General features: G+C 71.0%; 109 protein-coding genes and 7 pseudogenes (2 of these 116 only partly in view). 60 read left to right on the top strand and 56 right to left on the bottom strand.

Features of this window, described 5'->3' with window-relative positions:
- Positions 1-452 carry the 5' end (the start) of a hypothetical protein gene (locus ACFYXA_RS27540; protein ID WP_389037614.1) on the bottom strand. 853 nt of this gene lie to the left of the window's left edge, so 452 of the gene's 1305 nt are visible here — the first part of the coding sequence; its start codon is at positions 450-452; its stop codon lies off the left edge, out of view.
- A gap of 218 nt (positions 453-670) precedes the next feature.
- On the opposite strand from ACFYXA_RS27540, the gene ACFYXA_RS27535 reads away from it, so the two are divergent.
- The 3 genes from ACFYXA_RS27535 (at position 671) to ACFYXA_RS27525 (ending at position 2490) form a co-directional block, all read left to right on the top strand.
- The gene (locus tag ACFYXA_RS27535; RefSeq protein ID WP_352245667.1) at positions 671-991 is read left to right on the top strand and encodes a multidrug efflux SMR transporter; all 321 of its coding nucleotides are present in this window, start codon (positions 671-673) and stop codon (positions 989-991) included.
- Positions 991-1581 (top strand): TetR family transcriptional regulator, encoded by a 591-nt coding sequence (locus tag ACFYXA_RS27530; RefSeq protein ID WP_352245666.1) that lies wholly within the window; start codon positions 991-993, stop codon positions 1579-1581. Before ACFYXA_RS27535 ends, ACFYXA_RS27530 begins: the two co-directional genes overlap by 1 nt.
- 69 nt (positions 1582-1650) lie before the next feature.
- Complete coding sequence (locus ACFYXA_RS27525) at positions 1651-2490, top strand: RCC1 domain-containing protein (protein ID WP_389038275.1); 840 nt, start codon at positions 1651-1653, stop codon at positions 2488-2490.
- Positions 2491-2548: 58 nt separating this feature from the next.
- On the opposite strand, the gene ACFYXA_RS27520 is transcribed toward ACFYXA_RS27525, so the two are convergent.
- Positions 2549-3514, bottom strand: a complete 966-nt coding sequence (locus tag ACFYXA_RS27520) for a hypothetical protein (RefSeq protein WP_389037609.1) — start codon at positions 3512-3514, stop codon at positions 2549-2551.
- A 179-nt stretch (positions 3515-3693) separates the two neighbouring features.
- Positions 3694-5151, bottom strand: a complete 1458-nt coding sequence (locus ACFYXA_RS27515) for an amidase (RefSeq protein ID WP_389037606.1) — start codon at positions 5149-5151, stop codon at positions 3694-3696.
- Positions 5152-5224: 73 nt separating this feature from the next.
- On the opposite strand from ACFYXA_RS27515, the gene ACFYXA_RS27510 reads away from it, so the two are divergent.
- The 3 genes from ACFYXA_RS27510 (at position 5225) to ACFYXA_RS27500 (ending at position 7319) form a co-directional block, all read left to right on the top strand.
- Positions 5225-5875 carry a TetR/AcrR family transcriptional regulator gene (locus ACFYXA_RS27510; RefSeq protein ID WP_389037603.1) on the top strand — a complete coding sequence of 217 codons (651 nt, stop codon included), beginning with the start codon at positions 5225-5227 and terminating at the stop codon, positions 5873-5875.
- Positions 5876-5973: 98 nt separating this feature from the next.
- Positions 5974-6552 (top strand): GNAT family N-acetyltransferase, encoded by a 579-nt coding sequence (locus ACFYXA_RS27505; protein ID WP_389037600.1) that lies wholly within the window; start codon positions 5974-5976, stop codon positions 6550-6552.
- 206 nt (positions 6553-6758) lie between these two features.
- Complete coding sequence (locus tag ACFYXA_RS27500) at positions 6759-7319, top strand: DM13 domain-containing protein (protein ID WP_389037597.1); 561 nt, start codon at positions 6759-6761, stop codon at positions 7317-7319.
- Between the two features lie 19 nt (positions 7320-7338).
- On the opposite strand, the pseudogene ACFYXA_RS27495 reads toward ACFYXA_RS27500, so the two are convergent.
- Positions 7339-8166, bottom strand: a pseudogene (locus tag ACFYXA_RS27495) (PucR family transcriptional regulator); the annotation flags it as partial.
- Here ACFYXA_RS27495 and ACFYXA_RS27490 point away from each other — a divergent pair.
- From ACFYXA_RS27490 to ACFYXA_RS27475, 4 genes and pseudogenes are all read left to right on the top strand, one after another.
- Positions 8163-10136 (top strand): annotated as a pseudogene (locus ACFYXA_RS27490) (FAD-binding and (Fe-S)-binding domain-containing protein); the annotation flags it as partial. The pseudogenes ACFYXA_RS27495 and ACFYXA_RS27490 overlap by 4 nt on opposite strands.
- 1 nt (position 10137) lies before the next feature.
- A pseudogene (locus ACFYXA_RS27485) lies at positions 10138-11052 on the top strand (aldehyde dehydrogenase family protein); the annotation flags it as partial.
- Between the two features lie 162 nt (positions 11053-11214).
- Positions 11215-12549: a serine hydrolase domain-containing protein gene (locus tag ACFYXA_RS27480; RefSeq protein WP_389037594.1), complete on the top strand. Its 1335-nt coding sequence runs from the start codon at positions 11215-11217 to the stop codon at positions 12547-12549.
- Positions 12550-12625: 76 nt separating this feature from the next.
- Positions 12626-13318 carry a carbon-nitrogen hydrolase family protein gene (locus ACFYXA_RS27475; RefSeq protein ID WP_389037592.1) on the top strand — a complete coding sequence of 231 codons (693 nt, stop codon included), beginning with the start codon at positions 12626-12628 and terminating at the stop codon, positions 13316-13318.
- A gap of 267 nt (positions 13319-13585) precedes the next feature.
- On the opposite strand, the gene ACFYXA_RS27470 is transcribed toward ACFYXA_RS27475, so the two are convergent.
- The 4 genes and pseudogenes from ACFYXA_RS27470 to ACFYXA_RS27455 form a co-directional block, all read right to left on the bottom strand.
- Entirely contained in the window at positions 13586-14029 is a 444-nt protein-coding gene (locus ACFYXA_RS27470; RefSeq protein ID WP_389037589.1) for a Fur family transcriptional regulator, read from the bottom strand.
- Complete coding sequence (locus ACFYXA_RS27465) at positions 14026-14580, bottom strand: ATP-binding protein (protein ID WP_389037587.1); 555 nt, start codon at positions 14578-14580, stop codon at positions 14026-14028. The genes ACFYXA_RS27470 and ACFYXA_RS27465 overlap by 4 nt, the downstream gene beginning before the upstream one ends.
- 145 nt (positions 14581-14725) lie before the next feature.
- Positions 14726-17179 carry a SpoIIE family protein phosphatase gene (locus ACFYXA_RS27460; RefSeq protein ID WP_389038272.1) on the bottom strand — a complete coding sequence of 818 codons (2454 nt, stop codon included), beginning with the start codon at positions 17177-17179 and terminating at the stop codon, positions 14726-14728.
- Between the two features lie 161 nt (positions 17180-17340).
- Positions 17341-18147, bottom strand: a pseudogene (locus ACFYXA_RS27455) (FAD-dependent oxidoreductase).
- Positions 18148-18659: 512 nt separating this feature from the next.
- On the opposite strand from ACFYXA_RS27455, the gene ACFYXA_RS27450 reads away from it, so the two are divergent.
- The gene (locus tag ACFYXA_RS27450) at positions 18660-19196 is read left to right on the top strand and encodes a hypothetical protein (protein ID WP_389037584.1); all 537 of its coding nucleotides are present in this window, start codon (positions 18660-18662) and stop codon (positions 19194-19196) included.
- Here ACFYXA_RS27450 and ACFYXA_RS27445 read toward each other — a convergent pair.
- Entirely contained in the window at positions 19172-19759 is a 588-nt protein-coding gene (locus ACFYXA_RS27445) for a GNAT family N-acetyltransferase (RefSeq protein WP_389037581.1), read from the bottom strand. The two genes, ACFYXA_RS27450 and ACFYXA_RS27445, sit on opposite strands and share 25 nt — an antisense overlap.
- A 103-nt stretch (positions 19760-19862) precedes the next feature.
- Positions 19863-22235, bottom strand: coding sequence for a SpoIIE family protein phosphatase (locus tag ACFYXA_RS27440; protein WP_389037578.1), 2373 nt, complete (start codon positions 22233-22235; stop codon positions 19863-19865).
- A 297-nt stretch (positions 22236-22532) separates the two neighbouring features.
- Here ACFYXA_RS27440 and ACFYXA_RS27435 point away from each other — a divergent pair, with 297 nt between their 5' ends.
- Entirely contained in the window at positions 22533-22727 is a 195-nt protein-coding gene (locus tag ACFYXA_RS27435; RefSeq protein ID WP_352245627.1) for an antitoxin, read from the top strand.
- Positions 22728-23128: 401 nt separating this feature from the next.
- Here the strand turns inward: ACFYXA_RS27435 and ACFYXA_RS27430 are convergent.
- The 4 genes and pseudogenes from ACFYXA_RS27430 to ACFYXA_RS27415 all read right to left on the bottom strand — a co-directional run.
- A pseudogene (locus ACFYXA_RS27430) lies at positions 23129-23311 on the bottom strand (hypothetical protein); the annotation flags it as partial.
- A gap of 320 nt (positions 23312-23631) precedes the next feature.
- A complete protein-coding gene (locus ACFYXA_RS27425; RefSeq protein WP_389037574.1) occupies positions 23632-24171 on the bottom strand; it encodes a hypothetical protein in 540 nt (179 codons plus the stop codon).
- Positions 24168-24518, bottom strand: coding sequence for a GrpB family protein (locus ACFYXA_RS27420; RefSeq protein ID WP_389037571.1), 351 nt, complete (start codon positions 24516-24518; stop codon positions 24168-24170). Before ACFYXA_RS27420 ends, ACFYXA_RS27425 begins: the two co-directional genes overlap by 4 nt.
- A gap of 94 nt (positions 24519-24612) precedes the next feature.
- Complete coding sequence (locus tag ACFYXA_RS27415) at positions 24613-26211, bottom strand: helix-turn-helix domain-containing protein (protein ID WP_389037568.1); 1599 nt, start codon at positions 26209-26211, stop codon at positions 24613-24615.
- 236 nt (positions 26212-26447) lie between these two features.
- Between ACFYXA_RS27415 and ACFYXA_RS27410 the strand changes: the two genes are divergently transcribed.
- The 3 genes from ACFYXA_RS27410 to ACFYXA_RS27400 all read left to right on the top strand — a co-directional run bounded on the left by ACFYXA_RS27410 (position 26448) and on the right by ACFYXA_RS27400 (position 28225).
- Positions 26448-26678, top strand: coding sequence for a hypothetical protein (locus ACFYXA_RS27410; protein ID WP_352245624.1), 231 nt, complete (start codon positions 26448-26450; stop codon positions 26676-26678).
- A 471-nt stretch (positions 26679-27149) separates the two neighbouring features.
- The gene (gene mscL, locus ACFYXA_RS27405) at positions 27150-27593 is read left to right on the top strand and encodes a large conductance mechanosensitive channel protein MscL (protein WP_352245623.1); all 444 of its coding nucleotides are present in this window, start codon (positions 27150-27152) and stop codon (positions 27591-27593) included.
- A 41-nt stretch (positions 27594-27634) separates the two neighbouring features.
- Positions 27635-28225 (top strand): SMI1/KNR4 family protein, encoded by a 591-nt coding sequence (locus ACFYXA_RS27400; protein ID WP_389037563.1) that lies wholly within the window; start codon positions 27635-27637, stop codon positions 28223-28225.
- Positions 28226-28319: 94 nt separating this feature from the next.
- Here ACFYXA_RS27400 and ACFYXA_RS27395 read toward each other — a convergent pair whose 3' ends face one another.
- The 5 genes from ACFYXA_RS27395 to ACFYXA_RS27375 form a co-directional block, all read right to left on the bottom strand.
- Positions 28320-28529, bottom strand: a complete 210-nt coding sequence (locus ACFYXA_RS27395) for a hypothetical protein (protein WP_389037560.1) — start codon at positions 28527-28529, stop codon at positions 28320-28322.
- The gene (locus ACFYXA_RS27390; RefSeq protein WP_389037557.1) at positions 28526-29188 is read right to left on the bottom strand and encodes a hypothetical protein; all 663 of its coding nucleotides are present in this window, start codon (positions 29186-29188) and stop codon (positions 28526-28528) included. Before ACFYXA_RS27390 ends, ACFYXA_RS27395 begins: the two co-directional genes overlap by 4 nt.
- A 403-nt stretch (positions 29189-29591) precedes the next feature.
- Positions 29592-29822, bottom strand: coding sequence for a tautomerase family protein (locus ACFYXA_RS27385; protein WP_389037554.1), 231 nt, complete (start codon positions 29820-29822; stop codon positions 29592-29594).
- Between the two features lie 29 nt (positions 29823-29851).
- The gene (locus ACFYXA_RS27380; protein ID WP_389037551.1) at positions 29852-30631 is read right to left on the bottom strand and encodes an SDR family NAD(P)-dependent oxidoreductase; all 780 of its coding nucleotides are present in this window, start codon (positions 30629-30631) and stop codon (positions 29852-29854) included.
- A 41-nt stretch (positions 30632-30672) separates the two neighbouring features.
- Positions 30673-31455, bottom strand: a complete 783-nt coding sequence (locus ACFYXA_RS27375; RefSeq protein WP_389037548.1) for an SDR family oxidoreductase — start codon at positions 31453-31455, stop codon at positions 30673-30675.
- A gap of 157 nt (positions 31456-31612) precedes the next feature.
- On the opposite strand from ACFYXA_RS27375, the gene ACFYXA_RS27370 reads away from it, so the two are divergent.
- Both ACFYXA_RS27370 and ACFYXA_RS27365 read left to right on the top strand, forming a co-directional pair.
- Complete coding sequence (locus ACFYXA_RS27370) at positions 31613-32518, top strand: helix-turn-helix domain-containing protein (RefSeq protein WP_389037545.1); 906 nt, start codon at positions 31613-31615, stop codon at positions 32516-32518.
- 374 nt (positions 32519-32892) lie between these two features.
- The gene (locus tag ACFYXA_RS27365) at positions 32893-33183 is read left to right on the top strand and encodes an SCO0607 family lipoprotein (protein ID WP_352245615.1); all 291 of its coding nucleotides are present in this window, start codon (positions 32893-32895) and stop codon (positions 33181-33183) included.
- Positions 33184-33543: 360 nt separating this feature from the next.
- Here the strand turns inward: ACFYXA_RS27365 and ACFYXA_RS27360 are convergent, their stop codons facing one another.
- Positions 33544-34431, bottom strand: a complete 888-nt coding sequence (locus ACFYXA_RS27360; RefSeq protein WP_389037542.1) for a neutral zinc metallopeptidase — start codon at positions 34429-34431, stop codon at positions 33544-33546.
- Between the two features lie 835 nt (positions 34432-35266).
- Between ACFYXA_RS27360 and ACFYXA_RS27355 the strand changes: the two genes are divergently transcribed.
- Positions 35267-36571, top strand: a complete 1305-nt coding sequence (locus ACFYXA_RS27355) for a DUF4241 domain-containing protein (protein ID WP_389037539.1) — start codon at positions 35267-35269, stop codon at positions 36569-36571.
- Between the two features lie 228 nt (positions 36572-36799).
- On the opposite strand, the gene ACFYXA_RS27350 is transcribed toward ACFYXA_RS27355, so the two are convergent.
- On the bottom strand, positions 36800-37687 hold the full coding sequence (locus tag ACFYXA_RS27350) for a hypothetical protein (RefSeq protein WP_389037536.1): 888 nt from the start codon (positions 37685-37687) through the stop codon (positions 36800-36802).
- Between the two features lie 295 nt (positions 37688-37982).
- Complete coding sequence (locus ACFYXA_RS27345; RefSeq protein ID WP_352245611.1) at positions 37983-39293, bottom strand: GAF domain-containing SpoIIE family protein phosphatase; 1311 nt, start codon at positions 39291-39293, stop codon at positions 37983-37985.
- 768 nt (positions 39294-40061) lie between these two features.
- On the opposite strand from ACFYXA_RS27345, the gene ACFYXA_RS27340 reads away from it, so the two are divergent.
- From ACFYXA_RS27340 to ACFYXA_RS27325, 4 genes are all read left to right on the top strand, one after another.
- A complete protein-coding gene (locus ACFYXA_RS27340) occupies positions 40062-41084 on the top strand; it encodes an alcohol dehydrogenase (protein WP_389037532.1) in 1023 nt (340 codons plus the stop codon).
- A gap of 305 nt (positions 41085-41389) precedes the next feature.
- Positions 41390-41899 carry a hypothetical protein gene (locus ACFYXA_RS27335; protein ID WP_352245609.1) on the top strand — a complete coding sequence of 170 codons (510 nt, stop codon included), beginning with the start codon at positions 41390-41392 and terminating at the stop codon, positions 41897-41899.
- A 247-nt stretch (positions 41900-42146) separates the two neighbouring features.
- A complete protein-coding gene (locus ACFYXA_RS27330) occupies positions 42147-42764 on the top strand; it encodes a VOC family protein (RefSeq protein WP_389037528.1) in 618 nt (205 codons plus the stop codon).
- A gap of 237 nt (positions 42765-43001) precedes the next feature.
- A complete protein-coding gene (locus ACFYXA_RS27325) occupies positions 43002-43610 on the top strand; it encodes a DJ-1/PfpI family protein (RefSeq protein ID WP_389037524.1) in 609 nt (202 codons plus the stop codon).
- Positions 43611-43754: 144 nt separating this feature from the next.
- Here the strand turns inward: ACFYXA_RS27325 and ACFYXA_RS27320 are convergent, their stop codons facing one another.
- Positions 43755-44798, bottom strand: a complete 1044-nt coding sequence (locus tag ACFYXA_RS27320) for a GlxA family transcriptional regulator (RefSeq protein ID WP_389037521.1) — start codon at positions 44796-44798, stop codon at positions 43755-43757.
- Between the two features lie 135 nt (positions 44799-44933).
- Between ACFYXA_RS27320 and ACFYXA_RS27315 the strand changes: the two genes are divergently transcribed.
- The 3 genes from ACFYXA_RS27315 to ACFYXA_RS27305 all read left to right on the top strand — a co-directional run bounded on the left by ACFYXA_RS27315 (position 44934) and on the right by ACFYXA_RS27305 (position 47782).
- The gene (locus ACFYXA_RS27315; RefSeq protein ID WP_389037518.1) at positions 44934-45860 is read left to right on the top strand and encodes an NADP-dependent oxidoreductase; all 927 of its coding nucleotides are present in this window, start codon (positions 44934-44936) and stop codon (positions 45858-45860) included.
- Between the two features lie 726 nt (positions 45861-46586).
- Positions 46587-46988 (top strand): hypothetical protein, encoded by a 402-nt coding sequence (locus tag ACFYXA_RS27310; protein ID WP_389037515.1) that lies wholly within the window; start codon positions 46587-46589, stop codon positions 46986-46988.
- Positions 46989-47182: 194 nt separating this feature from the next.
- Complete coding sequence (locus tag ACFYXA_RS27305) at positions 47183-47782, top strand: GPP34 family phosphoprotein (protein ID WP_389037512.1); 600 nt, start codon at positions 47183-47185, stop codon at positions 47780-47782.
- Positions 47783-47933: 151 nt separating this feature from the next.
- On the opposite strand, the pseudogene ACFYXA_RS27300 reads toward ACFYXA_RS27305, so the two are convergent.
- The 4 genes and pseudogenes from ACFYXA_RS27300 to ACFYXA_RS27285 all read right to left on the bottom strand — a co-directional run.
- Positions 47934-48227, bottom strand: a pseudogene (locus tag ACFYXA_RS27300) (IS5/IS1182 family transposase); the annotation flags it as partial.
- A gap of 515 nt (positions 48228-48742) precedes the next feature.
- Complete coding sequence (locus ACFYXA_RS27295) at positions 48743-49348, bottom strand: lytic polysaccharide monooxygenase (protein ID WP_389038267.1); 606 nt, start codon at positions 49346-49348, stop codon at positions 48743-48745.
- A gap of 349 nt (positions 49349-49697) precedes the next feature.
- The gene (locus ACFYXA_RS27290) at positions 49698-51752 is read right to left on the bottom strand and encodes an RICIN domain-containing protein (RefSeq protein ID WP_389037509.1); all 2055 of its coding nucleotides are present in this window, start codon (positions 51750-51752) and stop codon (positions 49698-49700) included.
- A 624-nt stretch (positions 51753-52376) separates the two neighbouring features.
- The gene (locus ACFYXA_RS27285; RefSeq protein WP_389037506.1) at positions 52377-53483 is read right to left on the bottom strand and encodes a lectin; all 1107 of its coding nucleotides are present in this window, start codon (positions 53481-53483) and stop codon (positions 52377-52379) included.
- A 109-nt stretch (positions 53484-53592) separates the two neighbouring features.
- On the opposite strand from ACFYXA_RS27285, the gene ACFYXA_RS27280 reads away from it, so the two are divergent.
- Positions 53593-54060 carry an acyl-CoA dehydrogenase family protein gene (locus ACFYXA_RS27280; RefSeq protein WP_389037503.1) on the top strand — a complete coding sequence of 156 codons (468 nt, stop codon included), beginning with the start codon at positions 53593-53595 and terminating at the stop codon, positions 54058-54060.
- Positions 53976-54751: pseudogene (locus ACFYXA_RS27275) on the top strand (acyl-CoA dehydrogenase family protein). The gene ACFYXA_RS27280 and the pseudogene ACFYXA_RS27275 overlap by 85 nt, the downstream one beginning before the upstream one ends.
- On the opposite strand, the gene ACFYXA_RS27270 reads toward ACFYXA_RS27275, so the two are convergent.
- Positions 54708-55238, bottom strand: coding sequence for a winged helix-turn-helix transcriptional regulator (locus ACFYXA_RS27270; RefSeq protein ID WP_389037500.1), 531 nt, complete (start codon positions 55236-55238; stop codon positions 54708-54710). The pseudogene ACFYXA_RS27275 and the gene ACFYXA_RS27270 overlap by 44 nt on opposite strands.
- A 118-nt stretch (positions 55239-55356) precedes the next feature.
- Here ACFYXA_RS27270 and ACFYXA_RS27265 point away from each other — a divergent pair, with 118 nt between their 5' ends.
- Together ACFYXA_RS27265 and ACFYXA_RS27260 are read left to right on the top strand one after the other, a co-directional pair.
- Positions 55357-55869, top strand: a complete 513-nt coding sequence (locus tag ACFYXA_RS27265; protein ID WP_389037497.1) for an SRPBCC family protein — start codon at positions 55357-55359, stop codon at positions 55867-55869.
- The gene (locus ACFYXA_RS27260; protein ID WP_389037494.1) at positions 55869-56915 is read left to right on the top strand and encodes an LLM class flavin-dependent oxidoreductase; all 1047 of its coding nucleotides are present in this window, start codon (positions 55869-55871) and stop codon (positions 56913-56915) included. Before ACFYXA_RS27265 ends, ACFYXA_RS27260 begins: the two co-directional genes overlap by 1 nt.
- A 522-nt stretch (positions 56916-57437) precedes the next feature.
- Here the strand turns inward: ACFYXA_RS27260 and ACFYXA_RS27255 are convergent.
- Positions 57438-58118: an NAD(P)H oxidoreductase gene (locus tag ACFYXA_RS27255; RefSeq protein ID WP_389037491.1), complete on the bottom strand. Its 681-nt coding sequence runs from the start codon at positions 58116-58118 to the stop codon at positions 57438-57440.
- A 104-nt stretch (positions 58119-58222) separates the two neighbouring features.
- On the opposite strand from ACFYXA_RS27255, the gene ACFYXA_RS27250 reads away from it, so the two are divergent.
- The gene (locus ACFYXA_RS27250) at positions 58223-59164 is read left to right on the top strand and encodes an AraC family transcriptional regulator (protein WP_389037488.1); all 942 of its coding nucleotides are present in this window, start codon (positions 58223-58225) and stop codon (positions 59162-59164) included.
- 382 nt (positions 59165-59546) lie between these two features.
- On the opposite strand, the gene ACFYXA_RS27245 is transcribed toward ACFYXA_RS27250, so the two are convergent.
- Together ACFYXA_RS27245 and ACFYXA_RS27240 are read right to left on the bottom strand one after the other, a co-directional pair.
- On the bottom strand, positions 59547-60320 hold the full coding sequence (locus ACFYXA_RS27245) for a DUF4397 domain-containing protein (protein WP_389037485.1): 774 nt from the start codon (positions 60318-60320) through the stop codon (positions 59547-59549).
- A 374-nt stretch (positions 60321-60694) separates the two neighbouring features.
- A complete protein-coding gene (locus tag ACFYXA_RS27240) occupies positions 60695-60907 on the bottom strand; it encodes a hypothetical protein (protein WP_389037482.1) in 213 nt (70 codons plus the stop codon).
- Between the two features lie 79 nt (positions 60908-60986).
- On the opposite strand from ACFYXA_RS27240, the gene ACFYXA_RS27235 reads away from it, so the two are divergent.
- The 3 genes from ACFYXA_RS27235 to ACFYXA_RS27225 all read left to right on the top strand — a co-directional run bounded on the left by ACFYXA_RS27235 (position 60987) and on the right by ACFYXA_RS27225 (position 63315).
- Positions 60987-61187 carry a hypothetical protein gene (locus ACFYXA_RS27235; protein ID WP_352245594.1) on the top strand — a complete coding sequence of 67 codons (201 nt, stop codon included), beginning with the start codon at positions 60987-60989 and terminating at the stop codon, positions 61185-61187.
- Between the two features lie 113 nt (positions 61188-61300).
- A complete protein-coding gene (locus ACFYXA_RS27230) occupies positions 61301-61990 on the top strand; it encodes a response regulator transcription factor (protein ID WP_389037479.1) in 690 nt (229 codons plus the stop codon).
- Entirely contained in the window at positions 61987-63315 is a 1329-nt protein-coding gene (locus ACFYXA_RS27225) for a sensor histidine kinase (protein WP_389037475.1), read from the top strand. The genes ACFYXA_RS27230 and ACFYXA_RS27225 overlap by 4 nt, the downstream gene beginning before the upstream one ends.
- 5 nt (positions 63316-63320) lie before the next feature.
- Here ACFYXA_RS27225 and ACFYXA_RS27220 read toward each other — a convergent pair whose 3' ends face one another.
- On the bottom strand, positions 63321-63686 hold the full coding sequence (locus ACFYXA_RS27220) for a CAP domain-containing protein (protein ID WP_389037471.1): 366 nt from the start codon (positions 63684-63686) through the stop codon (positions 63321-63323).
- A 52-nt stretch (positions 63687-63738) separates the two neighbouring features.
- On the opposite strand from ACFYXA_RS27220, the gene ACFYXA_RS27215 reads away from it, so the two are divergent.
- A complete protein-coding gene (locus tag ACFYXA_RS27215) occupies positions 63739-63990 on the top strand; it encodes a hypothetical protein (protein ID WP_389037468.1) in 252 nt (83 codons plus the stop codon).
- Between the two features lie 458 nt (positions 63991-64448).
- Here the strand turns inward: ACFYXA_RS27215 and ACFYXA_RS27210 are convergent, their stop codons facing one another.
- A complete protein-coding gene (locus tag ACFYXA_RS27210; protein ID WP_389038264.1) occupies positions 64449-64865 on the bottom strand; it encodes an AAA family ATPase in 417 nt (138 codons plus the stop codon).
- A 137-nt stretch (positions 64866-65002) separates the two neighbouring features.
- Between ACFYXA_RS27210 and ACFYXA_RS27205 the strand changes: the two genes are divergently transcribed.
- Positions 65003-65554, top strand: a complete 552-nt coding sequence (locus tag ACFYXA_RS27205) for a hypothetical protein (protein WP_389037465.1) — start codon at positions 65003-65005, stop codon at positions 65552-65554.
- Between the two features lie 222 nt (positions 65555-65776).
- On the opposite strand, the gene ACFYXA_RS27200 is transcribed toward ACFYXA_RS27205, so the two are convergent.
- Positions 65777-66361: an Imm21 family immunity protein gene (locus tag ACFYXA_RS27200; protein ID WP_389037462.1), complete on the bottom strand. Its 585-nt coding sequence runs from the start codon at positions 66359-66361 to the stop codon at positions 65777-65779.
- 622 nt (positions 66362-66983) lie between these two features.
- Between ACFYXA_RS27200 and ACFYXA_RS27195 the strand changes: the two genes are divergently transcribed.
- Positions 66984-67130: an MbtH family NRPS accessory protein gene (locus ACFYXA_RS27195; protein WP_389037459.1), complete on the top strand. Its 147-nt coding sequence runs from the start codon at positions 66984-66986 to the stop codon at positions 67128-67130.
- A 219-nt stretch (positions 67131-67349) separates the two neighbouring features.
- Positions 67350-67925: a hypothetical protein gene (locus ACFYXA_RS27190; RefSeq protein ID WP_389037456.1), complete on the top strand. Its 576-nt coding sequence runs from the start codon at positions 67350-67352 to the stop codon at positions 67923-67925.
- 349 nt (positions 67926-68274) lie between these two features.
- On the opposite strand, the gene ACFYXA_RS27185 is transcribed toward ACFYXA_RS27190, so the two are convergent.
- Positions 68275-68673, bottom strand: coding sequence for a hypothetical protein (locus tag ACFYXA_RS27185; protein ID WP_389037453.1), 399 nt, complete (start codon positions 68671-68673; stop codon positions 68275-68277).
- Positions 68674-68777: 104 nt separating this feature from the next.
- Between ACFYXA_RS27185 and ACFYXA_RS27180 the strand changes: the two genes are divergently transcribed.
- The 3 genes from ACFYXA_RS27180 to ACFYXA_RS27170 are packed head-to-tail and all read left to right on the top strand — an operon-like array spanning position 68778 to position 70174.
- Positions 68778-68897 carry a hypothetical protein gene (locus ACFYXA_RS27180; protein WP_352245587.1) on the top strand — a complete coding sequence of 40 codons (120 nt, stop codon included), beginning with the start codon at positions 68778-68780 and terminating at the stop codon, positions 68895-68897.
- Between the two features lie 54 nt (positions 68898-68951).
- The gene (locus tag ACFYXA_RS27175) at positions 68952-69710 is read left to right on the top strand and encodes an IclR family transcriptional regulator (RefSeq protein ID WP_389037450.1); all 759 of its coding nucleotides are present in this window, start codon (positions 68952-68954) and stop codon (positions 69708-69710) included.
- A gap of 11 nt (positions 69711-69721) precedes the next feature.
- Positions 69722-70174 carry a nucleoside-diphosphate kinase gene (locus ACFYXA_RS27170; protein WP_389037447.1) on the top strand — a complete coding sequence of 151 codons (453 nt, stop codon included), beginning with the start codon at positions 69722-69724 and terminating at the stop codon, positions 70172-70174.
- Between the two features lie 57 nt (positions 70175-70231).
- Here the strand turns inward: ACFYXA_RS27170 and ACFYXA_RS27165 are convergent, their stop codons facing one another.
- From ACFYXA_RS27165 to ACFYXA_RS27145, 5 genes are read right to left on the bottom strand one after another with little or no spacing between them, the layout of a single operon-like run.
- Positions 70232-70858, bottom strand: coding sequence for a 2OG-Fe(II) oxygenase (locus ACFYXA_RS27165; RefSeq protein ID WP_352245584.1), 627 nt, complete (start codon positions 70856-70858; stop codon positions 70232-70234).
- Entirely contained in the window at positions 70855-71346 is a 492-nt protein-coding gene (locus ACFYXA_RS27160; protein ID WP_352245583.1) for a hypothetical protein, read from the bottom strand. The genes ACFYXA_RS27165 and ACFYXA_RS27160 overlap by 4 nt, the downstream gene beginning before the upstream one ends.
- Positions 71343-72395 carry a GNAT family N-acetyltransferase gene (locus ACFYXA_RS27155; protein WP_389037442.1) on the bottom strand — a complete coding sequence of 351 codons (1053 nt, stop codon included), beginning with the start codon at positions 72393-72395 and terminating at the stop codon, positions 71343-71345. Before ACFYXA_RS27155 ends, ACFYXA_RS27160 begins: the two co-directional genes overlap by 4 nt.
- The gene (locus ACFYXA_RS27150) at positions 72392-73168 is read right to left on the bottom strand and encodes a tyrosine-protein phosphatase (protein WP_389037439.1); all 777 of its coding nucleotides are present in this window, start codon (positions 73166-73168) and stop codon (positions 72392-72394) included. Before ACFYXA_RS27150 ends, ACFYXA_RS27155 begins: the two co-directional genes overlap by 4 nt.
- An 8-nt stretch (positions 73169-73176) precedes the next feature.
- Positions 73177-74367: a hypothetical protein gene (locus tag ACFYXA_RS27145; protein WP_389037436.1), complete on the bottom strand. Its 1191-nt coding sequence runs from the start codon at positions 74365-74367 to the stop codon at positions 73177-73179.
- Between the two features lie 196 nt (positions 74368-74563).
- Here ACFYXA_RS27145 and ACFYXA_RS27140 point away from each other — a divergent pair, with 196 nt between their 5' ends.
- Entirely contained in the window at positions 74564-75094 is a 531-nt protein-coding gene (locus ACFYXA_RS27140; protein ID WP_389037433.1) for a GrpB family protein, read from the top strand.
- Between the two features lie 10 nt (positions 75095-75104).
- Here the strand turns inward: ACFYXA_RS27140 and ACFYXA_RS27135 are convergent, their stop codons facing one another.
- Genes ACFYXA_RS27135 through truD form a run of 9 tightly spaced genes read right to left on the bottom strand, consistent with a single transcriptional unit; the run spans position 75105 to position 84536 of the window.
- On the bottom strand, positions 75105-75818 hold the full coding sequence (locus ACFYXA_RS27135) for a hypothetical protein (RefSeq protein ID WP_389037429.1): 714 nt from the start codon (positions 75816-75818) through the stop codon (positions 75105-75107).
- Entirely contained in the window at positions 75815-77095 is a 1281-nt protein-coding gene (locus ACFYXA_RS27130; protein ID WP_389037426.1) for a hypothetical protein, read from the bottom strand. Before ACFYXA_RS27130 ends, ACFYXA_RS27135 begins: the two co-directional genes overlap by 4 nt.
- Positions 77092-78225: a hypothetical protein gene (locus tag ACFYXA_RS27125; protein ID WP_389037423.1), complete on the bottom strand. Its 1134-nt coding sequence runs from the start codon at positions 78223-78225 to the stop codon at positions 77092-77094. Before ACFYXA_RS27125 ends, ACFYXA_RS27130 begins: the two co-directional genes overlap by 4 nt.
- Position 78226: 1 nt before the next feature.
- Positions 78227-79132, bottom strand: coding sequence for a class I SAM-dependent methyltransferase (locus ACFYXA_RS27120; protein ID WP_389037420.1), 906 nt, complete (start codon positions 79130-79132; stop codon positions 78227-78229).
- Positions 79126-79791, bottom strand: coding sequence for a 2OG-Fe(II) oxygenase (locus ACFYXA_RS27115; RefSeq protein ID WP_352248833.1), 666 nt, complete (start codon positions 79789-79791; stop codon positions 79126-79128). The genes ACFYXA_RS27120 and ACFYXA_RS27115 overlap by 7 nt, the downstream gene beginning before the upstream one ends.
- On the bottom strand, positions 79788-81206 hold the full coding sequence (locus ACFYXA_RS27110) for a hypothetical protein (protein ID WP_389037415.1): 1419 nt from the start codon (positions 81204-81206) through the stop codon (positions 79788-79790). Before ACFYXA_RS27110 ends, ACFYXA_RS27115 begins: the two co-directional genes overlap by 4 nt.
- A 36-nt stretch (positions 81207-81242) precedes the next feature.
- Positions 81243-81989 (bottom strand): class I SAM-dependent methyltransferase, encoded by a 747-nt coding sequence (locus tag ACFYXA_RS27105; protein WP_389037412.1) that lies wholly within the window; start codon positions 81987-81989, stop codon positions 81243-81245.
- A gap of 13 nt (positions 81990-82002) precedes the next feature.
- The gene (locus tag ACFYXA_RS27100) at positions 82003-83433 is read right to left on the bottom strand and encodes an aspartate aminotransferase family protein (protein WP_352248839.1); all 1431 of its coding nucleotides are present in this window, start codon (positions 83431-83433) and stop codon (positions 82003-82005) included.
- The gene (gene truD, locus ACFYXA_RS27095) at positions 83430-84536 is read right to left on the bottom strand and encodes a tRNA pseudouridine(13) synthase TruD (protein ID WP_389037408.1); all 1107 of its coding nucleotides are present in this window, start codon (positions 84534-84536) and stop codon (positions 83430-83432) included. Before truD ends, ACFYXA_RS27100 begins: the two co-directional genes overlap by 4 nt.
- Before the next feature lie 619 nt (positions 84537-85155).
- Here truD and ACFYXA_RS27090 point away from each other — a divergent pair.
- The 11 genes from ACFYXA_RS27090 (at position 85156) to ACFYXA_RS27040 (ending at position 95058) form a co-directional block, all read left to right on the top strand.
- Positions 85156-86157, top strand: a complete 1002-nt coding sequence (locus tag ACFYXA_RS27090) for a hypothetical protein (protein ID WP_389037405.1) — start codon at positions 85156-85158, stop codon at positions 86155-86157.
- Positions 86154-86693 (top strand): hypothetical protein, encoded by a 540-nt coding sequence (locus ACFYXA_RS27085; RefSeq protein WP_352248845.1) that lies wholly within the window; start codon positions 86154-86156, stop codon positions 86691-86693. Before ACFYXA_RS27090 ends, ACFYXA_RS27085 begins: the two co-directional genes overlap by 4 nt.
- Positions 86683-87669: an ATP-binding cassette domain-containing protein gene (locus ACFYXA_RS27080; RefSeq protein ID WP_389037401.1), complete on the top strand. Its 987-nt coding sequence runs from the start codon at positions 86683-86685 to the stop codon at positions 87667-87669. Before ACFYXA_RS27085 ends, ACFYXA_RS27080 begins: the two co-directional genes overlap by 11 nt.
- Positions 87659-88444 (top strand): ABC transporter permease, encoded by a 786-nt coding sequence (locus tag ACFYXA_RS27075; protein WP_389037398.1) that lies wholly within the window; start codon positions 87659-87661, stop codon positions 88442-88444. Before ACFYXA_RS27080 ends, ACFYXA_RS27075 begins: the two co-directional genes overlap by 11 nt.
- Positions 88441-89139, top strand: coding sequence for an HAD family hydrolase (locus ACFYXA_RS27070; protein ID WP_389037395.1), 699 nt, complete (start codon positions 88441-88443; stop codon positions 89137-89139). The genes ACFYXA_RS27075 and ACFYXA_RS27070 overlap by 4 nt, the downstream gene beginning before the upstream one ends.
- Before the next feature lie 136 nt (positions 89140-89275).
- A complete protein-coding gene (locus tag ACFYXA_RS27065) occupies positions 89276-90601 on the top strand; it encodes a B12-binding domain-containing radical SAM protein (protein ID WP_389037392.1) in 1326 nt (441 codons plus the stop codon).
- Positions 90598-91716 (top strand): aminotransferase class I/II-fold pyridoxal phosphate-dependent enzyme, encoded by a 1119-nt coding sequence (locus ACFYXA_RS27060; RefSeq protein ID WP_389037390.1) that lies wholly within the window; start codon positions 90598-90600, stop codon positions 91714-91716. The genes ACFYXA_RS27065 and ACFYXA_RS27060 overlap by 4 nt, the downstream gene beginning before the upstream one ends.
- Positions 91713-92402, top strand: a complete 690-nt coding sequence (locus ACFYXA_RS27055) for a hypothetical protein (protein WP_389037387.1) — start codon at positions 91713-91715, stop codon at positions 92400-92402. Before ACFYXA_RS27060 ends, ACFYXA_RS27055 begins: the two co-directional genes overlap by 4 nt.
- Before the next feature lie 4 nt (positions 92403-92406).
- On the top strand, positions 92407-93555 hold the full coding sequence (locus ACFYXA_RS27050) for an acyl-CoA dehydrogenase family protein (RefSeq protein ID WP_389037384.1): 1149 nt from the start codon (positions 92407-92409) through the stop codon (positions 93553-93555).
- Positions 93556-93604: 49 nt separating this feature from the next.
- Positions 93605-94045 carry a type II toxin-antitoxin system RatA family toxin gene (locus ACFYXA_RS27045; protein WP_389037382.1) on the top strand — a complete coding sequence of 147 codons (441 nt, stop codon included), beginning with the start codon at positions 93605-93607 and terminating at the stop codon, positions 94043-94045.
- Entirely contained in the window at positions 94042-95058 is a 1017-nt protein-coding gene (locus tag ACFYXA_RS27040; RefSeq protein WP_389037379.1) for an NAD-dependent epimerase/dehydratase family protein, read from the top strand. The genes ACFYXA_RS27045 and ACFYXA_RS27040 overlap by 4 nt, the downstream gene beginning before the upstream one ends.
- Before the next feature lie 114 nt (positions 95059-95172).
- On the opposite strand, the gene ACFYXA_RS27035 is transcribed toward ACFYXA_RS27040, so the two are convergent.
- Positions 95173-95646 (bottom strand): cupin domain-containing protein, encoded by a 474-nt coding sequence (locus tag ACFYXA_RS27035; protein ID WP_389037376.1) that lies wholly within the window; start codon positions 95644-95646, stop codon positions 95173-95175.
- Positions 95647-96305: 659 nt separating this feature from the next.
- On the opposite strand from ACFYXA_RS27035, the gene ACFYXA_RS27030 reads away from it, so the two are divergent.
- Both ACFYXA_RS27030 and ACFYXA_RS27025 read left to right on the top strand, forming a co-directional pair.
- The gene (locus ACFYXA_RS27030; protein WP_389037373.1) at positions 96306-96830 is read left to right on the top strand and encodes a hypothetical protein; all 525 of its coding nucleotides are present in this window, start codon (positions 96306-96308) and stop codon (positions 96828-96830) included.
- Between the two features lie 624 nt (positions 96831-97454).
- On the top strand, positions 97455-97769 hold the full coding sequence (locus tag ACFYXA_RS27025; RefSeq protein ID WP_389037371.1) for a hypothetical protein: 315 nt from the start codon (positions 97455-97457) through the stop codon (positions 97767-97769).
- A 207-nt stretch (positions 97770-97976) separates the two neighbouring features.
- Here the strand turns inward: ACFYXA_RS27025 and ACFYXA_RS27020 are convergent, their stop codons facing one another.
- The 3 genes from ACFYXA_RS27020 to ACFYXA_RS27010 form a co-directional block, all read right to left on the bottom strand.
- Positions 97977-98852, bottom strand: a complete 876-nt coding sequence (locus ACFYXA_RS27020) for a geranyl diphosphate 2-C-methyltransferase (protein ID WP_389037368.1) — start codon at positions 98850-98852, stop codon at positions 97977-97979.
- 15 nt (positions 98853-98867) lie between these two features.
- Positions 98868-100256: a family 2 encapsulin nanocompartment cargo protein terpene cyclase gene (locus tag ACFYXA_RS27015; protein ID WP_389037365.1), complete on the bottom strand. Its 1389-nt coding sequence runs from the start codon at positions 100254-100256 to the stop codon at positions 98868-98870.
- A gap of 80 nt (positions 100257-100336) precedes the next feature.
- Entirely contained in the window at positions 100337-101752 is a 1416-nt protein-coding gene (locus tag ACFYXA_RS27010; RefSeq protein WP_389037362.1) for a family 2B encapsulin nanocompartment shell protein, read from the bottom strand.
- 424 nt (positions 101753-102176) lie between these two features.
- Between ACFYXA_RS27010 and ACFYXA_RS27005 the strand changes: the two genes are divergently transcribed.
- Positions 102177-102317 carry a hypothetical protein gene (locus ACFYXA_RS27005; protein ID WP_389037360.1) on the top strand — a complete coding sequence of 47 codons (141 nt, stop codon included), beginning with the start codon at positions 102177-102179 and terminating at the stop codon, positions 102315-102317.
- Between the two features lie 54 nt (positions 102318-102371).
- Here ACFYXA_RS27005 and ACFYXA_RS27000 read toward each other — a convergent pair whose 3' ends face one another.
- The gene (locus ACFYXA_RS27000) at positions 102372-102692 is read right to left on the bottom strand and encodes a hypothetical protein (protein WP_389037357.1); all 321 of its coding nucleotides are present in this window, start codon (positions 102690-102692) and stop codon (positions 102372-102374) included.
- A 390-nt stretch (positions 102693-103082) separates the two neighbouring features.
- Between ACFYXA_RS27000 and ACFYXA_RS26995 the strand changes: the two genes are divergently transcribed.
- On the top strand, positions 103083-103664 hold the full coding sequence (locus tag ACFYXA_RS26995; RefSeq protein ID WP_389037354.1) for a DUF6000 family protein: 582 nt from the start codon (positions 103083-103085) through the stop codon (positions 103662-103664).
- Between the two features lie 62 nt (positions 103665-103726).
- Here the strand turns inward: ACFYXA_RS26995 and ACFYXA_RS26990 are convergent, their stop codons facing one another.
- Positions 103727-104131, bottom strand: coding sequence for a transposase (locus tag ACFYXA_RS26990; RefSeq protein WP_389037351.1), 405 nt, complete (start codon positions 104129-104131; stop codon positions 103727-103729).
- A gap of 294 nt (positions 104132-104425) precedes the next feature.
- Between ACFYXA_RS26990 and ACFYXA_RS26985 the strand changes: the two genes are divergently transcribed.
- On the top strand, positions 104426-104710 hold the full coding sequence (locus tag ACFYXA_RS26985; RefSeq protein ID WP_389037348.1) for a hypothetical protein: 285 nt from the start codon (positions 104426-104428) through the stop codon (positions 104708-104710).
- Here ACFYXA_RS26985 and ACFYXA_RS26980 read toward each other — a convergent pair.
- Positions 104692-105225, bottom strand: coding sequence for a hypothetical protein (locus ACFYXA_RS26980; protein WP_389037345.1), 534 nt, complete (start codon positions 105223-105225; stop codon positions 104692-104694). The two genes, ACFYXA_RS26985 and ACFYXA_RS26980, sit on opposite strands and share 19 nt — an antisense overlap.
- Positions 105226-105734: 509 nt before the next feature.
- Between ACFYXA_RS26980 and ACFYXA_RS26975 the strand changes: the two genes are divergently transcribed.
- From ACFYXA_RS26975 to ACFYXA_RS26965, 3 genes are all read left to right on the top strand, one after another.
- On the top strand, positions 105735-106244 hold the full coding sequence (locus ACFYXA_RS26975) for a hypothetical protein (protein WP_389037342.1): 510 nt from the start codon (positions 105735-105737) through the stop codon (positions 106242-106244).
- A 189-nt stretch (positions 106245-106433) separates the two neighbouring features.
- Positions 106434-108017 (top strand): FMN-binding glutamate synthase family protein, encoded by a 1584-nt coding sequence (locus tag ACFYXA_RS26970; protein WP_389037339.1) that lies wholly within the window; start codon positions 106434-106436, stop codon positions 108015-108017.
- Positions 108018-108031: 14 nt separating this feature from the next.
- Positions 108032-109773, top strand: partial view of a thiamine pyrophosphate-dependent enzyme gene (locus ACFYXA_RS26965; protein WP_389037336.1) — the 5' portion only. 22 nt of this gene lie beyond the right edge of the window; 1742 of the gene's 1764 nt are visible here — the first part of the coding sequence; it begins with the start codon at positions 108032-108034; its stop codon lies beyond the right edge, outside the window.

Genomic DNA, 109773 nt, shown 5'->3' with positions numbered 1-109773 from the left:
TCGGCGACCTGCTCGGCCGCGATGGCCTTCGCCAGCTCGCCTTCCGCCGCCTCGAGGGCCTTCTGCGCCTCGGCCTTCTCGGTGTCGCTCTGTGCCGCTTCGAGCTTGGCCTCGGCGTCCGTCACGGCCTTCTCGGCCGCGTCCTTCGCGGCCGCCGCTTCCTTGGCCGTCTTGGTCGCTGCGATGACGGCCGCCTTGAGCGGGTGCGCGTCGGAGTCCAGGGCCTTGAGGGTGGCGTCGAGCTCCTTGCGCCCTTCCGTCGCCGCCGTGACGGCCGCGTCGTAGGCCTTCTGGGCGTCGGTGGCCGCCTGCGTCAACTCCGCGTACGTCGGCTGGTTCTGCGTCGGCCCCGCGGGCGTCCCGGCGGCGAAGGCAGGAGCGGCGGTGATCAGCGCGACGGGGGTGGCCACCGTGACGGTGGCGGCCACGGCAAGGCGACGGCAGAACTTCACTTGGGTCCTTTCACGACCGGGGCGGCAGTCACCGGACGACACACGGGAGCCGAGAACCCGTCGATCTTATAGTCCCGGCGCAGAAATGATGATCTGTTTTTCGGACGCTGCCGCCTTAACCCGCCCTCCTCAGCGGCAAGTTGCGGCGCGGGTGTGATCCCGGACCGTCGTGGCAAGGCTGTGTACGCCCGTACACAACGATATGTACACTCGTACACATGGGATACGGACTGCTGGCCGCGGCCATCGCGGCGGAGGTGGCCGGGACGACGGCCATGAAGTTCAGCGAGGGGTTCAGCAAGCTGTGGCCGTCGCTCGGCACGGTGGTCGGATATCTGATCGCCTTCGCACTGCTCGCGCAGACCTTGAAGGTGATGCAGGTCGGCACCGCGTACGCGATCTGGGCCGGGGCGGGCACCGCGGCGGTCGCCGCGATCGGGATCCTCTTCCTCGGCGAGACGGCAGGACCCGCGAAGCTCGCCGGGATCCTCTTCGTGATCCTCGGCGTCGTGCTGCTCAATCTCGGAGGAGCCCACTGATGGCCGCGCCACGACGGTACGACCCCGAGCGGCGCCGGCGCATCGTCGACGCCGCGATCCGGGTGGTGGGGCGCTCCGGCATCTCCGGCCTCAGCCATCGCACCGCCGCGGCCGAGGCCGACGTGCCGCTCGGCTCCACCACGTACCACTTCAAGAGCCTGGACGACCTGCTCGTGGCCGCCCTCCGCCAGGCCGGCGAGGGCTTCGCGAAGGTCGTGCGCGAACACGGCGGGGCCCTCGCCGACCCCGACAGCGACCTCGCCGCCGAGCTGGCCCGGCTGACCGGCCAGTGGCTGGGCGGCGACCGCGCCGGCGTGGAGCTGGAGTACGAGCTCTATCTCGCCGCGCTGCGCCGCCCCGCGTTGCGCGCCGTCGCCGCCGAATGGTGCGAGGAGGTCGCCGAGTTGCTCTCCCGGCGCACCGACCCACGCACCGGGCGTGCCCTGGTCGCTCTGCTCGACGGCATCTGTCTGCAAGTGCTGCTGACCGGTGGGGAGTACGACGAGGAGTACGCGAGGGATGCGCTCGCGCGGGTCATCGGGGGGAGCGGCCGGGCACAGCGCCCCTTGTCGGCCGGGACCCCGCGCTGATGCCGGACCGACTTAGGGTGGGATCTCGCGAGATCGCGCCGACGCCGTGGAGTGGGATTGTTCGCTGACATGTCGGTGCTGGCTGCCGGGAGACGTCATTCGGTCGGACGGCGGTTCGATGGAACGGTCCTCGCCGTGGGCCACTCCGCTGCCGGTGAATGCCGCGTCGAGCGGTGGGAGGACGTCGTCGCGGTGGCAGCCGGCAACGTCCACACCGCAGCGAACACAGGCAGGTCTCATACGGTAGGGCTCCGGTCGGACGGCACGGTGCTGGCGACGGGGTGGAACAGCGACGGGCAGTGCGATGTCGCCGCATGGCACGGTGTGACGGCCGTGGCCGCAGGCTGGCGGCGCACGCTCGGGCTCCTCGCCGACGGCCGCGTGCTGGCCGTCGGCCGGAGCGCGGAAGGCCAGTGCGACGTGCGGTCCTGGCGCGAGACGGTCGCGCTGTGCTGTGGTGACTGGCACTCGGTCGGTGTCCAGTCGGACGGTCGTGCACTGGCCGTGGGGAACGACCGGCGAGGGCAGTGTGCCGTCGACGGGTGGCGTGACCTGGTGGCCGTGTCAGCCGGGGCTGTGCATACCGTCGGCCTCAGAGCCGACGGGCGGGCGGTTGCAGCCGGGGACCGGGCGAGCGGGGCGTGCGCGGTCGAGGACTGGGAGGATGTGGTGGCGCTCGACGCGGGCAGCTACCACACCGTCGGAGTCACAGCGTCCGGGCGCGTCCTGGCAGCGGGAGACAACAGCTACGGACAATGCGAGGTCGGCCGCTGGCGCGGCGTCGTCGCCGTGGCGGCCGGTTCGACGCACACGCTCGGCCTGCGTGCCGACGGCACGGTCGTGACCGCGGGGAACAATGCCGACGGACAGTGCGATGTCGGTGCGTGGTCGGGAGTCCGTCTGCGGTGAGCCCGAGCGGAGCCGGCTCATCTCGCCCCCGGCTGCGAACGTACTCGCCCGGACCTCCCTAGACCCGGCCCCCGGCCGGCTCCGGCCTCTGGGCGGGGATGTCGGTCGAGGCCGGGCCGTCCTCCCCGGTCTTCCCGGCCCTCCCGGTGTCCTCCGCTGCGCCGAACCAGGCCACCGCGACCGCGCCCGAGACCGCCAGGACGAAGCCGGTCACCGCCAGCCAGGCGAAACCGGGGCGGGAGGCGTCCCCCAGCCACCAGACGCCGATCATGCCGGGCAGCACGGTCTCACCGACCACCAGCGCCGCCGTGGCTCCGTTCACCGAGCCGATCTGCAGCGCGACGGTGTGCAGGTACATGCCGCCGACTCCGGCGACGAGGACGGCGTACAGGGCCGGGTCGGCGAGGAGCGCGCCCAGGTCGAACGGATCGATCCCGTTCAGCACCCGCACGCCCACGCCGAGCGCGCCGAAGCCGAGTCCCGAGAGCAGACCGGCCACGATCGCGGCCCGGGCGCCGAGCAGCCGGACCAGAGCCGTGCCGCCCGCCATCAGCAGGACGGAGACCGCGAGGAGCCACCAGTGGGTGGTGATCGGCGTGTGCCCGCTGCCCTCAGGACCCGCCGCGCTCGCGAGCAGCACCAGCGCCGAGCAGACGACTGCGATCGACGTCCATTCCGCCCGGGTCAGCCGGATGCCCAGCAGCTTGACGCTCAGGACGGCCGTGATGATGAGGTTGGCGCTGATGACCGTCTGGGAGAGGAACAGCGGCAGCAGACGGGCGGCGAGCGCGCCGAGCCCGAAGCCGACGAAGTCCAGGACCGTGCCGACGACGAACTCCCAGGTCATCGCGGCCTGGGCGGTGGAGGAGAGACTGGGGCCGCCATGCGCGGTGACCTGTCCGCTGGTGTGCCCGGTGGCGGCCGCCGCGCGACGGGCCGACTTGCGGGAGCCGACGGCTTGGAGGACGGAGCCCGAGCCGTAACAAATCGAGGCCGCGACGGCGGTCAGCAGTCCTATGAGCACCGAGCACTCCGTTCAGGGGGTGGTTCCTGGCTGTTCTCCCTGCCAGACGCGGGATCGGCCGCCCTCGTTGCACGGACCGGGCCTTCGTCGAGATGGACGTGAAGAAGGCTGCCCGGAGTGCCGCAGTAGTTGTGGCTCCGCGCTGTCGATCACGTTCGCGTCGCTCGGCGCCGCGCCGCCTACCGTCCGGCCGCTGGGACGTCCGGGCGAGGATCGATCGGTGTGAGCACTCCGAGGCGGTCCTCGACCTCCTGGGCGGCGTCCAGGCACAGGTCCTCCCGGAACGCGCGCCCGACGATCTGCACGCCGGACGGCAGGCCGTCGGCCACTCCGGTCGGCACGGCGACCCCGGGCACGCCCGCGAAGCTGGTCACCGTGCACAGGCGCATGCCGGAGCCGACGCGTTCCCGTCCTGCCCGGTCGCGTGACTCCAGCCCCGGCTCGACGGCGGGCTCTGTGAACACCGGCCCGAGCAGCAGCGGGTACTCGTCGAGGAACTCCGCCCAGGAGCGGCGGATGCCCAGCCAGACGCCCATCAGCTGCATGAACTCCGCCGCGGTGGCGGGCGGCGTCCTTTCCATCGTCATCCCGATGTAGCGATCTCCGCCCTCGCCGAGCAGTGTCCGCACCGCCGGCCAGGTCGGGGCGAACTCGGTCACGACGATCCGGTGGTACGCCTCCAGCGCCTCGTCCAACCGCGGAACGTCCTCGATCTCCCGGACGTCGTACCCGGCGTCCCCCAGTGCGTCGGCAGCGGCCGCGACAGCACCGCGGACCGTCGGATGGACGCCGTGGCCGCCGGGATCGGTGACGACCGCGACCTTCACCGGTCCCGGCAGCGGCTCACCGCGCACGGGCACCGGTACGGCCCGCGGGTCCCGCGGGTCGGCCCCGGCCAGCGCCTCGTATGCCAGCCGCAGGTCGGCGATCCTGCGGGCCAGGGGCCCGTCGGTGACCAGCATCTGTGAGGCCGGCCCCGGGTCGTCCGAGCCGAGAACGCGGTGGTCCGCGGGGAACCGCCCGGCGGTGGGCTTCAGTCCCGCCACGCCGCAGAACGAGGCCGGGATCCGTACCGATCCACCGGAGTCGTTGCCGAGCCCGAGCGTGGCCATGCCGGTGGCGACGGCCACTGCGTCGCCGCCGCTGGAGCCTCCGGGGGTCCGGCTCCGGTCCCACGGGTTGGCGGTGTCGCCGAACAGTTCGCTCCTGGTGTGCATACCCGCCAGGACCAGGGTGGGTATGTTGCTGTGCCCGATCGGTACGGCTCCGGCGGCACGCAGCCGGGCCACCGGGGGCGCGTCGGCCGCCGCCACCAGATCGCGGAAGCGCGCTGCTCCCATCGTGGTCGGCACACCTTCCACGGCGGTGGTCTCCTTCACCGTGAACGGAACCCCCGCCAGAGGTCCCAGCTCTTCGCCTGCGGCCCGGCGTGCGTCCGTCTGCGCCGCTGCTTCCCGGGCTTGCTCAGCCATCAGCTGAGTGACCGCGTTGACTCGCGGGTTGACGTCGGCGATGCGGTCCAGGTGGCTGTCGACCAGTTCGACGGCCGATACGTCTCCGTTCCGGACCGCTTCTGCCTGGGCTGCGGCAGACATCTTCCATAGGGCGTCCCGCACGATTCTCGTCTCCCCGTCCATGTGTCGAAGTGGTGGCGTCGGAACCCTAGCCCAGAAACGATACGATCGTATCGGAAAGAGGAGGCGCCCGATCATGCCCAAGCAGGTGGACTACGAGAGCCGACGCCGACGGATCGCCGAGGCCGTCTGCCTCCTCGTCGACGAACACGGCCCGGAGGGGGTGACCATGCGCGACGTCGCCGCCCGTGCGGAGGTCTCGCTCGGTGCCGTTCAGCGTTGCTTCCGCAGCAAGGAGGAGATGCTCCTGTTCGCCGTCGACCACGTCGGCGAGCGCATCACCGAACGCGTACGGGCCCGCCTGTCCAGCAGCCCGGCCCAGTCAGCCGCTTCCGCCCTGGGTCACGCGGTCACCGAGATCGCCCTGCTCCGCAGAGAACACCGTGCCGAGGCGCGGGTGTGGCTCGCGTTCGTCGCCCAGGCTGCCGTCAGCGAGCCGCTCGCCGCCAAACTCAGAACCAGTTACGAGGCCCTCCACGACCTCCTCTGCCGCCTCGTCACGGATGCCCTCAGCGCGGAGGCCGGCGAGAGGGGCTCGGCCGGCGACGACGCTTCCCCACTCGATCCCCAGCGCGAGGCGAGGGCCCTGCTCGCCCTCGCGGATGGCCTGACCAGCCACGTGCTCATAGGGCACCTGACCCCCGAGGAGGCCGAGGACGCCCTGCACGTGCACTTGGTCCGCCTCTGGGAAGGCCTCGAGACCAGCGGTCCCGGAAAGACCGACTGAACGTTGCTCTGTCAAAGGGTGACGAGGGTCGACCAGTTATGCCGTCACGCGAACGGAGACAGGTCGAATGTGACCATCATGAGTCTTAGCGTCGTGCCGTGACCACTGATGAGACCGTTTACCGGTACCGCACGGCCGCTCCCGAAGACGCCGAGGCGATCGAGGCCCTGGACGGCTCCTTCACCACCGACACCGTCTTCCGGGTGACCGTCACCGACGACGGGTTCGCCCTGTCGGAGACCGTCGTGGAACCGCCCCTGACGAAGGTGTTCCCTGCAGACGAGGACGAGGACGAGGACGAGGACGAGGGCGGGCACGCAGACGAGGACGACGGCGATCGCCGCACCTTCGTCGCCCTCGGGGCCGCCGGAGAGCTGGCCGGATATGCCGCCGCTTCCTACTCGGGCTGGAACCGTCGGCTGACCATCGAGGACATCGAGGTCGCCCCGGAGCACCGGGGCCTGGGCGTCGGCCGCGCGCTGATGGACCTCGCGGTGGAGTTCGCCCGCGAGCGGGGCGCAGGGCACCTCTGGCTGGAGGTCACCTCCGTCAACGCGCCGGCGATCCGGGCGTACAAGCGCATGGGCTTCGCCTTCTGCGGGCTGGACACCACGCTCTACGACGGCACCCCCTCCGAGGGGGAGCAGGCCCTCTACATGAGCATGCCCTGCCCCTGAGCCGAGCGTTCACCTGCCTCCTGCGACGGCGAAACGCCACCACCAGATGCCGGCCCCCGCCGGCCGACGAGAACCGGGGCACCGGAATGTGCCTTACCGATCGGGGTGCGGACGTAAGACTTCCGTCATCCGTTGCCCGGTGACACGCCGCCCGCCAGGCCCGTTGAATGCAAGTGGCAGGAACCATGAAGGAATCGAGGGCGGGCATGGGGCGCGGACGGAAGACGCTGCGGAGGCCGTGGGCCATGGGGGCGCTGGTGGCGTTGGCCGCCGGTGTGGGCTTGGGGTTGTACTGGTTCCAGCCGTGGAAGCTGTGGCAGGACAGAACCGTGCAGGAGGCCTTGCCCGGCGCTGCGGCCACCGCGGCGCCTCCGGCCGGAGCGCCCTCCGCGTCGCCCTCCCCGGCTCCTCGGCCCCGGACGGTGGCGGCCGGCGCGTTGATCAGCCACGAGCACGACACCTCCGGCAGCGTCAAACTCGTACGGCTCCCCGACGGTTCCCATGTCGTACGGCTGGAGGACCTCGACACCAGCAACGGCCCGGACTTGCGCGTGTGGCTCACCGACGCGCCGGTGAAGGAGGGACGGGCCGGCTGGCGCGTCTTCGACGACGGCGCGTATGTCAGCCTCGGCAAGCTCAAGGGCAACAAGGGGAGCCAGAACTACGCCGTCCCCGCTGACGTCGACCTGTCCCGGTACACCAGCGTGAGCATCTGGTGCGACCGCTTCGACGTGTCCTTCGGCGCAGCCCCACTCACGCGCTCCTGACTCCCGCCGGGGCGCGAGCTCAGCGGGCGCGCAGCACATCGAGGGCGGTGAGAGCCACGTGCAGTTCGGTGCGCTGCTCGCCGGACTCGAGGTCGCGATCGAGGAGGCGCTCGATGGCGCGCAGACGCTGGTACGTGGTCTCGCGGGAGAGGGAGCCCCGGCGCGCGGCGACGGTCTTGTTGCCGGCCGCGTCGAGGTAGTGGCGCAGGGTCGTCAGCAGGTCGGTGCCGTGCTGGGCGTCGTGGTCGATGAGCCGCCCCAACTGCTGCTCGGCGTATTCCTGGACCCGGGTGTCCTCACGGAGGGCGTACAGGAGGCGGCGGAGGCCGATGTCGGACAGCTCGTGGAAGGAGCGGCCGGGGGGAAGGGGCTGGCCGGGCGGGGTGGCCTCGGCGACGCGGGCCGCCTCACGGAAGGAGCGGGCGGCGTCGGACAGGTCCGTGAACTCGGAGCCGACGCTCACCACCGCGTACGAGGTCAGGCCCAGCGCGGTGCTTGACAGGCGTTCGACGGCGGGGCGCCAGGGCTGGGAGACCCGCAGGGCCAGCAGCGCGCCGAGGCGGCCGGGAGCCAGTTCGCCGACGAGGGCCGGGATACCGGCCGTTCTCAGGTCCTCGACCAGCCGCCTCTCCGGTTCGGTCCCCTCCTTCCCCTCACGGAAGTCCACGAGGGCGGCGACGAAGCGGCTCCGCTCGGTCGGCAGGCCCAGCGCGGCGCAGCGGGCACGGGCGTCCGCGGCGGAGCGGTGACGCTGACCGGCCAGGTCGCGCAGGGCGTTGCGGTGTGCTGTGCGGTCCCACGGGGTGGGGTGGATGAGGCGGGCCACGGTCAGGGCCATCGCCGTCCGCGACGGTCCGCCTGGTGGCGACCGCACAGGCTTCCACCTTGCTGACGCTCGGCTACGACGACGTGGTCGACGCCGCCGAGGACGTCCCCGAGATCCTGCGCTGGAACCCCACCGCCGTGGAGGGCATGGACGAGGCGATCGTCGCCACCATGCGCACCCGGCGCGGCCCGGACTCCGTCACCGGACTGCCCGAGGGGCGGGCCTGGCTCTACGTCGAACTCGACGGCGACGACCAGGCGGACGTCGACGCCCGTGCCGCCGACCTCCTGGCCGTGCTCGGGGCACAGGGGCGGATGACCGGCGGACGGCTCGTGCAGAACCCGGCAGAACGGCGCTCGCTGTGGCGTGTGCGCGAGGACGGGGCGGGGCTCGCCGCGCGCCTGGTGGACGGCGGCGAGTCATGGCCGGGTTGGGAGGACGCGGCGGTCGCACCCGAGAACCTGGCCGGATACCTGCGCGACTTCCGCAAACTGCTGGCGGAGCACGGGCTGACCGGAGTGCTGTACGGGCATTTCGGCGCCGGCTGCGTCCATGTGCGCATCGACTTCGACCTCGCCACCGGCCCCGGCCGGGCCGCCATGCGCCGCTTCCTCACCGAGGGCGCCGCCCTGGTCGGCCGGCACGGCGGAAGCCTGTCGGGCGAGCACGGCGACGGGCGGGCCCGCGGCGAGCTGCTGGAGGTCATGTACAGCCACCGCATGATCCGGACGTTCGCCGCCTTCAAGGGGATCTTCGACCCCGAGGGGCTGCTCAACCCGGGCGTCATCGTGGCCCCGGCCCCGCTCGACGACGACCTCGCGCTGCACACGCCCTCCGGGGTGTTGCCCGCCGAGACCCTCTTCTCCTTCCCGCACGACGAGGACGGCTTCGCGGGCGCCGTGCTCCGCTGTGTCGGCGTGGGCCGCTGCCGCGGCGACTCCGGCGGCGTGATGTGCCCGAGCTACCGGGCCACGGGCGAGGAGAGCGCCTCCACCCGGGGGCGGGCCCGCCTGCTCCAGGAGATGGTGCGGGGCGACCTGGTCCCGGACGGCTGGCGCTCGGCGGAGGTGCGCGACGCCCTCGACCTGTGCCTGTCCTGCAAGGCGTGCTCCAGCGACTGTCCGGTCGGCGTCGACATGGCCACCTACAAGGCGGAGTTCCTGCACCACCACTACAAGGGCAGAGTCAGACCCCGCTCCCACTACTCCCTGGGCTGGCTGCCCCTGACGTCCAGGCTGGTCGCACACGTGGCCCGCCCCGTGAACGCGCTGCTGCGCGGACCTCTCGGGAAGCTGCTCGCGCGCCTCGGCGGCGTGACCACGAAACGCCGTGTCCCGGCCTTCGCCTCCCGGCGGACGCTGCGCAGGGCCCTGCGCGCGACGACGACCGGTGAACCGGCGAAGACGCTCCTGTTCGTCGACAGCTTCACCCGCGCCTTCCGTCCCCAGGTCGCCGCAGCGGCGAGCCGGGTGCTCGCCGACGCCGGCATCCCCTGCACGACGGAGGACGACCTGTGCTGTGGTCTGACATGGGTGAGCACCGGCCAGCTGTCCGTCGCACGCCGCGTCATGGCCCGGACGGTCGCCCGACTGGACGACGGCGACGACCGGCCCGTCGTCGTGGCCGAACCGAGCTGCGCCGCAGCCCTCAAGCGTGACGTGCCCGAACTCCTCGGCACCGACGCCGCCCGCCGCGTCGCGGCCCGGATCCACACGTTCACCGGCGCCCTGACCGACCTCGCAGCACCGGGTTGGGAGCCCCGGGAGCTGCCGGACGAGGTCGTCCTCCAGACCCACTGCCACGAGTACGCCACCTTCCAGGGCCACCGCCCCCGCGACCTGCTCGGCCGCCTCGGGGTGCGGAAGGTCGACGAGGCCGAGGGCTGCTGCGGCCTCGCCGGAAACTTCGGCTTCGAAGCACAGCACTACGACACCTCGATGGCCGTCGCCGACCTCGCCCTGAAGCCGCGCCTCGACGACGTCGACCCGCGGGCAGGCCCCGCAGACCCCGCTGTCCAGTCTGGCCCTCGCCGCGATCCTGAAGGAGGCCGGGCTGCCCGACGGCGTGCTGAACGTCGTCACGACCTCCCGCGCGGGGGAGGTGTGCGAACCGCTCCTGCGCGGCGGGGGGATCCGCAAGCTGTCCTTCACCGGCTCCACCGCCGTCGGCCGGCTGCTGCTGGCCCAGAGCGCGGACGCTGTCGTACGGACCTCGATGGAGCTGGGCGGCAACGCGCCGTTCGTCGTCTTCGAGGACGCCGACCTCGACAAGGCGGTGGACGGCGCGATGGTCGCCAAGATGCGCAACATGGGTGAGGCCTGCACCGCCGCCAACCGCTTCTTCGTGCACAGCTCCTTGGCCGCGGAGTTCGGGCGCCGGCTGGCCGAGCGGATGGGTGCGCTGGTCGTCGGCCCCGGCACCCGGGACGGCGTCGACGTGGGACCGCTGATCGACAGGACCGGACGGGCCAAGGTCGCGGAACTCGTGGCCGACGCGGTGGAGCGCGGTGCCCGGGTGCTCGTCGGCGGCCGTACGCCCGAAGGCCCCGGCTGCTTCTACCCGCCGACCGTGCTCACGGATGTGTCCCCCGCGAGCCGTCTGATGGGCACGGAGATCTTCGGCCCCGTCGCCGCGATCCTCACCTTCGAGGAGGAGGACGAGGTGATCCGCCGGGCCAACGACACCCCTTGGGGCCTGGTCGGTTACGTCTTCACCGAGGGCCTCGACCGTGCCCTGCGGGTGAGCGAGCGGCTGGAGGTGGGCATGGTGGGGCTGAACACGGGGCTCGTGTCCAACCCGGCCGCACCCTTCGGCGGCGTCAAGCAGTCGGGGCTGGGCCGCGAGGGCGGCCGGGTCGGGATCGACGAGTTCCTGGAGTACCAGTACCTCGCGGTGCCGGCGAACTGACGGATCACGGCCACCACCGAGATCACCGGGGAGGTCCGCCGGAACCTGACAAATGTCATCTCTTCATGTGACCAAGTTCCTTCTGCAGGTGGACGGTTGGCGGATGTGGCGCGCCGAGGATGGAGACGTCCGTCATGCCCACCTGATGAAACGGGAACGCCGATGCTCGACGCCCACCCCAGCTCCTCCACCGACCGCCGGAGAGTGCGCCTGGCCGCCGTGGCCTCGGCGGTCCTGCTGTCGCTCGCAGTCGGTGCGCTTCCGGCCAGGGCCGCCGCTGCGCCGTCGGCCTCCGTCTCCACCAGCGCATCCGCCGCCTCCATCACGTCCGACCTCGACCGGAAGGCGTTGCGCGCCTCGCTCGAGGCGTTACACCAGGCGGGGATGTACGGGGCCTTCTCGTCGGTGAGGGACGGGTCCGAGCGGTGGCGGGGGGCGGCAGGCGTCGCCGATATCGACACCGGACGGCCGATGCGCCCCGACTACGAGCACCGGATCGGCAGCATCACCAAGACCTTCACCTCGGTGGCCGTCCTCCAGCAGGTGGCCGCGGGCCGGATCGACCTGGACGCCCCGATCGGCGACTACCTCCCGGAGCTCGTGCCGGGCGAGCGCGGCCGGAACGTGACGGTACGCATGCTGCTCAACCACACGAGCGGCATCGGCGACTACATACTGCCCGTCTTCCCCAAGCTGATCGAGGACCCGGGACAGGCCTTGGACGAAGGCAGGTTCCGCAAGCTGGCTCCCGAGGAACTGGTCCGCCTCGGCCTGGCGGCCGCGCCGCCGGCGGCACGCGGCACGCACTCCTACTCGAACACCAACTACATCATCGCCGGGCTGCTGTTGAAGAAGGTCACGGGCCAGGACCCGGAGTCGTACATCACCCGGAACGTCATCCGTAAAGCCGGACTGCGGCACACGTACTTCCCACGGTCCCCCTACATCTCGGGGCCTCACGCCAAGATGTACGAGTCGTTCTACGGCGCCATCGAACCGGCGCGTGACTACAGCGTCTACGACATGTCCTGGGCCGGTACAGCCGGTGCGATGGTCTCCACGACGAACGACCTCAACGACTTCTACCGCCGGCTCCTGAGCGGGAAGCTGCTCGGTGAGGCGGAGCTGCGGGAGATGAAGACGACGGTTCCCGCGTACGAGCCGGAGGAGGGACAGGAGGTGATGATGCGGTACGGCCTCGGTCTGTACACCCTCAAGATGCCCAGCGGCGGCTGGTACTGGGGCCATGACGGCGGTGTGTTCGGAGCGGGGACCTGGGCGATGTCCACGGAGGACGGACGCCGGCAGGTCGCGATCGGCTACAACCTGATGAAGTACCAGCGGTTCGGTGACGACGGGCAACCGCTGCCGGACCCGATCAGCGACGCGCTGTTCCGCTACATGGACGGAGCACTGAGCGGCGCCCCGGCCCGGCGGGCCCTTGGCGCGACGCCGGTACCCCAGCGCCTGCTCGCCATGGAACAGCCGCGCAGGTAGGGCGCGACACCGACCGGTGAACGCGGGGCCGCTCGCTCCCTGGGACGATGGGGGGATTCGACGAGGGGAGCTCGGGGTGGGACAGCCGTTGGCCATCGCGGTGGCGCAGCCGAGGTGCACAGGTCACGACGTCACGGCCAACGCGATGGCCCATGCGGAGGCCGTTCGGGCGGCGGACGCGCGAGTGGTCGTCTTCCCCGAGATGTCGCTGACGGGGTACGAACTGGACGCGGCGCTGATCTCCACGGGCGACGAGAGGCTGGCTCCGATCGTCGCCGCGTGCGCCGAGACCGGGACGCTCGCGCTGGTCGGCGCGCCCGTGGCCGGCCCGCACATCGGCATCCTGGCCGTGGACGGGGGCGGCGCCCGCGTGGCGTACGGGAAGGTCCACCTGCACGGCAGCGAGGCCGTCCGCTTCGTGCCCGGGGAACCCGTGATGATCGAAGTGGACGGGTGGCGTTTGGGGCTGGCCGTCTGCCGCGACACGGGCGTGTCCGAGCATGCCGCGAGGACCGCTGCGCTCGGCATCGACGGGTATGTGGCCGGGGTCGTCCACGCCGACCATGAGGCCGAGGTCCACGGCGAGCGCGCCCGCCGGGTCGCAGCGGACCACGGGGTGTGGGTCGCCACGGCGGCCTTCGCGGGTCCGGCCGGTGGCGGCTTCGACCGCACGTCCGGCCGCTCGGGCATCTGGTCCGCCGACGGACAAGTGCTCGCGGGCGCGGGGGCGGCCCCCGATGAGATCGCGCGAGCGGTGTTCACCAAGTGACTTCTTGACCACCCCCGCCCTGGTGCCTTCGGCCTGCTGAGGTCGGCGAGAGCAGCGGGCGGTGCCAAGCAGAACGTGCCGGCCACCCCCCCCGGATCACGACCGTCCCCGGATTCTGGGACTCTCGGTCGCACGCGGCGCGGTGCACGCGTGCCTGGCCATGACCCACCGCCGACTACGGGACACGCTGCTCAAGGCACGCAGCAAGGGGCCGCAGCAGGAGCAAGCGCCGGCGTTCTGATCCGGACCGTGTACCCGAACGGTCCCTCACGTGAGCCGGCAGTCGGGACACACGCCCCAGAACGTCACCGCGGCTTCCTGGACGGCGTACTCCTTCGGCAACCGGGGCTCCATGCAGGGAGCCGCGCCCACCGCGCACTCCACGTCACGGATGGCACCGCAGTTACGGCACACGAAGTGGTGGTGATTGTCGTGGTTCTCGGCCTCGTACCGGGCCGGGTGTCCGGCGATCTGAGTGCACCGGATCAGGCCGGCGTCCGTGAGCGCACGCAACACGTTGTAGGTGGCCTGCAGGGACAGGCTGCCGGTGACCCGCTGGGCGCGCTCACGCAGGGCGTCGGCATCGAGATGGCTCGCCGAATCCGAGACGGCCGTCAGGACGGCCATGCGCGGAGCGGTCACCCGCATGCCCGCCTCGCGCAGCCGAGCCGCGGCCAGCTCCATGGGTTCGTCCGCGGTGGTCGTCGTCATTCTGTCCCGTACTCCCTGTCGGCCTCGCTGGCCGACTCGTGAGCCTCCGGGGCGCTGTCCGTGGGGAGTTCGCACCACACGGTCTTGCCGACGGGACCGTACTCGAAGCCCCACCGTGCTGCGAGGGCGTCCACCAGGGCGAGTCCGCGGCCGTGCTCGTCCTCGCAGCCGGCGTCGGTCCGGCGTGGAGGCTCGCAGGAGCCGTCGCTGACCAGACAGCGCACGGAGGACACCCTCTCCAGGGTCAGCCGCAGCGGACCTGAAGCATGCCGCAGCGCGTTGCTCACGAGTTCGCTGACCAGCAGCTCGGCGGTGGGGACGAGGTCGGACAGGTGCCACTGGGGCAGCACCTCGCGCACGGCGGCCCTCGCCGTCGCGCACGCGGTCGGTGACCAGGGCAATGCCCACGGGCCGCCCGCGAACGACTCCACCCGGTTCGTGGCCGGCGGCGCGGCCGGCGCAAGGGGCGGCGAGAAGTGCTGAGGGGCAGGGACAGTCGCGCCGGCAACCGCTACTCCCGGGAGGGTGTCTCGAGGAACTGCGCCGTCCATGGCTCCCCCTTCGGGGCGATACCGAAATGTCCCCTATGAAGCTACGCCTTTTCTGGAGTCGGTCAAGTGTGTGGACAGCGTCATTTTTCATGACCCGCCCAAGTTCCTTGAACGAACGGCCGCTGTGCGGCCCGCCGGGCGTTGATCAGTGCGGCGCAGGGTGGGGGAGGGGCTGGGCGCACCAGATCGTCTTGCCGATGGCGCTGTGCCGGGTGCCCCACCCTTGGGTGAGCTGGGCGACGAGCAGCAGGCCCCGGCCGCCCTCGTCGAAGGCGCGTGCCCGGCGCAGGTGCGGAGCGGTGTTGCTGGCGTCGGAGACCTCGCAGATCAGGGAGGTGTCGCGGATCAGCCGCAGCCTGATCGGCGGTTCGCCGTATCTGATGGCGTTGGTGACCAGCTCGCTGACGACCAGTTCGGTGACGAAGGCCGCCTCCTCCAGGCCCCAGGCGTCCACCTGGTCGACGGCGAACTTCCTGGCGCGCGGCACCTGCGCGTGGTCGGGCTCGACGTCCCAGTCGGCGACGTGGTGGCGAGCCATTGCGTGCGTGCGGGCGAGCAGCAGGGCGGCGTCGTCGGTGCGGCGATCGGGGAGCATGGCGCCCATCACCGTGTCGCACAGAGCCTCCAGCGAGGTGGCCGAGTGTGTGAGGACCTGCCGCAGTTCGGCGATCCCCGTATCGACGTCGCGCTCGCGGCTTTGCACCAGCCCGTCGGTGTGGAGGGCGAGCAGGGTGCCCTCGGGCAGCTCGAGCTCGGTGGCCTCGAACGGCAGCCCGCCTATACCGAGCGGCGGCCCCGGTTGTGCGTGTACCGGGGCGCTGGTGCCGTCCGGGGAGATGATCAGTGGCAAGGGGTGCCCGGCGCTCGCGAGCGTGAAGCGCCGGGAGACAGGATCGTAGACGGTGTACAGGCAGGTCGCCCCTGACTCGCCGGACGGCTGGAAGTGGCCGGCGGGCTGGAGGTCGCCGGACAGGTGGAGGACGAGGTCGTCCAGGTGGGTCAGCAGCTCGTCCGGTGGCAGGTCGACGTCGGCGAGGGTGCGGACCGCCGTACGCAGCCGGCCCATGCTGGCCGAGGCGTGCAGACCGTGACCGACGACATCGCCGACGACCAGGGCGACCCGGGCGCCGGAGAGCGGGATGACGTCGAACCAGTCACCGCCCACTTCGGCGCCGGTCCCGCCGGGCAGGTAGCGGGATGCCACCTCGACCGCCTCGTGATGCGGCAACCCCTGCGGCAGCAGGCTGCGTTGCAGGGTCAGCGCGGTCGTGCGCTCGCGCGAGTACCGGCGGGCGTTGTCGATGGCGACGGCTGCCTTGGCGGACAGCTCCTCGGCGAGGATCAGGTCGTCGGCGGTGAAGGCCTCGGGCCGGTCGAGGCGGGAGAAGGCGACGACGCCGAGCCGCGCCCCGCGGGCCCGCAGGGGCACCGTGATCCGGCCGGTCAGCCCGTGCGCGGCAAGGGATTCGTCGATCAACGGGTTGCCCGGCGGCCAGTGGGCCGGGTCGGCGGCAAGCCCGGGCCCGAAGGCCCATTCGCCGCCTTGGCCGGGCGCGGCGGCGAGCTCGACCGTGGACGCCCCGGTGGTGATGCAGCGGGCGGTGACGGAACCGGGGGCGTGGCTGACCGGCGTCGTGCGTCCGGGGCTCTGGTCGGTGTCCTTCTTCGCGCTGTGCTCGGCGGCACGGCTGAGTGTGATCCTCTCGCCGGGGGTGAACGCAGGCGCGGGGGGCGGTTCCTCTCCGCGCAGCACCTCGTCGAAGAGATCCACGGTGACGAGGTCGGCGAATGCCGGCACCGGGGTGCCGGCCAGTTCCTGGGCGGTGCCGACCACGTCGAGCGTCCGGCCGATGCCGCCGCTGGCCTCGGTGAGGATCAGCAGGCGCTGCCGGGCCCAGTACTCGGCGCTCATGTCGAAGCCCCAGTTGGCGACCGCGCGGACCCTGCCCTCGGCGTCCCGTACGGGCCATATGCTGGTCGCCCAGGCGTTGGCGTAGTTGCTGCCGAGCGGACGGAAGACGGTCATGAGACGCGTGGCCTCACCGGTCCGCGCCACTTCCGCCAGCGCGTCGGTGTAGGGCTTGTCGTCCCTTTCGGGAAACAGCTCACGGTCGAACTCGGGGAACAGATCGCGGTACTTCTTGCCGAGCACCTGCTCCTCGGAGTGGGCTATCACCCGGCCCGAAGACGCGTTGATCCACAGGAACCGCAGCTCAGGGTCGTAGACGCCCAGAGCGAAGGGGGACTGCTCGAAGGCCCGGTCGGCGATCACCGGCCGGCGTGCCCAACGCTGGATGGTCACCACATGACCGAGCGCCCGCCCCTCGGGGCCGAACAGCAGATGAGCCGCGAGCACGCACTCCACCGTGGAACCGTCCCGGTGGCGCAGGGGGACGCACCCCGTGGGGTCGGGGCCGGTGCCGTAGCCCTCGGGAAAGCCGGGTGGTGCGGGGGCGGCCAGCAGGTCGGTCACCGGCCGGCCGACGGCGTCCTCCGCCGTCCAGCCGAGCAGCAGCCGACCCCCCTCGCTCCAGCCACTCACCGTGCCGTCGGGGTCCACCACGACAGCGGCAGTGGGTGCGTCCTGCTTGCCGGCCATCTCCACGAGCCACGCCTCCGTCCGGACGGCCGTGCCCCGCGGGGCCAGGTTTCCAGCGGCTGCTCCCAGCGTAGATCGGTCCCCGCTCCGCGGCGCTCCGGCCGGTGTCCTTTGCGGTCATGGGCGCGGAGCGACCGGGGGCCGCGTCGTCGAGCAACCGTTCACCGGCACGGTGATCCGGGCCACCTGATCCTGAACCGGCCCGGACGCACGAAGTCCAGGCCGTCGACGGTCTGTTCGCCGAGTGCCTCGTGCGCGGCGATGTGGCCGTAGCCGGTGGCCATCTTGAAGCCCTTTCCGGAGAATCCGGTGGCGCAGTAGACCCTGCTGTTCTCGTCCAGCCAGCCGAGGAGGGGATGCCGGTCCACGGTGAATAGGTCGGGGAAGGCGTCGGAGCGCACGATGGTGGGGGGGAGGCCGGGGAAGAACTCGGTGACGGTCTCGGTGACCTTGTCGGTCTCTTCCCGGGTGAGCTCTCTGGGCACGAAGCCGGGGTCGGGGGTTGCTCTTGCGCGCCCGGCCGGCGGTCCGTCCACCGAGGCCTTGACCGTCACGCCGTCGACGGCGGGTGCGCCGTACAGGGAGCGGTCGTCGTACAGCCGGCTGAAGACGGGGAAGTTCTCCGGTGAGAACTGTGTGCCGTCCTAGGCGACGAACCAGGTCAGGACGATCCGATGGGTTTCCGTGACGGCCTTGAGGTGGTCGGGCATGAGCCTTCGGGACCAGCCGCCCGAGGCGACGATGACCTTCTCGAACGTCCAGGTTCTGTCGCCCGAAGTGACGACCACGCCGTTCTCGGATTCGGTGACGCTGTCGACGGGTGTGTTCTGAAGGACCGTGGCGCCGTTGGCCCGGGCCGCCGCGACGGCGGCGGTGACGGCCCGGTCGGTGCGCAGAACACCGGCGCGGGGGTCGTAGACGGCGCAGTCGCCGGGGCGGAGATTGTGCTGAGGGTAGCGTTCCGCCAACTGCTGCCGTTCGCCGTCCCGATGGACAGACCCCCGGTAGGTATGAGGACTTCCTGCCCGGTTTCCGCTTCGAGCTCGGCCCACAGGCTGCGGGAGCGTTCGATGACGGGGTAGTAGTCGGGCTTCCCGAGGTAGACCATGCGGAACAGCCGGGTGTCCCCGCCCACGGCACTGCGGCCGTGGGCCGGGGTGGCGGCCTCGAAGCGGTCTCCTTCTCGAAGGCGAGCTCCACGAGAGTCCTGCCGCCGACATAGGCCGACGTGACACCGTGTCCCGCGTATCCGGAGGACGATCCGATCCCCGATGCCGGGTCCCAGTGCACGCCGCCGTTCCAGTCACGTGTGACACCCAGGACTCCCGACCAGGCGTGTTCCACCTCGAAGGGGATGCCCGGGAAGACACTTCACTTTCCTCGCAGCGCAGCAGCTCGACCGCAGGCTTCCCGACGGAACCACCCCGCGCGAGCGCTACCTCGACCCCGACCGCCCTTTGGACGCCCCCGCCTTCCTGCAGTGCAGCTTCGGCGTCAACGTGCCGTGGTCACCGCCGACCACCTGCTCGTCGTGAGCCGACGAGCCGACAACGTGCGCTCCGGGGCAGGTCTTTGGGGCTCCTCGGTGAACGAGGGGCTCTCCCGCCACATCGACTCGGCCGGCCGCACCACGCCCGACCTGTACGACGTCGCGCGGCGCGGCATGCGCGAGGAACTCTCCCTCGAGCCGCACGAGTACACGCTCACGATGCTCGCCTTCGTCCTCGACGTCGAACGGCGGCAGTGGAGCACCCACTTCACCGCACACCTCACCGAACTGACCGGCGACGCCCTGCAGTCCCGCATCTCACGAGGTGTAGCCGATCGGTGGGAGCACCAGAGCATCGAATACGTCCCGTTCCGTCCGGCGGACGTGGTTCGCCACCTCCTGCGCCCGGACCGCATCCGTCGCTGGGCCCCGGTCACCCCGGCCCTGTTCGACCTGGCCCTGGTGCACACCCACGGCCGCAGCGCGGTGGAACGTGCCGAGGTTCAGGCCGTCCGTCGCCTGCGCTGAGGTCCGTCTTCCAGCACCATCGGAGGGTGGGTCGGGGCATGCTGCTCCGACGACAACTCGAACACCCGGACCCGGCGACCGCCGGTGGGATGGACGGTCTCACGGACCGCACGCATCCCCAGCTTGGTCATGATCCGTTCGGAGGCGTCGTTGCCCACCTGAGCGATGCTGACGATCCGCCGCAGTCCTCGCTCTTCGAACCCGAACCGTACGGCGGCCGCAGCCGCCTCGGTGGCAAGGCCCTGCCCCCAGTGGGAACGTCCCAGCCGCCAGCCGACCTCGACGGCCGGCAGTACCTCCGGCAGGAAGCCGGGCACCGAAAGGCCGGTGAAACCGGCCAGCTCGCCAGTGGACCGGATCTCCACGGCGAAAAGGCCGAATCCCCGTGACTCCCATTCGCTCTCCCATGCCTGGATCCCGCTGCGAGTCTGCTGTTCGTCACGGACGCTGCCGTCACGGATCCACCGCATGACCTCGGGGTCGGCATTGATGGCAGCCATGGGCGCAACGTCTTCCTCGCGCCAGCGGCGCAGCACCAAACGGGGAGTCTCAAGCGTGACCATCCGATCACCCTAGTGTCTGGGCCGGGCAGCCGAATCGTCGCTCGACCTGATTGATCCAGAGGAGCCGGCCGGCGTGAAGTGGGGCTCCCCGGTGCGCGGCGCGTCAGGAGACGGCCAGTTCGGCCCAGATGGTCTTCCCGGAGGCGGTGTACCGCGTGCCCCAGCGCTGGGACACCTGGGCGACGAGGAACAGACCGCGGCCCCCCTCGTCGTCCCGGCGCGCTCGACGCAGGTGGGGCGCCGTGTGCGCCCTGTCGGAGACCTCGCACAGCAGGCAACGATCCCGGATCAACCGCAGCGTCACGGGGCCGGTGGCGTATCGCAGGCCGTTGGTGACCAGCTCACTCACCACGAGGGCGGCGGTGAAGGACAGCTCGGACAGGTCCCAGTCCGCCAGCTGCCGCTCGGTGTGCGCGCGGGCCTCAGCCACCATCGCCGGATCGGGCGGTAGCTCCAGATCCGCCACATGGTCGGCGTCCAGACACCGGGTGCGGACCAGCAGCAGCGTGGCATCGTCCGCCTGAGGGCCGGGCGTCAGGGTCGACAGGGCCCGGTCGCACAGCTCCTCCACCGGGCAACGCTGCCAGGTCAGCACCTGGGCGAGGCGGTCGATCCCGCTGTCGATGTCGGTGCGCCGGTCCTCCACGAGACCGTCGGTGAAGAACGCCGCCACGCTGCCGCTGGACAGGTTCAGCTCGACGTTCTCGTAGGGCAGGCCGGACAGCCCCAGGGGCGGCCCCGGCGGCAGCGCGGACCAGGCCACCGATCCGCTCGCGTCCGCCACGATCGGCGGGGGGTGGCCCGCGCTCGCCCAGACGCACCGGCCGCCGACCGGGTCGTAGATCGCGTAGAGGCAGGTCACCCCGAGCCCCTCGTCGCTCAGCCCGTCGTCCTCGGAGGATCCCGAGTCCTGTGCGACCAGGTCGTCGAGCCGGGTGAGCAGCTCGGCCGGATCGAGGTCCAGCAGGGCCAGAGTCCGCACGGTGGCGCGAAGTCGGCCCATGGTCGCGGCAGCGTGCACGCCGTGGCCCACCACGTCGCCGACGGTCAGGCCCACTCTCGCACCGGACAGCGGGATCACGTCGAACCAGTCGCCGCCCACGCCCACGCGACTGTCGGCGGGCAGGTACCGGTAGGCCACGTCGACCCCGCTCAGCTCGGGAAGGCGCTGCGGCAGCAGACTCCGCTGCAACACCAGAGCCGCCTCGTGCTGGCTGGTGTAACGACGGGCGTTGTCGATGCCGACGGCGGCCCGCTCGGCCAGTTCCACGGCGAGCGTCTGCTCCTCGGCTCCGAAAGGGTCGGGATTGCTGCTGCGCCGGAAGGTGGCGAGGCCCAGGACGGCGTCGCGGGTGAGCAGCGGCACGAAGAGACAGGAATGCCAACCGGCCTTTCCCGCCTCGACCGGCGACTCGGGCGGGGAGGCGTCGACGACGGGGCGGCTGGTGCTCAGGCTCGTGGCCTGCGGCGACGACGGCGGGTAGGAGACGGGAGTGGTCCCGAACTCCTCCGGGGTCCGGCCGTGCAACCGCAGCAGACTGTGCCCCGGCGCCGAGCCCGTCGGCGGCTGCCGCCCCTCGATGACCGCCGGCGGCAGATCCACCAGCACCTCGTCCGCCAACTGCGGCACCGCCACGTCGGCGAGCTCCGCGGCCGTACGACGCACGTCCAGCGAGGCTCCGATGCGCTTGCCCGCCCGCACCAGCAGCGACAGCCGCTCCTGGGCGCGGTAGCGGTCGGTGATGTCCAGGGACTCCTCGAACAGACCCAGCGGGTCTCCCCGGGCGTCCAGCAGCCGGTGGTAGGAGCAGGACCAGACATGCTCGCGTACCGGATCGACGGGAGCCCGCCCGCGATAGTGCAGGCCGAGGATCGGTTCCCCCGTCGACAGCACGTGCTCCATCACCTGCTCTTCGTCCGGAGGATGGTGACGGGAGACGAACTCACCCTCGGGAAACAGGTCCGCGGCCGGTCGCCCCACGTAGTGGCCGACCCCTGCCAGCTCCATATCGGTCGACACGTTGCCCCAGACCACGCGCAGGTCCGTGCCGAAGATGGTCAGACCGACGGGAGACTCGGTCGCCAGTCCCTGGAGCATCGCCAGTTGCGCCTCCCAGGCACGCTGCGCCTCCAGGTCGGCCGCGACCACGACGGTGGCGGCCTCGCCGTGGTGCGCGAGCGGGCTGACCGTCACGGCCGCACGCACGGTACGCCCGTCGCGGCGGCAGAGGTCCAGGACCGCGCTACGGGGTTTGTGAGCCTTGCAGAGACCGGACAGCCGCTGCTCCGGGTGCGCCGCCAGCAACCTGGCGGCCGGCTGCCCCAGCACGTCCTCCGGGGCATGCCCGAGAAGGCGCTGGGCCGAGGCGCCCCACCCACGAACACGGCCTTCCTCGTCCAGGACAGCGGCAGCGGCCTTGGAGAGGTCCAGGGGACTGTGGAAGTCGACGTCGGCCCCCTTCGGAAAACGATCCATGACCACCGCTTCCCTTCGTCCCCCCTCAGCATCCCGTGCCCCACGCCCGACGACAACCGCACCCGGGCCGGGCACTCGCTCGGCCGGAGACAGCGAGCGGCGGGCATGAACGGGTGTACATCAGCGGGCATAGTGCTACGGAGAGGGTGATGAGGCTCGGCCGGCGGAGTTGTCGGCGAACGGGCCCGCGGCGCCGAGTCGCAGAGTTCGAACTGTGTCGGCTCCTGGGTGTGATGGACGGAGTCTGGAGGGTACCTGCGGCTGAGTACAACGCACGCGCGATCGTGGGAGGTACCCATGGGCAAGCTGGGAGATATGGCGAACAAGGCCAAGGAGATGGCGAAGGGCCATCCGGACCAAGCCGACAAGGGTGTCGCGGGCGCCGAGCGGCTGATCGACGAGAAGACCGGTGACAAGTACGACGCCCAGACCGACAAGGGCGCCGACGCCGTGCGCCGTACCTACGGAAGCACCGGTACGACAGAACGCTGACCCTCGCAGCCAGCCCCCGGCCCCTCGGCGCGACCCGCCGGGGGGCCGGTGTGTCGCAGCCGGGCTCACGCCGCATGCCCACACGCAAGCTGCGCCGGCCAGACCGACTCGCGCATGCCGGGCGCGTCGCCGGCCGGCGGGCGGGTCTCACCCGCTGAGGTCGAAGACGCCCCACGCGGCGAACGGCTCGGCCTGGACGTAGATCCTGCTTCCTCGGCTGAGACCCGCCGGCGGCGGAGGGCAGGGCCGTCGGGGAGGGTGAGCAGGCCGACGTCGATTCCGCTGCTCGCCGTAGCCGCCGTAGAAGGCGATCCGCTCGCCGCAAGGCTGGCGGCGCTGGCTCCGGCGCGTAGATCAGTGGAGAGCAGGGCCACGCCCGAGAGGGAGGCGGGTGAACGTGCTCACGATTTCTCGGCGGTTGGTCGGGTAAAACGGCTGCCCGGTTCTCCCCGGAGCCGGCCGCCCGGAAGTCTGCGGCCGTAGGCCAGCAGCAGGAGGTCCTGAGCGGCTCCGAAGACGGGCGAGCCGGAGCCGTACGACCAGTCGAGGTCCTCGGCGCAGAGCAGCACTCCACCGAGGTCGGCGTCGATCCCAAGCCCCACGACTCCTAGACCGCATGCGGTACTTCTGCGCAGCATCATGCGCGTCGGATACGCCCTGACCGTCGGCGTCGAACAGCTCCTGTCCGCAGCGCGAGGCCACAGGCTTACGCGCCGACGCCTTGCGTGCCGAGGCCGGCTTACTGGACTGCGGTTCGTCAACTCGTCGCGCTCACTGCATCCGGTCGAGAAGCGCATCGCGATCGTCTGAGGCAACTGCTTCCCGCGCCTGACGACGAAGCGGTGCGAGCGGGTCGGCCTTGGGCTGTCGAGGCCCAGTTCACTGCCCTGGACCTTGCCTGACGCTACGAACGGTCGACTGGGTCGAGGGCGTGTTCCTTGAGGAAAACGCCCGCATGGGCTGCGGCTTCTTCCGCGGTCGCGTAGCGCGTCCCATCGGTGACCGCGGCGGATGCCCCGTCAGCGCCCACGCCTGTCCAACTCCAGTCACCGGAAGGCGCCTGCACCAGTTCGGCAGTCCCCCCGAAGATCGCGAGCGTGCTCCTGCCCGCTGCCGCGGGCGCTGAGCGGCTGAGGGCGTCGGGCCATTTCTTACGGGCACCCTGCCGGGTGATGCCCCAGGCAGCCCCCATCTGCTCGTAACTGGCGCCGTAGGAACCGGCGGTCGCTGCCGCTTGCGCGGTCAACCGCCTGACCTCGGCATCCATCACCTTCCAAGCGGCCAGGACGGACAGTGCCACTTCGACGGGCTCCGCATCCCACATACGGTCCGCGGGCAGCCCGGACTGTCGGGAGCGAATCGCCGAGGCCAGCGGATTCAAGGCGTCGTACAGCGCCTTGTCGAGTTCTACCTGCTCTTCCGGGGTGATCTCAGAGACGGTCATGCGACAACTATAGTTTCCAAACCCTCAGCTGGAAACCAAAGTTTCCAGATCGTCTCCCCGTCGGCAGTGCAGGGTGCTTGTTCCGCCAGGTGGTGCCGCCCCCGCCCGCTGGTCCGTTCGGGATTGTCCGCCCGGTACGCGAGGCCCATATCTGTCAGCGGACCCAGGAACGCGTCCGTCGCCTCCAGCCAAGCCACTGAGATCTGGACGTCGATCACCGGCTTGGCCGCCAGTCCAGGCACCGAGGTCGACCCGATGTGGTCGATACGAACCGCATCACCAAGGGCTGCACGCAGGCCCACGCCCCACCAGGCGAACATGGCTGGCCAAGCGGGGTCGTAAGGCATGATCTCCAAGACAGAGGCCAGGCCGAGCTCCCGGTGTGGATGCTTGAACAGGTGAGGCCTCCGGGTCTGGTTCGACAACGCACGCGATGCGACGTCAAACCGACGGGATCGGCCACAGCCGTACCGTCCTGTCCGTTCCCGTCGTGCTGAGCAAGCCTCCGTTCGGTGCGAAGCTCACACCGGTGACCGGCCCGTGATGGCCGGTGAGCGGCTCGCCCAGCGGCCGGCCGGCCACCAGCGACCAGCACCGCACGGTCGCGTCGTCACCGGCGCTCGCCACCAGTTGCCCGTCCGGTGAGAAAGCCACGCATCCGACGGGCCCGGTGTGACCGGTCAGCGGCCGCCCGGTCGGGGAGGCGGCCACCGGATCCCAGAGCCGTACGGTCCCGTCCGCACCGCCGCTCGCCAGGCGGCGCCCGTCCGGCGAGAACGCGATCGCGCGCACGGGGCCCTCGTGGCCGCTGAGCGGCCCGGCGGCCGGCGTCCCCACGGCCAAGTCCCATAACTTGATGGTCCCGTCGACACCCGCGGTAGCCAGGAGCCCTCCAGCGGGCGAGAACGCGAGCGCGTTGACCCCGTAAGCGTGGCCGCCGAAGCCCTCGTACAACCGATAGCCGCTGAACCGGCCCACCCGCGTGCCCGGCGGCGCGGGCCTGCCGCTCTCGTCCCGGAGAAAGCGCACACGCCGGCTCGGGGACCCGGGAGTGGTCCCGTCGCGGTCCGGCTTCCACAACTCGACCGCTCTGCCTCCGAGGCCCGCGATGGCCAGCAACCCGTCGCCGTGCGGCGCGAAGGCCACCGCACGCACATCGGTGATCCCGGATTCGAGACGTTCCGGGTCGGCGGACCTGCCTGTGGCGGGCTTCCAGAGCCAGACGCTTCCGTCCTGACAGGCCGTGGCCAGGAGACGGCGGCCGGCATGGAAGTCCAACGCCAGGACCTGTCGGTCGTGGTGAAGGGTACGCACCGGCGACCGGCTCGCCGCCGGCTCCCAGAACCGCAGGGTGCCCTCCGAGCCCACGCTCGCGATCAGGGCTCCGTCGGGCGACAGAGCGATCTCGTCCACCTTCCCGGTGCGGTCGCCGAGGACCAGGCCGGTGAGGGGCCAGCGGTCCGACGGCTGCTGCGGAGGCATGAGAGCCAGTGCCGGTCCGTCCTGCAACCGCGCGACTTCCTCGAGGACTTGTCCCAGGAACTTCCGGCGTTCGCCTTCCACCCGCGCCTGTTCGGCGAGATGCTCGCTCCGACGGAGGAGCTCCTGCCGCTCCTGTTCCATGTGCGTCAGGTTGTCGGTGAGTTCGGCGATCCGTCCGGTGAGCGCATGCCGGTCGGTGTCGTGGGCTTTCAGCTGCTCGTCCAGGCGCTGCCGCGTCTCGTCGTGCGCGGCTCCGAGCTCCTCCTCCATGCGGAAGACCTGATACTCGGCCGGTGCTTTGAGACGGACGGACTCGAAGTACAACCGCCGCGTCTCCGCCCGGACGGCCTCGGCCACAGGGCGGCCCGTCCGGTCTTCCATCGCGGCGAAGAGCTTGTCCAGGAAGTACGCCTTCGGCTGCCGTTCGCCGGAGAGAAAGCGCGAGATGGTCCCTCTGCTGTAGCCGACTGCTTCCGCGAACGCCCGCAGGGAGGACCAACCGCTCTCCTCGTACAGCTCCCGCAGACGCAGGACGAAGGCCAGAACCGGTTCGCTCACATCTTCTTTGACCGGTCCCAGTTCCGGTCGCCTGCCCCCACCACCGCTCATGGCTCCTCCGGATGCGGATGCGGATGCGGATGCGTTGCGCAAGAGGCAATGATCGCACCGGAGATGACTTCTGGTGGTGCCACTTCCGGCAAGGGGAGCGGGTGTTTGACGCTCAGGGCGTCGACTTCCGTCCGGAGCGGCCGGCCCTGGCCTCCGCAGGCGTTGCTGAGAGGACCTCCCTTCCCATGCACACTCTCCTCACCACCATGGCCGCCCTGTTCAAGGGGCGGCAACGGCCACTCGTGATCGCTCTGTGTCTGCTGCCTCTGCTGGTGGTGACGGCGTGCTGCGTCCCCGCGCTTCTCGTGCTGCCGTTCTGGCCCGCCGGTCACACCAGGGCCACCGCCTTGCTCCGGCATCTGCGGGAATGGTCCCTGGCTCTGCACGGGACCGACGGTCCTGCGCCCGGTCGGTGACGCGCCGGACCGGTGCTCCGCCGACCGCCGGCAGCGAAAGTCCGGCCCCGCCGTGCTGGCCACGCCCCCGGCCCTCGGCTCCCCCCCGCCCCCGGCCCCCGGCCCCCGCCCCCGGCCTCAGGCCCCGACGCGACGTCCCGGCTGGCTCGACCGGCAGAGGTGCACGGGGTCCGCCAGGAACTCCGCCGCGCGCCCGAGTACGACTTCGACGGCCGCACCTCCATCGCGGTCGGAGGCGCGGATGAACGCCGCCACGTAGCCGGACGCCGCCCAGATCTCCAGCGCCAGGCCACCATGCCTGTTTCTAGGTGCAGCTCAAGCTGAGCGACCAGTTGGGATGGCGAGCTCCGCGCCGCGCGCGGCGGAGTCGGCATGGGTGACGGGTGGCAGGGCATCCGAGGCGAAGGAAAGTGGGCTGACCGCGTTTTCGGTGCCGCCCGTCGACGTCAAGAGCCTCTTAGGGGTGAGAAGGTGAAGGGCTTCCGCAGCTTCATCCTGCGCGGCAACGTGGTCGACCTGGCCGTCGGCATCGTCATCGGGGCAGCGTTCACCGCAGTGGTGAACGGCTTCGTCCGCGCCTTCCTGACACCGATCGTCGGGCTGGCCACCGGCGCCACCGGCGACATGAGCCGCAAGACCTTCACCCTGGGCGCAACCGAGTTCCCCTACGGTGCCTTCATCAACGCGGCGATCAGTTTCGTACTCCTCGCCAGCGCCCTGTACTTCCTGGTCGTGCTCCCGATCAACAAGCTCCACGAACGCCTCGCCCCGCACCACGACGTCCAGGCCCCCAAACGGGACTGCCCCGAATGCCTCAGCCCCGTACCCGCCCAGGCCCGACGCTGCGCCTCCTGCACCGTCCCCCTGCCCGCCGTACCCGCTCAGGCCGGTGAGACAACCCAGCGCGCCGGGTGACCCCGACCTGCCTGGGCCGGCCTGGGTGTTTCGGGTCTTGCATGATGACCGGCATGAACACGGAAACATGCGACCCGGCCGAGTTGGCCGTCCTCCGCGAGATCTTCGCGTCCCGTCCCGAGGCGGCGCCGCCGGCCGGTTGGGAGGCGGTGCGGTCCTTCGAGGCGGAGCACGGCGTCGTGCTCCCGGAGCCGTACCGCACGTTCGTGGCGGAGATCTGCGACGGGCTGCGCGCCGGACCGCCCTATTACGGTCTGCTGCCCCTCGCGCAGACACCCTCGGACTGGGGTTCGGATCGCCCCGAGCGCCTGCTTGCCGAGCCGTTTCCGCTCACGGTGGCATGGCTGTGGGAGGAGGAGGGCGACGAGGAGGCACTGTCGGAGCAGGAGTTCGAAGCCCGTACGGACGCCGTGTTCGATCACGGCTCACTGCTGCTGGGCACCGACGGCTGCGGCATGTATTGGCACTTGATCGTCACCGGTTCGCAGCGCGGTCATGTCTGGCAGATCGCCGGCGAGGGCGCGATGCCCTTCGGTTCCCAGTCGCCCGACGCCCTGATGCCCGGCATTCCTGGCTTCACTGGCTGGGGGACTCACTGGGCCCAGGGCCGCTCGTGGTTCGCGGACGCCTAGGGAGGCGATCCAACGCCGGTCGGCTGAGCGAGGCCGCTGCTTCCTGACCGGGGGAGCGGGAAGCAGCGGCCTGTGAGGGGCGACGCCGGGTGAGTCAGCCCAGCTGCTTCGTGGTTGCGAAGCCGCTGGCGCGTAGTGTCGTGGCCTTGCCGATGGTTGTGGCACCGCCGTAGTTGAGCGGGACCATCGCCTTCCGGGCGAGGCCCCATGCGTGCAGCTGGTCGTCGCCGGATTCGGCGGCGGCCCTGGCTGCGGTGGAGAACCAGGCGCGGGATTCCCGGCGGCCGCCAGGGCCGCCGGTCACCAGTCCTTCTCGGCGGTGGTCTTCGCCGGGCCCAGGACCTTCACGTGACCGTGATCGCCGTAGAGGGAACGCCGCCAGCGCGCGAAGACCTCGGCGGTGCGGTCCGCCTGCTTCTGTTCTCCCACTCCGTAGTCGACGCGGACCACGGCCACGCTACGGGCGCTGCCCGCGGGCACGCGGACGTGCACGCTCGTCACGTGGGCGGCGACGGCGGCGTCCGCCTTCGCGGCGCCCGACGTGAGGTACGCGCGGAACTCGCGCAGCATCGGGTACCAGCGGTGGGGACCGCTCGTCGGCACCCCTCCGCCGTCGTCCGTGGTGTCGCCCTCGGGAGGATCGTCGGCATCCCGATCGGTGGTGGTGTCGGGATAGGTGCCCTGATCGTCGCTGGTGGTGTCGGGGAGGGCGCCCTGGTCGTCGCTGGTGGTGTCGGGGAGGGTCCCTTGGTCGTCGCTGGTGGTGTCGGGTAGTTCTTCCTGACCGTCGTCGCTCGTCTCGTCCGCCGCGGACGCTCCCGATCCCCCCGTGGTCGCCGCGGCTCCCGAGCCGGCCGTGGCCGCCGTGTGCGTCCCCGGGCGTTCCGTCCCGCAGGCTGTCAGCGGCAGACAGCAGCAGGCGAGCAGCGCCGCCGCGGGCGCGTACCGAGTCATGATCGTCATGTGACGTCCCCCTTTCAGCCTGTCAGAGAGGTACGCGCGCCCCCGGGTTCCTTCGGTCTGTCAGGCGGGCAGCCGCCGTCCAGGACGCCCGCGCGGCGAAAGGGCCATGACTGCCGGGGAGAGCGGCGGCGGTCACTCGTTCTCCGGCATGGTCGTGTACGCCTCGTGGCGCACGTCGGCGTCGGTGTGGCCGCGCAGCAGACGCAGCAGCGCACGCCACTGATCGGGCCAGCCGAGCGCGGGCCCGCCACCACGCGGTCACTGCGGCGCCGCCGGTGCTGTCGGCCCCGACCGAAAGCAGACACTTGTTCAAGTCACGCGGCACAGCCGAGGGCCGCCGGGTGCGATCGGCGGCGGCCCTCGGTTTCACGGTGCTCTCCTGGCCGAATGACGGCCAGTTCGGTCAGGCGTCGCCGGTGCCTGTCGGTGTCGCCTCACCGAGCATGGCGAGGGTCAGCACGTTGCCGGAGATGCCCCAGCCGCCGTCGGCGACCTCCTCGACCAGAATCATGGTGTTGTCACGGGCGCGCTCGCCGTAGATCTCGACGTACAGCTCCGTGGTGCGGGTGACGATCTCCTCCTTCTGCTCCGGGGTGAGGGTCTTCTCGGGGACCTTGAAGTTCGCGAAAGGCATGGCTGGTTGTTCCTTCTCTCAGTGGGGCGTCACAGGGAGCTGCCTGCGGTGAGCAGGCTGTCCAGTCCGATGCGGCGGAAGAAGTCGACGCGGACGCGGTCGGCGACCGCGGAGACGACTTCGCTGCCGTCTCTGCTGGGGTCTATGTGGGTACGCAGCGGTCGAGTGCCATGCGCCATCGCGGCCAAGCGCACGACGGCTTCGAAGTGGCTGGTGCCGGTGGTGAACGCACCGGGCACCACGATCGCGGTGTCGATGCCGAACGGGAGCACCTCGGCGGCGTAACTGACGGCCAGGGCGTCCATCGCGGCTTTGGCGGCGAAGTACGGGGCCAGGAACGGCGGGCAGCCGCCGCGGGTGCTGGAGCTGCCGATCCACACCAGCAGCCCCGAGCCCTGCTCACGCAACTTCGGCAGGGCGGCGCGGTTGACGCGCTGAGTACCCAGGACGTTCACGTCGTACAGCTCCGCGAACTGCTCGGCGGTGAACGCCTCGGCGGCACCCAGGACCATGTGCCCGGCATTGTGCACGACGACGTCCAGCCGGCCGCGCTCGGCGAGGATCCGGTCGACTGCGGCGTCGGCGGAGTCCTGGCAGGTGACGTCCAGCTCGACGGCGTGCACGTCGACCCGGCGATCGGTGCAGTAGCGCGTCAGGTCGGCCACCGCGGTCGCGTTGCGGGTCGCGGTCTGGCGGATGCCCGCGTACACGGTGTGACCGGCGAGGGCCAGAGCACGCACGGACAGCGCCCCGATGCCGCTGGAGGCCCCGGTGACCAGGATGACCTTTCCGGCGTCGTCGTTCCTCATGACAGGGTCCTTCGTTGATCCATGGGGTGGTCGCGGGCGGCTCAGATGATTCCGCCGTTGGCGCGGACGACCTGTCCGTTGATCCAGTGGCCGGCCGGGGAGGCCAGGAACGCGACGACCTCGGCGATGTCGGCCGGGGTACCGAGGCGCTCCAGTGGGGGCTGGGCGGCCAGGCGGGCGATGGTCTCCTCGTCCTTGCCGTCCAGGAACAGGTCGGTGGCCGTGGGGCCGGGCGCGACGGCATTGGCGGTGACGTCCCGGCCCCGCAGCTCCCGGGCCAGGATCAGCGTCAGCGCCTCGACCGCGCCCTTGCTGGCGGAGTACGCGCCATAGCCCGGGAAGGCCAGCCCCACCACGGACGTGGAGAACGTCACGACCGCACCGCCGGGGCGCACCCGACGGGCGGCCTGCTGGACGACGACGAACGTGCCGCGGATGTTGGTGCGGTGCAGGTCGTCCAGGACGGCCAGGTCCAGCTCGGCGATCGGCGCCATGTGCGCCCGCCCGGCCGCGTGGACGACGACGTCGACACCGCCGAACTCTGCTTCGGCCGCGTCGAACAGGGCCGCGACGGCGTGTTCGTCGGCGACGTCGGCGCGCACCGCGATCGCCCGGACGCCGCCGTCGGCGGCCTCCTTCACGGCTGCTTCGGCCTCGTCCTGGTTGCCGGCATAGCCGACCACGACGGCGTACCCGTCGGCGGCCAGCCGGCCGACGGTCTGGCGGCCGATGCCACGCGAGCCGCCGGTGACGATCGCGACCCGGGGTGAGAGGGATGGCCGGGGCGGCGTAGCTCTCCCGTCGAGGGAAGCGGGGACAGTCATTACTGACTCCTGTGATGGATGAGATCGGGCCGCGGTCTCGCCGTCGCCCTGCTGCGTCCTCAACGATCGGCCGGTCCCTCACCCCTAGCCAGGGCTGCGTCCACCCAGGGGATGCCACCCCCTGGCTACGGCCTGGCGCGCGAGCGACCATGAAGGGGTGAACCTTCCAGAACTCGGCGCCTTCCTCAGGACCCGCCGCGACCGCATCCGCCCCGCCGAGGTCGGCCTCCCTCAAGGCCCGCGCCGACGCGTCCCCGGGCTGCGTCGCGAGGAAGTCGCCCAGCTGGCAGGGCTGTCAGCCGACTACTACACCGAGTTGGAACGCGGCAGCGCAAAGAACGGCGTGCAGCCCTCGGCCCAGACCCTGGCCGCCCTCGCCCGGGCCCTGCGCCTGAACGTCGACGAGCGCGACCACCTGTTCCACCTGGCCGAACGGCCGGTCCCGCCGTCAGCCACCGGATCGTCGGCACATGTGCAGCCCGCGCCTCTCGGACTGTTGGACCGGCTGTCCAATACACCCGCGCGCGTTATCACCGACCTGCACGAAACCGTGGTGGAAAACGACCTGGCTCGGAACCTGCTCGGCAAGTCCCCGGCACACCGCGGCCCGGCGGCGAGTTTCGTGTACCGCTGGTTCACCGACCCGCAGGCGCGCGAGAGGTACCCGTCCGAGGACCACCCGCACCACTCCCGGGTGTTCGTGGCCGACCTCCAGGCGGCAGTTGCCCGGCGCGGCCGGGACGCGGAGGTCACGAAGATGATCGCCGTGCTACGCCGCCGCAGCCAGGAGTTCGCAGCCCTCTGGGACACCCACGACGTCGCGGTGCGCCGCATGGACCACAAGAAGATCGTCCACCCCACACTCGGCGTCATCGAACTCGACTGCTACAACCTGCTCAGCGAGGACGGACGCCAACGTCTGCTGTGGTTCACCGCGCCGCCCGGAAGCCTTGGAGCCGAGCAGCTGGAACTGCTGTCTGTCGTAGGGACCCAGGACCTGAGTGTCACCGGGGGCACGGCACCGGAGGGGTTGTCCGCGGCGGAATCCGGATCGCACCGCTGACCCGCGCCGCAGAGGGAGGGCTGCCCTCCCGGCAAGCCGGCCGGGGCACGGCAGTGCGGGCGTTTCCCAGGTGGTCGCTGGGACGGTTCGAGAACCTCCCCGCCCGCTGCCGACCTCTACGACACCTTGTGGTCGTTACTGGCCCGGCAGAGCGGGGCTTGGCGTGGCAGGCAGCGACTGGCGCTCGGCACCCGGTACTCGTGAACTACCTGCGGGCCAGGGCATGTTGAGCATCCGCACGGGCGCGGGTGAGTACGCGTACTCAGGGCACGGCAGCTGTCCGGCGGCGAGAGTGGTGGCACACCGAACGACTGGAGAAAGTCATGAACACGTCCCGCAGAACGGGCCTCACCACCGGCGTCCGCCCTGGAAGTATGCGCCTTGCGGCCGCCGCTTTCGCGAGCGTGGCCGCGGTTGTGGCACTCACCGGTTGCTCCGGCTGGGAGTATCGGGAAGACGTGTGCGCGAGTGGCGAGTACCCCGTCCTGTCCGTGGGCGGAACCGGCAGTGCTTGCGTCCCGGACGGGAAAGAACCTCCGGCGGGATTCGCGCGATATCCGCAGGGCAAGGTGCCGCAGGAGGTGGGCGACGAGTGGGACACGTACTGGGACACCCACACCCTGGACGAGGACGGCAACGTCATCGACGTCCCGGCGGGGGGCTGACCCGGACGCTCGCATCCGGCGGGCATCCCACTACACGGCGCCGCAGGGCCCGCAGCCCGAGACGCTCCGACCTGCTGGATCTTGGTCAAGGAGCTGGCTGAGGTTAAGGCCGATCGGGACGAACTCACAGTCGCCGAGCGGGTCCTCGAGCAGGTGAGCGACCAGCTCGCCGCCCAGCGCGCGCCGGCCGCCCCGGCGCCCGGGCAATCTGGCAGGCCATCCGGCCGGGCATGGCCCGCCAGATCTGCGAGATGCTGGGAGTCGGCGCCACTGTGCGGGCCAAGCTGAAACCGCTGCGCGCCGACCCGGACCGGCGCCGCCGGCGCTACCCGGGGCCGATCGGACGCTGACCAGGCGTGGTCAGCTGAACGTGTTGCAGCTGGCGACGCGGCCGGAGCGGTAGCCGGTGGAGAACCATTGCTGGCGCTGGCTCGCGGAGCCGTGGGTCCAGGTGTCGGGTGTGACCTTGCCCTGGTAGCGCTGCTGGATACGGTCGTCTCCGACGGCGGCGGCCGCGTCCAGCCCGCGGTTGATGTCGTCCTCCGTCAACTCGGTGATCAGTGGCCTACCGCTCTTGGGGTCGGGGGTGGTGGTGGCGTGGTGGGCCCACACTCCGGCGTAGCAGTCCGCCTGCAACTCGAGTTTCACCGAGCCGCTGTTCTGGCCCTCTCCGCTGCCGCGGGAGATCGTTCCGCTGAGGTCCTGGAAGTGGTGGCCGTATTCGTGCGCGATGACGTAGGCCTCGGCGAACGGGCCGCCCTTGGCGCCGAACTTGCTGCTCAGGTCGTTGAAGAAGTCGAGGTCGAGATAGACCTTGTCGTCGGCTGAGCAGTAGAAGGGGCCGACGTCGGAAGTCGCGCTCCCGCAGCCGGTGTTCACACTGCCGGTGAACAGGTACGTGGGGGCCTGCTGGTAGGGCTCGCCGGCGGCTGTCTCCGTCTGCTTCCAGAATGCCTGCACGCTGTCGACCACGGCGACGATCCGGCACTCCTCCTTGCGGTTGGCGTCGGCCCCGGTCCGGCAGTCCGCCGCGAGGTCCGCGGCGGCCGTGCCGGACGAGGACGTGTCGCTCCCGCCCGAGCCGAACATGCCGGGGTCGACACCCAAGAGCACGGACGCGACCAGCACCACGAGCCCGACCAGTCCTCCGCCGATGGTCTTCCCGCCGCCCGGGATCCCGCCCAGCGCCCCTCCCCGCCCGTCCGTGACCTCGGACGTGTCCAGAGCAGCATCGTCGTCGAATTGCATACGTTGACCCTCCCTCGAGCAGCGCGCCGAGCCGCCCCGCGTCGTCCCGCTCGCCTACCCCGTATGAGGACATCCCCATCCCGTCTTCTTCCTGCTCCGCCTCTTGGAGGAGCCGGCGGGCGACGCAGCTCTGCGGGTGAACGGAGACCGCCGTGCGCGGTAACGGCCCCTCCATGCCGTCGACCGAGCAGCGGGCCCCGCCTGTCGCCGGTGCCGGGACCGTGCCCGCGAGGTCCGGGCGACGGACGGCCGCCGCAGGTCGATCGGGACGATCGCGTACTCGTCGAAGAGCCGTTCAAGGGCTTCATGACCGTGCTTCCCCTGTCCCGCCCCCGACCCCGAATACGACGCCGACATCCGTCGGCACGCCCGAACCGTGCTCGAGGCCGCCGTATCCCTCCCCGCGGCCGAACCGCCCGGCCGAGACGGAGCGGCTGCGCCTGGCGCTGATCGACGCCGGCGAGATCCAGGCCGCCCGCACCTGACGGCCCCGGACCACGACCCGGCCCTCCGTCGAGACGACGGCGAACGCCTCAGCCGCCCGGCGCTCCCGGTTTGCTGTGGTCAGGAAGTGCGGGCGGGCCGGAGCAAGTCACGACGGTGGCGTGGGGACTGGGGCGCCTGGCAGCGCCGGGAGCGGCCCGGGCCGCTCCTGGTGGCTCAACGGATCACGCCGGCAAGCCACTCGTCGAGCGGGCCCTGGACCGGATCACCGGCACGACCGTCTCGGCGCCGGAGCCGGCCTGACGCCCGCACAGTAGGGCCGTTGTCACAGGCAGCGGTTACCTTGCAGCTCAGCACAGAACCACGGCAGGTTGCAGGAAGAGGAGCGGCAATGGTCGTCGAAGTGGGGTACGCGCAGGCGTGGGACCTGGAGGCGTGTGCGCCCTGGCGGCCGATGTCCGCCGAGGAGGCCCGGGAGCGGGATGCCGCCGGGCTTCCGTACGTGGTGGTGTACCGGGAGTCGGGTCGGAAGGCCCCGCTGGAAGTCCGGCTGGTGTCCTGGCGGGACCACTACGTCGGGCTGTGGGTCTACGACGCCCAAGGTCGCCGCACCTACGATCTGGACATGCGGCTGCTGGACGACCCGTCGCGGCTGCTGCGCCGATACTCCGTCGGCTGGTACTACACAGGTCCGGAGATGGCGGAGTTCGACAAGGCGTGCCCACGCGTCACCGTGGACCTCTTCCCGGACGGGAGGGGCCGACGGACGGAGGAGCGGCAGGGGCAGCGCGGAGGCTCCTACGCCACCTCGCCCAGGCTCCGGGACGACGAGCGCTGGATGGACCGCCCCGCCTTCGGGGAGTGGCCGCTGCTCTCGGCCCAGGTACACGGGCTCACTGAGCCGCCGGCCTTCGAGACGGCCGAGGTGGCGGAGGCAGCCGAGCCAGGTGACGGAGAGGCCCCCGCCACCTGCTGGCGCCCGCCGCGTCTCGCGCAGCCCGGGCCGATCAACGAGTTGTTCCGGCCCGGGGTGCGCGTGACCGACGGGTACCACCCCGAGATGACCGTCGTCGAGCCGCGCCGGGTCGGCACCCTGCACGTACCCAGCGGGCTGCTGGCCGTCTCCGGCCCGGACATCGACCGCGGCGACGGGCCGCGCATCACGGTCCCTGTCCCGCCCGGGGAGTACGTACTCGACGAGGCGCGGGTCCGCTTCAGCTACCACTCCGAGTGGCGGGACGCCGAGGTCACGACCACGGAACCCACGGCCGTCCGCCTGCTCGTCAGCGAGACCCCCGCAGCGACCTGGGAGATGGCCCTCGGTCCGGACGACGATCCCCGGCTGTTCATCGAGCAGCAGATAGCCGGCTTCGACACCGACGGTGCCACCGGCTGCTTCGCCGACGCCGGGTCCTGGGAGCCGCTCATCGCGCTCTTCGAGCGGGGGCTGATCCGGGGGGAGTCGGACCTGGACGGGTACGAGGACATCGACGACGGTTCCATGTTCATGCAGCGCACCCGGGACGAGGCCTCCGGCGGCGAGCTCGTGTCCTTCGCGACGACCGGGGACGGCACCTACCCGGTGTGGGTCGGCCGTTCCGAGGCGGGTGAGGTAATCGGCGTCGTGGTGCTGGTGGAGGGGATGCCCGAGCTGCTCCCGGAGCGGGACGGAACCACCACCGGTGCGGCTGTGTAGGCAGGGTCCTGTCTGCGGGCGCAGTCGCCGGCCTGGTTGCAGCTGGTGACGATCTCGGCATCACGGTTCACAACGCGCGGGGCCTGGAGTCCCGGGGCACATGCACCCATCAGGTCACCGGCGGGTGGCTCCCGAACTCGTGCCACGTTCTTCGTCCGTGCCGATGGGCCGAGGGGGTGCCGCGGGTGTGCGGACCCGGCGTCGAGAATTCCGGGCCTCGCCCTTCTCTCAGGTGCTCTCTTCGCTGAGGCGGTCGACTGCCCACGGCATGAGATCCTTGGCCAGCGCAAGGCTGAACGGCCGCACCAGGGAACGGAGTTCGGCGCAGGCGGCAGGACCGATCGTGAGGTAGGGGAGGGCGGCCAGCCTGTCGGTGGTGTGCTCGATCTCCGCCCTGCGCCGCATACCGTCCTCGGTCAAGGCCAGGTGGGGGCCGTCGTCGAGCCATCCGCGCTCACGCAGGTCCCGCACCGCCTGTTCCCACTGCTCCGGCGTCCATGCCCGCGAGTCGCGCAGCACCCTTGCGTCGACGTCGCCTGCGGCGGCGTGCGTGACGAGAGCCTCGAGCCCACTCAGTCCGGCAGTCAGCAGTGCCGCCACATGACCGTCGCCACGGAACTCCCGCAGCAGAGTCTGCGCGTGCCAGAGCACGAGGTGGGGTGCGCTCGGCCACGGCAGTGCGGCGTGCGCGGCGAAGAGGGGGCGGCCTTGTGGATGACGCATGGTCACTTCAGCCGCGTTACGGGCCAATTCCGCCGCGCGGGCCATGGCCGGTGAGAGGACGTCCGTGCCGAGGACGCGGCGGAGCGTGGTGTCGATCCCGGTGAGCCGGGCGGCTGCGAACCGCTGCGGCGTGGCGGCTTCCCACGCCGCGGGTATGGCTCGGCGTACCAGTTGGGGATCGAAGTTGTAGAACGTTGCGATGACCAGATCCGCAGGAGCGGCGCCGAGCGCGGCGGAGCGGGACGCGAAGTACCCCGTCCTGGCGTCCACGCCCAACTCGGCATACTGGCCTGCGGCTTCGGGCGAGAAGTAGACAGCCCCGTGGTAAGGCTCGAGAGTTCTCCAGGTCTGGCGTGTGAAAGCCAGGCTGTCGCGGTCCGTGTTCTGCGTCATGAGGGACTCTCTGTCCTGTGGCGGATGAAACGTTGCGGTTCATCGAGCACACGAGGGTACGTGGGAAACACTCAGTCGTACCATCTGGTCGGTATGCTATCGGAGGGCGACTCCGTCGACTACTGCCCTGCAACCCGCTCTCTCCCGACCAAGGTGTGCATGCGTCCGCGGTGCGTGTGAGGCCCATTTCGGGCCGCTGAGGCAGTTCCCCGGTTCAACAGCCCTGGTGCGATGAGCCGTTGGGGTACTCGCGCAGCTCATCACAGTCATGGGCTTCGGCACCTGCCTGTCGGGGTCAGGTGAGGCGCTGAGGTTTGGTGGGGGTTCTTGTGACGAGGAGTGCGATGTCGTCGGCGTGGTCGGTGGCCATGCCTGCGAGGAGTTCGTCGCAGAAGGTGTCGAGATCTTCGCGGGCTAGGGCGGCGGCGTGTTGTCGTAGGCGGGTCATGCCGTGGGTGAGGTCTTCGCCACGGCGTTCGATGAGGCCGTCCGTGTACATGAGCAGGGTGGAACGGGCGGGCAGCGTTTCGGTGGCGTGGTGGCGCGGGAGGCTGGGGTCGACCCCGAGCAGGAGACCGCGGCCGCCGTGGAGGTAGTGGGTGTCGCCTTCGTGGGTGACCAGCAGGGGCGGTGGGTGGCCGGCGCTGGAGTAGGTGAGCGTCCAGCCTCCGTCGTCGTCCTGGTCCAGGAGGCCGTACAGGCATGTGGCTGTGGCCTGCGGATAGAGGATGCCGTGTGCCAGGTCGAGGCGGCGCAGGATGTGACCGGGGGGTTCTTGGCGGTCGCAGCCGATGCCGCGCAGCATGTTGCGCAGCTGGCTCATGGTGATGGCGGCGCGTAGGTCGTGGCCGGTGACATCGCCCATGATCATGGTGGTGCTTCCGTTGGGCAGGGGAAAGCTGTCGTACCAGTCGCCGCCGACCTCGGCGGTGGCGGCGGCCGGTGCGTAGCGGGCGGCCATCTGCAATGGGCCGGTTTTGGGAAGGGTGGGCAGAAGGGAGCGCTGGAGGCGTTCGGCGATGTGCTGGGTCTCGCGGTGCAGCCGGGCGTTGTCCACACCCAGAGCAATGCGGTGGGTCAGATCCTCCACCATGGCGAGGTCGTCGTCTGTGAGGGGGGCGCGGTCGGCGGAGCGGGCGATGGTCAAGGCCCCGAGGACTTGCCGGCGGGCGCGTACGGGGGCGACCACAGCGGTGTGGGTGCCGAGCTGGTCGAACAGCTCGAGCTGGCGGGCGTGCAGCGGGTCGGCGGCCTTGTCGGGGCCGGGGATGTCGCTTGGGGTCAGCAGCAGGGGTCCGGCACCGATGAGTGCGCGTGAGAGCGGCCCGACGGGATCTTCCGGGATGTCGGGCAGCAGCCCTGTCAGGCCGCCGACCGGCAGTACGTCGGGATTGCGGTGCACGACGCTGACCCTGCGGGGTCGGCCCTCGTCATCGAGTAGGTCGACCGCGCACCAGTCGGCCAGCTGTGGCACCAGGATCCGGCACACCCGTTGCACCGCGGCATGGGAATCGAGCGTGCTGGTCATGGCCGTGGTGGTCTCCGCCAAAAGGGTCAACCGGTCCAGCGCCCGCTGGACCACCTGGTCCACCTCGAAATCGTCCATACCCCCTCCTTCCCGCCAAGCCCACGAACGAGCCCGCCCAGCCCACGAACGAGCACCGGATAGGGCACGCCTGCCCCTCAAAGCGCCTAACAGCTCACACGCGGAACCGTTCCCCACTCCGAGGCAGAAGAATTCCAGCGTGGCCAGTTCACGTGGCCAGTTCAGTCGGTGGCCCGGGGCAGACGGCTGCTGGGGGTGTGGTCCGGGATCCGCAGTAGGGGAGGAGCGGACCTGCCGAGTGCAGCAATGCTTCGGCGCACAGCCGCTCGTGTCGTCTGCTTTGTCCGGCACGATACGACGGTCAGTCTCCTCAGCAGGAGACCAGGGACACCGGGCACGCCATTCCTTCCCTCATGCGGGGCACAGCCCGCGGCCGGCACTCAGCGCTCGGCACGTGTTCCCGTCCCCTCGTCGATCATGCCGTGCTGTCGTCGGGTGGGGCAGGCGCGGGGCGAGGATGGCTTCGTTTGGCGATGCGGGCGATACGGCGATGCGGACGTCGGTGAGCGTCATGGTGCGGTCGGCGGTGCGCGCGTGCCGCTCCGGGACCCCCGCGCACGCTGGAGAGCTGGGCGAGCCATGTGGTCCAGGCGCTCGCAAGTTTCGACGCCCTTGGGTGGGAAGCCTGCGACGCGTTCGGCCAGGCGTTCGACGAAGCCGGCCAGTTCGTACGAATGCTCACCTGCAGTGGTCCAGCGTGCATGACGGGCTCAGGGCTGGTCTGCTGGACGTAGGGGTGTCATACACGCCTACCACGGAGAGATCCAGATGAGTGCCCAACGAGTGGCGCAGGCCGCAGCGGCCGGCGGTCCCTTGGAGATCGTCGAGCGTGAGGTCCCGCAGCCCGGCCCCGGACACGTGAGGATCGCTGTGGAGGCGTGCGGTATCTGCCACAGCGACGCCGCATTCGTGAATGCCCTCCTGCCTGGCGTCCGGTTCCCCCTGGTCCCCGGGCACGAGATTGCCGGGCGTATTGAAGAAGTCGGCGAGGGAACACACAGCGGCTGGCGGGTGGGCGACCGTGTGGCGGTGGGCTGGTTCGGCGGCAGCTGCCGGCATTGCACACCGTGCAGACAAGGCGACTTCATTGTGTGCGAGAACCTGAAAGTACCCGGATGGGCATACGACGGGGGGTTCGCCGACGCGATGATCGCACCGGCCGACGCCCTGGCGCGGATCCCCGACGCCCTGGCGGCGACCGACGCGGCGCCCCTGGCCTGTGCTGGGGTGACCGTGTACAACGGACTGCGCCGCAGCTCCGCACGGCCTGGCGATCTGGTCGCCGTACTCGGCATCGGCGGTCTTGGCCACCTGGGAACGAAGTATGCGGCCGCGATGGGGTTCGAGACCGTCGCCATCGCCCGCGGGCCGGACAAGGCCGACTTCGCCAAGCAGCTCGGCGCCCACCATTTCGTCGACAGCACGGCGGACACCACGGTCGCGGACGCGCTGCAGTCACTCGGCGGCGCGAGAGTAGTTCTAGCCACTGCAGCCAACTCCTCGGCTATCACGGCGACTGTGGAAGGGCTCCGCCCCCGCGGCGAGCTCGTCGTCATCGGTGCCGACGCCGAGCCCCTGGGAATCGGCCCGAACCAGCTCATACTGAGCGGCAAAGTCATCCGCGGCCACCCGTCCGGCACTGCCCAGGACGTAGAGGACACCATGGCGTTCAGCGCCCTGCACGGGATCCGCCCGATGACCGAGACCATGCCGCTGGACCAAGCGGATGAGGCGTACAAGAGAATGCTGTCCGGCGCCGCCCGCTTCCGGATGGTGCTCACCACCGGCTGAAGCCGCGAGCGGCGAGGTAGACCACCAGCAATCGGCAGACCCGCTCAGGGGGCCGCGGTGGGTGTGCGGTTTCGGTAGAGGGGCAACCCGCTGCCGTGAGGGCTGCCGCAGTAGCGCTCAGCACACCCGCGGCAGGGTCTTCGCCCCCTGCGCTCGCGGACGTTCGCCGGCCGCCGGATACTCGATGCGGGCCGCATCCCCCCGCGCCGCGGCCCTGGTGCGGAAGGGCTTCATCCCTTCGCCCTGACCGATATGGAGATTGCGTCATGCGCTCCCGAAGGAACCCGCTGACTCCACTCGAGGCGATGACGGCCGGCCTGCTGGCCGGGGTAGTGGGAACGGTGTGTCTGGATGCCGTCCACTACCTGAAGTACCGTCGCGCAGGCGGAACGGACAGCCCGCTCGCCTGGGAATTCGCGCCGGTCGAAGGCTGGGAGAAGGCCCCCGATCCGGGGCAGGTGGCGAAGCGGGTGATCGAGGGTTTCACCCAGCGCCGGCTTCCTGACGGTTCCGCCTGGCTCACGAGCACCATCGCTCACTGGGCCTATGGTTCTGCGGCGGGTGCCGCCTATGGCATCGTGGCCGGATCACTGCCCAGACCCTCCCCTGTCCTTGGCGTGCCATTCGGTGCCGCAGTGTTCGCCGGTGACTACGTCACCTTGCCGATCGCAGGGCTCTACAAGCCGATCTGGCAGTACGACACAAAGGTTCTGGCCCTGGATTTCGGCGCACACATCGCCTACGGCACCGGCACCGCAATCACCTTCTGGCTCCTCACCCGACTCGGCCCCGGCACGGTCAGGCAGAGCCTGTAAGCCGCCCGCCAGCCACGGCCATGCCCGCCACGGACCCACGATCACGTCTGGTGGCGCTGAGACAGGCGTCAAAGGCTGGATGGCCGAGCGCGTGGCACAAATCGTCGCCCCTCTGTCCCGGCCGCCACCCTACTCCGACGCCGACCCTGCCTGGTCCTTGCCGCCGCCCGGACCCCCGGCGTCGCGCGCGTCCGGCCGCAACAGTCTGTCGTCGCGGCATCTTGCACGAACCCAGGAGGTATCAGCCATGGACATGAAACTTGAAGTTGTGGTCGTGCCGGTATCCGACGTCGACCGGGCCAAGAGCTTCTACACGGGATTGGGCTGGAGACTGGACGCGGACGTCGCCCCGGACGAGACCTTCCGGGTAGTACAGGTGACGCCGCCGGGCTCGCCGGCATCGGTCATCTTCGGCACCTCCGTCACGTCCCAGACGCCGGGCTCGGCTCAGGGCCTGCACCTGATCGTGGACGACATCGATGCTGCCCACCATGAGCTGAAGCGGCTCGGCGCCGCGCCGAGCGCCGTATTCCACGACGCCGGCGGCGTCTTCCACCACGCCGGGACGGAGGCCCGAGTGCCAGGGCCGGATCCACAGCGCACGAGCTACAGCTCGTTCCTGTCCTTCAGCGACCCGGACGGCAATGGATGGCTCCTGCAGGAGGTCACCACCCGGCTCCCGGGACGCCTCGACCCCGCGAACACGACGTATGCCTCCGCGGAGGACCTCGCGAGCGCGCTGCGCCGTGCCGCGGCCGCGCACGGGGAGCACGAGACACGCATCGGTGCGCCGGACGAGAACTGGCCGGACTGGTACGCCCAGTACATGGTGCGTGAGCAGACAGGGACCGGACTGCCGTCCTGAGCAACGACGGCCGAGTCGCCCAGCGCAGCGGCTCCCCGAGGCCCCCCGGCCCGGGGTGGTCCGGCTGAATGCATGCATGCATGCGATCGGTCCGGTACTCACCTGCACCGGGAACTGATTCGGGTAGGCGCTCGAGCGATGGTCGACAGGCCACCGGCAGCAGATTGGCCCTCGTCCGGTACGGGTGGCCGGGGGGAGACTGCAGAGGGCGCGGGTGCCGTACGTGAGGGAGTTGCGATGCAGGTAGCGGTGGTCACGTTCGACGGGTTCAACGAACTCGACAGCTTCATTGCTTCTGCGCTGATCAACCGGTGTCGCGGGGCCGGCTTGGAGGCTTTCATCACTACGCCGACGCCGGTGGTCACGTCGATGAACGGTGTCGAGGTGACAGGGCAGCGCCCGATGGGGTTCGTCGCCGAGGCCGACGTCGTCCTGATCGGCAGTGGCGTGAAGGCGCGAGAAGTGGTCGCCGACGACCAGCTGATCTCCGAGCTGCAGCTCGATCCTTCGCGCCAGCTCATCGGTGCTCAGTGCTCCGGCGCGCTGGTGCTCGCCCGCCTGGGGCTGCTGGACGGCATGTCGGCTTGCACGGACATGAAGACCCGGCCGTTCGTCGAAGCTCGCGGCATCCCTGTGCTCGACGAGCCGTTCCACGCCAAGGGGAACATCGCTACGGCCGGCGGTTGCCTGGCGTCCCAGTACCTTGCCACTTGGGTGATCACTCGCGTGCTCGGGGAGGGCGCTGCGCGCAACGTCCTCGACTACGTGTCCCCGGTCGGCGAGAACCAGGAGACGATCGAGCGCGCCCTGCGCGCTGTCCACTCCGCCGAGGGCGCCCTCGCCTGACGCCCACGCGATCGCGCATGGCGGTCGCGGGGGCGCCACCGGGGCTGCGATTGGCTGAATCGGCTTGAAGCGCGCACCGGCAGCGGATGATCAGGCGGATCCCGGCCGGCCCTCGGAGCGGGTATGTGCGGCGCTGATGTGTCCTCAGACGCCCGCTTCCGCCAGGTCGTCGGTATGGAAGGTGCGGCGGTAGGAGGCGGGTGAGACACCGAAGGCGGTGCGCATGTGGGCGCGCAGGGAGTTGGCGGAGCCGAAGCCACAGCGGTGGGCGACCAGGTCGATGGACAGGTCGGTGGTCTCCAGCAACTGCTTGGCCAGTTCCAGGCGTTGCGCGGTGAGCCACTGCACGGGGGTCATGCCGACCTCGTCGCGGAAGCGGCGGGTGAAGGAGCGCAGGCTCATCCGGGCGTGTTCGGCCAGGCGGTTCAGGGAGAGGGGTTCGCCGAGGTGCTCCAGGGCCCAGGCGCGGGTGGCGGTGGTGGTGGCGACGGTGGGTTCGGGCACCGGGCGGTCGATGTACTGGGCCTGGCCGCCGTCCCGCCAGGGCGGGACGACGCACATGCGGGCGGCGCGGTTGGCGGCGGCGGCGCCGTGGTCGCGGCGGATCATGTGCAGGCACAGGTCGACGCCGGCGGCGACGCCCGCGGAGGTCAGGACGTCGCCGTCGTCGACGAAGAGGACCTCCTCGTCGACCTTGACGCGGGGGTAGGCGCGGCGGAACTCGGGGGCGAGGTTCCAGTGGGTGGTGGCGGGCCGGCCGTCGAGGAGGCCCGCGGCGGCCAGGACGTAGGAGCCGGTGCAGATGGACACCAGGCGGGTGCCGGGCCGGATGCCGGCGATGGCCGCGGTGACCTCGGGCGGCAGCGGGCCGCCGCGGCCCAGCTCTGGCATGGCGTGCGTGGGCGGGACGATCACGGTGTCCGCGGCGGCCAGGGCCTCGGGGCCGGCCGCGGGCTGCACGGTGAACCCGGCATCGCTGAGGACCGGGGCGCCGTCGGCGGTGCAGACGGTGACCTCGTACAGCGGGCGTGAGCCGGCGTCCAGGACGCTGCCGAAGACGCGGGAGGGGATGCCGAGTTCGAAGGGCGGGACGCCGGGCAGGGCGAGGACGGCGATGCGGTGCCGCCCGGCCGCGTCGGTGCTCGGGTCGGGGCGGGGGTCGGTGCACGGCCACTGCATCTCGCTCATGGCCAGATCCTGTCACATAGTGGCCGGACGGCCAACGCCATGGTGGGGGCGGGTACCGGATCGTGGACTGCGTCGCACCGGGACAGGCCCGGGGCGGCCGGCATCCGATCGAGACGAAAGAGTGAGGCGGACAGCATGCGTGCGGTGGTCGTGGAGCAGTGGGGCGGACCGGAGGTGCTCGTGGAGCGTGAGGTCGCCCGGCCCGAGCCGGGACTGAACGAGGTTTTGGTGCGGGTCCACGCGGCCGGTGTGAACCCGGTGGACTTCAAGACCCGGGCCAGCGGGGCCCTGATCGAGTGGGGCGAGGTCCCGGCGGTCGGCTGGGACGTCTCCGGCACCGTGGAGGCCGTCGGACCGGGCGTGGCGATGTTCCGCCCCGGGGACGAGGTGTACGGCATGCCGCTGTTCCCGCGGCAGGCCGGCGCCTACGCCGAGTACGTCGTCGCCCCGGCCCGCCACCTCGCGCCCAAGCCGGCGAACCTCACCCATGTGCAGGCGGCGGCGCTGCCGCTGGCTGCGCTGACCGCGTGGCAGGCCCTGGTGGACACCGCCGGGCTGCGCGCCGGTGAGCGGGTGCTGGTGCACGCGGCGGCCGGCGGGGTCGGCCACCTGGCCGTGCAGATCGCCAAGGCCCGCGGCGTGTACGTCATCGGCACGGCCAGCGCCGGCAAGCACGACCTGCTGCGGCAGCTGGGAGCGGACGAGGTGATCGACTACCGCACGGTCCGCTTCGAGGACGCCGTCGGGGACGTGGACGTGGTGCTGGACGGGCTCGGCGGCCAGAACGCCGAGCGGTCCCTGACGGTGCTGCGCCCGGGCGGCCGGCTGATCACCCTGCCCGGCCCCGACGATGTCCCCGCCGACGTCCCCGGCCACGTGCGGGCGGTGTGGATGCTGGTAGAGCCCGACCACCTGGGTTTGCGCGAGATCGCCGCCCTGGCCGAGCGGGGCGCGCTCACGCCCGTGGTCGAGACCGTCGTCCCGCTGGCTGAGGCCGCGAAGGCGCACGAGATCGGCGAGCAGGGCCGCACCACCGGGAAGATCGTCCTGAGCGTCGCCTGACGCCGGCCGCCCCGTCTGGGTCGGCTGCGGGCAGGTGGAGCGGGACTGGAGCCCCGGGACCGACCGGTCCCGGGGCTCCGGGTGCGGCAGAGCGGGACGTGACGGACCTGCGGGCACGGCCGGACAGGACGGAACTGCGGCTCGGGGCTTCGGAGGGGGGCGGGGCTGCGGCTCGCGGGTGCTTCGGTGACGGCCGGGGCGGCGGCTCGCACGGGGGCGGAGGCAGGGCTGCGGCTCGCGCCGGAGGGGTGCGCCTTCGGTGGTGGCCGGGGCCTGCTGCTGCCGGCGGGTGCTCGCGGCCGGTATGTGGCACCGGGTTGTCAGGACCTCTTTTTTAGAGGTTCTATGTGAAGGCGAGTCGCCGCTGCGGTGGGCGAGGTGTCCGCAGCAGTGCGGCTCATCTTCGATCGACGAAGAGTCGACGGGGCCGAAGTCGGGTACCGGGCTCCGTGGCCAGTCGCGGTGATCAGCCTGCCTGCGGCGATGCAAACCTTGCTCACGCCGCGAGGCCCACTCCGGTCACGGACGCGAGCACACAAGTGCGTACCGGGAACCTGCTGGTGCACTGTGCTGGGCAGGGGTGCATTCTGGAAGTCGGCAGTTCTGGTCATTGCGTACCGGCGACGGCGATGCGAGCCAGGCACACGAGAGATGAACGCCGAAGGCGCCGGCAGGCGATGGCCATCTCGATCCAGGGAGCAGATCATGCCATCCCTACACTTCCACGTGAACTCCTCGATGAGCCCGGACGAGGTGATGGGCGTGCTGACGAACTTCAGCCCATCCCGTGTCGAGGAGTGGCCGACCATCGATGCTGAGCACTTCCAGGTTCATGAGCGGGGTGACACCTGGGCGGAGGTGACCGAGGGGAACAACAAGTCGTGGGAGCGTGCGCGCTACGAATGGGACCCCTCAGCGAACAGGGTCACCGTCACGACTCGTGACTCGGTGCCTTTCGGCTCGGGGGGCTGGCGGTTCCAGATGACTCCCACGGACAACGGCACCCGCGTCGACGTCAGACTCGAAAGGCACCCCACCTCGTTCAAGTCAAAGGTGATGTCCTCGATCATTCCCTTCGCCGGGCCAGTGTTCCGCAAGTCCTTCCGGGAACCTCTGCACACCACGTAGTCGCGCCACTCCTGCACAGGGTTGCGTCGGCACTGCCCAGCATGCGGTTGACCAGCTCGGCACTGTGAGGGGCACGCACCACGGCAGCTGAGGGTGACCCGCCGAAACGGACTCCATCGGGGACAAGCTGGGTGATATAGCACTTCATTGTGCCGAGCGTCGGCACTTGTCGATGTCTCCGAGGGGAGCCGTTCATGACCACGGCGAAAGACCTGTTCCTCCTCGCCATAGACCGGAATCAACCCGTGGGTCAGGGTGACCTGTCCCTCACGCTCGCGGGAGCCGAGCTGATCGATCTCATCCATGCGGATGCGGTCGCTGTGGACGGCGACCGCATCGTGCCAGGTGGGCCGTCGGCGCTTGATGATCGGTTCATGCGCGAGGCTGCGGCAGGGCTCACCGGCCAGGCGCCCTACGAACGGATCGAGGACTGGTTGTGGCGCCGGGGCAGGGACCTCTCGGCCGCGTACCAGGCCGCCCTGGAGGAGAGCGGTGAGCTGACGCCGCAGAGAGGCCGCCGGTTGTCCTTCCTCTCGGAAAGCCTGAAAACGGTGGATACGCCCGCACGCCGCCATGCAGCCGACCGCTGGAGAGAGAGGGAACCTGTCCTGACCGCCCTCGCCGCGATCGTGGGCATTGACGACGAACGATCCGACGATGAGGCCGGCCTCGATGACGAGGCGGTGACGAGTGTGCTGGCCACCGTCCACGACGCGGTGATGGAACTGGAGGCCGTACGTCAGAGGCGGACCATTGAGAACGCCGCCTTCGCCAACATCTGGCGCGGGCCATGAGCCGAGCCTGCCGTAAGGAGCGTGTCCGACGGCGAGCGATCGCATGGCGCCGAGCGTGGCCATGCGTGCCCTTTGACTTGTTGGCGTGGCCCCGCGAGGAGGCGTGGCGGAAGGCTCGGGCAGTGGTATGCGTTCGGCACCATCCCGCACACGTGACGTCGTTGCGGTTGCCGCCGGTCAGCGACACCGCGAGAGGGATGCCCTGGCCGTCGGTGAGGATGCGGTGCTCGCTGCCCGGTCGTGCGCGGTCGACCGGGCTGGGTCCGCTTTTGGGCCCCTGCGTGCGGCCCTGACGGTGGAGGAGTCGATCAGGGCCCGGGACCAGTCCAGCTGCTTCTTCGACCGCAGCTTGTTCAGCAGCACCTGGGAGCCGCTCCCGGACACCGGCCTCGTTCCAGGCCGCCAGGCGGCGCCAGCACGTCATGCCCGACCCGAAGCCGAGCTTCTGGGCAGTGGATGCGGCACTTCAAGCGGCGGAATGTTCCCGCCACCGGGCCACCACCGCCCGCGCCAGAGCGAACACCCGCTCTGGCTCCGCAGCCCGCCGCGCCACCGAGGGCCACCGCCGCTGCGCCTCCACCACCTTCGGCAAGCCATTGCAGATCCAGGTCCAGGTGCTCCAGCGGCTGGTCGGCGTCTGCGTCCAGCACCCAGCGCCCGTGCCGGACACACACTCGCTGCCACCGGGGCGCGTAGCGCACCACCCGCACGTGCGTGTCCCCGTACAGACGCCGGGCCGCGCACAGACGGCAGCCGAACGCCACCGGCCCGGCGTCCGCACCGCCGATCCGCCACGCCGCCGCCGGCACTTGGTCCTCCGCGTCGGGCAGCTTGGCATCCTCCCAGGAAGCCCCGTCGGGGCAGGGCGGCCAAATGGGCCCCTGCCCCGACGGGGCTCGGTCGGCCGGGCGGAACTAATCGGCCCCCGGCAGGCCGGTGCCGTGTGCGGTGCTTTGCGGCTCAGCCGAAATTCACGTCGCTGCACCACATGTAGGCCTGGTCAAGGTGCGAGGCCTGCCAGATCACGAACAGGATGTGGTGTCCGGTGTAGCCGGAGGTCTGGACGGGGAACGTGATGTTCTGTGCCGGGGCGAAGCGGCCGGTCTGCGTTATGAAGTCGAGGTTGCTCCAGCCCAGGGTCTGGGTCTTGGGGTTGAAGCCCTGCTTGCTCACGTAGACCTTGAAGTAGTCGGCACCGTGGGACGCCTGGTCGTACAGGTGGACCGAGAAGTTGCTGCCGATGGTGGTGGTCTTCCACGGTCCGGGCTTGTCCAGGCTGGCGTTCCTCGAGAGGTTGTTGCTGCACAGTGTCCCGTCGGGGGTCCGTGCCTGGAACTGGCCTCCCAGGCCGTCGCGGAGCGCGCTCATCCAGTTCCACATGGTGTCGGCGTTGGCCTGGAAGGCCTGCCAACACATGGGGTCTTGGGTCTGCATGGCCGGGTTCGTGTGGTTGTTGCCCCACGTCTTCCAGCACTGGTACGCGCGGGTGGCGGGGCTGACGACGGTGCCGTGAGCCTGGGCGGGGGTCGACCAGGCGAGGGCGCCGACGGTCACGGCGAACAGCATGACGAGCGCCTGGAGAGGCCGGCGGAGGAACGCCCGCGAACGTCCGGTCAACGGACTCGTGTTGCGCATGTGGGGGGACTCCTTCCAGTTGCAAGGCTGTTATGGGAGCGCTCCCAAAGGTAGGTATTCTGAGTGAGATGTCAATGAAGCAGACGGAGTTGATCACAAGGGTGGGATGCGGGAGCCGGCCACACACGCCCTCAAGCAGTCGAGTGCGCCGGCCACATTCTGGTCTGCGCTGGGTCTGATGGAGTCGCCGTACGGGCAACGGTCGACCGTGGGAGGGCCCGACGGCCGGCGGGAGGCCGTCACCCCGGCGGCCGGGTGGGCTGCCGGGGTGGGGTGTGGCTCACGGGTAGCTGGTCAGGTTCGCCACGTTGGTCGTGGAGTTCGACGGGCCGCCCGTGTTGTTGATGACGTGGCTGATGGTGCCGGTGCCGCCGAGCGAGACCGTGACCATGCCGGTGAAACGGACCCCGGCGTTGTTCGGTGCCTCGATGGCGTGTGCGGCCGTCACGCTCGGGTTGACGTTGAAGTAGCAGTAGCTGCCGAGGCCGTAGGCCTGGTGGCCGGTGACCGAGTCGGCGACCTTGTAGGCCGCGTAGCCCTGCGTGGAGCCGTTCATCCATGCCGCCTGGTTGGGCGGGTCGTAGGGCATCTCGTTCTGGTAGAAGTACGTGCGACCGCCGTTGCCGTTCCAGACGGTCTGGTACTTCTGGAAGTGCTCGACGAACAGGCCGTACATCGTCACATTGTCGCCGTTGACGATCAGGCCGGTGTCGGAGCTGTTGCTGGTCCAGCCGACCCCGCTGCCGTGGTCGGCGCGCCAGATCCACATGTGGTCGCCGATGACGTTGTCGCTGTTGACGACCAGACCGGTGGTGGCCTTGCCGACGCCCGCGCCGCCGACGCGGACGTACACGTCGTGCAGGGAGGTCGGGTCGGCCGAGTGGGAGGCGGAGGAGCCGTTCGGACCGACCTCCAGCAGACTCGGGGAGTTGGTCGTCCCCGCGTCGAAGAGCAGGCCGGCGATCTTCACGCCGTCGACGTCGGCCACCTTCATGGCGGTGATGCCGTTGTCCGGGACGAAGGTGGCCAGGCCCAGGCCGAGGACCACCGTGTCGGGACGGGTCACGTTCAGCGTCTGGTTCAGGTGGTAGACGCCGGGGGTGACGAGGAGGTTCTTGCCCGCGGCCAGGGCGGCGTTGATCTGCGCGGCGGTCGCGCCCGCTTTCACGATGTAGAACGTGTCCAGGGACAGGGAGGTTCCCGGCGGCGTGCCGTTCGCCCAGCTGGTGGCCGTGGAGTTGGTGCGCACCGACGGCACGAACACCTGGTAGGCGCCGTTGCCGTCCACGTACAGGAACGGCTTCTCCCGCGTGACCGGGCTCTGGGCCACCGTCGTGTACGGCGGCCTCGGGAAGGTGGTGGACGGCACGCCCTGGCTGCCGACGAAGACCATGTTCCAGTTGGATCCGGTCCAGCTGCCGAGCTGGGAGTTGCGGGTCAGCCACTGCTGCTGGCTGCCCGAGTCGACCTGGCCGTCGACCTTGCTGTCGGCGAGGTAGCCGCCGCTGGACCAGCCGCCGTCGTCCAAGGCGAGGTTGCCGCGCAGATGCATCCGCCGGTATGACGCGGCCTGCGAGACAGCCCAGCGGTCCGCGCCGCCCGTCGGGTTGACGGACAGGTTCTCGGCGCCGCGCCAGAAGTTCTGGGTGGCGTTGCCCTGGAACCAGTCGGCCTCGGCGTGCACCGCCCCGTTGACGGTCACGGCGTCGGGCGACAGGCCGAGCCCCAGCACCTGCGTGTAGAAGCCGACGTTGACGTCCGCGCTGTAGGCCCCGGGCTTGAACAGCACGGCATGGCGCTGCGAGCCGAACTGGTTGGTCTCCTGCTGCCGGAAGATCGAATTCAGCTTGCCCTGGATCGCCGAGGACGACATCGACGGGTCGAAGACGACGACGTTCGGGCCGAGGTCGGGATCGCCCGACGACGGGGCCACCGGGACGACCTGGAAGCGCTGGGCCGCGCTGCCGTTGCAGGTGTACTGCTGCAGCTGCACGCTGTCCGCGGTCGACGCGGCGGGCACGTCAAGGCACTTGCCGCTGTTGCGGTTGACGAAGTGGTAAGCGCCGCCGCCGTCGTCGACGGGCAGCCACTGCTGGTTGGCGCCGCCGCCGTATGCCCACAGGTGGACGGGTGCGCTGTCAGCCGTGGAGAAGTCAGCCACGTCGACGACCTGACTCACGTCGTTGCGGCTGTTGATACGGACGTAACCGTCGCTCGTGGCGGTGAAGCTCCACTGCTGGGCGGTGGTGTCGTTGCAGCCGTACTGCTGGACGACGGTGCCGTTGGCGGTGTCGGCCGCCTTGGCGTCCAGGCATCTGCCGCTCGCGGCGCTCATGACGGTGGCCCAGACGCTGGGCAGGGCTGCCGCTGCCCGCGCGGACGCGGCGGCGGGTGAGGCGGCATGCGAGGGAACGGCCGTCAGGCACGACGCCCCGGCCGCGGTGACCAGGGCAACCGCGGCGAGTCTGCGGCGGCCGGGCGGGGCTGTGGCGGCACGCGAAGAAGAAGACAGGGGTCTCACAGTGGCGCGCGCAGGAGTGGAGGCAGGAAAAAGTCTGGCCATGTGCAGGCGGCCTTTCGCATGGGGGGTGACAGCAACGAATGCCCAACACCGCCGACGACACGGGAAGTTGAGCAGATTCGTAAGGCTTCGATCAAGGCGTGAAGCTAAAGGTTCGGACCATTGCCGTCAAGAGGTGAAGCGTCGACCGTCGTGAAATCGCCCATCCGCAGGAGAAGTCGAATGAGGAAGCGACTGCAGGACGGCGGCATCGGCTCGGGCCGGGAGCGTCAGCACGATGGCCAACGCGGTGAGGGCGGCGGCCGGGGTGGACCGGCGCAGGCGCCGCGGACGCCTTCCGGCAGGCGCCGTGACGCTGGGACTTCTTGTCCGGGACGGGGGCTGCGCACGTCAACTCCTTGTGCGTGAGCGCAGGAGAAAGGATCTGTAGGGGTGTGCTCAGCAGTACAGGTTGTTGCCCGGGGGGACACCGAGGATCTGCGTGAACTTCTGGTAGGCGTTGACGCGGCTCTGCACCTGGGCGGGGTTGCGGCCGTCGCATTCGAGGGAGCCGTTGATGCTGCGGATGGTCTGGCCGAATCCGGCGCCGTTCACCATGGCGTTGTGGCCGGTCATGGAGCCGGGGCCGGACTGGGTGTTCCAGTACCACAGGCCGGTCTTCCAGGCGACGGAGGCGTTGTTCTCCACCTGCCAGGGGTTGCCCAGCAGGTCGATGCCGAGCGCGTCGCCCGCGGCCTTGTAGTTGAAGTTCCAGCTGAGCTGGATCGGACCGCGCCCGTAGTACGCCGCCTGGCCGGCCGGGCAGCCGTACCACTGGCTCCAGTCACAGTAGTGCGGGTAGTTGGCGGTGTTCTGCTCGACCACGTGCACCAGCCCGCCGGTCTCGTGGCTGACGTTGGCGAGGAACGCCGCGGCCTCCTGCTTCTTCACCGTGTCGCTGCCGGTGGTGGCGAAGCCGGGGTACGCGCCGAGGGCGGCGGTGAGTCCGCTGTAGGTGTAGAACGGGCTCCGGCTCGGGAACATCTGGTTGAACTGCGCCTCGCTCACCACGAATCCGGACGAGGTTCCGTCGCCACCGCTCGCGGGTGCGGTCCACTTCTGGTTGGCGCCGCCGCCGCAGCTCCAGATCTGTGTCCGGGTGCCGTTGGCGGAGTTGTTGTCGGTGACGTCCAGGCACTTGTCCGCCTGCGGGTTGACGATGTCGCGGGCGGCGGTGACGGTCCACTTCTGGTTCGGGCCGCCGGTACAGGTCCACAGCTGTCCCTTGGCGCCGTCGGCGGTCGAATTGCCCGCCACGTCCAGGCACTTGCCGAGGGCGCGGACGGTGCCGTCGCTGCCGACGGTCCACTGCTGGGCGTTCGTGCCGTTGCAGTCGTAGAGCTGGACGGGTGTGCCGTCGGCGGAGTCGGCGCCGGCGACGTCGAGGCACTTTCCGGCCAGGCCGGTGATGGCGCCGGTGGCGGCCTCGGCCGGGGAGGCGGTGAGCAGGCACGCGGAGAGGCCCAGCACAGCTGTGAAGACGGCTGCGGAGAGGGGTCTGGCCATGAAGGGGGTGGCCTTTCACATGGGGGGTGGCACCCGGCGCGTTCACCTCATGAGCGGTGAGTGCGTCGGACGGTGCATGGCTGACCCGTGAACCTAAAGGTATGGACCAATGGCGTCAAGGGGTGAAGTAAGAGCCGAGGCAAGGGAATTGGGGTTTCCGTCGCGGGGAGGGGCGGGAAACGGGGCCCGACTGGCCAGCGCCGCGGCGCGCCTTCCCGCCCGCATTCGGTACGAGGCCGGGCCGGGCCGGGGCCTGTGGCGGGAGCTGGCCGGTCTCGGCCCGCTGGGCATGACGATCCCCGAGCGGCTGGGCGGGACGGGGTTCGGTCTGCTGGAGGCCGCGCTCGTCACCGAGCAGGCCGGGGCCACGCTGCCGCCCGTGCCCTACCTTCCGGCCGCCGTCGCGGCCGCAGTGTGGGCCGAGGTGAACGGCGGCGAGGGGAGCGGTCCCGGCGCCGACGTCCTGAGGGGATCACCGACGGCTCACTGCTGGTGGTGCCGGCCTGGGAGACCTTCCCCCGCACGCTCGTCGACCGGCACCGGACCGACGCGCTGCGCCTGGAGAACGGCCAGGTGAGCGGTGCGCTGACGGCCGTACCGTACGGCCGGGACGCCGACGTGCTCCTCGCCGTCGCGGGCGGGTCACCGGTGACGCTACGGCTGAACGGGCCCGGCGTTCGGCGGGCGGCGCGTGCCGGACTGGACGTCGTCGAGCAGGTCGCCGCGATCGAGCTGAGCGCCGTCGACGCGCAGGTGCTGGGGCCGGGGGAGTTCGACGACCGGACCCTCGCGGCGGTCCGGACGCTGTTCGCGGCCGAACTGGTGGGCCTGGCACAGGAATCGGTGGACGCGGCGGTCACCTACGCCAAGGAGCGGCACCAGTTCGGGCGTCCGATCGGCTCGTTCAGGCCGTCAAGCACACCCTGGCCGACCGGCACGCCCAGACCGACGCCGCGCGGCTGCCGGCGCACTGGGCGGTGACAACCGGCGATCCCGACGCCGCGCGCCTCGCCGTGCAGGCGGCGGGAGACGCCGCCGACGCGGCGAGCGCCGACAACCTGCGGACGCACGGCGGTATGGGCTTCACCTGGGAGGCGAGCGCGCATGTCCTGCTCAAGCGGGCACGGACCAGGCGCGCGCTGCTCGGCAGCCCCGCCCGGCAGTTGGACGCCATCGCCGGCCGGCTCCTGGACGACCGCGCCCCGCCTGTCGGCCGGGTCGGGGTCAGTCCGCTGCCGAGGTCGGCTGCTCCGGCTCGTCCAGCTTGAACCGTCGCCGGATGTCCGGACGCCCGAGCAGCTTGGGCGGGTAGCCGGGGCCGGGGCGCGGGGTGACGTCCTCCCAGGCCAGCGGCTCCTTGCAGTGCGAGCAGACCACCTCGCCGTGGGCGTCGTGGCCGCAGGTCTCGTGGCGGGTGACCACCGGTGGGCCGGCCTCGTCCGCCAGCCACCGGTCGCCCCAGCTCGTCATGGCGACGATGACGCCGTAGAAGTCGCGGCCGGACTCGGTCAGCAGGTACTCGTGGCGGACGGGCTGCGTCTCGTAGACGCGCTTCTCGAGCAGGCCCGCCTCCACCAGCCTGCGCAGCCGTTCGGACAGCGTGTTGCGGGCGATCCCCAGCTCCTGCTGGAACTCGTCGAACCGGCGGATCCCGTAGAACGCCTCCCGCAGCACCAGGGGGGTCCACCGGTCGCCGAGCAGATCCATGGTCTGGGCCACCGAGCAGGGCCAGTTCGCGAACGACGTACGCCTCATGCACCGATGATACGAGTCTTTCAACGAAACTCAGCAGACAGCTGAGTCGTTCGCCTCTTGCGCGAGTGAGTCTTAATGCGCAACCATGCAGGTCATCGAGGGGAAGGAGTCCGGTGCCATGGAATGGACGGGACAGGTCTACGCGGACACCCCGACGGTGTCCGCCAGCGCCTACATCGACGCGCCGCCCGAGCGGTTGTGGAGGTACGTGAGCGACATCCACCTGATGCCCGAGCTCAGCGCCGAGCTCCAGCACGTCGAATGGCTCGACGGCGCGACCGGTCCCTGCGCGGGCCACCGGTTCCGCGGGCGCAGCGCTCACCACGCCCTGGGCAACTGGGAGACGGTCAGCACCATCGTCGACTGCGAGGAGCCGCGCCGGTTCGGGTGGGCGGTGGGCGACCCCGCCCACCCGATGAGCATCTGGCGGTTCACGCTGCACCCGCAGGACACCGGCACGCTGCTGGAGCAGTGGGCCCAGCTCGGACCGGCCCGGTCCGGGCTGAGCGTCGCGATCGAGGCCATGCCCGACAAGGAGCAGAAGATCGTGTTCGTCCGGCTGCGCGAGTTCGAGGCCGGCATCAAGTCCAACCTCGCCACCCTCAAAGACCTCGCCGAACGGGAGAAGTGATGCGCACCGCGACCACCATCGAAGGCTCCGGCGGAAACTGGCGCGAGACCGCCGAGTTCGTCCTGGAGGCCGAGAAGCTCGGCCTGGACATCTGCTGGGTGGCCGAAGCTTGGGGGAGCGATGCCCCCTCGCCGCTGGGCTATCTGGCGGCCCGTACCGAGACGCTCCTGCTCGGCTCCGGGGTCATCCAACTCGGCACCCGCTCCCCGGTCACCATCGCGCAGACCGCGATGACCCTCGCGCACCTGACCGACGGCCGGTTCCGCCTCGGCCTCGGCGCCTCCGGGCCGCAGGTCATCGAAGGCCTGCACGGCATCCCGTTCGCGCGCCCGCTGACCCGGATGCGGGAGACCGTCGAGATCATCCGCGCCGCCTTCACCGGCGAGAAGATCGCCTTCCAGGGCCGCCAGTACACCATCCCCCTCCCCGACGGCGAGGGCCGCCCGATGCGGCTCAGCCTGGAGCCGGTGCAGGTGCCGATCTACCTGGCCGCACTGTCGCCCAAGATGCTCGAACTCACCGGCGAGATCGCCGACGGCTGGCTGGGCACCAGCTTCGTCCCCGAAGGCGCCGACGCCTACTTCACCCACATCGACACCGGGCTGGCCCGAAACGGCCGTACCCGGACCGACCTCGACATCTGCCAGGGCGCCGAGATCAACATCGTCCCCGACGAGGGCCTGCTGGCCGGCGTCGTCGGCAGCCGCAAGAAGGAACTGGCGTTCTCGCTGGGCGGGATGGGCTCCGGCTCGACCAACTTCTACAACGACGCCTACAGCCGCCAGGGCTGGGCCGACGTCGCCGCCCAGGTCCGTGAACGCTGGCAGGCCGGGGACCGCGACGGCGCCACCGGCCTCATCACCGACGAGATGGTCCTGGCCACCACTCTGATCGGGACCGAGGAGATGGTCCGCGCCCGGCTCGAGGACTGGCGCACCGCGGGAGTGGACACCGTCCGCCTCTACCCGGCGGGCGACACCCTCGCCGCGCGTCTGGACAACCTCGGTCACGGCATCGACCTCATCCGCGCCCTCGACCCCCGGTAGGGGCTCGGTTCCCGGCCGTGGATCGGAGCCGGATCAGGCCCCGCCGGCTTGGCGCCCGCGGCCTCGACGGCACGACGCCCGGCGGCTTGCCGGCTCAACCGCCCCTCGGCCCCGTTCGGCCGCCCTCCGTCTCCCGCGCAGGCCAGGCAGTCCCTGCGAGGGCAGGCAACCGCTGCGTCCGCCCGCGCCTTGCCCGGCCGTACCCGCCCGCCGTGTCCACCGCTGTCCGGGCGGTGGCCGGATCCGAGCCTGAACACGGCTCCGGCCGCCGCCGCCATCGACCGCGCGACACGTCGGGCAGCTGACGCTTGCAGAGGGGCTTGTTGGTGTACGGGGTGGTGGCTGGCCTGGTGTGTCGCCCGCGAAGGGCTGAAGCCCAAGGTCGAGGGTCACCAAGCGCGACACGACCCCGATCGTGCCGGTACGCAGAGCCCCAGCACCTGCACGCGGACAAGGCCTGCGACCGTGTTGATCACCGGAACCTGCACAGCACCCTGGCAGCGCGGGAGCGGTGTCGGCCCCTCAGGCCGCCGCCTGCTCCGCTGCGAGAAACCCTTCCACGGCCTTCTGCGCACGGCGGTCGAACTCGGCATACTGCGCCTCGCGTTCGGCTCCCGCAACCGCCTCACCGACCAGCAGATTGCCCTCGGCATCGATGCGCTGCGGGCGCTCCTCCGCGTCGGGGAGAAGGGCGACGGACGAGTAGGAGAATCCGCAGTAATACGCGATGCCCTCGCTCAAGTTGGTCTCCAACAGGGCCTGCATTCCCTCTGTGACGGGGTCATCGGAGGTGGCGCCGGCCAGGCCCAGCCACAGCATGCGCTTGCCCGCCAAGCGGGGCTTGCTGCGGCCGTAGGCGAATCCGTAGTTCCACACGCGATCGATCCAGCCCTTGAGGAGGGCAGGTACGTTCTGCCAGTAAACGGGGAACACGGCGACGACGACATCGGCGTGAAGAACGCGCTGCATATGGGCCTGGACTTCGTCCGAGTACGGCTTCTCCCGGTTGCCCCAGTCCGGCTGGTCCGCCACGTTCATCCGCGGGTCGAACCCTTCGGCGTGCAAGTCGAGCAGGTCGACGCGATAGCCGGCGGTCTCGAGCCGCGCGGTGGTACGGCGCGCGGTGTGCGCGGTGAGGGAATCGGCGCGGTGGTGTGCGACGACCACAAGGGCGGTCCCCGCTGAGTCGTTGCGGTGCGACACGGCTTCTCCTGGCTGGTCTCGGTCAGTTCGGCCGGTCCAGTACACCCGTGATCCATTAGACGATCCATAGAGGAAAAGCTCCGGCGCATAGGAGTTCGTCTACGATGGCCTCCGTGGATCCTTTGAGTGCGCTGCTCAGCGGCATCCGGGCCGAGGGCTCGACCGTCACCCACGCCGTGCTGGAAGCCCCTTGGAGCATCCGCTTCGTCGACGACGCCCCGCTCACGATGGTCAGCGTGCTGCGGGGCGGTGGCATCCTGCTGATGCCCGACGGCGCCGAACACGCGGTCGGTGTCGGCGACACGGCCATCGTGCGCGGTCCCGACACGTTTCACCTCATGGACCAGCCTTCCACTCTGGACCGCCCACACATCGAGTACGAGATCGCGTGCTTCGCCGCGGATGCCGAATGCACTGCCCAAGACCTCGGCGGCATCCGCTGGGGCAACGAACCGGACGGAGCAACCGCACTGATCGTGGGCGCATACCGCGCCTCGGGTCATCGCCATGAACGACTGCTCCGCGCGTTGCCACCCGTACTCGTGATCAACGAGGACACGGAGGTCTGCGCCTGGCTGGAGACGGCCGCCGCCGATGCCGCCGTGCGCGCGGCCGGCTCCCAGGCCCTGATGGACCGACTGCTGGACTGGGCACTGGTGTGCACTCTGCGTACCTGGTTCGATCGGGCGGGCTCGGAAGCCCCCGACTGGTATCGCGGCCTGGCCGACGCGATCCTCGCTCCTGCTCTCGAAGCCTTCCACGCCCGGCCCTCCAGGAGATGGACGGTAGAGGCACTCGCCACCGAATCCGGTGTCTCCCGAGCCCTGTTCGCCAAACGCTTCACCAAGGTGATGGGGCGCTCGCCACTGACCTACCTCACCGAATGCCGTATGGCCGAGGCTGAGGCACTCCTGTCCGAGACCGACTCCTCCATGGCTCAGATCGCCAAGTCTGTCGGCTACGCCGACGCCTTCGGGTTCAGCGCCGCCTTCAAACGCCATCGAGGCGTGAGCCCCAGCGCATTCCGCGCCCGTAACACCCTCTGAAGGGGGCGGTACCAGCCGGCCGTGGCCGGGTCGTCGGGAACGGTCATTTCGCCCCGCTTCGTCACGCCCACCGGGGTGACGCGCGCGTCGAGGTCCACGTCGTCCACCAGGATCTGTAGGGGTGGGCCATGCTGCGGCGCGGCGGGTGGCGGCGGCTTCGACAGTGCTTCCGCGGGCCGTTGCGGTGCGGCGGCCGTGGAGGCGGGACGGTCCGACGGGGTTGCCCCGAAGTCCCGTGGGAGCGGGGGCTGTTCCGGCGGCGGGCCCGTGCGTGAGACCGATGGCGACTGCCATGCGCGGCAGCCGCCACGATCGGGCCTGGGCGCCGACGCCTGCCGTCACCCCCGCCGGCCGGCGAAGTGGCGGGCCGTCAGGACGACCGTCACCGTGACCACCCCGGCCGCGCCGGCCACATGCCGGAGGGGTTCGGGGTGACCGCAGCGCCGATGCCACCCGCGTTGACGCCCCGGGGGGCCGATGCCATGCCGCTGAACGACTGGGTCGCCAGGGCCAGGTTCTTGTCGCCGGCGCTGCCCCACGCGTAGACGACGTTGCTGGTGCCCTCCTTCAGGGGCAGGTCGACGGGGCCGATGGCCACGGTGTCCGTCCCGGCGAGCACCACCTCGGCGTCGACTGTGCCCGCATCGACCTCGGCGGTGTCCTGCTTCGGGTTCGTCAGGTCGGTGAAGACGGGTCGACCGCCGGCCCGGACGTCCACTGCGGGAGCAGCCGCAACATGGCGGACCGTCAGACGCGCCTTGCCGACGTCGACATTGGAGACGTCGTTGGTGAAGGCCGTCAACTGGGGCTTGCCGTCGGCGGAGAGGTGCGCGGCGACCGTGGCGTTCCCGCCCTCGGGCACCTCGACCTTCTCCTCCAGGGCCGGAGTCCCCTCCGGCCCCTTGCCCGCTTCGAAGATCTTGATGTCGTAGGTTCCGGCGTCGAGGGACTGCGGGTTCGTCACGGTGCCGGGCTTGAAGTCGCTGAGCAGCTCGTCGCCGTTGGCGTACACGTCCACGGTCAGTCCGGGGATGCCGTGGAAGACGGACACCATGGCCTTGTCCTGCTGGTCGGCCAGGGCCGGGGCGGCCGAGCCGAGGGCCAGGGCGCAGGCGGCGGCGGAGGCTGCGAGGGCGACGGGGAATCGGGAGTTCATGGGGATCATCCCTTCGAAAGGAGCCTCCGTACGGTGCGGGGTCTCGACCCTTTTTCGCGGGTGGCGGCCCCTTTGGATGCGCAGCCGGGCGTGCTCGTGTGAGTGGGTCACGCGCTCGGGCCGGGGCCTCGGACGGCTCCCGTCCGCCTCGGGTGAGGCCCCGGCAGCGGGCGCAGTGGGCCGGGCCCCTGACCGTTCCCGTCATCCGCCCCCCCCCGACACCCTGCTGAGCTCACCGACACATCCCCGCGCAGCCTGCTGCACTGGTTGAACTGGCGTGGACACCACCAAGCCACAGACCCGCGCAGCCGCTACCAGCGACGACTCGCTGCCCCCGCAACCGGGTAGATCACGAAGTCGGGGTACTGGGGGCGTCACCACGACACCTCGCGGACCTCGGCCCGGCTCTGCGGCTGGACCGTGGCGGTGATCTCCGACCGGTGGCGGCTCGCCGAGAACGTCACCGTGAGCGACTGCGCCTCTGTCCGGCTCGTAGTCACCGTGAATCCCCGGTTCGGCACCGCCGAGATCAGGCACACCGCGTCGTCGCCGAACCGCACGGTCGCCTTGCCGCCCTGGGACGGCACCGTATAGACGCCGGCACCACCTTCCTGGCACCCCGAGCCGTCCCCGCCGGTCGGCGCTCCCCGGGGACTGGTGCGCGCGGTGGGCGTCGGCGGTGGCGTCGGGCTGGGATCGGTCACCGGCTCGCTGCTCCGGGGCGGCGGGCTGGGCCTGCGGCTGCTCGCCGACGGACTCGGGGAGGGTTTCGCGGTGGTGGGGCTGGGCCGCGGGGGCTTGAGGGGCTCACTCGGCGCGGACTGCGCGACCGGCGCGGTCGGCCGGGTCGACCCCACCACGAAGTGAATCGTGAGGATGACAGCGGTCACACTGGCTGCCGTGCAGGCCAGCCATATGATCAGGTAGCGCAGGAGGCGGGACACGACACCATACTGACGGACCGGCTAACGTGCCTGCTCATGGCCTCCGTACTTGTCGTCGAGGACGACCCCGTCATCCGGGCCGCGCTGATCGAAGTCCTGACCGGGCACGGCTACGCGGTCAGGACCACCCACCAGGGTTTCGAGGCACTGCGCGAGATCACCCAGAGCCCGCCGGACATCGTGGTGCTCGACCTGGGGCTGCCCGATCTCGACGGCCTCGACGTGCTGCGCATGATCCGGGGCATTTCCCGCCTGCCGGTCCTGGTCGCCACCGCCCGTGACGACGAGAGCGAGATCATCCGGCTGCTCAACGCGGGGGCCGACGACTACCTGGTCAAGCCGTTCTCCGGCGGCCAGCTCGCCGCCCGGCTCGCCGCCGTGCTGCGCCGGTCCGTGCCGGCCGACGTACAGGCTGCCCGGCGGCCCGTCCTGCGGGTGGCGGACCTGCGCATCGACCCGACCGCGCGCACCGCGCACCTGGACGGCCGGGAACTGCCCCTGACCCGCCGCGAGTTCGATCTGCTCGCCTACCTCGCCGACCACGCCGACCAGGTCGTCACTCGGCAGCGCATACTCGCAGAGGTGTGGCAGCAGCCGTACCTCGAGGACCAGACGGTCGACGTCCACCTCTCCGCGCTCCGCCGTAAAATGGGAGAGAAGCCCCGAAATCCCCGTTACTTGCGCACGGTTCGCGGCCTGGGCATCAAGTTGGTCAGCTCGCCATGAGACGTGCCCTCGCCGGAATCGCCCTGGCCGTCACCTCGATGGTGGCCCTGTCCTTCCTCATCCCCCTCGCCCTCCTCGTGCGCGAACAGGTACGGGACCGGGCCACCACGGCCGCCGAGCAGCGGGCGTCCGCCCTGTCTCCGGTGCTCGCCCTCACCACCCGGCGCGCCGACGTGCAGCAGGCCGTCGCCGAACTCGGCTCCTCCGACCAGCTCGTTGTACGTCTGCCCGACGGCGACTTCGTCGGCGCCCCGCACGCGCCCCGGGCCGCACTCGACCGAGCCGTGCGCGGGCGCGAGACGCTGGCCGTGGACACCGCCGGCGGCTGGGTCTACCTCCAGCCCGTCGTCCTGCAGGGCGACCGGGTCGCGGTCGTGGAAGCCTTCGTGCCCGTCGCAGACCTCACCCGGGGCGTGGTCGCTTCCTGGGGTGTCATGGCGCTGCTCGCGCTGGGTCTGGTCGGCGGTTCGGTACTCGTCGCCGACCGGCTCGGCGCCCGCGTCGTCCGCTCGTCGCGCAGCCTCAAACGCGCCTCACTGGCTCTCGGCTCCGGCGATCTGGACGTGCGGGTCGAACCCGACGGCCCGCCCGAACTGCAGGAAGCCGGTGCGGCGTTCAACACCATGGCCGACCGCGTCCTCGACCTGCTCGCCGTGGAACGCGAGCTGGTCGCCGACCTCTCGCACCGGCTGCGCACCCCGTTGACCGCTCTCTACCTGGAGGCCGACCGGATGGGGTCGACGCCCAGCGCCCGACGGGTCTCGGAGGCGGCCGGCCAGCTGGAGAGCGAACTGGACTCGATCATCGCCGCGGCACGTACACCGCTGGCGTCGGCGCAGTCGGCCCGTGCGGCGGCTGGCGCGGCGAAGGCGTGCGACGTCGCCGAGGTGGTCGCCATGCGCCTGGACTTCTGGTCGGTCCTCGCTACCCAGCAAGGACGACCCTACGAGCGCTCCCTCACGCCGCGATCGGTGCCCGTGGCCTTCCCCGAGGACGACCTCGCGGCCGTCGTCGACGCCCTGGTCGGCAATGTCTTCCGGCACACCCCGGAGGGCACCGCCTTCGCCGTGCGCGTGGAGCGGGCGGATCGGCACGTGTTCCTCACGGTCGACGACGCGGGACCGGGCGTGGCGGACCCCGACGCAGCGCTCACGCGGGGTGTGAGCGTCGGAGGTTCGACGGGTCTGGGCCTGGACATCGTGGCCCGGGCGTCCCGCGCGGCGGACGGCGAACTGACGATAACGCGGGCGCCCTTGGGCGGCGCCCGGGTGCGGGTGTCGTTCGTGCTGGCCGACGCGGGCGGGACCGGCGGCGGGATACGGTGATCGGGTCAGCGACGAGCGCCGAAGTCCTGCGTCCACCAGGGGCCGCCGTCGCCGAAGTGGACGCCCACGCCCAGCTCCTTGAAGGAGCAGTTCAGTATGTTCGCGCGGTGCCCGGGGCTGTCCATCCAGGACTTCATCACCGAGGCGGCGTCCGCCTGGCCCCGGGCTATGTTCTCGCCCAGGGTCGACCACTGGTACCCCGCGGCCTCGACCCGGCTCGTCATCGTCGAACCGTCGGGGCCGGTGTGGGACATCACGCCGCTGCTCGCCATGACGTCGCTGTAGTCGTCGGCGGCCTGGGTGAGCCGGTCGTTCGCCGTGACCGGTGAGCAGCCTGCCGAGGCCCGCTCCTTGTTGACCAGCGCGAGCACCTGGGCCTCGGGCCCGCCACCGGACTCCGCACCCGACCGGGAGTCCGGTCCGGTGCTGCGCGGCCGTGTGCCGCCGGAACCGCTCGCCGACCCGCCGCCAGCACTTTTCGCCGTCGTCCCCGCAGGTGCCTTCGACACGGGGACGGTCGTCTTCCGTGCGGGGGTGGTCGGGCTCGCCGATTGCTTCCGCTTCTCCTTCGGCTTCGCGCTCGGCGAGCTGCTCGCCGTGGTGCTCGGGCTCGCCGAAGCAGAGGTGAGCGGCGCCGCACTGTCGGCGGCGACCCCGGCGCCCGGCGTCCTGTGAGTGCTGTTCGCAACCACCCGGTCCGAGGCGTGGCCGTCCTCGCCGCTGACGACGGCCACGGTGATCCCGACGCCCGCGATCGCAGCGACGGCTCCCACGGCCAGCGCGGGACCGCGCGTTTTCGGCCCACTGCGGGGGCGGGCGGGGAAGCGGGACGAGCGAGCGGCTCGGCGGGAACCCATGCAGGACACCTCGGTCTGTCGGTCGGCTGATGCGGCCCCGTATCCGGTGGTCGCGATCGCGACCACCGGATCTGTGGGGGGTGTTCGAGAGCCTAGGACCCGGCCAGGGCGGAGACTTCCATTCGAAGGTCATCTTCAAGAAGCCTTAAGAGAGCCGTGAAAGTCCGCTGAGGAGCTGAACTTCCGGCCCGTCTCCCTCGGAGCCGTCCCCGACCGGTGGGAGGCGGCGGCCACCCGGCTGTTCGCCACCTGGCGGCCACCGCCCCCGGCGCCGGGTCAGAACGAGTCGCGCTCGATGATCTCCTCGTCCCCGTCTGAGGGGGCTCGAACCCGGCGTGGAAGTCGTCCAGCGCCTCCAGGGGAGAGGATCAGCGCGTCCTTGCGCTCGTTGCGCTCCGCCAGACGCCGCAGCAGCTCCGCGCGGTCGACGGGGAAGTACGGCAGGCGGGCGTACCGCCCGCTTCGATGACCAGCTACCTTCCACTCCTCGCGGTCCGAGCCCATCCACAGCCCGTGATCCAGCACCACATCCCGTCCGGCCGCGACCAGAGCGACCAACTCCTCGCGAACCTCGGCCACCACCGGCGCCTCCAGCGCGAAGTAGGCCCGCTCCGGGTAGTCGACGCCGTAGCGGCCGTGCCGGTCGTGAACCCGTTCATCCACCGACAGCCGCACCGCCCCGGACGGCTGCAGCCGCCGCGCGTACGTGGTCTTGCCCGACCCGGTCAGTCCGACCAGGGGACGCCGGGGATGGCAGTGTCCTGGGCCTCGAAGCTCTGCTGACGAGCCTGCGGGCCGGGCCGGAGCCCGATGGTCGGCACATCGCGCTCGTGGGCCACTTCAGTGTGGGGCTCTGCGTCGTCAACGCCCTGTCCAGCCGGCTGACGGCCGAGGTGCGGTGCGGGGGAGTCCGCCGCGTTCAGGAGCACGCCCGTGGCGTCGCTCTCGCCCCGCCCGCCGCCGTGGGCCCTGCACGCACAAGCGGGACGACCGTCGCCTTCTGGCCGGACGCCGAGATCTTCGAGACGACGCGGTGCTCGTTCGCCGTGCTGGCGGAGCGCTTCCGGCAAATTGCCTTCCTCAACCTGGGCTTGGAGATCTCGCTGACCGACGAACGTCGAGCGGCGGGCACGATGGAGGTCGCCCTCATGTGGGGCGGCTCGCGTGAGGAGCGGTTGCGCAGCTTCGCCAACAGCCGGCTCACCCGTGAGGGCGGCACGCACGTGGACGGCTTTCACGACGGGGTGGCGGCCGCGGTCACCGCCTGGGCACGCGGGCGGGGCCTGCTGACAGCACAGGACGCCGGCCCCGGCGCCGACCGGATCGGCGAGGGCCTCACTGCGGTCGTGTCAGTGAAACTGGACCCGCCTCGACCGCACTGAGGGGCCGGAGCACGCCCTGTACGTCGCGGTGGAGAAGGGCACCTTGCGCCAGCAGCTGACCGGATGGCTCGCCGACGCGGGTATCCCGGTTCTCGCGGTCCGCGGCTTCGGCTCGCAGTCGTACGCCGGTGGCGTCCACGACCGGGTCACCGCCGATCCGCGCGACGGGGTTCTTCTGGTGGTCGTTCTCCCCGGCGCTTCGACGTGTCGTAGGACGCTGCGTCATTCGATCGGCAGGAGCTGGACCAGGCCGACCCAGTTTCCCTCGTCCGCCTTGGTGTGGGTGGCTCGAACCCTCCAGCGGCCGGCGGACAGTGGGACCGGTGCCTGGGCGGGCATCCCGCCGCCGGGGTACTCGATGCCCAGTGCGGGACCTGCTTCAGCGGAGTCCATGAGCACGGCCGGACCATCCGACACCCATGTGCCGCACCCCTCCCACTCGGTGGCCGGGTCTGCGAGGACAGCCTCTGCTGCGGCCTTCAGCCCGGCCTCGGAGTCGGCGGCAAGCCACCGCAGGAAGGCGCGACGCCCGGGCAGGTAGCAGCTGGTGGCCAGCTCGTCCGCCAGCACCAGTGCCTGCGCACCGTTCTCGCCGACGGTGATCACACCGGCCAGATCGTCCACCGCACAGGCTCGGTCGTAGTCGTCTGGAGCGGTGGCGTCTCCCGCCATGACCCCGCTCTCCGTGCATCCGCGCCATGAAGCCAGAGCGGAGACGGGGATGGCGATCAAAGGCCCGCCCATCGACTCCACCCAGACAGGCGAGGTGTGGGACGCGTCGGCTGCGGTGGACGAAGAGGCGCTCATGCCGTCAGTGTGCCCTCACCCACTGACAACGCCCGCGCCGCTCAATGGCGCCCAGCACAGGGAACAGCCCGGCACCTGCCGCAATCTGCGGTTACGGGACAGCCTTTAAACCTTGACGTGCGTTCTGGTGTCGCACCCGCCGTATGCAGTGACACTTTCATCGGCTGAGCGCGCAGAGTCGGCACGAGATGCTCTGCCGAGCGCTGGAGCTGTGCGCGATACCCCCCCGTGACCCCGTTCACCGCCACTCTTATGTAAACGAACTGAAAGATGGTTTCGAAAGTAGCAGCACTCTCTCCGCGGTCACGGGTGAAAGTCTTGAGCCAGCCATATGTTACGCGCCGGTACGGCATCGGGTGATCCACTCTGCGGTGTTCGACGGCCTCGCTGAAGGTGGCTGAAGTGGACATATGGCTCGGAGTGTGATCACGATGAGTATGGAAGCGGGGTGACGGAACGTGGCTGGAAATTCGACCGTGGACACAACGAGTTGCTACCTGATAGGAATCAAACACGGCACGAAGATTCCGTGTATTTCTCGCGCTGATGCCGGTCACAGACCCGGTGACCTTCGAGGCGGAATGCCAGCATCCAGGCCCAGCTGCATGACGGGGGATCAGAAGTGAGCGAACCTTTCCAGTTCGATAGCGTCCAATATCTGGACGTAGTCAACAACGAGAGGCAGTACCCTCTGTGGCCGGTATTCGCAGATGCGCCGGCGGGCTGCAACGTCGTTTTTCGGTCCTTCGGATCGGCAGAGCTGTCTTGACCACATCACCGCCACCTGGACCGACGTGAGGCCGGCGAGTCTGGTGTCAGCCATGGACGGGCCCGACGCCTGACAGTGGCCGCCGCGTAACGGGAACAACGGGGGATTCAGTTGAGTCAGGACGCAGAACATGCAGTACCCGCGCGTCCGCCGGGGGGCGGGCGGCGGGGCACGGGGTCGCCTCCGGGGCATCACGGCGAACTGCAGGGTGTCTTCACCATGTCCGGCGGCAGGCTCTGCCGATGGCTGGCCACGCTCCCGTACCGGCTGTTCACCTCGGAGGCGACAGTCGAACTAGACGAGCGCGCGGCCGATCTGACGGTCACCCCGGAGTGGAAGACCAAGGAGCATCGCGCTGCGCTGCTGACCGCCTCCGACCTGGGGATTCCTCCGCTCCGAGGGGTACTCCCCGTGGAGAGCAACATCGAGGTGAGCCTCGGCTTCGGGTCCTCGGCCAGCGCTGTCGCGGCGTCCGTCCGGGCCGTGCTCTACGCCTTCGGCGGGGAACGTGACCACGCGAGGGTGGCCCGGCCGGCGGTTCAGGCCAAGTCCGCGGCAATCCCCTCATGTTCGACGAGATGGTGCTCTTCGTTCCATCGAGAGGGCCGGCTCATCGAGTCCTTGCGTGCCGCGCTTCGACGACCTCGTGGGCGTGGCCCAAGGCGCGGGCACCGCCGGACCGCAGATCGCGCACAGCGGCAGTATCGGAGCTTTCCTCTTCGACCCTGCCGCTCCGGACCACGCACAAGCCGTCGCCCGTGCCGAGAGGGAGCTGAGCGCGAGCCGCATCGATGACTGCCGGCATTGCGCGGCATAAGCGGAATCGGTTCGCCCGCTCATCGGCAGGACCGACTGACGGAGAGCTCGCTCTCATCCCGCGCCGACCGGCGCGTCCCCACCGTCTTGGAGCAACTCCTTGGTCGAGCGTGATTCAGCCATGCCCGGAATATTACTGATCGGCCCCTTGCCCACTGCTTTCCGGCTCGAGGAGTCGGTCAGGGTCAAGTGGGCAACGGCGCCGAACGGAACCGGAATGTGGGCTGTGAGCGACTACCGGCCCGGACGCGAAGTGCTTGCCGACCCGAGGTTCAGCAGCACGGAGTCGGTGCGCCCCGGTGTGCCCCGACTCAGTATCACCGGCCTTTCACCCGGATCCATCACCAGCCTCGACGGCCGAGAACACTCCCGCACGCGCAGATACGCCACGGTCACCTTTACCGAACGCCGTCTGCTGGGACTCCAGCCGCTCATGGAGAAAACGACGGCCGAATGCCTGGAAAGGCTCTCGGAACAGGGATCGCCGGTCGACGGCGCGGAGAAGATGACCGACGGCGAAGGAGGCGGCGGTCGTCGTCGCGGCCGAGCGTATGGAGCTCCACCCCGTGGTGTGGGGAAGCGACGGCGACCGGGCCGGCCTCGTCACCATTCCCGACCGGCACAACAGCGTCACCATGCAGGGGCAGGCCGTCCACCGCTCGATGACGATCAGCTTGCCGCCCGTCACGCCGGCGTCTCGCCGGACCTGAAGGGCTTCGTCACCCACCAGGCGAACCCGCGCATGATCGAGCACCTCGCCGCCGCCCTCGTGGCCCCGGCGCGGCCGTCGCCCGGGACATCGCCGAGCGCGGCGACACCTCCGCCACCTCCGTGCCCCTGGCGCTTTCCCGGCTCATCGGCACCGGCCGGAACCGGACCGGGGGCCCGGTTCCGCTGCTGGGCTTCGCCGCCGGCCTCGGCCACGCCGCTCAGGTCGTCAAAAGCCGCTGACCGAAGACGCAACCATCCCGCCGTCACCCTCTCATCGACCAGGAGGACACTCACTTGACCGGACAGACACGCGCCGCGCGGTCCATGCTCTCGCGGGGGCTCGCCATCCTGAACTGTTTCCGTCCCGGGGAGTCGGAGCTGGCCCTGTCCGAACTCGCGCGCCGTGCCGACCTGCCCAAGCCGACCGCCCACCGCCTGATCGCCGAACTCGTCGACGCGGGCATGCTGGAACGCGGGGACAGGGGCCTGCGCCTCGGGCTCAGTCTGTTCACGCTGGGCACGCGCGTGCCCCGTCAGCGCATGCTGAGCGAACTGGCGCATCCGCACCTGAAGAGGATGCACGACCGCACCCGGCAGAGCGTGTTCCTGTTCATCCCGAACGGCCTCGACCCGGTCTTAGCGGACGGGGTGCGCGGCGGCCGGGGGGCCGACGCAGCCGCCGGCTCCCCGGCGGAGAGCGAGGCGGCGGCGTGCGCGGCGGCGAAGGTCCTGCGAGTCCACCACCCCCGGCTCGCGCCCGCCGGGACGGGCCCAGCCGAGCGGCGCGGACCTCGCCGAGCCGCTCGCGAACCGTCACCCGAAGAACTGGCCAGGGTTGCGGAGCAGGGCTTCGCGATCGGCCAGTGCGGACCGGAGGCCGGGGCGATCGCCGTGCCTGTGCTGGACGCCTCGGGTGCCCTGATCGCCGTGCTCGCCACCGCGGGGGTGCCCGAGCGGACGCACCCGGTCCGCACGGCCGCGCACCTGCGGGCCGCCGGGGCGGGGCTCTCACGGGCCGTGCACAGCGCCTCCGGTCTGGTTCCCGTGCCGTGAGGAGCCGGTCCGTGCAGCGCTTCCTCGCGTCCGTCATCGGGCACCGGACGAACCGCGGGCGGCCGGCACCCTGCGACGTCGCCCGGGACACCCATGTGCTGGTCAAGCCGGACGGTGTCGGCCGCGGCCTGGCCCCGGAGGTGGTCCGGGCGCTGCGGCAAGCGGGACTGACCGTCGAACCCGTCGGCCACCTCCGGCTGACCCCGGCTCAGGCGACGCGCTGGTACCCGGAGAAGCTGAACGAGCCGGACGGCCCGCTCACGCTCGCCTACCTCTGCGAGGGGCCCATGCTGCTGCTGGCCGTCGTGGGGGACGACGCGCTGCGCCGAACTCGCCGCGTGAAGCAGGACATACGCCGCCGGTTCGGCACAGACGACCGGCGCAATGTCGCCCATTGTCCGGAGACACGCGGCGAACGGAACCACGAACGGTCTGTGTTCGGTCCTCTCGTACGGCCCTGCTGACAGCGTGGGGCGGCCCTCCCGGCCGCCCCACCCGCAGGCCCGCAGCGGGCCCGGCCTTCACGCACGGTGGAAGATCACCTGAGCGGACAGCCGTTCGGGACCGTCCGTCCCGCCACTCACCCGCTCCACGGCGTGCCAACTGTTGTCTCCCCGTACGAGGAGGACACCGGTGTTGGCCACCGGAGTGACCCGCCGGACCACATCGTCACCGGACGAGGAACCCAGCAGCAGCAGATCACCGCCCCGGCCCGCGGGCCACGCATGGTTGAAGTACAGGACGTGCGTGACCAGTTTCTCCGGCTTGTCGACATGTGGGTCCAGCCAGCAACTCGCCCCGTAGCGCCAGACGTTCACCTCGACGGGGGCGTCTTCGACCGGCAGGTCCGTCAGTTCGGCGACGGCCGCCCGGTAGTCCGGCCCCGTGACCTCTGCGACGAAGCGCCGCCAAGGCTCGGCGAGTTCGACGAGGTCCGCCTCCTCGTCGCCCACGGAATGCAACGGGCGGTGGTACATCGCGTACGACTTGTCCATGCCAGTGCGCGCGACCATCCGGAACCCGTCCCGGGGAAACGTCTCCCGCAGCGCCTCCGCGTCGGCGGGAGCGAAGGTGTCCCGGACGTGGTACCAGCGGAACGGGGCGTCCTCGGCCGTCGTGCGGCCGAAGGAGACAAGGGGTGTGCTCAACTGACCTCCCCGGCACGAAGCGACTCGTGGGCACGCGGCCCCAGCTCCTTCTCGACGTCGAAGAGGAAGCTCTGGAGATCGGGCGACCCCACGGCGTAACCGCAGTACTCACGCCGGATCCTCTCAAGGGCGGTCTGTGCCGTCGCCCCGCCCAGGACCATGTCCAGGCAGGACAGCACAGTGCCCGTGCGTCCGTGTCCGCCGAAGCAGGCCACCTCCACCGTGGCTCCTCCCTCCAACGCGACGGCGGCCTCCTTGATCCGCCTCACCAGCAGCGATCTCTCCACCGGCGCCTCCAGCGTGGGCCAGTACACGAAGTACGGAGTACGGGCGTCCGTCTCGCCGCGCCAGCGCTCGTCGAGATAGAGGCCGATGTCGGCCGGCTGGGCGGACGGCGCGTGCCGGCGGCGTTCCTCACTGTCCAGCGAGGTACCCCACACCTCGTACGCGCCGACGCGGTAACGGGTCCTCCAGTGACGGTCCTTCATGAGCTCCTCATGCCTTCTCTCTCGTGCTGTACCGGCGCTCGTCCGACGGTGGCAGCCCCGGGTATCCAGTAGCCGGCCGTGTGGTACTCGTCCGGGCCGAAGGCCGTCTTGAAACGGGTGACCGACGTGCCGGGGTACGTGTCACCCATGTGGAGCGCCCGGGCACTCTGTGCGCAGGCGTCCTCGATGACCAGGTGCAGCAGGTACGGCGCGGCGTAGGTGGGCGCCGCCCGTGCCTTGTCCATGGCCCCTTGCCAGTAGACGACGTACGGTCCCTGGTGGAGCGCCACCACCGCCGCAGCCGCCCGGCCGTCGTGACGGGCCAGCCAAACGCGGCAGTTCTCGCCCAAGTGGGCGGCGACGGCGGCGAACTTCGTCGTCGGGTTCTTCGCCCGCACCCGCCGGCGCACTTCTCCCGCCGGCTCGTCCGACTGGCGGTCCCACCGGTCGAGCGACAGCTCGAAGAGCCGGTCGAACTCAGGGAGGAGCCGGCCCGTGCCGTCGTGTTCGACCGTCAGGCCCGCCCGCTCGGCCCGCCGCACGGCAGAGCGCAGCTTGCCCTTGAAGCGGTGCCGCCACACGTGGTCGAAGCCGCCCTCCAGGTCGAGGATCTGCGTCATCCGCGGATTGCGGCGGGTGCCCGGCGGAACGAGCGCGTCCCACATCGCCGTCGACGCCGGATGCGGACGCAGGTAGACCCGCTCCGCGGGCAGGGCCGCCAGGTCGCGCAGCACGGCCCGTGCACGGTCGGGAGTGACCGCGTCGTGAGCCCCGAGCACCCCGCCCACGCCCCACCCCACCGGCCACGACGCGTACTCCGCACGGGCCCCGGCGGTCGACCGCACCAGAGGCACCAGCAATCTGGTGCCGTCGGGCCAGGTGTAGAGGCGCGTCGCGTCCCGCCAGCCGTGCGCGCATACGGCCGCCCGCCATCCCGGCGTCTGGCTCGGCAGCACGTCATGGTCGGACTCGGCGAGCATCTCGTGCCACAGCTCGTCCGGCACCGGCGTCCGCACCCGGACGCCGTCCCCCGGTGCGTACACGCTCATCGAAGGCCCTCCGGTACGTCTCCCGCGCCGGCCGGTTGCCCGGGACACACGGCCGCGGGCGCCTGAGCGGCCAGCAGCCGGCGCACCCGCGACACGTCGTCCGCAGCCACGCCCAGCTCCTCCATCGCTCCCTCGACGCCCCCGTGACGAGCGGTCACCTCCGCCAGCCAGCGCTCCATCGTCACCGGCGAGGTGTGCAGCCGGGAGAGGTAGTCCTCGCGGGTGTGGCCGCGCCGCAGCCACTTGTCCCGGAAGCGGTCGGCCTTGGCGATCAGGTCGGCCATGCCGGCGGCGTAGTCCGCGGCGATCTCGTGCGGGGGCGCGCCGACCAGCGCCAGCAGGGTGGCCACCACCACACCGGTGCGGTCCTTGCCGAAGTGGCAGCTCAGCAGGAACGGGCGGTCCGCCGCCCCGGCGAGCGTCCGGAACAGGCGCGGCCAACTGCCGGGCTCCGCTTCGGTCAGGATGCCGTGCAGATAACGCGTGCGGTCGGCCACGCCGGGCCGCCGCGCGGCGATGGTGTCACGCGGGTACCCGGTGAGCGGTGCGCGCAGCCAGCGCACGCCGTGGGCGAGCAGCCCGCTCGGCGGTCCGTAACGTTCCACCTCGGCGTCCGAGCGCAGGTCCAGTACTGAGCCCAGGCCGTGCCGTGCCACGAGGACGCCGGCCTCCTCCGCCGTGATCGCCGTCAGGTCACCGGACCGGTGCAGAATGCCCTGCCGCAGACCGGACGCCCGCGGCATGCGGTAGTTGACACCCGGTGCAGAGGACACGGCGCCGCTCACAGGGCCCGACCCGGCAGGGCGAGCGCGGCGGTGACCTCGTCCCAGAACCGGGGGAAGTCGGCGTTGACGTCCGGACCGTAGCGGACCGTCACGCAGGGCAGGCCACCGAGGGCCGCGAGGACGTCCGCGCGGACGACCGGCTCGGGGCGCGGACGGGGCAGCAGGCCGAGGTAATCGGTGAAGTGCCGCAGGTCCGGCCCCGACAGCAGGGCGCCGTCCAGCATCTCGCGCCGGTCGGTGACGGGTTCGACGGCCCAGCCCTTGCGGTCCCGCTCAGCCCGCGGCAGCACGACACCCGCCGGGCGGGTGCCCGTGGCCACGCCGGCCCCGGTCAGCGCCGTGAACTCGTCGAGATCCGTGAAGAGCCGCTTCCGGCCGTCGGGGGCGGTGCTCCACTCGGCGTCGGCAGGCACCCGTGGCGTGCCGGAACCGTGGCGGCGCAGCGACGCGCGCTCGAAGGCGCCTCGGGCGGGATGACCGGCGAGCAGGGCCGTGGCGATGCCTACGCGTTTGGGCCAGCCGCGCAGCACCGGCGGGGAGCCGGCGCGCGGCGCCCAGGCGACGAGGGTGTCGTCGGACACGAAGTCAGCGCCGCACAGCGTGACGGCGAGGAAGGCCAGCGACGACTTGCCGCGGTGCCTGGGCCCCAGCATCATCACCGAGGAGCCGTCGACGGCCACGGCCGATCCGTGCAGGAACACCGCCCCACGACCGGTGAGTTGGGTGCCGATAAGAGTGCCGAGCAAGCGGACGACGGCCCGTACGGAGGCGGGCCCGGCATCGGGCGCCTCGGCCGCCACCTCTGCCGCGCCGGGCGTGGCGGTGACGACGAGCGGCGCACTGTCGGCCTCGCCGTCGCGCAGGAGCACGATCCGGTCGGCGGTGCGCTCCAGGATGACGAAGCGGGGCCCATCAGGGTGCACCAACAGCTGTGGGGCGGTGCCCCTCTCCGGTGGGCCGGGCGGGGTGCCCTCCCGGGTCCGGGCCGTGACGGTCAGGCGGGGCGCGGCCGGCGACACGGTGTCGCTCACCTCGAACAGGGGGTGCACCAGCGAGCTGATCGCCGCCCGGAGTCCGGGCAGCGTACTGTGCACGGTCACTTCGGCCGGTGGAAGAGCAAGCCGGAACGTCTCGACGGCGGCCGGATGCGGGCGTGGGCCGGTCTCGGGTGATACGGCGACGGCCATGGGCCTCCTTCGTCGGGGGGCGTGGTGCACGGAGGCTCCGCGGGTCCTGACGGTGTGATGGTGTCCGACCGCAGGGAGCCGGAGAAGGCGGTGTTCCCTCACGTGGAACAGGGATCCGCGCGATCCGCCGTTTCGTTCCGCCTCACGGAACGGCGGGGCGGGTGAAGCGTCCGGCGGCACGGATAGGGTGCGGTGCGTGATCGAGATCGTGGAGTACCGCGACGCCTGGCCGACTCTCTTCGCGGAGCTGGGCTTCCGCTTGCGTGCCGCCCTCGGGGACGTCGCGCTGCGCATCGACCACATCGGCTCCACCGCGGTGCCGGGTCTGAGGGCGAAGCCCGTGATCGACGTGCAGGTCTCCGTCGAGGCGTTCGAACCCGCTGCCTTCCGCGGGCCGCTGGAGGCGCTGGGCTTCGAGTTCCGCGCGGCCGACCCCGACCTGACCAAGCGGTACTTCCGCGAGACGTCCGGCCCCCGCACCCATGTGCACGTCCGGCGGGCGGGCAGCTTCGCGGAGCAGTTCTGCCTGCTGCTGCGCGACTACCTCCGGGACCGCCCCGCGGAAGCGGAGTGGTACGGAGAGCGGAAATCCCTGCTGGCGGAGCGGTACGGCACGGACCGGCGTGCCTACACCGCGGAGAAGTCCGCGGTGGTGTGGGAGCTGATGCGCCGGGCCGACGGGTGGGCGCAGGCACGCGGATGGCAGCCCGGTCCGAGTGACGCCTGACGGGGCGCCGTCAGCCGCCCGGACGTCCGCTCTCGTCCTCACTGCTCAGCGGCGTCGTGATCACCGTGACGAACACGGTGAGCGCCGTGACGGCTTCACCGGGGCCGGCCTGCACAGGACCGGCCAGGGTGAGCACCGTGGCCGAGAGCACGAGGGCGTACAGCACGGGCAGGCGGGCGCGCACGCCGTCGGCGGCGGCGCGGCGCGAGGCCCGGGCCGTGGCCGTCGCCACGCGGGCGGAGAACTCCGCGTGGCGCCGCAGCAGCAGCGGGACGAGCACAGCCCCGGACGGGCCGGCCCAGGCGTCCTCCGTCGCGGTGCGGACGACGCGGCGCACCGCGCGGGCCGCGTCGGCGTCCGGCCCGCTCAGCGCCGGCGCCGCAGGGGCCGGCACTGAGTGACACAGCGGCAGCAGGGCCAGCGGCAGAGCCGGGTGCACCACGAAGGCCACCCCCAACCGTACGGCCCGGTCCACCACATGACGGACCGACGGCGTTCGGCGCCCGAGGACGCGCCCCGGCGCCCGGACGGCGGTGGCGCGGACGCCCGGCCGGCGGCCCGCGGCGCGGGCGCAGCAGAATGCGACGGCGAGCACGCACAGCGGCGGCCCCAGGGCGCCACCGGAGCCCGCCGCGTGGGCCACCAGGCCCGCGGCGGCGCCCAGCAGGGCCGCCGCCGCGCCCAGCAGCCCGGCGACCACCGTCGTCAGCCACGTGCCCTTCACGATGCGACCTCGTCGGGTACGGCCCTGTTCGGGGTGGCCCCGTCGGGTACGGCCCTGTCCGGGGTGGCCCCGCCGGGTACGGATTCCTCGGGCGCGGCCAGGTCCGGCGCGGCCCTGCGGGGCGTGGCCGACGACCGCACCCGCCTATCCGTGCGGGAACTCCAGTCGGCCAGCACCGCGGCCAGGAGGGGGTCGGGCTCCCCGGGCAGCAGCACCTCCGTCGCACCCAGCTCCAGCAGGGCGCTCACCCGGGCGGCCATGATCCGCCGCCACGCCTCCTCTTCCAGGTCGACACCCTTCGAGAACTCGCCGGACAGCACGGTGTGCCATCCGTGCGGCAGGGAGCGCGCGAGTTCCTCGAGGTGGCACAGCCGTACGGTGCGGGGAAGCCTTTCCGGCAAGGAGTCGTCCGGGCCCAGGGCGCCCAGGTGCACGTTCTCGGCGAGGTCGGCGAAGCCCAGGCGACTGGGCCGCACCGGGACCACGACGACCCCGGCCGGCGTGGCCGGCTGCTCTTCGCCGCCCGGTACCGCTGCCCGTTCGGCTTCCCGCAGATGACGCCACGTCACCCGCCGGTGCCGCACGGCGGTCATGTCCACCGTCGCGAGGCCGTACACGAAGCGGGCGAGGAGGACCGCGGCCGGCACCAGGCCCGCTGCCGCGTCCGGCCGGCGCACGGCCCCGAACACCGGAACGAGCGCGGCACAGCCGGCCAGCACACCGGCGAGCACGGCGACGGCCCGCGCCTCGCGGCGGCGGGCGGTCCAGCCGGCTCGTCCGGACCCCCGCGCGCGCAGCCTCCGGGGCCGCACCACCAGGCCGAGCGCGAGAGCGGCGCACAGGCCCGGACCGGCCGCCAGGGCGGGGTCGACGACGGCGATGGCAGCGCACACTCCCGCGAGCGTCAGCAGCGAGCCGGTCAGCTCCGCGAGGACGGCGACGGCCGCACCCGGTTTCGGCTCCCAGCGGATCGCGACGCCCGCCGCTGCGTACAAGTGGTCCCGCACCGGCAGGGGGTCCCGGCGGCCGGCGTCCGCGCTGAGCCGCTGCACGGCGCGCAGCAGCCGGTTGCGGGCGGCCCGGTCCAGGGCGCGGGCGGTAGGGGCCAGCGCGGCGGTGCCCAGGGCGGTCCCGGCCCGGTACAGCAGCCAGCAGCCGGTCAGCCACCAGAGCACGGCACCCGGCGGGTGCGCGAGCAGCAGGACGCCCGTCGCGCATGCCGCGCCCCGCAGGACGGCGGCGCCGGCCACCGCCGGCGCCCCCCACGCGCCCGTCACGGCGCGGTGATTCGGCGGGCGGACGGTGCGGCCCCGGGCGCGTCCGCCAGGACGTGGCTCAGGGCGTCCTCGGCCCGGTGGCGGACAGGATCCCATTCCAGTCCCCACCCGGCCACCCCCTCGGCCGGGCCCGGGAGGTCTCCGGCCCCGGCGGGACGGCCGGGGCACGGTCGGGCCAGACAGCCGGCGTCGGAGGGCAGCAGGTGCGCCCAGGCGGCCGCAGCCGTCACCTCGGGGGTGAGCCCACGCGCTACAGGCGCGTCGCCCCCGGCCGGTGACAGCACGACCAGCCCGCCGAGCGGGGCGCAGTCGGCGGTACGGGCGCCCAGGACGTGCTCCGACTCGGTCGGCGTGAAGATCACCTTGGCCGGTGTCCGAGGCAGGTCGGCCACCCGGCCACGGCCGTCGCCGTGGCGCAGCAGGGTCGCGTCACGCACCCGCCCCGCCAGGCCGAGCCGCTCGAGCGTGCCCCAGCGGTAGCGGGGCAACAGCCCGGCCCCGACGGCCCACCAGCCACCCGGTCCCGGCACCAGCAGGGTCCGGTCGCCGCTGAGGAAGCGGCCTCCCGCTCGGGCGAGGTGGAGGGCCAGCGTGCTCTTGCCGGTACCGGAGTCGCCGAGGAACACGACGGCCCGCCCGTCCCGGCCGGTCGCGGCGGACGCGTGCACGGTCAGGCCCCCGAGCGCAGCGACAGCGGCCGCCACCAGGGCGCGCAGCACGATCTCCCCGACCCGGGCGCGCTGTTCGGGGCCGCTGTCGTCGTCATGCAGGATCGTCCACCGCCCGTCGCGGTGGCCGACGGAGTGCCGGGGGAGTCCCGGCTCCTCCGCGTCCGCCGGACGGTCGCCGCAGCGCACCCACGTCCCGTCCGGGGCACGCCGGTAGTTCTCCTCGCGCAGCCTCTGGGCCGGGCCCGACGCCACCCGCTCCAGCCGGTCCAGAGCCGCCGGGTCCCGCGTCGAGCGGACACGGAGCCCGACGCGGTCGTGCGAGGGCCACGGGGAGGGCGGGGACGTCACGAGGTGCGCCGCGACCCGTGCGGTCTCGGCCTCGTCGTCGGCCGTGTACGACCAGGCCACCGGCCCCCATCGGGCGGTCGCCGTCCGGAGGCCGGGCGGTTCTGACGTCACGTCAGGCGTCCTTCGCGCGGCGTGCGGTGAGCAGCGACGGAAGCAGCCGCCCGGCCAGGTATTCCTCCCGGGCGGTGGTGAGCGTGCGCCGGATGAGCTCCACCGGTTCCTTGCCGTAGATGTTGGCGACGCTCCCGTGGAACAGCCGCACCACCTTCAGCCGGTCCGCCAGCAGCGCGACGGCCCACCCCCGCAGGTCCCTGCGCTCCACGTCGGCGAACCCGGCCTCGCGCAGCTGCCGCAGCCGGTCCGGCAGCGGCGTCACATGGAAGACGTCCGGCGGATGCACCTCGCGGAAGGCGGCGGACGGCTCCCGGTCCGGCGGCGCGAGGCTCACCTCCTCGGTGGCCACGAACAGTCCGCCCGGACGCAGCAGGCGGGCCGCCTCCCGCAACACCGCGCCCGGGTGCGGGAAGTGGGGCATCGAACCGGTCACGACGACCACGTCGAGCGCCCCGTCGGGCAGCGGCACGTCGGTCGCGTCGGCGCAGATCTCGGTCACGTCCGAGCGCCCCTGGGCGGCGCTGATGCGCCGGCTCACCGCACAGTGCTCGGGGACGAGGTCGATGCCGTACATCCGCGCCACGCCGGCGCCGCCGGCGGTGAGCGCGTCCGCCAGGTACCGCAGCGCGCCGCCGAACCCGCTGCCCAGTTCGCCCACGGTCAGCACGGCGTCCGGTAACGCCTCCCGGACGAGACCGCTGACGAGATCGCAGCCCTGGGGGCCGAAGTGACCCATCTGGTCCAGGCCCAACAGCCCCTTGGGTCCGCTCTCCCCGGTGAACTCGACGATGGAGGCCTCGGTCCTCTCCCAGTCGTGCAGGGCGGGGAAGAGCTCACGGTGGTAGCGGTGCTGCACCCGGGTCTGCTCGGTGTCGCCCTGGCGGCCCGGCACCGGGGTCACCATGTGGTGCGCTCCTCGGACACGAAGTGCACGAGCAGGACGCGCCGGTCCTGCTCCGCGCCGCCGGCGACCGGCATCACGGTGTGCCACGAGTCGGGCGAGGGAACGAGCAGGACCGAGTCGGTCAGCCCCGGCATGACCTCGGCGGCGACGTCGTCCACGGCGGGGGAGCGCAGGATGCGCAGCGCTCCGCTCCACTCCGGGCGCCAGCCCTCGTTGAAGTACCAGGTCTGCGTGACGACCTTGTCGGCGCGGTCGGTGTGCGGGTCGATCCACGACCCGGAGCCGTACCGTACGGCGCGCACCTCCAGGGCACATCCGTCGAGGTCCCGGCCGGTGGCTTCGGCGACCGCCGTGCGGTAGCCGTCGTCCAGCAAGGACGCGACGAAACTCTGCCACAGCCCGGTCAGCCGGCGCATGCCCTCGGGTACGGCGACGCCGCCTTGCACCAGCGGCAGGTTCCACGTGCGGTAGCCCTTGCCCGCCGCGGTGCCGCCGGCGCGCTCGGTGAGCACGAAGCCTTCGGCGGGGAACTCCTCGGCGAGACGGCGACGAGTCGGCGCGCCGGGCACGGAGTCCGCCACCAGTCCCCAGACGAAGGGGTCGCGGGCCATGGCCGTGCGGGCGATGGCGTCCCGGTCGAGCACTGCGGTGGCTGTCATGCGGATTCCCCCGTCTCCTCGGGCACGTCGATGTGCGCTCCCAGCGCGGTGAGTTTCGCGGGCAGGTCCTCGTAGCCCCGGGCGAGATGGCCGACGCCGTGCAGCCGGTGCCGGGCGCCGGTGCCCAGCGCGGCGAGGAGCAGGGTGGCGGCCGCCCTCAGGTCACCGGCCACCAGGGGTTCCGGGGAGGCTTTCAGCGGACCGGGGGTGATGCGCAGCTCGTTTCCGACCCGGTCGAGCACGGCGCCCATGTTCCGCAGGCCCTCCGCATAGCCGAAACGGTTCTCCCATACGCCGTCCGTCAGCCGTGACGATCCGTCGGCTCCCAGCAGCATCAGCGCGAACAGCGGGCCCGCGTCGCTGTACACGTGGTGGGAGGCGGCCAGGACGTCGGTGCCCCGCAGGCGCTCCGGCGGCCTGATCCGCAGCAGCGGCCCCTCCCAGGCCAGCGGCACGCCCATCGCGGCGAGGCACTCCAGCTCCGGGGCGAGCCCCGACCGGACCACGTCGGACCGCTCCAGCCGCAGGTCCAGCTCCCGGCGCAGATGGACCGCCCACGCGATGAACGTGACGACCTCCATCAGATCGGACGGCAGCGTGACGTCCGCACCGCCGAGCGGGCCGCCCAGGCCCTCCACGGTGATCCGTCCGCGGGACACCTCGATCCGCGCCCCGGCCTCGCCCAGCACCCGCGCCAGCTCCATCGCGTCCGGCTTCGGGTAGGGGTTGTCCAGCACTGTCGTTCCCCGTGCCGTGACCGCGGCGAGCAGCGCCGTCTTGGTCGCACCCGAGTAGTGCGGACCGGTGGGAGTCCCGGCGCGGGGCTCGCGCTCCGCGAAGTCCGCGAGGTCGATCCGAGCGCCCCGCAGCCCGCCCCGGGGCGCCGTGGCGCGGAACTCTTCGGCGCCCACCTCGCACACGGCACCGAACCGCTCCAGTACCGCGGCGATGTGGGACAGCGGGCGGGAGCCCTGCGTCCCGCCCCCGATCGCGCAGCCGCCGTGCCGGCCCGAGGCCACCTCGCCCCGCGCCGCGAGCACCGTCGGCAGCAGGTACACGCCCCCGTGGATGCCCGCGCTCCAGTGCGCCGGAATGCGGGCTCCGTTGAGGCCGGAGGCGTCGACGGTGACGCGGGGCCCGTCGTCGTCCACCGTCGCCCCGAGATGCCGGAGCATCGCGGACAGAAGCCTGCGGTCCTCGATTCGCGGGGCGTTGGCGACGCTCCACGGACGGTCGGCGAGGCAGGCGGCGGCCAGCACCGGCACGAGCAGGTGCTTGAAGCCGCCCATCATGAGGGTGGGGCGCGGGACGGCCGGCCCCCCGAGGACGGTCCAGTACGCCGCCGCGTCGGGCGTGCGCCGGTCGTCGGGCCGGCCGCCGTCCACGACGGCCACGGCGGATGGGGTGTTCAGCACGCGGCTGCTCCTTGGGGTGTGGTCGGCCGGGCGACGTCACCCGGCGGTGTGTGCCGTCCCGTCCTCCGCCGGGCCGCCCGGATGACCGAGCACCAGGACGAGGAACCACGGCTTGCGTGACAACTTGTCGAACCTCTTGCCGAACTCCTCCCGGCGTGCGGGGTCCGCCCGCGGTTCTGACAGCTCCCGCAGGACGAGTCCGGCACCGTGCACATCGGCGATCATGCGGCCGAGGGGACGCCGGAAGAACCGGACGACCGGGGTGGGCGGTCCGAAGCTGGGCCACTCGTCACGGAGTTCCTCCACGCGGAAGTAGTCGCCGCTGGGGGACATCTCGAAGTCGTTCAGCGGGTGGTGCGTGGAGATCACGACAGTGCCACCAGGTGCCAGGACGCGGCGGAACTCGGACAGCACCGGAACCCAGTTCTCCACGTAGTGCAGCGTGAGGGAAGACACCACGACGTCCACGGACGCGTCCGGCAGGAAGTCCAGCGGCTCGCGCAGGTCGTGCACCCGTACGCCGGCGCGGTCACCCAGCCGTTCACGGGCCAGCTTCACCAGGGTGGGGCTCGCGTCCAGCGCGACGACCTCGGCCGCCTCCTGGTCCACCAGCCACTCGGTCAGCCGGCCGCCCGCGCATCCGGCCTCGAGCACGCGCCGCCCCGCGAGTGGCGGGCACTTGCTCTGCACCGCGGGGCGGTCCAGCAGCGTGTTGTAGATGTTGTCGGCGCTGCCCCGGTCGTACTGGACGGCGAATTCCTCGTAGCTCCTGTCGCGAGCCATGGTGTTCCACTCCTCATCGCACACGGAAACGGCCGGGCACCGATGCCCTGCCCCCCGCGTGCCGTGCCGAGGCGGCCCCCTCGGCGCCGGTCCCCGGACCGGCGGCCGGGACCGCGGGGGCGCCGTCCTCCGGCAACCTACCGCGGGGTTCCGGGCCGGCGCCGGACGCGTTTCGTGCGGCGGAACGGAATTCGTCGGGGACCGCCGCGCAGGTCGCGTCCAGGAGGTCGAGCGCCTCCTCGACCTCCTCGTCGGTGGCCACCATCGGCGGCAGCAGGCGGATCACCTCCGGCCGGCCCAGGCACGGGGACACCACCAGCCCGCGCCGGCTCAGCTCCAGCAGGACGTCACCGGCCGCACCGCCCGGGCCGAACTCGACGCCCCACAGCAGGCCCCGGCCGCGTACCCCCGTGATCAGCCCGGCATGACGGTGGGCGATCCGGCGGAGCCCCTCCGCCATGAGAGCCGTCAGCCGCTCGCCCCGGGGCGCGAGTGCCTCCACCGCACGCAACGCGGCGCTGCCGGCCGCGGCAGCGAGGGGGTGGCCCGAGAACGTCGAGGTGTGTACGAACGGGTCGGTGGCCAGCGGCCTGTACAGCTCCTCGGTCGCCACGAGCGCGGACAGCGGCTGGACACCTCCGCCCAGTGCCTTGCCGAACAGCACCGCGTCGGGCCGCAGACCGGCGGTGACGCTCAACGCCCGCTCCCCGCACCGGCGCAGCCCCGTCTGGATCTCATCGGCGATCACGAACGCCCCGTGCTCTCGGGCGGCGGCGGCCAGGACGCCAAGGAACGCCGGCGACAGTGCTCTCACCCCGCCCTCGCCCTGCACCGGCTCCACGATCACGGCGGCGACGTCCCCGTCCGCGAAGGCGCCGGGCACCGCCTCCGGGTCGGCGGGGATGTGCGTCACCCCGCCCAGGAGGGGTTCCAGGGACTGCCGGTAGCGCCGGTTCCAGGTGGCGGCGAGCGCCCCCAGCGACTTCCCGTGGTAGGCGCCCTCGACGGCGACGACCCGGGTACGACCGGTGGCGAGCCGGGCCAGCTTGAGCGCGGCCTCCACGGCGTCGGACCCGTTGAGACCCAGCCACACCCTGGTCAGCCGATCGGGCTCGGTGTACTCGACCAGCTCGGCCGCGAACCCGGCCGTCGTGCCGTTCGCCAGGACGCGGGTGGAGACCGGCATCGCCTCCAGTTCCCCGCGGACCGCGCTCAGGACGTCCGGATGCCCGCGCCCGAGCAGCGTGACCGCGTAACTGCCGAAGTCCAGTGCGGACCGCCCGTCGGAGAGGACGATCCTGGCCCCGCCCCCACGCGACTCGACCGCGCCGGCCCCGTTCATGCCGTACACGAGGGCCAGCCCCGGCGAAAGGTGCGCCCGCACCCGGCCCAGCACGGTTCGCGCGTCCGGGCCCGCGCCTGCGCTCCTCGGTGCCGCGCTCACGCGCGCCGCCCGCTTCCCGCCGGCACGGCCGCGGCCACCCCGGCGTCCGGCACGCCGTCCGCCGGCGCGCCGAGGGTCTGCACGAACCACTGGTGAACCGCAGCCGTCGCGTAGCCACCGGACGGCAGGAAGAACGAGAGGGCGCAGGCGAACCGCCCCGGGTGCAGCGGGTCCGGTTCGACGCGGTGCACCGAGATGTGCGTCTGCAGCACGGTCGGGCGGGCGGCTGTGCTGCGTACGCACTTCCCGTCCGTCCAGCGGTAGCGCACGTAGTCCAGCTCCGGGCAGCGCGCCGCCAGGGCGAGCACAGCCTCGCGCGTGGTGGCGAAGGCGTAGGGCAGGCCCTCCCGCTCGACGAGGGTCACGTCGCGGCCCGCGGCCTCCTGGAGCAGGGATCGCACCTGCGCGTTCCACTCGTACGAGGCGTGCGCGCATCGGTAGAACACCGGGACACGGGGGTCCAGCAGCTTGAAGAACTCCTCGGCAGGCCCCTGGTGTTCCAGCGCCCGTGCACCCTCGGCGGACCCGGAACGGCGCAGCAGGTCCAGCGCGGAGTCCTCGTTGCCGGCGAGCAGGGCGCCGCCGATCAGATGCGTCTGCTTGGGTCCGCCCGGTACGCCGAAGCGCTGCGTGTCGTAGTAGTTGACGAAGTAGTGGGTGTGCCGTTGAGGCCCTTCGGCCAGTGCCTCGGCCGCGGTCGCGTCCAGGCCCCGTGCGACCAGCCGGAAGCAGTTGCCGTCCAGCACTCCGGTCCGCAGCGCCGTGGCGCCGGTCCCGTGCGTCGTCACGTGCCAGGCGCGGTCGCCGCTGCCGGCACGGCCGCGCGTGTTGGCGCGGTCCACGTCACCGGGTGACAGCACGGCGCGCACCGAGACGAACTGCTCCGTGATGCCGTCCTCGTCCTTGAGCCCGGCCGCCGCCACGTCCTGCACGTCGACACCGAACGCCTCGGCGAGTCTGCCGAGCGCCTCATGGGTGGTCAGGCCCCGTTTCCACAGCAACAGGTAGGTGTGCGTGGAGGCGTCCGGCGGTGCCGTGTCGAGGGCGAGGGCCTCGGTGACGCGGAAGTCCTCCGGCAGGGCTTTGAGCAGGGGCAGGTGCATCAGGTCTCTCCGGACTCTGGACAGCCGACGGGCAGCCGGCCGGACGACATGCGGTACGGGTACGCCCGACGGGCTCGGGGAGCGCGTGCCGGGGCGGATGAGCCCGGCCATGTCCGCGGGACGCCCCTTGGACGAGCCGCTCCCCGCGCGCCAGCCGCCGTGATGACCGGTGGTTGCGCCCTGCTCGCGCGGAGGAGCGTCTACTGGTGACTGCCGCCCGCTGCCTTCGGCGTTCCCGTACCCGAGCGGGGAGCCCGACCGTCCGGCGCACGGGCCGGAAGGGCGCCTCCGCCGCGTACGACCGACACGACGACCACTGAAGTGGATCACATGGATTCATGAGGTGACAGGTGATGACTCAATGGCGTCGAGCCGTGGCGGCAGTTCTGCCTCTGCAAGTTCTACCGGCCGTCTCCCTCCCGGATAAGGCCTGTTCCGCGCACCGGAACACTTCCTGGTGCGCCTTGCCGCACCGTCGGCGTTCTGCCTACCGTGACCGGGCTGTCGGGCCCGTGGGAGTCCGCTCCCCAGCTCTCTCGCTCTTCGCCAAGCTGCCGCCGGGAGGCCCCAGACCGTTATGGAACACACCTCTGCACCGGCCGCCTTTCCGGAGCGGCACGTGCTTGAAAAGCGCTTCCAGGAGTTCCTCGAGGAACGCCGTCTCGACATCGCGGACGTCATCGGCGAGACCGATCAGGGCCTCGGCCGGCCGGCACTCGCCGTGGCCGCCGGGTCCGTGCTGGCCGGGTTCGGCAACCGCCGCAGCGACCTCGACCTGCTGGTGCTCGTCGAGAACGACCAGCTCACCAGATTCCCCATCCAGTCGCACGAGCACGGCACCCTGATCGACGTCAACATCCGTCAGGCCAGCGCCGTCCGGGACCGTACCGCCCGGCTCCGCGACAGCTCCTGGCCGCGCTTCGCGACGGTCACCCAGGAAGCCTGGAATCATCGGCGTCGCACCATCAAGACCGCCAGCAGACTGGCCCTCGGCCTGAAGCTCGTCGTCACCGAGCCGTGGGAGAGCTGGCACGCCGGGCTGCGGGAGCCATGGCTCGCACGGGTGGTGGAGCAGTGGTGGACGGTGGAGGCGCACCGGCTGGCCCGCGCCGCCCGGCTGCTCGCCGACGACCGGCCCATGGCCGCCGCGGTACGGGGCCGAGAGGCCGTCGTGGCCGCCCTGAACGCCCGGGCCGCCGCGGCCGGCCAGATCTACTTCACCGAGAAATGGGTCGGTGAGAAGCTCAAGGCCGCGGGCGACCCGGAGTCGCTCGCTCTCCTCCGCGAGGTCCTCACGCCCCCGCTCACCCCCCTCGACCGGGTGGCCCGCTGCCTCGATCTCGTCGGCGAACTGACCCGCCCGGAGGCGCCCTTGCACACCGTGCTGCGCTGGGCGACCGGTATCGGAACGGCCCGGCTGGACGACCGCACGGTCGTCGACCGCTGGCAACTGCGCGCGCTGGAGATCCCTCGCACCGACCTGCCGCCCGAAGGAACCGACGACATCCTGTGGTCCGGGCCGCCCGCCTCCGATCCGCCCGCTGACATCAAGCGACTGTTCGTACACGACATGCTGTGGCTCGGCGTGGCGACACCGGAGGAGGAGGTGTCCGGACGATGACAGCACCGCACACCCAGACCCACGAGCCGCTGCCGGATCTGCGCCGGCTCATGGCGTTCCGAGCGCACGGCGCGGTCCGCCTGTTGCTGAAGTGCCGTGCCGCGCTGGAGGACGTCGAGGGCGCGGTATCGGCGGGGCAGCCCGAGGTCGCGGTACTCATGGCCTACGACCTGGTGCAGCTGTCCTTGTCCGTACGAGGTCTGCGCACCCACGGCGAACTCGCCTACACCGGGGAGCAGCCCGGCTTCGACCCGTTCGCCGGAATTCCGGAACAGGACGTCGAGGACGGGCTGCGGCTCGCCGCCGACGGGCTGGAGACCATCCCTCAGGGCCGGGGCGAGGAGTGGCTGGACCGGCTGCGCGCCCATCTCGACCTCACCGAAGGGCAGCTGGGCTACGCACAGAAACTCCCGGACGTCCGCGCCGGCAGCGGCCTGATGAAGGGCTTCAAACTGGCCCGCACCTGGTCGCCCCATCTGCAGCGGCTCGGGCTGCCGGACGTCATGCCGAGCAACTGGACCCGGCGTGCCGACTGAACCCCTCACCGTGCCCGGCCCCCGCCGGGAGGGCGACGGCCCCGCCCTGACGTTGTGCGGCATCACCAAGCGGTACGGCACGATCACGGCGCTGAGCGAGGTGGACCTGGACGTGTTGCCGGGTGAGATCGTGGGCCTGCTCGGCCACAACGGCGCCGGCAAGACGACCCTGATGTCCATCGTGGCGGGGCTGCTGCGTCCGGACGCCGGGTACGTCCGGGTGCTCGGTAAGGACCCGGTCCGGGAGCCGCACGAGGCCCGGCGCCGGCTGGGGCTCGCCCCTCAGGAGCTGGGCGTCTACACGCCTTTGACGGTACGTCAGAACCTGTTGTTCTTCGCGGAGCTCGCGGGGCTGCGCGGCCGCGCAGCCGACCGCCGTATCGAAGAGGTCGCCGAGCCCCTGGGCCTCGGCGGACTGCTCGGCCGCCGGGCCGCCCGGCTGTCCGGCGGTGAACAGCGACGGGTGCACACCGCGATGGCCCTGATGCACCGGCCCCCGCTGCTCCTGCTCGACGAGCCCACGGCCGGCGTGGACGTACAGACCCGTGAACAGCTCCTGCAGCTCGTCCGCACCATGGCCGCCGAGGGCACCGCCATCTGCTACTCCACGCACTACCTGCCCGAAGTGGAGACCCTCGACGGATCCGTCGCCGTGCTGAACGGCGGTCGCATGGTCGCCCGAGGCACGTTGAAGGAGCTGGTACGGCAGTACGGGGACAGCGGTGTCGAGCTCACCTTCTCCGGCGGCCCGCCCGACCTGTCCCTGCCGTGGCCCGTAGTGCGGGACGGCCGGGTCCTGCGGATGACCGTGGAACAACCGCATCTGGCCGTTCCGCGGGTGATGGAGTCCCTGGGCGCGGCCGCCGGCGAGCTGGTCAACCTCAGGATCGTCCAGCCCAGTCTGGACAGCGTGTTCCTGCGAGTCACGGGACGCCGGTACGACGCGGCCGCCGAGGAGGAATCACATGAGCAGTGAGGGATCGCTGGGACGGATCGCCTCTCTGGTCCGGCACGACATCCGGCTCCAACTGCGCGACCCGGCCCCCCTGCTCGTCCGCACCGTGATGCCGCTGCTCCTCATGGGATTCATGCAGCCGCTGTTCCGTACGGCTCTGCGGGCCGAGCAGGTCGAGGGCGCGACGGGCGCGGAGCAGGCGGTACCCGGCATGGCCGTCATGTTCACGTTCTTCCTGGTGAACCTGGTGGGCTTCGCGGTCTTCCGGGAGCACGGATGGAAGACCTGGGACCGGCTCCGGGCGGGCCTCGCGAGGCCCGGCGAGGTCGTCGCCGGCCGTGTCGTCGTCCCGCTGGCCGTTGCCATGCTGCAACTCGCGGTGGTGTTCCTGGTCGGTGGGTTCCTGTACGACCTGCGGGTCAGCGGTTCCTGGGCGGCGCTCGTGGCGGTCGGCGCGGCACTGGCGCTCTGCGTGGTCATGTTCGGCATGGCACTCGTGTCGCTGTGCCGGACGGTCTCCCAGCTGGCCGTGTTCGCCAACCTCGCGGCACTGGTGTTCGCCGGGCTCGGCGGTGCGCTGACACCGCTGTCCGCCCTGCCGGACTGGGCGCGTCCGCTCGCGCCGGGAGTGCCCAGCTACTGGGCGATGCGCGGCTTCTCGACCGTCGTCCTCGACGGTGGCGGTGCCGGTGCGGTGGTGCTGCCCGTGGTGGTGCTGCTCGGCTTCTCCGCCGTGTTCGCCGCAGTGACGCTCATCTTCTTCCGCTTCGAACACCAGAAGGTCTCGTGGTCATGACGGCCCAGGAGACGGACACGGGGGACGACATGGCACGCCGTACGACGGTGGTGGTCTTCGACTGCTTCGGCACGATCGTCACCGAGCACCGCCCCATGCCGGGACCCGAGGAATTCACCCGGGCGGTCGCCGAGGTGCTCGCCCTGGACCGGCGGTCGGCCGGCGAGGTGGTGCAGGAGGTGTTCACCACCGTGTACACCGCGCTCGTCGACAAGTCGGTCCTCCAGCCGGCCACCCGCGACGTCCTGGCGACGGCTCTGCGCGACCGGGGCGTGGTCCGTCCGGCGGACGACCTCGACCGGGCGCTGTGGCGGGCTCTCGGATGCGAGGACGACGACCGCTACGAGCTGTGTGAGCCGGCCGCCGACGCCATGCGCCGGACGGCCGAGGCGGGGCACACGGTCCGGCTGCTGTCGAACTGCTATCTCCCCGGCACTCTGATGCGTCGCCTCCTGACCGAGCTCAAGGTGCCCGAGGTGTACGACCGGGCCCTGTTCACCGCCGACGGAGGGCCGAAGAAGCCGGATCCGCGCGCCTTCGAGCTGATCACGTCCGGCTCCTTCGGGCGCAGGATCATGGTCGGCGACTCCGACGACAACGACATCGCCCCGGCCCGCAGACTCGGCTGGGACGTCGTTCCGGTGGATCCTGGACGTCCCAACTTCTCCGGGCTCGACGCACTGCTGCGTCCGTGACGCCGGAAATCCGTTCCGCCCAGAGAAACACCCGCTGATCGACCGGCCGGCCGCGGCTAGCTTTGACGACACGTCGGCACATCGCACCGCATGGCCCCTCCCGCCCTTCCTCTGCGCCATGCCGAAGGAGTTCCCTGTGAGAGTCCTGGTCATCTGGCCGCCCCACGTCCCCAGCTACTTCAACGCAGGTCACCACACCCCGCTGTACATGACGGCCGGGCATCTGCGCCGGCTGCCGTCGGTGGAGCGGGTCGACGTACGGGACGCCGGTGTGCTGAACACCCACTGGAAGGCGATCGGCGATCTCCTCTACCAGGGCCGGTACGACGTCATCGCCATGATGAACGACTTCGACGCCGTCGACGGCTTCGAACGGTTCACGGCCTACGCCCGCGAACTGTCCCCCGCCAGCCGGCTGATCACCTTCGGCCGCCTGAGCAGCATGAACCCCGGCTTCTTCCAGCGGTACGGGCTGGACGCCATCGTGCAGTCCGGCGACTACGAGGCGGGCGTCGCGCACTACGTCGAGTCCCTCGCCGCCGGCACACCCCACGCCGCGCTGCCCGGCGTCGCCGTACGCGACGGGGACCGGTGGGAACCGCCGTCGCGCGACGGGGACAGCCTGGCCCCCGAGGCGTGGACGCTGCCCGATGTGCGGGAGATCCCGTACGAGCACTACGACCGGCTCTACGCGCGCGACGAGGACAAGTTCTGCGGCATCCCGTTCCGCCGGGAACTGGTGGTCCCGGCGGCCCGCGGCTGCCCCATCGGCTGCGAGTTCTGCGAGGTGCACGAGATCTTCGGACTCCGCGAGCGGCGGCTGTCCGTCGACGCCACCGTCGCGTACATCGAGGAGAGCCGACGGGCCCTGACGTTCGAGTACGTCTCGTTCTACGCGCCCACTTTCACGCTGGACAAGCGGTGGGTGCGCGAGCTGTGCGAACGCTTCCTGGCCGACCGCCTGTCGCTGCAGTGGAAGTGCGCCACGACGGTCCACCACCTCGACGCCGACCTGGTGGAGCTGATGGGCCGGGCGGGCTGCGTACGCATCTCCGTGGGCCTGGAGACCCTCGAACCCGACGGCCATGGCTCCCTGCCCCGGGCCAAGCAGATCCAGGAGAAGCGGTTCCGGGAGCTCGCGGAGCAATGCGCCCGGGCCGGAATCGAGCTCAACGCCTTCGTGATCATCGGCCTGCCCGGTACCGGAGCGGAGGGAGCCACGCGCACGCGGGAACTGGTGGAGCAGGTCGGCGCGCGCTTCCGCCCCACGATGTACACGCGACTGCACGACATGACCCCCTCGATGACCCCCATGGAGATCAGCAGGTACAACCGTCACCTGATCGCCGACCCGCAACACGCCCCGGACGACGGCCTCTACGACTTTCTGTTCGGCCGCGAGACCCGGGTGACGTCCGTGTACGAGCGGATACCCGTGGCCGCCGCCCGGAGCGGCGCATGAGCGCGCCGACGGCCGTACCGCTCGCGGACGCCGTGCCGTTCCCCACGCGCTCGGACGTATGGGACCTGCCGTGGCAGCCGCGGCGGCAACGGGCCGGTGTGCTGAACCTCAAGAGCTGCGAACTGCGCCACCCGGTGGCGGCCGAACTCGTCTCGGCGGCGGCGCACCGGCTCACCGCCGCCGACCTGATGTACTACCCCTACCAGCAGGACCTGTTGGCCGCGCTAGGCGACCACCACGGCCACGAGCCGTCCGGCATCCTGCTCACCGCCGGCTCCGACTTTGCCGTGGGCCTCGTCGTGGACGCCCTGGCGGCCGGCGGCGGGGGCCTGATCCTGCACGAGCCGGCGTTCGAGAGCTGGCGGTACTACGCCGCCCTGCGCGCCGTGCCCGTAGTGGGCTGCGCCGCACTGGAGGCCGCGGCCCCCCGACTGGACCTGGCCGAGCTGCACCACACGATGGCGAACCACCCCCCGGCGGTCGTGGTGATCACCAACCCGGCGAGCCCGTCCGGCCTCGCCCTGTCACCGGCGGAGATCAGGGAGACGGCCGAACAGGCACGGCGTTCCGGCCACCTGCTCGTCGTCGACGAGTGCTACGGCGCCTTCACCGGCATCACCCACGTCCCGCTCGTCGCCTCGTCGCCGCACCTGCTCGTCGTGCGCTCGTACTCCAAGACCTTCGGGCTCGCCGGGGCGCGCATCGCCTCGGTCTTCGGCTCACCGGCGCTCGTCTCCTACCTGTCCCGGTTCCGGCCCGACAGCACTGTCTCGGCCACGGCACTGGCACTGCTGCACGCCGTCCTGGAGGACCGGGACAGGTTCGCCGACGTATGGCGCGACGTGCGGGCCATCCGCTCGGACTTCGTCCGGGAGGTCCTCGCCGGGCACCCGGGGTGGAGCGCTCTGCACCCGGGCGGCAACTTCGTGACGTTCCGGACCGGTGACCGCGCCGTGCCCGCGCGGATGGCACGCCACCTGGACAGCCACGATGTCCGCATCCGTCCGCTCGACGACGTGCCCGGACTGGAGGGGTGCCTGCGTGTGTCCCTCGCCGACGCGCCCACGATGCGGAAGGTGGCCGCACTGATGAACGACCCGGTGGTCGTGCGATGACCCACACGGTTCCGCTCCGGATCGTCGTGCTGGGCAGTCCGGGCAGTGGCAAGTCGACCTTCAGCCACGCCCTCGCCGCCGGCACCGGTCTGCCCCTGATCCACCTCGACGACCTGTACTGGCGGCCGGGCTGGCGCAGACCCACGGCACCGGAGTGGGAGCGGACGCTGGAACGGCTCACCGCCGGACCGTACTGGATCATCGACGGCAACTTCGCCGACACCGTACGGCAGCGCGTCGAGCGGGCCGACACCGTGATCCTGCTCGACCGGCACCCGTGGCTGTGCGCGGCCGCTCTGGTACGCCGCTCCCTGCGACTGCGCCGGGACGCGCTGCTGGGGCGACGGCCGCGGGACTACGTGCCCGTCGGCCTGGCGGCGGACGACCCTCCGGTGCGCAGCCTCACCGCCCTCGTACGCAAAGCCGCCGGATTCCGCGGCCGCGAACTGCACAGGATGCGCCCCGCGCTGGCGGCCTGCTCCGCCCCGGTCCTGCGCTGCCGCAGCCGCCGGTCCGCGGCGCGGCTGCTGCGGCAGCTGTCGGAGCAGGCCCGCCCGCTGCCGGGCGGTACGGCCGTCACGGACCGGGCGCTCGTGTGCACCTGTGCGCAGCGGCACCGTCGCGGCGGCCCGGCACCCGACCCGTCGTCACGCCATACCCGTCCCGTCCAGGAGAGGAGCACCTGAACACATGGGCAACCGCGCAGAACAGGAGCAAGCGCCCCACAGGGAGCTGCTCGACGCCGGCTGGCACACCGAATGGGCGCCGGACGGCGCGCCGGACGACGCCTCGGGCCCGGACCGGATCCGGCAGGTGGCCGCCAGCGGCTTCGCCGCACTGGCGATCCCCCGGGAGTTCGGCGGGGGCGGTGCCGGCCTGGTGCACGTGGCCTCCGCACAGCGGGCCCTGGGCGCCCTCGACCCGTCCACCGCCATCGCCCTGAACATGCACTCGTTCACCGTGGGACTGATGGCCGACTACTGGCAGCGCCACCGGGACACCAGTTGGATGCTGCTGGAGGGCATCGCCGGGACGGGCGCCCTCGTCGCGTCGGCCTTCGCGGAGCCGGGCGGCAGCCCCAACTTCATGAGCAGCCGGTCCGTGGCGGTCGAGACGGACAAGGGCTACCGCGTGTCCGGGGTCAAGTACCCCTGCTCACTTGCCTCCACGGCCACGCTGGTGTGCCTGACCGCCCGCGTCGAGGGGACCGACGAGACCATCCTCGCCCTGTGCCCGGCCGCCTCCCCGGGCCTGACCGTGGAGGGCGACTGGCCCTCCCTGGGCATGACCGGATCCGACACGGCAAAGCTGGTGCTCCAGGACGTGGAGCTGGACGACCGGCTCGTCTTCCACCGCGGGCCGGCCGACGTCATCGACGACACGGTGATCTCCGGCATGGTGTGGTTCTCGGTGCTGCTGGGCGCCACCTACCACGGAGTTCTCAGCGCCCTGCTCGACCTGGCCCACCGGCAAGTGTCCGCTTCCGGCCAGTACGGCCCGCGCGTGGCCCTGCTGGGCCGCGCGACCAGGGAGTTGCTGACGCTCGGTGGTGCCTGTCGCCAACTCGGCCGGGACTTCGAGGACGGCGCGCTCACCGGCCGCGCGGCCCTCGCCGCGGCCATCGCGCTGCGCGCCACACTCAGCGACGTACGGGACCGCGTCATGTCGGCCCTCACGCCCGTGGTCGGAAGCCGTCTGTACACCAGCGGCCTGCCCGCCGCGCGCCTGCTGGTCGACTCCCTGGCCGCGCACCACCATCCACCGAGCCTGCTCGTCTGCGACCAGGTCGTCGGAGACCACTGCACCGGGCGGGAGATCAGCTTCGATCCGGCCGGCTGAACCGGCCCGTGCGCCCGGAGAACCGTTCTGCGAGGAAAGAGAGTCAGCAATGCCCCATGTCGAAGTGAACCTGCAGATCAAGGCGCCGGTAGAGGAGACGTGGCGAGCCGTCACACGACTGGAGGACTACGCCGCGTACATGGAGAACGTCGAGTCGGTGACTGTGAAGGGCGAAGCGCACGGCAAGCGCCTGAGCGAATGGTCGGTGCTCCTCAAGGGCTCGGTGCTGGAGTGGGTCGAGGAGGACCAGCTCGACGAGGCCACACGCACCATGACGTTCCATCAGATCTCCGGAGACCTGGACCGGTTCTCCGGCTACTGGCGGGTGGACCCGCAGGGCAGCGACGCCTCTCTCGTGACGTTCTCCGTGGACTTCGAGATCGGCATCCCGCTGCTGGCCGACATGCTCAACCCGGTGGCGGCCAAGGCCCTGCGGGAGAACTCCGATCAGATGCTCCGGGCGATCGAAAGGCGGCTCGTCGTCTCGTGACCTCCCCCGCACGCATACTCGTCACGGGTGCCACGGGAGCGGTTGGCGGCGCCGTCCTGCGCCGACTGACCGCGGCGGGCCACGACGCGTACGGGGTCAGCAGCCGCGGTGGCCGCTCCCCGCGCCAGCTTGCCTGGCGGATTGGCGCCGAAGAGGCCCCCGATGAGCTGCGAGGCCCCTGGCACGTGGTGGTCCACTGCGCCGCTGACACCCGCTGGAACCTCACTGAGGAGGAGTCGGAGCAGGCGAACGTGGTTCCGCTGCGGGCCCTGCTCAAGTGGCTGGACAAGGACACCCACCTCGTCCACCTGTCCTCCTCCTACGCGATCGGACTGACAGGCAGCGTGGAGCCCACGTCACCCAGGGCGTACCGCAACACGTACGAGTGGTCCAAGGCCGCCGCCGAACGGCTGATCGCCGCCGAGTACGCGCGGGCGGACATCGTCCGCTTCCCCATCGTGATGGGCGCGCGGGAGGACGGCTTCCTGGACCGGTACAGCGGCTTCTTCTGGCTGCCGTCCTCGTTGTGCACCGGAGCCGTCCCCGCGCTGGTCGGCGACAAGGACGCGTACCTGGACATCGTCAGCACCGACGACATCGCCGGGCACGTCGCGGCCCTGGTCGAGGGAGGCCGGCCCCCCGGCGCCAGGCTCTCCGTACTGGGCCGCCACGCCGGCGCGCCGCGCGTCGCGGAGGCCTTCGACACCATCCTGGACGCCCTGAACGGTTGGCGCGCGGAGAACGGAGTGGCGTTGCTGGAGCAGCTGCCCTACGTGTCCGGGGACCAGTGGAATCGCTTCTATCTGCCCTTCGCGCGGGAGTACCTGGACCGGGCACAGTTGCTGCGCGTCACGGCATTCCAGGCGTACCAGGGCTACCTGTCGGTCACCGAGCCCTTCGAGGTGACGCACACAGTGGAGCCTGTCACTTCCACGTTGTACCGCTCCATCCGCCGCTGGGCGGACACCCATGCCGCAGCCGCTCGCCGCATTCCGCGGGCGTGGCGCCCGTGAGCTGACCGACAGCGCTCAACCCGAGGCGCCGGCGACCTCCTGCCCAGCCGCAGCGGCCGGGCCGGGTGCTCTTCGGGTTGCGGCGGTCGACGGTCCTTCCTGTGCGGCGGGTTGTCAGGTGCAGGTGCTGGTCTGGTATCGGCTTCGGAATTCGGCGAGCAGCTCGTCGGTCGCCTCGGCGCCGGAGGTCACGGCGGCGTGGACGTCGCGGAAGTAGTTCTCGTAGCCCGCGGGCGTGTAGAGGCACAGGGCTCGTGCGGTGGCCGGTCCTTCGTTGCGGAAGCCGTGAGGGGTGCCGCGCGTCGCGGCGAGCAGGCAGCCCGGGCCGGCTGTCACCTCGCCGTCCCCGGTGTGGAGTGTCAGCTCGCCTTCGAGGACGTAGAAGTATTCGTCGTGTCCTTCGTGGACATGTGGCCTGGCGCCGATGGTGCCGGGGGCGAGGCTGAACTCCTCGAAGGCGAAGCGTCCCCCGGTGTGCTCGCCGGTGAGCCGGAAGAAGTGGGCGACGCCGGCGACGTCGATGAGCTCGCCGTCCGAAGGGCGGCGCAGCAGTGGACGGGGGGCATGGGGGAGCTGATGGTCGGTCATGGTGCCATTGTCTTCCTGGCTTCTGGGCGAGATCCAGGTGGTGGCGTGGGGCTGTCCCGCGTCGCGGTGGTTCCAGTGGCGGGTCAGGACCGCCCCAAGGGGAAAGCCAGCGACCAGGGCCATGGCACCCCAGACGGCCCGCGACAAGACAAAGAACAGGCCGTGACCGTCACCCACACCCCCTCCACGGCAAAGCAACTTGCTGCGGCTGCGGCTGCGGTGGGCGTGGCTGACCGGCCGCGTTCCGGTCCTTGTGCGGCGGGTTTGGGCAAGTCTGCCCCCTGGCGAGCGTGTGCGCCCGCTAGGCTTCCTGCTGTGAGGCGCTGACCAGGTCAGATCCCGATGTCTGAGAGTGGCGTCCTTGCCGTCGTGCGGAGCGTTGTCAATGCCCGACACGCGCGCACAAGCATGACGGGGTGTCAGTGTGTCCCCCTTATGGCCCAGCCCTGAGCCAAGTCGCTTCCCCTCTCACTTTGTGACGATCCGTCACATATTACTTCTGGACTCTTGAACGCCCGATCGGCCCCTTTTTGGTGTCTCTCGTGGATCTCTGAAGTGGCGACAGAATTCGGCGTGAGTAGGTTCATTCGTAGGCGGCCGGGTCGGCTGGCACCCCTGAGAGATGGAGAAGCGAAATGCCTGCGAGAGGGAGAATCGGAATGCGGACGCGTACCGTGGTCGGTATCGCATTGTCGGTGGGCGTCACCGTCGCGGCAGTAACCACCGTGGACTACGCGTCGGCTTCGAATTCCGCGTCCGCCCCGTCGGTGCAAGAGGCTGCCGCCTCCTTGTCTGAAGGAGGAGAGGTGGGAGGGAACGGCCAGACGGGCGGCTACGGCCAGACGGGCGGGAACGGCCAGACGGGCGGGAACGGGCAGGCGAGGTACGGCGACCGTTCGGACGATCGCGGACGGGTCTATGTCAACGAGCGGACGTATTCGGTCGAGGGGGGTGAGTGCATCGCTGTGATCAGTAGTCCGGCAACCAGCTTCAACGTCCGGAACGAAACTGACAACAGGGTGGAATTCTTCGCCGGGATTACGTGCGACAACGGTGCTGCCATTGCGACTATCGGGCGCGGAGATTCCAGCAACGCAATCCCCGGGACAGTGGTTTTCGATGGGGCCGTGGTGCCGTTCGCGCTTGTCGGCAGCTTCCGGGCAGTGGACAAGCATCACCACTGACCCCGGCCCGGGGGCAGCGGTGTCCCTGCCGCTCACCGCGTGGTTCGCCCGGACGGCGAGCAGACCTCGGCTGGTGCGGCTGACGGCCGGCCCGTCAGCCGCGGGTCTCGATCCGCAGGCCGCCGGTGGATGTGGTCGCTCGCGCGCAGGTCGTGCGGCTGGCCGAGCTCGATCGCGCTCGCCGTGTCCGGGCGGGTCGGCTGGGCGGGAGTGAACTCGATCTGCAGGGCGCCCAGGGTTTGGCTCCGGCTGGGCGGGAGAGCGGGCCCCCGCCAGGTTGCGTTCGGTGAGCGTGCCCAGGGCGAGGCTGAGGCCCCTGCGGATGCCGTCGCCGGTGCCGCGCCCGTCGCGGTCACGTCGTCCCGGCTGTACTTGCCGCTGAGCACCCCGCCGCCCAGCGGTGAGTACGGGACCACGCCCAGGCCCAGTTCCCGGGCCACTGGGATCGTCCTCTGCGGTGCGTTGGAGCAGGTTGTACTCGAGCTGCAGCGCGACCATCGGTGACCAGCCGCGCAGGCCCTGGACGCGCAAGCCGAGCCGGGCGGGGAGTTCTGGGGTCGGGCCGGGCGCACCCTGGGTGCCCCGGCCCGCACCGCCACCGGGCAATCAGCGTGGCTGCGGCTGGTGTCGGCTCCGGAGGACAAGGCGTCGGGGAAGCTGTGGGACGACGCCCTGGACGCGCAGCACGCCTTCGGCGACCTCGACGGGCACAGGCCCGCACTCCTGGGGGTGCACGACGCTTTCGACGACGGCACCGCCTACCGGGCGGAGGTGCCGGCCCGCGTCGATGAGCCGGTCCTGTCCGAGGACCCGATCCTGCGCCAGGACCTGGACCTGCCCGACTCCTGGTGGGAAGCGATCGCCGGGACGCTGGAGAAGCTCTCGGCTACCAGCACCGCGCCGCGGACGCCGGCTTTGCCCTCCTCAGCTACCGCCTGAGCTGACACCACGGCAGCCTCCGCTTGAACCGGTGCTCCGTTGATCCCCCGCGCCGGATGGTCCCCGCTCTGGGCGAAAGGGCCACGACCACAAGCACACCGCGCACCTGTAGCGGCACCCGTCGGACACCCGCCGCTGCAGGGGCGAAGGTGGGCGCGCTGCCCGGTCCGGGGGGCCGGCCCGGCCCCCCGGACCGCGAGGCCGGGCTCACACGCGGTCGGCCGCGATCAGGACGTACTGGAAGGAGCCGTCCCGGTAGGACTCGATGAACGCCTTCTCGATTCCGGTGACCAGCGAGGACGTGGCCCGCAGTTCCCAGTAGGGCAGGGTGTCCGCGGTGAGGTCGACGATGGTGTGCGGCACGAGCCGGTTGTCGGCCATGGCGCGCAGGTACTCGCGACGGGAGTGGATGTTGCACTCGAAGTGGGCGTTGATCTGGGAGACCCACTTCGACGGCTGGCCGTAGCGGGGGTTCCAGCAGCCGGTGATCGTCACGTAACGGCCGCCCACCTTGAGGAAGCGAGAGTGCTCGGCGAACAGGTCGTGCAAGTCGACGTACATGGTCGACTCGTTGTTCCACGAGGCCGCGATGCCGCCCTTCTCGAAGGGCGTGTCGAGCATGTTGCACACACGGGAGCGGACGTGGTCCTCGATACGGAGTTCGCGCGCGCGGCGGTTGCCGAAGTCGGCCTGGGAGGCTGACAGGGTGACGCCCTCGACCTTGCAGCCGAAGCGGTGGTGCGCCATGACCATGGACCCGCCGCGCCCGCAGCCGGCGTCGACGAGGGTGTCGCCGGGACCGACAGCACCGAGGTGGTCCAGGAGGAACTCCGCCTGGGCCGACTCCAACCGGTGCAGCTCCGCGATGAGCTTCTTCTCGTACTCGTGGTGAGCCGGGTCGCCGAGTGCGGCGTGGTCCACGGCGCCGATGCCGTAGTGGTGGTGGTAGAGCCCGTCCACGTCCCCGAGGCGGAGGTTGACCGGCCGTGCCTCGTTGTTCCAGTAGCGGGCGATGTCCTCCTGGTACGGCGTGGCCGGGGTCGGGATCTTCGCGGTGGCGGTGGAGGTCGTCTCAGCGGTCACAGATATGTCCGTTCCTTACCAGAAGTCGGGCAGGCTGTAGCGGTAGGTGTTGGTGCGGTGCCAGTCGTGGTTTCCGTCGACCCAGGTAGCCACGCCCCTGAGGAAGCGCAGGACAGCGGGCAGAGGGCAGGCCTGCGCGAGGTCGGCCGCGGCGGCCTCGAAGGCTCGTTGTAGTTCGTTGTGGACCTCGACGGCCTTCAGATACGCGTCGCGCTCGGAGAGCTGCTCGCGTTCCGCGATCACCACCGGCAGGTTCAGGTGACGGCCCGGGCTGTCGAGTTCCTTGGTGTACGAGTAGAGGTCGTTGACGATGGTGGTCGCGTTGCCGGCGAGGGCGATGACCCGTTGCATGTCCGGCCGTGCGTGCAGGTCAGCAGGTAGTTCGTAGCCGCCTACAGTGTCGGTGATCGTGGGGCAGGGGCGGAAGTTGTTGAACTGGCGCATCGCCAGGTACTCCCACACCTCCGGGTTGTGGCCGGTCTGCGCCCAGGCCGCCTCGGCCAGGTATCCCATATGGAGGCGGGCCATGTCGTGCCGGTAGCGGTCGGCCTGGGAGGGGGTGGCCGCGCGCACGAAGTAGTCCATCGCGCTGCGGTACGCTCGGCGCGGTGCGTCCGAGGTGAGGGACTCCTGCCACGCCGGCGTGTACTCCGCGGTGGTGTGGACGTGGTCGAGCGCGGTGTGCGCGAGGAGGAGGCGGCCCCCGAGACCGACGGGCGACCCGCCATGGTCCTCGCAGTAGCAGTCGTCCAGCGCGTTCTCCGCGACCATCAGCCGTGCGGCGAGCATCAGGTGGTCGACCGTCGGGGCGTCGGGGTGGCAGACGACCATGTACCGGCCGACGGAGAAGCCGTCGAACTGCCCCTCCCACTCCTTCGGATACAGCTGAACCTCGTCTTCGGCCCAGCACTTGATCCGGCGGCTCACCTCCTCGACGCGCACCGGGTCGGGCTCCGGGACGGGGTGGTGGTAGAGGCCGGGTACGGCCCGTCCCTCGGCGGGTGGAGCGGGTGGAGCGGGTGCCGCCTTCACCGGATCCGGAAGCGAGGGCTTGTACCTGCCGGCGAGGTCGAGCGAGCTCGTGCCCAGTCCGGTCGGTCCGCGCAGGACGCCCTGGAAAGCGAAGCCGACCGCGCGTGTATCCGGCGTGTCCGGTACGACGGAGGCAGGTATCGGGCGCGATGACCGCGTCGACGGCACCGAAGGCGGTGATGGCAGCGACGTTCGCGGTGACGACTGCGCAGCCGGAAGCGTGACCGGCGGATGCAGTGCTGCGAGGAAGTCGGACGCGGCCGGTGTGACCGGAAGGTCCGGCGCCACCGGCGCGGGGGCGTCCGGCACGACTGTGGGCGGCGTCGGCCGTTGCTCACGGTGAGATGGCCCAAGGGGCCCGGAGTCGGGCATCGGTGGCTCCTTGCTGCGGTGGGGTGGGCGCTCCGTTGCGCGCGGGGCGTGTCGGACATGGACCTGCAGCGGCCCGGCGTTCAACGCGGCCCCGGGGCGACCTGCACGTTCTCCAGCACGCCGAGGGCGTCGGGAAGGAGCACCGCGGCGGAGTAGTAGGTGCTGACGAGGTAGGAGGTGATGGCCTGTTCGTTGATGCCCATGAAACGCACGGACAGACCCGGTTCGTACTCGTCCGCCAGTCCCGTCTGCCGCAGGCCGATGACGCCCTGGTTCTCCTCACCGGTGCGCATCGCGATGATGGAGCTGGTCTGCGCCTTGCTGATCGGGATCTTGTTGCAGGGCAGGATGGGGACCCCGCGCCAGGCAGGGACGGACTGCCCGCCGAGGTCGACATGGTCGGGGTAGAGACCGCAGGCGCTGAAGCCGCGTCCGATGGCGGCGATGGTCCTGGGGTGGGCGAGGAACAGCTTGGTGCCGCGCCGGCGGCAGAGCAGATCGTCCATGTCGTCCGGGGTCGGCGGACCGGAGCGGGGCTGGATGCGCTGCTTGAAGTCGGCGTTGTGCAGCAGTCCGAACTCGCGGTTGTTGATCAGCTCGTGCTCCTGGCGCTCCCGCAACGCCTCGACAGTCAGCCTGAGTTGCTCCTCGCTCTGGTTCATCGGACCGTTGTAGAGGTCGGCGACCCTGGTGTGGATCCGCAGAACAGTCTGCGCGACGGAGAGCTCGTACTCACGAGGCTTCAGCTCGTAGTCGACGAAGGTGCCCGGCAGATCGGCCTCGCCGACGTGACCGGCCGACACGGCGATCTCGGCCTCACCGTGCTTGTTCTGCCCCTGACGCGCACGGGAGTTGAACGAAACGACTTGTGCTTGGAGACGGGGGGAGGAGGCCTGGAGGGCGGTGAAGTCGGCGCGGGAGAGGGTCAGGAGGGTGCCAGCGGTCTCGGCGGTGACCGTGCAGGCGTGGCGGGCGTCGGAGACCGACAACGCGTTCTCACCGAAGTGGTCGCCGTCCGCGAGCACCGCGATGGCGACCTCCTCGCCGTACTTGCCCACGGAGGTCTGCCTGACCCGGCCGTGGGCGATCAGGTGAATACGGTCGGCAGGGCTGCCCCGCTCGGCGAGCACTTCGCCCGCCGCGAAGTCGCGCTGCCTGCAGCGGTCGGCGAGAGCGGTCAGGACGTCCATGTCCTCGAACCCGCGCAGAATGGCCAGTTCACCGAGCTCCCGGGGGATCACCCGGACCGTGGCGCCCTCCTGGACGAACTCGATGCGTCCGTCGCCGAGAGTGTGGCGCAGCCGCCGGTTGACCCGGTAGGCGCCGCCCTTTGCCTCGACCCAGGGCAACATCCGCAGCAGCCAACGGGAGGTGATCTCCTGCATCTGCGGGGCGGACTTGGTCGTGGTGGCGAGGTTTCGGGCGGCGGCGGTACTCAGGGACTGCTGCGGCGCCTCGGGCGCGGTGGGCGCTTCCGGGATGCTGTGGACGGACATCGCAGGGCTTTCTCCTTGTGCGACGGGTCGTCCGGCGCACACGGGGCGCCGACCGGGAGACAGGGAGGGGTGGGAAACGAGTGGAAGGGATCACGGGCATCCGTTCGCCCGTAGAAAGCTAGCCGTTGGACGGGCCGCAGCCACCTAGCGGACCAGACGCTTACCTCGAAACAGTGACAATCGGCTCATTAGGGTTTATAGCCGCGTCATGTGTCATCGCTCCGTTTATGGCTCACGCGGGCAGGACCGTGCCGGCGGCGACGGATGGACCGGCCGTCCTACGGCGCGAGCAGCAGGGGTTCGCAGACGAACATGACCGCTCAGAACGCCGTCGCGGCGGGCGAGCCGGGGCGGAACAGCACGGCTGCCAAGGAGCAGGCCGCTGTCCGCCGCAGAAACGCCCCACGATGGCGTGGCCCCAGGCATGCCGACTGGCGCGGCCGCGACCTTCCGGCCGGTCCTCCACACCGCCGACGGCATCCCCGTACTCCGAGACACCGCCACCCTGCGCACCGACCCCCGTCGCTTCGTCGACCAGGAGACCTGGGGCGGCCACCGCCGCTGACGCTGGCGTGAGACACCTCAGATTGCTACGCCGTAGAGCGGGGCGAGCGTGGCGTCATGCCCCTTCCTGCCGCGGTGGGGGCGAGGCAACGGTGACCTGAGCGGTCCAGGCCCCGGGGCTGCGGGGCGGATCCCAGGTCACGTCGACGCGTATCTCGTGGAAGTCGTGTGCGAGTTGCACCACCATGGCCGCCGCGGCGGCCCGTGCCGCGGCTGGGCCGGCGTCGACCGGGACGTCGGCGAGGCGCCCGCAGAGCATCCCGCCTTCCACGGTGAGGACACTGTGGCGCCAGCCTTCCGGCGTCGCGAGCAGGACGATGCTCTTCGGTATGCCGAAGGCTGGTCGCCTCTTCTTCTCCCGCTCTCGTCTCACCATGGAGCCATCCAACCTCGTCGGCTTCCTGCCAATTCAGGCGGACGGAGCTTCATGTCCCGCGCGGGGCTTGGTGTAGGTGGGCGGGACGGCTGAACATCTCGCCGATGTGACGGGTGGCCGGTGGCTGGTTCTGCCTCGCGCTGACGCGCTGGCCCTGGCGGGGTCGGCGCACCGCGTCGATGCCGTGCAGTTGCGGGATCTGGCTGGACGCGGCTCTGGCTCATCTTCTGTGGAGCAGTAACGCTGCGTGCTTCGAAACCCTGCTCAGTCGACCTGGGTCCCAGGTGGCGTCCCACCCGTCTCGAGGACACTGCAGGCGTATTCCGCGCTACGCCCTCAGCTGCGTGCTCGTCGCGAGAGGATGAGGTGGTGATCCGCTACGACGCCGAGATGCAGACTCTGTACCGCCGCTACTGCCTCCCGGCGCGCCGCTACCTGAAGCTCGGCGGAGCGGTACTTCGTATGCCGCGCGAGGAGTACGAGCCGTTCGTTCATGCCCTGGCCGCTGATGCGAGGGCTGTTACCGATGCCGAGCTCACCATCCTCTTCGAGGGCAGCTGGCGCGAGCGGCGCACCGCGGCATGGCTCGCCGCCGTCTCGCGCCGTGACCAATTCCGCGAGCGTCTGGGAGCACTGCTGCTGGAGAGCGAGGTCTGCTGCGCGGGTGGGGCCTACTGCGCGGCGTTGGCGAGTTTCGGCGCCGCACGGGACGCCGACCTGCTCGCCGCTTATCTGGATCGTTACCTGCGTCGGCCCGACCTCGCATACGACCAGCCGATAGCCATGGGCGCCCTGGCGTACACCGACTCAATCCTGCACAGCGACCGGGCCAGCCACTTCCTCCAGGAGGGCGGCCTGTGGCCGCAGTGGTTCAAGGACGCGCCCCACATGCACGGCGATGACGGCATCTCCGCCTACCTGGGCGGCATCCGCCTGGCCTGCGCCGTCATCGACGAATGCGCCGACACCTGACCCCATTGGTCTTGTTCGCGTCGAGGATTCAGGCTCGTCGTCCTTGATGCGGCGACCCTCCGTCATGCCAGGAGGACGCGCTTGCGGAGAAGTCGGAAGCCTGCCCGCCCGAACGTCTGGCGCTTGAGCATCTTGATCCGGTTGACATGGCCTTCGGCCGCACCAGAACTCCAGGACAGAGTGAGTCCGGCGGTGACGGCGTCGAGGTCGCGGTCGATGCCAGCGGCGAGGGTGCGGAGGCTGGGCAGGTCGTCCTGTCGGACGGCGTGGAGCCAGTCCGGGAGACGCTCGCCTTGGCGGTCGGTGAGCATGATCGCGAAGGACCGGACGTGTCGGGTGAGCGCGTCGAGTTCGGGGCACTGAGCGCGGACGATCTTGAGCTGGAGTTGTTCGGGCTCGGTGAGGGTTTCCGGGCGTCTTAGGATCCATCCGGAGACCGTGCGGGGCGACGGCGGCCGGGCGGTCACCGGTCGCGATGAGGTGCGCTTCGAACGCGTGGGGTGGTGTCCACGACGGGGAGTGGGACATCACCTACTCGTACTGGACCGGCTGCGGCTGCCGGGGGAAGAAGAAGTACACGGTCACGGCGCACTCCCGCACCACTGCGGCGCCTGACGGGAAGCCGCTCGGCGTTACGACCGCCTACATCAACAGGACTGGCTGACGCGCCGTGCGCCGTGGTGGCGGAGCGGGCGATCCCGCCCCGCCACGGCACCCGCCGACGCGCTGGTTCTTCCGTCCTCCGAAGGGACTTGCCTGACATGCAACCCGCGAATTCCCCCGACGAGATTCTGCGTTCCCTCACCGAGGGCATCGCCCGCCGTGTGGCCGACGAGAAGAGGCCCGCCCACGCACTGCGCTCGGTCGTCAGCATGATCGACAACGATGAGGCGGAGCTGGCCGTGGACGACCTGGCGCGAGCGATCGAGTACTACCGTGTCCCCATTCTCCGGGCGGAATACGACCAACTCCTCGAGGTGGCGACCCGGCTGGACTCCCTGGATTCCCTACGGGAAACCGATATCGCTCAATTCGTCAGAGAGTGAACGGGCCAGGTCAGGGCTGAGTGTGACCGCCGATCATGGGCAATTTCATCGAGACTTCTGAAAGGTGTGCGGTTAGGTATGGGAGTGCGTCGTTGGTGGCGGGGGGCACGGTCGTCGCGGCGGGTCGGGTGCGGGACGTTGGTGGCGCAGGGGGTGATCGGGGGATCCGCCGGTGATGGCTTCTCGGCCGCCTCGCTGCGGTCGATCACGTGAGGGGTCTCCACCCAGCCCTCGCCGGGCTTGCCGGTCACCGCTTCCCACAGCGCATTCGCCGTCAGTGACGACTCGTCAACGCCTTCGGTCAGACCGGGCCCCAGGGCCACCCAGCCGCTGGCCGCCCGGACAACGGTGAACCCGGCTGGTTCTGCGTGTTCGGTCACCCAGTTCAGCCCGCACCCGCAATGGGTGTCGTGGTAGCGGCGCCACTTCCTGCCCAGCGCCCCGCAGACGAGCTCGTCGCCGTCGACACCGGCGCAGTGTCCCGCCGCGCCGGTGTCGGCCGCACCGTCCGTCACTCGTACGAGGTCACGGACTGGCCCTCGGTTCGGCGGGCCGGGACGTACCGGAGCCCGCTCAGTACGTTCTGGGCGCGTCACCCGCGAGTTCGGCTCCCCCGAACCCCCTTTCGGACTCGAACCCACGGCAATAACGGCACACCAGCCGCCCCCGGGACGCAGTCCGGTGACCGTTACTGCGCCCCGGGCCACTGAGCCTCCGCCACCTTGATTGACACAGGTCAAAGGGCTGGTGTGACCGGTATCAGCGGCCGAGACCGGGACAGCCCGTCTCCCAGGACGCAACATCAGCGTGGCGAACCACGGCCGGGCCAGCCGCCGGGCGCTGGAACCACCAGGGACGCCGAATAAGGAAGGGGCATCGCCACCGAAGCAGCGGCCCTGATCCCGCGCGTCGGCCGGGCCCGGCGGGCCGGCGGGCCGGTGAGGACGACGATCAGCGCGCTGATCACGGCCGGCACCATGCGCTGGAACGGGTATCGGTCGGCTGCGCGGGCACACGAGACGTCATGCACGGACAACATGCGCGTCCCGCCAGCAGCAGTCTCTTCAGCCAGGACTCCAAAGCCGGGACATCGCCGCCCGGTGGTGCCAAGCACTCGCGCCGAGGCCGTCGCACCGGCCGTCTGCGCCGCCGCGTCATGGCCTACCGGGCTATCGATTTCCTGTCCACGCACATCCCGGACGACCCCGGACCGGGCGACGAATGCCTGCTCCTCGTGCACACCCGCCAGGTCGTCGGCCAGGTCCGGTACCGGATCTGCACTGACTGCGCCCAGGGCGTCATCACCGCCGTCGTCATCGACGAGCGCTTCCACAGCACCGGTCTCGGCACCCGTGCGCTGTCACACCTGCGGTCCCGCCACCCGGGACTGACCTGGCGCAGCACGCTGCGCAAGCGCACCACCCGTGACCTCCTGCGTCGGATGCGCATTCCTACAACCACTGCTGCCACACCCTGCCCCCACGCTCACCGGACACTCTCTGCCCCGGCCGGCCCGATACTCGCCGACGGCTGACCCCACCACTCAGCGGGATCACGACGGCAGACAGGTCCTCGGCGCCTCGCCGCTTCTGCTGCCGGTGGGCCGTTCCACGGCACTGCGTTTCGGATGCTGCCGAGGAGGGTCGTGCCACTGCACCGCGCCTTGCCGGTTTCTTGGCGAACCCGCAGGACTGGAGGGCCGACCCGGGGCAATGAGCGAAACGTGACTCGTATGGCTCTGGTCGTCCTGACTCTGGTCGCCGGCATGCTGGCGGCCGTTGCGGCGGTCGGTCTTTCACCCTGGTGGTGCGTGGCCGCCGTACCGCTCTTCCTGCTGGGTTTGCTGGGTGCGGCGGACCTGCTGCAGCGCCGGCATTCGGTGCTGCGCAACTACCCCGTTCTGGGGCATGCCCGTTTTCTTCTGGAGCGGATCCGCCCGGAGTTGCAGCAGTACTTCATCGAGCGGAACTTCGACGGGCGCCCCTTCGACCGGGATGTCCGCACCATCGTCTACGAGCGGGCGAAGGGCACGGATGCCGAGCAGCCGTACGGCACCGAACGGGACGTGTACCAGCCCGGTTACGAGTTCTTGGTGCCGTCGATGGCTCCGTGCCCGGTGCCGAAGACGCCTCCTCGGGTGCGGATCGGCGGCCCCGACTGCAGCCGTCCCTACGACATGGCGCTGCTCAACGTGTCGGCGATGAGCTTCGGCTCGCTGTCGGCCAACGCCATCCTCGCGCTCAACGGCGGAGCGGCCGCCGGGGGATTCGCCCACGACACCGGTGAGGGCGGCCTGTCGGACTACCACCTGAGGCCCGGTGGGGACCTGGTCTGGGAGATAGGCACCGGCTACTTCGGCTGCCGTACCAAGGACGGTGACTTCGACCCTGCCGAGTTCGCCGACAAGGCCTCGCACGATCACGTCAAGTGCGTGTCCCTGAAACTCTCCCAGGGCGCCAAGCCGGGCATCGGCGGTGTCCTGCCGGGCGCGAAGGTCAACGCCGAGATCGCGAAAGTACGGGACGTGCCCGAGGGGCGGACGGTGATCTCGCCGCCGTACCACAAGGTTTTCTCCACTCCGCGCGAACTGGTCCGCTTCATCGCCCGGATGCGGGAGCTGTCCGGTGGCAAGCCGACCGGGTTCAAGTTGTGCGTCGGCTCACGTCGGCAGTTCCTCGCCGTGTGCAAGGCCATGCTGGCGGAGGGCACGGCCCCCGACTTCATCGTGGTGGACGGAGGGGAGGGCGGCACCGGAGCCGCGCCCCTGGAGTTCGCCGACCACGTGGGAGCCCCGCTGACCGAGGGCCTGCTCACCGTGCACAACGCCCTCGTCGGCGCGGGCCTGCGCGACCGCGTCAGAATCGGGGCGAGCGGCAAGATCGCCACAGGTACCGACCTGGTCAAACGCCTGGCGCAGGGTGCCGACTACGGCAACGCGGCGCGGGCGATGATGTTCGCCGTCGGCTGCATCCAGGCCCAGCGCTGCCACACGAACACCTGCCCCACCGGTGTGACGACACAGGACCCCCGACGCGCCCGTGCCCTCGACGTGCGCGACAAGACGCCGCGCGTCCAGCGGTTCCAGGAGGCGACCGTGGCCAGTGCCCTGCAGATCATGGCGTCCATGGGCGTCACCGATCCCGCCGAGCTGCGCCCGCACATGCTCCGCCGGCGCATCGATCCGTACACCGAGCGTTCCTATGAGGAACTGTACGAATGGCTTGGCCCAGGGCAACTGCTCGCTGATCCACCCGCTGCCTGGGCAGCCGACTGGCATGCCGCCGATCCCGACCGATTCACCGTCTGACCTGGAGGACTCACGTGGCCCGTACCGTCGCCCGCGTCATCGTGGACGCACTGAGCGAACTCGGCGTGCGCCAGGTGTTCGGCGTGGTGGGAGACGCGCTGAACCCCCTGACGGACGCCATACGCACCACCGAGGGACTGGAGTGGGTGGGCTGCCGCCACGAGGAGGCGGCGGCGTTCGCCGCGAGCGCCCAGTCGCAGCTGTCCGGCACTCTCGGCGTCTGCATGGGCACGGTCGGACCCGGTTCCGTCCATCTGCTCAACGGGCTGTACGACGCGGCCAAGAGCCACACCCCCGTCCTGGCGATCGCCGGCCAGGTGCCGCTCGCCGAGCTGGGCACCGACTACTTCCAGGAAGTCGACAACGACGCCCTCTTCAGCGACGTGGCCGTCTTCCGTGCCACCATCACTTCTCCCGGCCAACTGCCCCAAATGCTCGAGACGGCGGTGCGACATGCCCTGGGCTGCAAGGGCGTCGCCGTCCTGACTGTGCCTGGCGACCTGGGGGAGCGAGAGCTGAACGCGGACCGCCCGGCCCGGTTCTCCCTGAATGCTCCGCTCAGCCGGCCGGAGGAGTCCGCCGTGCGGAAGGCAGCCGCACTCCTGGACCGCTCGGAACGGGTCACGCTGCTTGTCGGCCGGGGCGCACGCGGCGCGCGAGAGGACGTGCTGACCCTGGCCGACCGGCTGGCCGCGCCGATGGTGCTCACGCTCAAGGCCAAGGAGGGCTTCGAAGGCGACACCAACCCGTTCCAGGTCGGCCAGACCGGGCTGATCGGCAACCCGGCCGCCGCGTCGGCCCTTCAGGACGCGGACACCTTGGTGCTCCTGGGGACCGACTTCCCCTACCGGGACTGGTATCCGGAGGGCAAAACCGTCATCCAGGTGGACACCGAGGCCGCCCACATCGGACGGCGGGTGCCCGTCGACGTCGGCCTCGTCGGCGACACGGGCGTGAGCGTCCGTGACCTTCTCACCCACCTCGCCGCCGCACCCGCCGGGACGGAAGGCGCCCGTGACCGCACACATCTGGAGAAGGCACGTGGGCGGTTCGAGCAGTGGCGCGAGGGCCAGGCGCGGCTGGCTGATCCGGCTCACGACAAGGGCCTGATCGGCCGTGTACGGTCCTCGTTCGACAACCGGACCCACGACATACGGCCGGAGGCGCTGGCGGCCGTGGTCGACAGGCTGGCCGACGACGACGCCGTGTTCACCTCCGACACGGGCATGGCGACGGTGTGGCTCTCGCGGTTCGTCGAGATGCGGGGCGAGCGGCGGCTCATCGGTTCCTACAACCTCGGCTCGATGGCCAATGCGATGCCGCAGGCGCTGGGCGCGCAGTGCCTGGACCGCGAGCGGCAGGTCGTGGCCTTCTGCGGGGACGGCGGGCTCAGCATGCTCCTCGGCGACCTCATGACACTGAAGACGCATCGCCTCCCCGTGAAGCTCGTCGTCTTCGACAACCGCCGCCTGGGCATGGTCAAGCTGGAACAGGAGCAGGCAGGACTGCCGGAGTTCGGCACCGTCCTGGACAACCCCGACTTCGCCGCCGTCGCCACGGCCATGGGCCTCTCAGGGATCCGCGTGACCGACCCGACCGAGCTGGAGACGGCCGTACGCCGCGCCTTCGACACCCCCGGGCCGGTGCTGCTCGACGTGCTCACGAACCCGGACGAGATCGCGGTGCCGGCCAAGCCGACCGTCGAGCAGGGCTGGGGCTTTGCTGTGGCCAAGGTCAAGGATATCGTGCGCAGCCA

This window comes from Streptomyces sp. NPDC002566 (assembly GCF_042889585.1).
In the GTDB taxonomy this organism is placed as follows: Bacteria; Actinomycetota; Actinomycetes; order Streptomycetales; family Streptomycetaceae; genus Streptomyces.
Note: the sequence above shows the minus strand (reverse complement) of the source record. Positions and strands in the feature narration are given on the sequence as shown.

Bases quoted from the DNA above. Each gene is read 5' to 3' on its own strand.
- ACFYXA_RS27535 (WP_352245667.1), top strand. From the start codon at position 671: ATGGGATACGGACTGCTGGCCGCGGCCATCGCGGCGGAGGTGGCCGGG.
- ACFYXA_RS27530 (WP_352245666.1), top strand. From the start codon at position 991: ATGGCCGCGCCACGACGGTACGACCCCGAGCGGCGCCGGCGCATCGTC.
- ACFYXA_RS27525 (WP_389038275.1), top strand. From the start codon at position 1,651: ATGTCGGTGCTGGCTGCCGGGAGACGTCATTCGGTCGGACGGCGGTTC.
- ACFYXA_RS27515 (WP_389037606.1), bottom strand. From the start codon at position 5,151: ATGGACGGGGAGACGAGAATCGTGCGGGACGCCCTATGGAAGATGTCT.
- ACFYXA_RS27510 (WP_389037603.1), top strand. From the start codon at position 5,225: ATGCCCAAGCAGGTGGACTACGAGAGCCGACGCCGACGGATCGCCGAG.
- ACFYXA_RS27500 (WP_389037597.1), top strand. From the start codon at position 6,759: ATGGGGCGCGGACGGAAGACGCTGCGGAGGCCGTGGGCCATGGGGGCG.
- ACFYXA_RS27480 (WP_389037594.1), top strand. From the start codon at position 11,215: ATGCTCGACGCCCACCCCAGCTCCTCCACCGACCGCCGGAGAGTGCGC.
- ACFYXA_RS27470 (WP_389037589.1), bottom strand. From the start codon at position 14,029: ATGACGACGACCACCGCGGACGAACCCATGGAGCTGGCCGCGGCTCGG.
- ACFYXA_RS27465 (WP_389037587.1), bottom strand. From the start codon at position 14,580: ATGGACGGCGCAGTTCCTCGAGACACCCTCCCGGGAGTAGCGGTTGCC.
- ACFYXA_RS27460 (WP_389038272.1), bottom strand. From the start codon at position 17,179: ATGGCCGGCAAGCAGGACGCACCCACTGCCGCTGTCGTGGTGGACCCC.
- ACFYXA_RS27445 (WP_389037581.1), bottom strand. From the start codon at position 19,759: ATGGTCACGCTTGAGACTCCCCGTTTGGTGCTGCGCCGCTGGCGCGAG.
- ACFYXA_RS27440 (WP_389037578.1), bottom strand. From the start codon at position 22,235: ATGGATCGTTTTCCGAAGGGGGCCGACGTCGACTTCCACAGTCCCCTG.
- ACFYXA_RS27435 (WP_352245627.1), top strand. From the start codon at position 22,533: ATGGGCAAGCTGGGAGATATGGCGAACAAGGCCAAGGAGATGGCGAAG.
- ACFYXA_RS27425 (WP_389037574.1), bottom strand. From the start codon at position 24,171: ATGACCGTCTCTGAGATCACCCCGGAAGAGCAGGTAGAACTCGACAAG.
- ACFYXA_RS27420 (WP_389037571.1), bottom strand. From the start codon at position 24,518: ATGCCTTACGACCCCGCTTGGCCAGCCATGTTCGCCTGGTGGGGCGTG.
- ACFYXA_RS27410 (WP_352245624.1), top strand. From the start codon at position 26,448: ATGCACACTCTCCTCACCACCATGGCCGCCCTGTTCAAGGGGCGGCAA.
- ACFYXA_RS27400 (WP_389037563.1), top strand. From the start codon at position 27,635: ATGATGACCGGCATGAACACGGAAACATGCGACCCGGCCGAGTTGGCC.
- ACFYXA_RS27390 (WP_389037557.1), bottom strand. From the start codon at position 29,188: ATGACGATCATGACTCGGTACGCGCCCGCGGCGGCGCTGCTCGCCTGC.
- ACFYXA_RS27385 (WP_389037554.1), bottom strand. From the start codon at position 29,822: ATGCCTTTCGCGAACTTCAAGGTCCCCGAGAAGACCCTCACCCCGGAG.
- ACFYXA_RS27380 (WP_389037551.1), bottom strand. From the start codon at position 30,631: ATGAGGAACGACGACGCCGGAAAGGTCATCCTGGTCACCGGGGCCTCC.
- ACFYXA_RS27375 (WP_389037548.1), bottom strand. From the start codon at position 31,455: ATGACTGTCCCCGCTTCCCTCGACGGGAGAGCTACGCCGCCCCGGCCA.
- ACFYXA_RS27365 (WP_352245615.1), top strand. From the start codon at position 32,893: ATGCGCCTTGCGGCCGCCGCTTTCGCGAGCGTGGCCGCGGTTGTGGCA.
- ACFYXA_RS27360 (WP_389037542.1), bottom strand. From the start codon at position 34,431: ATGCAATTCGACGACGATGCTGCTCTGGACACGTCCGAGGTCACGGAC.
- ACFYXA_RS27355 (WP_389037539.1), top strand. From the start codon at position 35,267: ATGGTCGTCGAAGTGGGGTACGCGCAGGCGTGGGACCTGGAGGCGTGT.
- ACFYXA_RS27350 (WP_389037536.1), bottom strand. From the start codon at position 37,687: ATGACGCAGAACACGGACCGCGACAGCCTGGCTTTCACACGCCAGACC.
- ACFYXA_RS27345 (WP_352245611.1), bottom strand. From the start codon at position 39,293: ATGGACGATTTCGAGGTGGACCAGGTGGTCCAGCGGGCGCTGGACCGG.
- ACFYXA_RS27340 (WP_389037532.1), top strand. From the start codon at position 40,062: ATGAGTGCCCAACGAGTGGCGCAGGCCGCAGCGGCCGGCGGTCCCTTG.
- ACFYXA_RS27335 (WP_352245609.1), top strand. From the start codon at position 41,390: ATGACGGCCGGCCTGCTGGCCGGGGTAGTGGGAACGGTGTGTCTGGAT.
- ACFYXA_RS27330 (WP_389037528.1), top strand. From the start codon at position 42,147: ATGGACATGAAACTTGAAGTTGTGGTCGTGCCGGTATCCGACGTCGAC.
- ACFYXA_RS27325 (WP_389037524.1), top strand. From the start codon at position 43,002: ATGCAGGTAGCGGTGGTCACGTTCGACGGGTTCAACGAACTCGACAGC.
- ACFYXA_RS27320 (WP_389037521.1), bottom strand. From the start codon at position 44,798: ATGAGCGAGATGCAGTGGCCGTGCACCGACCCCCGCCCCGACCCGAGC.
- ACFYXA_RS27315 (WP_389037518.1), top strand. From the start codon at position 44,934: ATGCGTGCGGTGGTCGTGGAGCAGTGGGGCGGACCGGAGGTGCTCGTG.
- ACFYXA_RS27305 (WP_389037512.1), top strand. From the start codon at position 47,183: ATGACCACGGCGAAAGACCTGTTCCTCCTCGCCATAGACCGGAATCAA.
- ACFYXA_RS27295 (WP_389038267.1), bottom strand. From the start codon at position 49,348: ATGCTGTTCGCCGTGACCGTCGGCGCCCTCGCCTGGTCGACCCCCGCC.
- ACFYXA_RS27290 (WP_389037509.1), bottom strand. From the start codon at position 51,752: ATGAGCGCCGCGAGCGGCAGATGCCTGGACGCCAAGGCGGCCGACACC.
- ACFYXA_RS27285 (WP_389037506.1), bottom strand. From the start codon at position 53,483: ATGGCCAGACCCCTCTCCGCAGCCGTCTTCACAGCTGTGCTGGGCCTC.
- ACFYXA_RS27280 (WP_389037503.1), top strand. From the start codon at position 53,593: ATGGCGTCAAGGGGTGAAGTAAGAGCCGAGGCAAGGGAATTGGGGTTT.
- ACFYXA_RS27270 (WP_389037500.1), bottom strand. From the start codon at position 55,238: ATGAGGCGTACGTCGTTCGCGAACTGGCCCTGCTCGGTGGCCCAGACC.
- ACFYXA_RS27265 (WP_389037497.1), top strand. From the start codon at position 55,357: ATGGAATGGACGGGACAGGTCTACGCGGACACCCCGACGGTGTCCGCC.
- ACFYXA_RS27260 (WP_389037494.1), top strand. From the start codon at position 55,869: ATGCGCACCGCGACCACCATCGAAGGCTCCGGCGGAAACTGGCGCGAG.
- ACFYXA_RS27250 (WP_389037488.1), top strand. From the start codon at position 58,223: ATGGCCTCCGTGGATCCTTTGAGTGCGCTGCTCAGCGGCATCCGGGCC.
- ACFYXA_RS27245 (WP_389037485.1), bottom strand. From the start codon at position 60,320: ATGAACTCCCGATTCCCCGTCGCCCTCGCAGCCTCCGCCGCCGCCTGC.
- ACFYXA_RS27230 (WP_389037479.1), top strand. From the start codon at position 61,301: ATGGCCTCCGTACTTGTCGTCGAGGACGACCCCGTCATCCGGGCCGCG.
- ACFYXA_RS27225 (WP_389037475.1), top strand. From the start codon at position 61,987: ATGAGACGTGCCCTCGCCGGAATCGCCCTGGCCGTCACCTCGATGGTG.
- ACFYXA_RS27200 (WP_389037462.1), bottom strand. From the start codon at position 66,361: ATGAGCGCCTCTTCGTCCACCGCAGCCGACGCGTCCCACACCTCGCCT.
- ACFYXA_RS27190 (WP_389037456.1), top strand. From the start codon at position 67,350: ATGTCCGGCGGCAGGCTCTGCCGATGGCTGGCCACGCTCCCGTACCGG.
- ACFYXA_RS27160 (WP_352245583.1), bottom strand. From the start codon at position 71,346: ATGAAGGACCGTCACTGGAGGACCCGTTACCGCGTCGGCGCGTACGAG.
- ACFYXA_RS27155 (WP_389037442.1), bottom strand. From the start codon at position 72,395: ATGAGCGTGTACGCACCGGGGGACGGCGTCCGGGTGCGGACGCCGGTG.
- ACFYXA_RS27145 (WP_389037436.1), bottom strand. From the start codon at position 74,367: ATGGCCGTCGCCGTATCACCCGAGACCGGCCCACGCCCGCATCCGGCC.
- ACFYXA_RS27120 (WP_389037420.1), bottom strand. From the start codon at position 79,132: ATGGTGACCCCGGTGCCGGGCCGCCAGGGCGACACCGAGCAGACCCGG.
- ACFYXA_RS27115 (WP_352248833.1), bottom strand. From the start codon at position 79,791: ATGACAGCCACCGCAGTGCTCGACCGGGACGCCATCGCCCGCACGGCC.
- ACFYXA_RS27105 (WP_389037412.1), bottom strand. From the start codon at position 81,989: ATGGCTCGCGACAGGAGCTACGAGGAATTCGCCGTCCAGTACGACCGG.
- truD (WP_389037408.1), bottom strand. From the start codon at position 84,536: ATGCACCTGCCCCTGCTCAAAGCCCTGCCGGAGGACTTCCGCGTCACC.
- ACFYXA_RS27085 (WP_352248845.1), top strand. From the start codon at position 86,154: ATGACAGCACCGCACACCCAGACCCACGAGCCGCTGCCGGATCTGCGC.
- ACFYXA_RS27075 (WP_389037398.1), top strand. From the start codon at position 87,659: ATGAGCAGTGAGGGATCGCTGGGACGGATCGCCTCTCTGGTCCGGCAC.
- ACFYXA_RS27070 (WP_389037395.1), top strand. From the start codon at position 88,441: ATGACGGCCCAGGAGACGGACACGGGGGACGACATGGCACGCCGTACG.
- ACFYXA_RS27060 (WP_389037390.1), top strand. From the start codon at position 90,598: ATGAGCGCGCCGACGGCCGTACCGCTCGCGGACGCCGTGCCGTTCCCC.
- ACFYXA_RS27055 (WP_389037387.1), top strand. From the start codon at position 91,713: ATGACCCACACGGTTCCGCTCCGGATCGTCGTGCTGGGCAGTCCGGGC.
- ACFYXA_RS27050 (WP_389037384.1), top strand. From the start codon at position 92,407: ATGGGCAACCGCGCAGAACAGGAGCAAGCGCCCCACAGGGAGCTGCTC.
- ACFYXA_RS27045 (WP_389037382.1), top strand. From the start codon at position 93,605: ATGCCCCATGTCGAAGTGAACCTGCAGATCAAGGCGCCGGTAGAGGAG.
- ACFYXA_RS27035 (WP_389037376.1), bottom strand. From the start codon at position 95,646: ATGACCGACCATCAGCTCCCCCATGCCCCCCGTCCACTGCTGCGCCGC.
- ACFYXA_RS27030 (WP_389037373.1), top strand. From the start codon at position 96,306: ATGCGGACGCGTACCGTGGTCGGTATCGCATTGTCGGTGGGCGTCACC.
- ACFYXA_RS27015 (WP_389037365.1), bottom strand. From the start codon at position 100,256: ATGCCCGACTCCGGGCCCCTTGGGCCATCTCACCGTGAGCAACGGCCG.
- ACFYXA_RS27010 (WP_389037362.1), bottom strand. From the start codon at position 101,752: ATGTCCGTCCACAGCATCCCGGAAGCGCCCACCGCGCCCGAGGCGCCG.
- ACFYXA_RS27005 (WP_389037360.1), top strand. From the start codon at position 102,177: ATGCCGACTGGCGCGGCCGCGACCTTCCGGCCGGTCCTCCACACCGCC.
- ACFYXA_RS27000 (WP_389037357.1), bottom strand. From the start codon at position 102,692: ATGGTGAGACGAGAGCGGGAGAAGAAGAGGCGACCAGCCTTCGGCATA.
- ACFYXA_RS26995 (WP_389037354.1), top strand. From the start codon at position 103,083: ATGCAGACTCTGTACCGCCGCTACTGCCTCCCGGCGCGCCGCTACCTG.
- ACFYXA_RS26985 (WP_389037348.1), top strand. From the start codon at position 104,426: ATGCAACCCGCGAATTCCCCCGACGAGATTCTGCGTTCCCTCACCGAG.
- ACFYXA_RS26975 (WP_389037342.1), top strand. From the start codon at position 105,735: ATGCACGGACAACATGCGCGTCCCGCCAGCAGCAGTCTCTTCAGCCAG.